This is a genomic window from Microbacterium tenebrionis (assembly GCF_020682665.1).
Taxonomy (GTDB): Bacteria; Actinomycetota; Actinomycetes; order Actinomycetales; family Microbacteriaceae; genus Microbacterium; species Microbacterium tenebrionis.
The window spans coordinates 957,554-1,050,159 of record NZ_JAGTTM010000001.1 but is presented as its reverse complement, the minus strand read 5'-3'; the positions used below and the strand labels follow the sequence as shown (position 1 = coordinate 1,050,159).

At 67.2% G+C, this 92,606-nt stretch carries 88 protein-coding genes, 2 tRNA genes and 3 pseudogenes (1 of these 93 cut by a window edge); 45 read left to right on the top strand and 48 right to left on the bottom strand.

The genetic code is table 11. The annotated features are described in order from the left end of the window. Window positions 1-424 precede the first annotated feature (424 nt). Together KEC56_RS05260 and KEC56_RS05255 are read left to right on the top strand one after the other, a co-directional pair. Window positions 425-1,060 carry a hypothetical protein gene (locus tag KEC56_RS05260; protein ID WP_175986984.1) on the top strand — a complete coding sequence of 212 codons (636 nt, stop codon included), beginning with the start codon at window positions 425-427 and terminating at the stop codon, window positions 1,058-1,060. Further along, window positions 1,057-1,587 carry an RNA polymerase sigma factor gene (locus KEC56_RS05255; RefSeq protein ID WP_217702964.1) on the top strand — a complete coding sequence of 177 codons (531 nt, stop codon included), beginning with the start codon at window positions 1,057-1,059 and terminating at the stop codon, window positions 1,585-1,587. Before KEC56_RS05260 ends, KEC56_RS05255 begins: the two co-directional genes overlap by 4 nt. Window positions 1,588-2,255: 668 nt before the next feature. Here KEC56_RS05255 and KEC56_RS05250 read toward each other — a convergent pair. Continuing rightward, window positions 2,256-2,708 carry a signal peptidase II gene (locus KEC56_RS05250; protein WP_227530113.1) on the bottom strand — a complete coding sequence of 151 codons (453 nt, stop codon included), beginning with the start codon at window positions 2,706-2,708 and terminating at the stop codon, window positions 2,256-2,258. 234 nt (window positions 2,709-2,942) lie between these two features. On the opposite strand from KEC56_RS05250, the gene cmtR reads away from it, so the two are divergent. The 6 genes from cmtR (at window position 2,943) to hrpB (ending at window position 10,234) form a co-directional block, all read left to right on the top strand. Next, the gene (gene cmtR, locus KEC56_RS05245; RefSeq protein ID WP_061018111.1) at window positions 2,943-3,302 is read left to right on the top strand and encodes a Cd(II)/Pb(II)-sensing metalloregulatory transcriptional regulator CmtR; all 360 of its coding nucleotides are present in this window, start codon (window positions 2,943-2,945) and stop codon (window positions 3,300-3,302) included. Continuing rightward, window positions 3,299-3,904, top strand: a complete 606-nt coding sequence (locus KEC56_RS05240) for a cadmium resistance transporter (RefSeq protein ID WP_025103726.1) — start codon at window positions 3,299-3,301, stop codon at window positions 3,902-3,904. The genes cmtR and KEC56_RS05240 overlap by 4 nt, the downstream gene beginning before the upstream one ends. A 98-nt stretch (window positions 3,905-4,002) precedes the next feature. Then, window positions 4,003-4,971 carry a permease gene (locus KEC56_RS05235; RefSeq protein ID WP_227530143.1) on the top strand — a complete coding sequence of 323 codons (969 nt, stop codon included), beginning with the start codon at window positions 4,003-4,005 and terminating at the stop codon, window positions 4,969-4,971. 484 nt (window positions 4,972-5,455) lie between these two features. Continuing rightward, window positions 5,456-5,884: a MarR family winged helix-turn-helix transcriptional regulator gene (locus tag KEC56_RS05230; RefSeq protein WP_227530112.1), complete on the top strand. Its 429-nt coding sequence runs from the start codon at window positions 5,456-5,458 to the stop codon at window positions 5,882-5,884. Window positions 5,885-5,984: 100 nt separating this feature from the next. Beyond that, window positions 5,985-7,625, top strand: a complete 1,641-nt coding sequence (locus KEC56_RS05225; RefSeq protein ID WP_227530111.1) for an SPFH domain-containing protein — start codon at window positions 5,985-5,987, stop codon at window positions 7,623-7,625. Window positions 7,626-7,684: 59 nt separating this feature from the next. Next, entirely contained in the window at window positions 7,685-10,234 is a 2,550-nt protein-coding gene (hrpB, locus tag KEC56_RS05220; RefSeq protein ID WP_227530110.1) for an ATP-dependent helicase HrpB, read from the top strand. Window positions 10,235-10,281: 47 nt separating this feature from the next. Here the strand turns inward: hrpB and KEC56_RS05215 are convergent, their stop codons facing one another. From KEC56_RS05215 to KEC56_RS05200, 4 genes are all read right to left on the bottom strand, one after another. Further along, entirely contained in the window at window positions 10,282-10,596 is a 315-nt protein-coding gene (locus KEC56_RS05215; RefSeq protein ID WP_227530109.1) for a hypothetical protein, read from the bottom strand. Between the two features lie 34 nt (window positions 10,597-10,630). Continuing rightward, window positions 10,631-12,181, bottom strand: coding sequence for an L-serine ammonia-lyase, iron-sulfur-dependent, subunit alpha (locus tag KEC56_RS05210; RefSeq protein WP_227530108.1), 1,551 nt, complete (start codon window positions 12,179-12,181; stop codon window positions 10,631-10,633). A 92-nt stretch (window positions 12,182-12,273) separates the two neighbouring features. After that, window positions 12,274-12,346, bottom strand: a tRNA-Arg gene (locus KEC56_RS05205). 74 nt (window positions 12,347-12,420) lie between these two features. Further along, a complete protein-coding gene (locus KEC56_RS05200; RefSeq protein ID WP_227530107.1) occupies window positions 12,421-12,981 on the bottom strand; it encodes an asparagine synthase in 561 nt (186 codons plus the stop codon). A 126-nt stretch (window positions 12,982-13,107) separates the two neighbouring features. On the opposite strand from KEC56_RS05200, the gene KEC56_RS05195 reads away from it, so the two are divergent. Further along, window positions 13,108-13,944: an SDR family NAD(P)-dependent oxidoreductase gene (locus KEC56_RS05195; RefSeq protein ID WP_227530106.1), complete on the top strand. Its 837-nt coding sequence runs from the start codon at window positions 13,108-13,110 to the stop codon at window positions 13,942-13,944. A gap of 13 nt (window positions 13,945-13,957) precedes the next feature. Here the strand turns inward: KEC56_RS05195 and KEC56_RS05190 are convergent, their stop codons facing one another. The 8 genes from KEC56_RS05190 to KEC56_RS05155 form a co-directional block, all read right to left on the bottom strand. Then, window positions 13,958-14,596 carry a GntR family transcriptional regulator gene (locus tag KEC56_RS05190; protein WP_227530105.1) on the bottom strand — a complete coding sequence of 213 codons (639 nt, stop codon included), beginning with the start codon at window positions 14,594-14,596 and terminating at the stop codon, window positions 13,958-13,960. 128 nt (window positions 14,597-14,724) lie between these two features. Then, window positions 14,725-15,366 (bottom strand): NADPH-dependent F420 reductase, encoded by a 642-nt coding sequence (locus tag KEC56_RS05185; RefSeq protein WP_227530104.1) that lies wholly within the window; start codon window positions 15,364-15,366, stop codon window positions 14,725-14,727. 36 nt (window positions 15,367-15,402) lie between these two features. Next, window positions 15,403-15,846, bottom strand: a complete 444-nt coding sequence (gene sufU / locus KEC56_RS05180) for a Fe-S cluster assembly sulfur transfer protein SufU (protein ID WP_227530103.1) — start codon at window positions 15,844-15,846, stop codon at window positions 15,403-15,405. Beyond that, window positions 15,843-17,177 (bottom strand): cysteine desulfurase, encoded by a 1,335-nt coding sequence (locus KEC56_RS05175; protein ID WP_227530102.1) that lies wholly within the window; start codon window positions 17,175-17,177, stop codon window positions 15,843-15,845. The genes sufU and KEC56_RS05175 overlap by 4 nt, the downstream gene beginning before the upstream one ends. A 54-nt stretch (window positions 17,178-17,231) precedes the next feature. Further along, window positions 17,232-17,417: a hypothetical protein gene (locus KEC56_RS05170; protein ID WP_175986648.1), complete on the bottom strand. Its 186-nt coding sequence runs from the start codon at window positions 17,415-17,417 to the stop codon at window positions 17,232-17,234. 32 nt (window positions 17,418-17,449) lie between these two features. Beyond that, window positions 17,450-17,782: a DUF6804 family protein gene (locus KEC56_RS05165; RefSeq protein ID WP_175986942.1), complete on the bottom strand. Its 333-nt coding sequence runs from the start codon at window positions 17,780-17,782 to the stop codon at window positions 17,450-17,452. A gap of 74 nt (window positions 17,783-17,856) precedes the next feature. After that, complete coding sequence (locus tag KEC56_RS05160; RefSeq protein ID WP_175986939.1) at window positions 17,857-18,165, bottom strand: hypothetical protein; 309 nt, start codon at window positions 18,163-18,165, stop codon at window positions 17,857-17,859. After that, on the bottom strand, window positions 18,162-19,046 hold the full coding sequence (locus tag KEC56_RS05155) for an SDR family oxidoreductase (protein ID WP_175986936.1): 885 nt from the start codon (window positions 19,044-19,046) through the stop codon (window positions 18,162-18,164). The genes KEC56_RS05160 and KEC56_RS05155 overlap by 4 nt, the downstream gene beginning before the upstream one ends. 148 nt (window positions 19,047-19,194) lie before the next feature. On the opposite strand from KEC56_RS05155, the gene KEC56_RS05150 reads away from it, so the two are divergent. Both KEC56_RS05150 and surE read left to right on the top strand, forming a co-directional pair. After that, the gene (locus tag KEC56_RS05150; protein WP_175986934.1) at window positions 19,195-20,196 is read left to right on the top strand and encodes a 1-phosphofructokinase family hexose kinase; all 1,002 of its coding nucleotides are present in this window, start codon (window positions 19,195-19,197) and stop codon (window positions 20,194-20,196) included. Then, window positions 20,193-20,996, top strand: coding sequence for a 5'/3'-nucleotidase SurE (surE, locus tag KEC56_RS05145; protein WP_175986932.1), 804 nt, complete (start codon window positions 20,193-20,195; stop codon window positions 20,994-20,996). Before KEC56_RS05150 ends, surE begins: the two co-directional genes overlap by 4 nt. Here surE and KEC56_RS05140 read toward each other — a convergent pair. Beyond that, complete coding sequence (locus tag KEC56_RS05140; protein WP_227530101.1) at window positions 20,933-21,268, bottom strand: DUF7882 family protein; 336 nt, start codon at window positions 21,266-21,268, stop codon at window positions 20,933-20,935. The genes surE and KEC56_RS05140 overlap by 64 nt on opposite strands. 108 nt (window positions 21,269-21,376) lie before the next feature. On the opposite strand from KEC56_RS05140, the gene KEC56_RS05135 reads away from it, so the two are divergent. From KEC56_RS05135 to KEC56_RS05125, 3 genes and pseudogenes are all read left to right on the top strand, one after another. After that, window positions 21,377-21,637: a hypothetical protein gene (locus KEC56_RS05135; protein ID WP_227530100.1), complete on the top strand. Its 261-nt coding sequence runs from the start codon at window positions 21,377-21,379 to the stop codon at window positions 21,635-21,637. Window positions 21,638-21,639: 2 nt separating this feature from the next. Continuing rightward, window positions 21,640-21,840, top strand: a pseudogene (locus KEC56_RS05130) (CinA family protein); the annotation flags it as partial. A 20-nt stretch (window positions 21,841-21,860) separates the two neighbouring features. Then, window positions 21,861-22,076 (top strand): Rho termination factor N-terminal domain-containing protein, encoded by a 216-nt coding sequence (locus KEC56_RS05125; protein WP_227530099.1) that lies wholly within the window; start codon window positions 21,861-21,863, stop codon window positions 22,074-22,076. Between the two features lie 25 nt (window positions 22,077-22,101). On the opposite strand, the gene KEC56_RS05120 is transcribed toward KEC56_RS05125, so the two are convergent. The 4 genes from KEC56_RS05120 to KEC56_RS05105 form a co-directional block, all read right to left on the bottom strand. Next, entirely contained in the window at window positions 22,102-22,668 is a 567-nt protein-coding gene (locus KEC56_RS05120; protein ID WP_227530098.1) for an NADPH-dependent FMN reductase, read from the bottom strand. Window positions 22,669-22,741: 73 nt separating this feature from the next. Next, window positions 22,742-22,876 (bottom strand): methionine/alanine import family NSS transporter small subunit, encoded by a 135-nt coding sequence (locus KEC56_RS05115; protein WP_227530097.1) that lies wholly within the window; start codon window positions 22,874-22,876, stop codon window positions 22,742-22,744. Then, the gene (locus KEC56_RS05110; protein WP_227530096.1) at window positions 22,873-24,480 is read right to left on the bottom strand and encodes a sodium-dependent transporter; all 1,608 of its coding nucleotides are present in this window, start codon (window positions 24,478-24,480) and stop codon (window positions 22,873-22,875) included. Before KEC56_RS05110 ends, KEC56_RS05115 begins: the two co-directional genes overlap by 4 nt. A 39-nt stretch (window positions 24,481-24,519) precedes the next feature. Then, complete coding sequence (locus KEC56_RS05105) at window positions 24,520-25,512, bottom strand: LacI family DNA-binding transcriptional regulator (protein ID WP_227530095.1); 993 nt, start codon at window positions 25,510-25,512, stop codon at window positions 24,520-24,522. A 149-nt stretch (window positions 25,513-25,661) separates the two neighbouring features. Here KEC56_RS05105 and rhaI point away from each other — a divergent pair, with 149 nt between their 5' ends. The 9 genes from rhaI to KEC56_RS05060 all read left to right on the top strand — a co-directional run bounded on the left by rhaI (window position 25,662) and on the right by KEC56_RS05060 (window position 36,902). Continuing rightward, window positions 25,662-26,825 carry an L-rhamnose isomerase gene (gene rhaI / locus KEC56_RS05100; protein ID WP_227530094.1) on the top strand — a complete coding sequence of 388 codons (1,164 nt, stop codon included), beginning with the start codon at window positions 25,662-25,664 and terminating at the stop codon, window positions 26,823-26,825. Continuing rightward, window positions 26,822-28,357: a sugar ABC transporter ATP-binding protein gene (locus KEC56_RS05095; protein ID WP_227530093.1), complete on the top strand. Its 1,536-nt coding sequence runs from the start codon at window positions 26,822-26,824 to the stop codon at window positions 28,355-28,357. Before rhaI ends, KEC56_RS05095 begins: the two co-directional genes overlap by 4 nt. Continuing rightward, on the top strand, window positions 28,354-29,382 hold the full coding sequence (locus KEC56_RS05090) for an ABC transporter permease (protein ID WP_227530092.1): 1,029 nt from the start codon (window positions 28,354-28,356) through the stop codon (window positions 29,380-29,382). Before KEC56_RS05095 ends, KEC56_RS05090 begins: the two co-directional genes overlap by 4 nt. Further along, entirely contained in the window at window positions 29,375-30,478 is a 1,104-nt protein-coding gene (locus tag KEC56_RS05085; RefSeq protein ID WP_227530091.1) for an ABC transporter permease, read from the top strand. The genes KEC56_RS05090 and KEC56_RS05085 overlap by 8 nt, the downstream gene beginning before the upstream one ends. A gap of 26 nt (window positions 30,479-30,504) precedes the next feature. Continuing rightward, on the top strand, window positions 30,505-31,563 hold the full coding sequence (gene rhaS, locus KEC56_RS05080; protein ID WP_227530090.1) for a rhamnose ABC transporter substrate-binding protein: 1,059 nt from the start codon (window positions 30,505-30,507) through the stop codon (window positions 31,561-31,563). Window positions 31,564-31,634: 71 nt separating this feature from the next. Then, on the top strand, window positions 31,635-33,080 hold the full coding sequence (locus tag KEC56_RS05075) for an L-fucose/L-arabinose isomerase family protein (RefSeq protein ID WP_227530089.1): 1,446 nt from the start codon (window positions 31,635-31,637) through the stop codon (window positions 33,078-33,080). Window positions 33,081-33,082: 2 nt separating this feature from the next. Continuing rightward, window positions 33,083-33,427 (top strand): L-rhamnose mutarotase, encoded by a 345-nt coding sequence (locus KEC56_RS05070; RefSeq protein ID WP_372456233.1) that lies wholly within the window; start codon window positions 33,083-33,085, stop codon window positions 33,425-33,427. 26 nt (window positions 33,428-33,453) lie between these two features. Next, window positions 33,454-35,490 (top strand): bifunctional aldolase/short-chain dehydrogenase, encoded by a 2,037-nt coding sequence (locus KEC56_RS05065; RefSeq protein WP_227530088.1) that lies wholly within the window; start codon window positions 33,454-33,456, stop codon window positions 35,488-35,490. Continuing rightward, on the top strand, window positions 35,487-36,902 hold the full coding sequence (locus KEC56_RS05060; RefSeq protein ID WP_227530087.1) for a rhamnulokinase: 1,416 nt from the start codon (window positions 35,487-35,489) through the stop codon (window positions 36,900-36,902). The genes KEC56_RS05065 and KEC56_RS05060 overlap by 4 nt, the downstream gene beginning before the upstream one ends. 81 nt (window positions 36,903-36,983) lie before the next feature. Here KEC56_RS05060 and KEC56_RS05055 read toward each other — a convergent pair whose 3' ends face one another. Continuing rightward, window positions 36,984-37,934 carry a LacI family DNA-binding transcriptional regulator gene (locus tag KEC56_RS05055; RefSeq protein WP_227530141.1) on the bottom strand — a complete coding sequence of 317 codons (951 nt, stop codon included), beginning with the start codon at window positions 37,932-37,934 and terminating at the stop codon, window positions 36,984-36,986. Between the two features lie 192 nt (window positions 37,935-38,126). Between KEC56_RS05055 and galT the strand changes: the two genes are divergently transcribed. Next, complete coding sequence (gene galT, locus KEC56_RS05050) at window positions 38,127-39,314, top strand: galactose-1-phosphate uridylyltransferase (protein ID WP_227530140.1); 1,188 nt, start codon at window positions 38,127-38,129, stop codon at window positions 39,312-39,314. Further along, window positions 39,311-40,474 (top strand): galactokinase, encoded by a 1,164-nt coding sequence (galK, locus tag KEC56_RS05045; RefSeq protein WP_227530086.1) that lies wholly within the window; start codon window positions 39,311-39,313, stop codon window positions 40,472-40,474. Before galT ends, galK begins: the two co-directional genes overlap by 4 nt. A gap of 37 nt (window positions 40,475-40,511) precedes the next feature. On the opposite strand, the gene KEC56_RS05040 is transcribed toward galK, so the two are convergent. From KEC56_RS05040 to KEC56_RS05025, 4 genes and pseudogenes are all read right to left on the bottom strand, one after another. Continuing rightward, window positions 40,512-40,874: an alpha/beta hydrolase family protein gene (locus KEC56_RS05040; RefSeq protein WP_227530085.1), complete on the bottom strand. Its 363-nt coding sequence runs from the start codon at window positions 40,872-40,874 to the stop codon at window positions 40,512-40,514. A gap of 51 nt (window positions 40,875-40,925) precedes the next feature. Further along, on the bottom strand, window positions 40,926-43,601 hold the full coding sequence (locus KEC56_RS05035) for an excinuclease ABC subunit UvrA (RefSeq protein WP_227530084.1): 2,676 nt from the start codon (window positions 43,599-43,601) through the stop codon (window positions 40,926-40,928). A 180-nt stretch (window positions 43,602-43,781) separates the two neighbouring features. Beyond that, complete coding sequence (gene nhaA, locus KEC56_RS05030) at window positions 43,782-45,632, bottom strand: Na+/H+ antiporter NhaA (RefSeq protein WP_227530083.1); 1,851 nt, start codon at window positions 45,630-45,632, stop codon at window positions 43,782-43,784. Between the two features lie 104 nt (window positions 45,633-45,736). Then, a pseudogene (locus tag KEC56_RS05025) lies at window positions 45,737-45,868 on the bottom strand (glutaminase); the annotation flags it as partial. 128 nt (window positions 45,869-45,996) lie between these two features. On the opposite strand from KEC56_RS05025, the gene KEC56_RS05020 reads away from it, so the two are divergent. After that, window positions 45,997-46,308 carry a tyrosine-type recombinase/integrase gene (locus tag KEC56_RS05020; RefSeq protein WP_227530082.1) on the top strand — a complete coding sequence of 104 codons (312 nt, stop codon included), beginning with the start codon at window positions 45,997-45,999 and terminating at the stop codon, window positions 46,306-46,308. Window positions 46,309-46,464: 156 nt separating this feature from the next. On the opposite strand, the gene KEC56_RS05015 is transcribed toward KEC56_RS05020, so the two are convergent. Then, a tRNA-Ser gene (locus KEC56_RS05015) sits at window positions 46,465-46,569 on the bottom strand. Between the two features lie 107 nt (window positions 46,570-46,676). On the opposite strand from KEC56_RS05015, the pseudogene KEC56_RS14100 reads away from it, so the two are divergent. The 3 genes and pseudogenes from KEC56_RS14100 to KEC56_RS05000 all read left to right on the top strand — a co-directional run. Next, window positions 46,677-47,273 (top strand): annotated as a pseudogene (locus KEC56_RS14100) (alpha-L-rhamnosidase-related protein); the annotation flags it as partial. Between the two features lie 44 nt (window positions 47,274-47,317). Beyond that, window positions 47,318-48,148, top strand: coding sequence for an alpha-L-rhamnosidase-related protein (locus tag KEC56_RS13895; protein ID WP_264674999.1), 831 nt, complete (start codon window positions 47,318-47,320; stop codon window positions 48,146-48,148). A 132-nt stretch (window positions 48,149-48,280) separates the two neighbouring features. Further along, on the top strand, window positions 48,281-49,090 hold the full coding sequence (locus tag KEC56_RS05000; protein WP_227530081.1) for an alpha/beta hydrolase: 810 nt from the start codon (window positions 48,281-48,283) through the stop codon (window positions 49,088-49,090). A 96-nt stretch (window positions 49,091-49,186) separates the two neighbouring features. Here KEC56_RS05000 and KEC56_RS04995 read toward each other — a convergent pair whose 3' ends face one another. Continuing rightward, window positions 49,187-50,224, bottom strand: a complete 1,038-nt coding sequence (locus KEC56_RS04995) for a sugar phosphate isomerase/epimerase family protein (protein ID WP_227530080.1) — start codon at window positions 50,222-50,224, stop codon at window positions 49,187-49,189. Window positions 50,225-50,384: 160 nt separating this feature from the next. Between KEC56_RS04995 and KEC56_RS04990 the strand changes: the two genes are divergently transcribed. From KEC56_RS04990 to KEC56_RS04960, 7 genes are all read left to right on the top strand, one after another. Continuing rightward, on the top strand, window positions 50,385-51,485 hold the full coding sequence (locus tag KEC56_RS04990) for a Gfo/Idh/MocA family protein (RefSeq protein WP_227530079.1): 1,101 nt from the start codon (window positions 50,385-50,387) through the stop codon (window positions 51,483-51,485). Between the two features lie 15 nt (window positions 51,486-51,500). After that, entirely contained in the window at window positions 51,501-51,911 is a 411-nt protein-coding gene (locus KEC56_RS04985; RefSeq protein ID WP_227530078.1) for a C-glycoside deglycosidase beta subunit domain-containing protein, read from the top strand. Beyond that, a complete protein-coding gene (locus tag KEC56_RS04980) occupies window positions 51,908-52,942 on the top strand; it encodes a sugar phosphate isomerase/epimerase family protein (protein WP_227530077.1) in 1,035 nt (344 codons plus the stop codon). The genes KEC56_RS04985 and KEC56_RS04980 overlap by 4 nt, the downstream gene beginning before the upstream one ends. 148 nt (window positions 52,943-53,090) lie before the next feature. Beyond that, window positions 53,091-54,542, top strand: a complete 1,452-nt coding sequence (locus tag KEC56_RS04975; RefSeq protein ID WP_227530076.1) for an MFS transporter — start codon at window positions 53,091-53,093, stop codon at window positions 54,540-54,542. Between the two features lie 70 nt (window positions 54,543-54,612). Further along, entirely contained in the window at window positions 54,613-55,608 is a 996-nt protein-coding gene (locus KEC56_RS04970) for an ROK family glucokinase (RefSeq protein WP_227530075.1), read from the top strand. 43 nt (window positions 55,609-55,651) lie between these two features. Beyond that, on the top strand, window positions 55,652-57,151 hold the full coding sequence (locus KEC56_RS04965) for a GMC oxidoreductase (RefSeq protein ID WP_227530074.1): 1,500 nt from the start codon (window positions 55,652-55,654) through the stop codon (window positions 57,149-57,151). A gap of 51 nt (window positions 57,152-57,202) precedes the next feature. After that, window positions 57,203-57,817 (top strand): TetR/AcrR family transcriptional regulator, encoded by a 615-nt coding sequence (locus tag KEC56_RS04960; RefSeq protein ID WP_227530073.1) that lies wholly within the window; start codon window positions 57,203-57,205, stop codon window positions 57,815-57,817. A gap of 15 nt (window positions 57,818-57,832) precedes the next feature. Here KEC56_RS04960 and KEC56_RS04955 read toward each other — a convergent pair whose 3' ends face one another. From KEC56_RS04955 to KEC56_RS04940, 4 genes are read right to left on the bottom strand one after another with little or no spacing between them, the layout of a single operon-like run. Then, window positions 57,833-58,660 carry a carbohydrate ABC transporter permease gene (locus KEC56_RS04955; protein ID WP_227530072.1) on the bottom strand — a complete coding sequence of 276 codons (828 nt, stop codon included), beginning with the start codon at window positions 58,658-58,660 and terminating at the stop codon, window positions 57,833-57,835. Next, window positions 58,657-59,592: a carbohydrate ABC transporter permease gene (locus KEC56_RS04950; protein WP_227530071.1), complete on the bottom strand. Its 936-nt coding sequence runs from the start codon at window positions 59,590-59,592 to the stop codon at window positions 58,657-58,659. Before KEC56_RS04950 ends, KEC56_RS04955 begins: the two co-directional genes overlap by 4 nt. A 1-nt stretch (window position 59,593) precedes the next feature. Next, on the bottom strand, window positions 59,594-60,892 hold the full coding sequence (locus KEC56_RS04945) for an extracellular solute-binding protein (protein WP_227530070.1): 1,299 nt from the start codon (window positions 60,890-60,892) through the stop codon (window positions 59,594-59,596). Between the two features lie 13 nt (window positions 60,893-60,905). Further along, on the bottom strand, window positions 60,906-62,030 hold the full coding sequence (locus KEC56_RS04940) for a Gfo/Idh/MocA family protein (protein ID WP_227530069.1): 1,125 nt from the start codon (window positions 62,028-62,030) through the stop codon (window positions 60,906-60,908). A gap of 101 nt (window positions 62,031-62,131) precedes the next feature. Between KEC56_RS04940 and KEC56_RS04935 the strand changes: the two genes are divergently transcribed. After that, window positions 62,132-63,403: an ROK family transcriptional regulator gene (locus KEC56_RS04935; protein ID WP_227530068.1), complete on the top strand. Its 1,272-nt coding sequence runs from the start codon at window positions 62,132-62,134 to the stop codon at window positions 63,401-63,403. Window positions 63,404-63,626: 223 nt separating this feature from the next. Here the strand turns inward: KEC56_RS04935 and KEC56_RS04930 are convergent, their stop codons facing one another. Beyond that, on the bottom strand, window positions 63,627-65,120 hold the full coding sequence (locus KEC56_RS04930) for a DHA2 family efflux MFS transporter permease subunit (RefSeq protein WP_372456241.1): 1,494 nt from the start codon (window positions 65,118-65,120) through the stop codon (window positions 63,627-63,629). A gap of 133 nt (window positions 65,121-65,253) precedes the next feature. On the opposite strand from KEC56_RS04930, the gene KEC56_RS04925 reads away from it, so the two are divergent. After that, window positions 65,254-65,895 carry a TetR/AcrR family transcriptional regulator gene (locus KEC56_RS04925; RefSeq protein WP_227530066.1) on the top strand — a complete coding sequence of 214 codons (642 nt, stop codon included), beginning with the start codon at window positions 65,254-65,256 and terminating at the stop codon, window positions 65,893-65,895. Between the two features lie 21 nt (window positions 65,896-65,916). Here the strand turns inward: KEC56_RS04925 and KEC56_RS04920 are convergent, their stop codons facing one another. The 6 genes from KEC56_RS04920 to KEC56_RS04895 form a co-directional block, all read right to left on the bottom strand. Next, window positions 65,917-66,942: a fumarylacetoacetate hydrolase family protein gene (locus tag KEC56_RS04920; protein WP_227530065.1), complete on the bottom strand. Its 1,026-nt coding sequence runs from the start codon at window positions 66,940-66,942 to the stop codon at window positions 65,917-65,919. Window positions 66,943-67,073: 131 nt separating this feature from the next. After that, window positions 67,074-67,652: a TetR/AcrR family transcriptional regulator gene (locus KEC56_RS04915; protein ID WP_227530064.1), complete on the bottom strand. Its 579-nt coding sequence runs from the start codon at window positions 67,650-67,652 to the stop codon at window positions 67,074-67,076. Window positions 67,653-67,713: 61 nt separating this feature from the next. Beyond that, a complete protein-coding gene (locus KEC56_RS04910) occupies window positions 67,714-69,699 on the bottom strand; it encodes an acetoacetate--CoA ligase (RefSeq protein WP_227530063.1) in 1,986 nt (661 codons plus the stop codon). After that, window positions 69,696-70,301 (bottom strand): cupin domain-containing protein, encoded by a 606-nt coding sequence (locus KEC56_RS04905; protein ID WP_227530061.1) that lies wholly within the window; start codon window positions 70,299-70,301, stop codon window positions 69,696-69,698. The genes KEC56_RS04910 and KEC56_RS04905 overlap by 4 nt, the downstream gene beginning before the upstream one ends. Window positions 70,302-70,303: 2 nt before the next feature. Beyond that, window positions 70,304-71,311 (bottom strand): fumarylacetoacetate hydrolase family protein, encoded by a 1,008-nt coding sequence (locus KEC56_RS04900; protein ID WP_227530060.1) that lies wholly within the window; start codon window positions 71,309-71,311, stop codon window positions 70,304-70,306. A 95-nt stretch (window positions 71,312-71,406) separates the two neighbouring features. Beyond that, window positions 71,407-72,183 (bottom strand): SDR family NAD(P)-dependent oxidoreductase, encoded by a 777-nt coding sequence (locus KEC56_RS04895; RefSeq protein ID WP_227530058.1) that lies wholly within the window; start codon window positions 72,181-72,183, stop codon window positions 71,407-71,409. Between the two features lie 180 nt (window positions 72,184-72,363). Here KEC56_RS04895 and KEC56_RS04890 point away from each other — a divergent pair, with 180 nt between their 5' ends. After that, entirely contained in the window at window positions 72,364-73,971 is a 1,608-nt protein-coding gene (locus KEC56_RS04890) for an FAD-binding oxidoreductase (RefSeq protein ID WP_227530057.1), read from the top strand. A 56-nt stretch (window positions 73,972-74,027) separates the two neighbouring features. On the opposite strand, the gene KEC56_RS04885 is transcribed toward KEC56_RS04890, so the two are convergent. After that, entirely contained in the window at window positions 74,028-74,969 is a 942-nt protein-coding gene (locus KEC56_RS04885) for a helix-turn-helix domain-containing protein (protein WP_227530056.1), read from the bottom strand. Between the two features lie 78 nt (window positions 74,970-75,047). Beyond that, window positions 75,048-76,304: a substrate-binding domain-containing protein gene (locus tag KEC56_RS04880; protein ID WP_227530055.1), complete on the bottom strand. Its 1,257-nt coding sequence runs from the start codon at window positions 76,302-76,304 to the stop codon at window positions 75,048-75,050. A 125-nt stretch (window positions 76,305-76,429) separates the two neighbouring features. On the opposite strand from KEC56_RS04880, the gene KEC56_RS04875 reads away from it, so the two are divergent. From KEC56_RS04875 to KEC56_RS04865, 3 genes are read left to right on the top strand one after another with little or no spacing between them, the layout of a single operon-like run. Continuing rightward, complete coding sequence (locus KEC56_RS04875) at window positions 76,430-77,935, top strand: sugar ABC transporter ATP-binding protein (RefSeq protein ID WP_227530054.1); 1,506 nt, start codon at window positions 76,430-76,432, stop codon at window positions 77,933-77,935. A 5-nt stretch (window positions 77,936-77,940) separates the two neighbouring features. Next, the gene (locus KEC56_RS04870) at window positions 77,941-78,891 is read left to right on the top strand and encodes an ABC transporter permease (protein WP_227530053.1); all 951 of its coding nucleotides are present in this window, start codon (window positions 77,941-77,943) and stop codon (window positions 78,889-78,891) included. Then, a complete protein-coding gene (locus tag KEC56_RS04865; protein ID WP_227530052.1) occupies window positions 78,888-79,919 on the top strand; it encodes an ABC transporter permease in 1,032 nt (343 codons plus the stop codon). The genes KEC56_RS04870 and KEC56_RS04865 overlap by 4 nt, the downstream gene beginning before the upstream one ends. Before the next feature lie 68 nt (window positions 79,920-79,987). On the opposite strand, the gene KEC56_RS04860 is transcribed toward KEC56_RS04865, so the two are convergent. The 7 genes from KEC56_RS04860 to KEC56_RS04830 all read right to left on the bottom strand — a co-directional run bounded on the left by KEC56_RS04860 (window position 79,988) and on the right by KEC56_RS04830 (window position 87,650). Continuing rightward, the gene (locus tag KEC56_RS04860; protein WP_227530051.1) at window positions 79,988-80,686 is read right to left on the bottom strand and encodes an EthD domain-containing protein; all 699 of its coding nucleotides are present in this window, start codon (window positions 80,684-80,686) and stop codon (window positions 79,988-79,990) included. Between the two features lies 1 nt (window position 80,687). Further along, window positions 80,688-81,983 carry an NADH:flavin oxidoreductase gene (locus KEC56_RS04855; RefSeq protein ID WP_227530050.1) on the bottom strand — a complete coding sequence of 432 codons (1,296 nt, stop codon included), beginning with the start codon at window positions 81,981-81,983 and terminating at the stop codon, window positions 80,688-80,690. Between the two features lie 28 nt (window positions 81,984-82,011). Further along, window positions 82,012-82,722, bottom strand: coding sequence for an ABC transporter substrate-binding protein (locus KEC56_RS04850; RefSeq protein WP_227530049.1), 711 nt, complete (start codon window positions 82,720-82,722; stop codon window positions 82,012-82,014). Between the two features lie 2 nt (window positions 82,723-82,724). After that, window positions 82,725-83,666 (bottom strand): VOC family protein, encoded by a 942-nt coding sequence (locus tag KEC56_RS04845; RefSeq protein WP_227530048.1) that lies wholly within the window; start codon window positions 83,664-83,666, stop codon window positions 82,725-82,727. 10 nt (window positions 83,667-83,676) lie between these two features. After that, window positions 83,677-85,188 (bottom strand): bifunctional 3-(3-hydroxy-phenyl)propionate/3-hydroxycinnamic acid hydroxylase, encoded by a 1,512-nt coding sequence (locus tag KEC56_RS04840; RefSeq protein WP_227530047.1) that lies wholly within the window; start codon window positions 85,186-85,188, stop codon window positions 83,677-83,679. A 103-nt stretch (window positions 85,189-85,291) separates the two neighbouring features. Continuing rightward, window positions 85,292-86,215 (bottom strand): LysR family transcriptional regulator, encoded by a 924-nt coding sequence (locus tag KEC56_RS04835; protein WP_227530046.1) that lies wholly within the window; start codon window positions 86,213-86,215, stop codon window positions 85,292-85,294. 58 nt (window positions 86,216-86,273) lie between these two features. Continuing rightward, window positions 86,274-87,650, bottom strand: a complete 1,377-nt coding sequence (locus tag KEC56_RS04830) for an aldehyde dehydrogenase family protein (RefSeq protein ID WP_227530045.1) — start codon at window positions 87,648-87,650, stop codon at window positions 86,274-86,276. 105 nt (window positions 87,651-87,755) lie between these two features. On the opposite strand from KEC56_RS04830, the gene KEC56_RS04825 reads away from it, so the two are divergent. Together KEC56_RS04825 and KEC56_RS04820 are read left to right on the top strand one after the other, a co-directional pair. Next, complete coding sequence (locus tag KEC56_RS04825) at window positions 87,756-88,769, top strand: ornithine cyclodeaminase family protein (protein WP_227530044.1); 1,014 nt, start codon at window positions 87,756-87,758, stop codon at window positions 88,767-88,769. Between the two features lie 8 nt (window positions 88,770-88,777). Continuing rightward, on the top strand, window positions 88,778-89,797 hold the full coding sequence (locus KEC56_RS04820) for a dihydrodipicolinate synthase family protein (RefSeq protein ID WP_227530043.1): 1,020 nt from the start codon (window positions 88,778-88,780) through the stop codon (window positions 89,795-89,797). 63 nt (window positions 89,798-89,860) lie between these two features. Here the strand turns inward: KEC56_RS04820 and KEC56_RS04815 are convergent, their stop codons facing one another. From KEC56_RS04815 to KEC56_RS04805, 3 genes are all read right to left on the bottom strand, one after another. After that, entirely contained in the window at window positions 89,861-90,262 is a 402-nt protein-coding gene (locus tag KEC56_RS04815; RefSeq protein WP_227530042.1) for a PaaI family thioesterase, read from the bottom strand. Beyond that, on the bottom strand, window positions 90,262-91,482 hold the full coding sequence (locus KEC56_RS04810; RefSeq protein ID WP_227530041.1) for an acetyl-CoA C-acyltransferase: 1,221 nt from the start codon (window positions 91,480-91,482) through the stop codon (window positions 90,262-90,264). Before KEC56_RS04810 ends, KEC56_RS04815 begins: the two co-directional genes overlap by 1 nt. Window positions 91,483-91,635: 153 nt before the next feature. Further along, entirely contained in the window at window positions 91,636-91,953 is a 318-nt protein-coding gene (locus tag KEC56_RS04805) for an ArsR/SmtB family transcription factor (protein WP_227530040.1), read from the bottom strand. Between the two features lie 279 nt (window positions 91,954-92,232). On the opposite strand from KEC56_RS04805, the gene KEC56_RS04800 reads away from it, so the two are divergent. After that, window positions 92,233-92,606, top strand: the 5' portion of a protein-coding gene (locus KEC56_RS04800) for a hypothetical protein (protein ID WP_227530039.1). The gene runs 361 nt beyond the window's last position; the window shows 374 of its 735 coding nt (coding positions 1-374); it begins with the start codon at window positions 92,233-92,235; its stop codon lies off the right edge, out of view.

The following is a 92,606-nucleotide window of genomic DNA, read 5'->3' as shown; positions in this document are numbered from 1 at the left end:
GCTGCGGCCTTCTCCTCCGGCGAATACCGACGCATGGTCGGCTTCCCAGATCCCTCATTCGACACCATGACCCCATCCTCGTTTCCAAAGTCAGGAGTCTCCAACAAAGCCAGGGCGCTTCAATCCGCACAGCCCCCATACTTGCGTATGGGATGACGGCGCGGAAGCAACTCTGACAACAACGGTCAACACGACGGTTCGACGCCTTAGCCCCATATCGCGCCCTCATTGTCAGATTCGGAGCGCCCACGAGACACAAACCTCTTAAGCGCCATTACCGCTAAATACGGTGTGGTGCGCTGCATGTCTCGACACCAGGACCGGACTCACATCGAATCCTCTGTCGTCGACATCCTCGGGTGACAGACGTTTTGACCGTTGCTGGACATGTACAAGTTGAGAGCTTCTTTGAGGAAGGACTGACATGGACACCAGAGATCACGATGAGCTTGATCAGGCGTTGCGGCATCTCGCGTTTCCGACGACGCAGATCACCCCGGCAATCGAAGACGAGCTTGCATCTTTGACGATCGCCTCGTTGCGAGCAACGCGCCCGGTTGCGCGAAAGCGCGCCTGGCGGCTCTCCCTGACTGCGGGGGTCCCAGTCGTAGCGGTATTTGGGATCGGCACCGCTGCTATGGCAACGGGCCTATGGGCACCATGGGCGCAAACACCCGACGGCACGTTCACCTACACATTGCCCAGTGGCGTGGTTTGTGAGCAGCGCGTCGGCAATCTTCACGCAGAGAATCCCGACATCCAGCCCGCTGTCCAAGAGATCTTCACCACAATGGACGTCGTCGCCGAGTCGGATGTCACCACGCGGAACGAGCAACTACTCACTGAGGAATCCGCACTCGAATATGCGCAGGCCACGGTTGACGACAGCGAGTCGCCCGGTTTCGGCACTATCGAGGACGTGATCTACGGGATGGCGCTGCGCGGGGCGGTGCTCGAGACCGTGGATCAGGAACTCGTCCAGAGAGGGTTCGATATGTCCGATGAGCGCAACATGATCTCGGCCCAAGGCCAGGCTCTTTGCGGAGAGGACATCCCGTGAGCCGTCGTAGTTTGACCGACCGTCAGTCCCGGGGCGTCGACAACATCTCACTGAACGCCGCAGATCTCCTCGCGTACTTCGAGCACCGGGCCCGCGGCGCCGAAGCGGCCGACCTGTTGTCAGAGACGATGGCAACAGCATGGCGTCGAATCGATGCCATGCCCGACGCCACCATAGAAGCACGGATGTGGCTGTTCGTGATCGCCCGCAACGTCCTCGCGAACGCAGAGCGGGCAGCACAACGACGTTGGAGGCTCGCAGACAAACTTCGTGCCCACCTCACCACCGCTGCGCCTCCGGACGACTCCCAGCGCACGATCGAAGTACGCGACGCCGTGAGCCGTCTCGCTCCGGAGCTTCGCGAACTGATCGGCCTCATCCACTGGGACGGATTCAGCATCTCCGACGCAGCCAGCATTGTCGGCATCCCCTCATCGACAGCGCGAACCCAATACCAGACGGCCCGGCGAGAGCTCGCACGATCTCTAACCTCAGTTGACCCCTCCGCTGACGTGAGCGTCTCGTAACTTCGGTGTCCGCAAACCAATGCGATACGAGACTCTTCCCGTGTCCACCGGGCGCGCCGCGGAACAGATCTGCCAGCCGAAGGCCCTGCCCGTTTCCGATTATGGCGGGCGGTTGCGGCGGTCGTTTGAGCACTAGTCCTGAACCCCGCCAGAAACGATCATTTTCGGCAGGTACCGATGGTGGTGCCGCCGATCACCGTCCGACACTCTCCGTGAGATTCCGACAGGTTTCGTGAGACGATCCGCCAACTTCGTGAGATTCCGCCACCTTTCGTGAGATCGGACAAGACATGTCCGATCTCACGAGAGTTGTCGGTTGGTGAGACAGCGCATCCCCGGAAAGACGGGTGAGTGGTGCGCTGCCGATACTGCCGGTTGTCTCACGAAACTTGTCGGTAATCGCGTTTCGCTCTCACCCCTACCTAAAAGGTCGGGCGGACTGTTTCGGCGCAACAGGTTCCGGCAGGGTGTTTCGGCAGGTGCGCGAGCCGGCGTGTCGTGCAGTCAGCTGGCGACCTCGGCGGGCCCGCCGGAAACGATCGATTTCGGCGGGCGCTGAAGCCATATTCGCGTGACCCATGCAGCGCGAGCGTCCCAGCACGGGGAGGAGATTCACGCGGACATGGCAAACAGATGACTACGGTAAAGACGAGATGAGTTTGCGGAGGTCAGGCACCAGGAGACTGTCCACGGGGAAGCTCAGGGCGGGGATTCAGGATGATCTGAATGAGGCCCAGGCCGACGCCGATGCCGATGGAGATATCCGCGATGTTGCCAATGAAGAGGTTGCCGTAGGCGAGGAAATCGGTCACGTGACCGACGCCGAATCCCGGCGGGGCAAGGAGGCGATCGATGAGGTTGCCCACTGCTCCGCCCCAGACGAATCCGATAGCGACCGCCCACACGATCGACTTGGATCGCCACGCAGCGTAGAGGAGTGCGATCGTCGCTGTGGTTCCGATCACAGTAAACACCCACGTGCTCCCCGACCCGAGCGACATGACTGTGCCGGGATTGAATGCCAGCTGGAGGCCCAACAGGTCACCAACTAGGGGAATGCGCTCGTGCTCGCTGAGCCGGGTCAGGGCTAGAGCCTTCGAACCCTGGTCGATCACCGTCATGCTGAATGCGACCAGGAGCGCAACAACCAGCCTCCGACCTCGATCCCGCCTCACCAGGCGCCACTCATGCGGTAGGTATGGCGGGCGCCAGCACGGTGCTCCGGTAGGAGTGATGAGGTGTGCACGAGGGGATTCCTGACGTTGAGCGTTTGTAGTCCAGACGCTTCGGATCGCGCCCATTCGGAGGATCTGGCGCCGCACTCGATAATACATCCAAGCGTGTATATTCATTGAGTGCTGACTATTACTACTCGCTTGGACGTGATGAATCGCCTCGGCCGCGCTATGGCCGACTCGACGCGATCACGCATTCTTATGTCGCTGCTTGACGGCCCGATCTATCCGGCGGCGCTCGCCCGCGAGCTGGGCCTGAGCCCATCGAACGTCTCCAACCATCTCACGTGCCTCCGTGACTGCGGCATCGTCGTGGCAGAGCCCGAGGGGCGGCGCACTCGATACGAGGTCGCAGATCCTCGGCTGACCACGGCGCTGACCGCTCTACTGGATACGACCCTGGCCGTGGATCACGAGGCCGAGTGCATCGACCCCACGTGCACAGTTGCGGACTGCTGCACGATGGAGGTCAGCGCATGATCTTCCTCTCCATCCTGCAAGCAGTTGGTCTGTTCCTGGTAACGAACATCGACGACATCATCGTGCTCTCGCTGTTCTTCGCCCGAGGTGCGGGCCAACGAGGTACAACGACCCGGATTCTGCTCGGACAGTATTTGGGGTTCGCTGGCATCCTCGGCGCCGCCGTACTCGTTGCTCTCGGCGCAGGAGCGTTCCTCCCTCCTGAAGTCATTCCCTACTTCGGCCTCATCCCCCTGGGTTTGGGTCTCTGGGCGGCATGGCAGGCGTGGCGCAATCGCGACGACGACGATGACGACGAGGGCAAGATCGAAGGAAAAAAGGTCGCGGTCTGGGCTGTGGCCGGGGTCACCTTCGCCAACGGCGGTGACAACATCGGCGTCTACGTCCCCGTGTTCCTCAGCGTGGGTCCCGCCGCGGTCGTCGCGTACTGCGTGGTGTTCCTGGCCCTCGTTGCGGTCCTGGTCGTTGTCGCAAAGTTCATCGCTACTCGTCGACCGATCGCGGAGATCCTGGAACGTTGGGAACACGTGCTGTTCCCGCTCGTTCTGATCGGTCTGGGCATCTTCATCCTGGTTAGCGGTGGCGCATTCGGGCTGCGATGAGTCGAGCACGAGTGACGCGGTTGCCTGACCCGGAGCAGGTGACCACCAGGGCGAGCAGCGGGGCACCTCCTGCTGCTCGCTCGCGTGCTGCGTGGGCGATGGTCGGTGTCGGCGTGTGCGTGATTGCGGCACTATTGCTGATCGAAATTTTCGCGCCGACGTTCTTCCCGGTTTCCCTCCCGACCCGCGCGCAGGACGGCCTCACACTCGCTGTCAGCGTCCTCATTGAGTCGATGCCATTCGTCACGCTCGGCGTGGTCTTGTCGATCATCGTGCAGGTGTGGATTCCCGCCGGGGTGCTCGAACGTTGGATGCCGCGATGGGCATGGCTGCGTCGGATGGTGCTCTCGCTCCTGGGCATGTTCGTCCCGGTCTGCGAATGCGGCAACGTGCCGTTTGCTCGGGGACTGCTGATGCGCGGCTTCACTGTCCCGGATGCGCTCACATTCTTGATCGCAGCCCCGATCGTCAACCCGATCGTCATTCTCACGACCCACCAAGCCTTCGGATTCGATGACGGCATCCTGATTGCGCGCCTTCTCGGCGGCTACGCGATCGCCAACCTCATCGGCTGGCTGTACAGCCGTCACCCCGATCCGGGAACTCTACTCACTGACCAGTTCCGTGATACATGCGACAGAGCCGCCCACGAGTCAGGCAGCCGTGGCCGCGGTCGGCGCAGCCTCACCCAGTTCGTCGTCGAGTTCCGCGCAGTCATGCCCGCACTCGTGATCGGCTGCGCACTAGCCGGTGCCATTCAGGTGCTAATCCCCCGTGAGGTTCTCCTGTCTGTCGGATCCAATCCAGTCATGTCGATCGTGGCAATGATCTTGATCGCGATGGTCGTATCGATCTGTTCGAACGTGGATGCGTTCTTTGCCCTGTCGTTCGCGTCATTCTTCTCCGCAGGATCAGTCGTCGCCCTCCTCCTCGTCGGCCCCCTCGTCGACGTCAAAATGCTCGCTCTCCTGCGCACCACGTTTAGCACCCGGACTCTCGCGGGCATCGTGGCAATCGTGCTCCTCGCAGCCTTCACGATCGGGCTGGGACTCAACGTATTGGCGTAGCGGCGATGACGGGTTCCGAGTCGATGGATCGCCATTCGAGCCCTCGAGGCTCCGAGTGGATAATGCCCGATGGGGGGACAAGCCAGAAACGCCTGCCGAAAGCAGGTACCGGCGAGCACTAGCGGCAGGCGTCTAAGGACGTGGGATGCGAGCTCGCCGGAAACGATCATTTTCGGCAGGTACCGATGGCGGTGCCGCCGATCACCGTCCGACACTCTCCGTGAGATTCCGACAGGTTTCGTGAGACGATCCGCCAACTTCGTGAGATTCCGCCACCTTTCGTGAGATCGGACAGGACAAGTCGCCCCAGAACATTCGTGATCAAACCGTTGCATTCGTTACCTCGCCGTTATAGAGTGATCGCACGGTGAATGTTTGCTGTGGCATCCACCTCATGTGATTGCAGGACACTCTTGGTGCAAGGGACAAGGGCCGGTCGGGAGCCTCTCCGACCGGCCCTTCACCGTTCCGTTACTCTGTATCCATGTCAGACCGGAAGCTCGCGCTCGAAGCATGGGAGGGCCTGTTCCGCGCCCAGCACGAGCTCTTCGAAGCGATGAGCGCCGACTTCGTGGGCACCCCGATCACGCAGGCCGAGTACGACGTGCTCCTCACGGTCACGCGAGCACCGGAGATGACCGCGCGTCTGCGCGACGTCACGACGCACATGCTCATCAGCCAGCCGAGCGTCTCGCGACTGGTCGACCGGATGGTCGCCCGCGGACTGCTCACGAAGACCGGCGACCCGGCCGATGGCCGCGGCGCCGTCCTGAAGGCGACGGATGCCGGGGCGCGAGGCTTCCGCGAGGTCGCCACCGTGCACAGCCGCTCGATCATCGACCGCATGTCAGCGCTCGACGAGGACGAGCTCCGTCAGCTTCGCACGCTGACCGACAAGCTGCGCGGGCACTGACTCCACGGCACCCGCCCCTGCCCTGACGCGATACATGCCATCTCTGGCATAGTCGGGGGTGCCTGCTCCGCTCGGAGCGCACTCATTAGGGGGTAGTCACATGGAGATCGCCGGACTCGTCGGCATTCTGGTTCTCGTCGGCATAGCGGTCGTCGTTCTGATCGTGATCGGTCTGGTGATTCTTCTGTTCGCCCGGAGCTGGATCAAGGTCGCCAGGGCGGACGAGGCGCTGGTCATCTCGGGACGCAAGCAGAAAGTGCAGCGCGCAATCGTCAGCGCTGACGGCACGAGCAGCTCGGAGATCGTCGACTCCCCCGTGACCGTCATCGTCAACGGCAAGTCGCTCGTCAACCCGATCACGCAGCGCCACGAGATCATCTCGCTGCGTTCGCGCCAGGTGTCGCTGAACGCCGAAGCGCAGTCGCTCGACAGCGTCACGCTCAACGTCGATGGAGTCGCGATCGTGAAGATCGGATCCGACCCGCTCTACGTGCGCCGGGCCGCCGAGCGCTTCGCCTCGCAGGACAAGGCCATCGAGCAGTTCACCACCGAGCAGCTCGAAGGAGCGCTGCGCGGCATCGTCGCGACTCTGTCGGTTGTCGAGCTCATGCGCGAGCGCAAGAAGTTCTCCGACCAGATCGCCGCCGACGTCTCGCAGGAGCTCGCCGAACAGGGCCTCATCCTCGACTCGTTCCAGATCAAGGGCATCACCGACAAGGTCGGCTATATCCAGTCACTCGGTGCCCCCGAGATCCAGTCGAAGCGTCAGGCCGCCGAGATCTCGCAGACCAACGCCGACCGCGCGATCAACCAGAAGAACATCGCCAACCAGGAGTCGAACCTGGTCGAGCAGACCGCGCTCGACACGAACACGGCCAACGCGAACGCCGGCATCGGCCGCGCCCGCGCCGAGGCCGAGCAGGCCGAGCACCTCGCCCGCGCCCAGGCCGAGCAGTCCGTCCTCCAGCAGCAGGCCGAGAACCGCCAGGCCCAGCTGGATGCCGACGTCAAGCGCGTCGCCGATGCCCAGCGCTACGAGGCCGAGACCCGCGCACAGGCCGACCTGTACACCCGAGAGCGCGCCGCGGAGGCCGCCGCGATCGAGCAGGTCAAGCAGGCCGAGGCCCGCACCCGCATCGCCGAGCAGCAGGCCGAGGCCGACCGCGCCCGTGCCGCCGGTGAAGCAGCTGCCGCCGAGGCCAAGGCGACCGGTGAGGCGAACGCGCTCCGTGCGCTTGCGGACGCCGAGGCCGAAGCACGACGTCTGCGCGCCAGCGCCGAAGCCGAAGCCATCCGCGCCGAGGGCGAGGCCCGCGCCGCCGCCGTCGAGGCCGAAGCCAAGGCCATCGCATCGAACCAGGAGGCGTTCCTCTCGCAGCGCGTGCTCGAGGTGCTGCCGACGGTCATGGGCGAGTTCGCCAAGGGCTACGCGGCGATCGGCAGCGTCTCGATCATCGGCGGCAGCGGCGAGGACGGCGCATCGAACGTCATCGGAGCCGACAGCGCCAAGGCGATGAAGTCGGTGTTCGACAGCGTCAGCTCGGCGACCGGCCTCGACCTCGCCGCGATCATCCAGGGCCAGGCCGTCGGACGCGGAATCGGCGAAAGCCTCGCGAACGCTCAGACCGCGAACACCCCCGCCCCCGCTGCGACGGCTCCGGAGACTCCGCGAACGCGGGCTGCGGCGAAGGATGCCGGAGTGCAGGATGCCGGCGACGAGGCGGCCGCAGCCGGAGAGTAGGCTTCGAGTCCCTCCGGTCGCTCAGCCCGCCAGTCGCAGCGGCCAGCGACAATAGACGAGTGAAGACCGCGCCGTTCGACCTCGCCCGCATCGGCGACGGCCTGGCGTTCGCGGCAGCGGTCGGCGACCTCGACGCAGCACTCGATCGCAGCGACGGCGCCGTCGTCAGCGCCCCGCCCGGCACCGGCAAGACGACGCTGGTTCCCCCGATGCTCGCGAATCGCACCAGCGGACGGGTGATCGTCACCCAGCCCCGCCGCGTCGCCGCACGCGCGGCAGCGCGCCGACTCGCAGACCTCGACGGCTCGCCGCTCGGAGAGCGCGTCGGCTTCACGGTGCGCGGCGATCGGCAGATCCGCGACACCGCTCGCATCGAGGTCGTCACGGCCGGCATCCTGTTGCGCCGCCTGCTCGCCGATCCTGCCCTCGACGGCGTCGGCGCCGTCGTGATCGACGAGGTGCACGAGCGGGCTCTGGAGACCGACCTGCTCATCGGCCTGCTCGGCGAGGTGCGAGAGCTCCGTGACGACCTCGCCCTGATCGCGATGTCCGCGACGCTGGACGCCGACGCGGTCGCCGCCGCCGTCGGGACGACGGACTCCCCCGCACCGATCGTCGCACAGACCGTGCCACAGCATCCGCTCACCGAGCGCTGGGCGCCGAGCGCCGCGCCACGGCTGGACGAGCGGGGCGTCACGCGGAGCTTCCTCGACCACGTCGCGCAGGTCGCGACATCCGCCGCACGCGACGCCGGCGCCTCTGCCGACACCCTGGTCTTCGCACCCGGCGCGCGCGAGGTCGCCGAGATCGCGCGACGTCTGCGCGGTGCCGGCGGCGACTTCGACATCCGTGAACTGCACGGCCAGCTTCCCGCCGCCGATCAGGATGCCGTGATCCGCGGCCGCGAAGCCACAGACCCGCCCCGCATCATCGTGACGACCTCTCTCGCCGAATCCTCCCTCACTGTTCCCGGCGTCCGGGTCGTCGTCGACACCTGCCTGTCGCGGCAGCCGCAGCGCGACGCGGCCCGCGGGATGAGCGGCCTCGTGACCGTCCCGACCTCGCGCTCCTCGGCCGTGCAGCGCGCCGGACGCGCGACCCGCGAAGGACCCGGCACCGTGGTCCGCTGCGTCGACGAACGGACCTACGCCGCCGCCCCCGCGCGGCCCGCACCCGAGATCGCGACGACCGACCTGACCGAGGCCGCGCTGCTGCTCGCGTGCTGGGGCACGCCGGGCGGAACCGGCCTCCGGCTGCTCGACCCGCTCCCCGCCGACAGCCTGGCCGGATCCGCATCCGTGCTCCGCGGTCTCGGCGCGATCGACGACGACGGGCGGGCGACCGACGAGGGGCGCCAGCTCGCCCGCATCCCTGCTGATCCCCGCCTCGCCCGCGCGCTGCGCGACGGCGGTTCCCTGGTCGGCGGGCGCCTCGCCGCCGAGGTCGTCGCGCTGCTGGGCGGGCAGGCGCGCATCGCGGATGCCGACGCCGCTGCCGCCCTCGTGACTCTGCGCGGACGGCGAGGCGGCGACCATCGCGCCTGGGAGCAGGAGACCCGCCGATTGCAGCGGTTCACGGCCTCCGAGGACTCCGCACATCGCGGGACGGATGACGTCGGCCTCGTCATCGCGCTCGCGTTCCCCGAGCGGATCGCCCGCCGCGTGACGCGCGGTGCCGATGGCGCGACGTTCCTGCTCGCATCCGGCACGCGCGCCGGGATCACCGGACCGCTCGCCGACGCCGAGTGGTTGGCCGTCGCCGATGTCGCCCGCGCCTCAGGGCGTGCAGCCGCCGGTACCGGCGCGATCATCCGCTCGGCGGCGGTGATCGACGAGCGGCACGTAGAGCAGGCGGCGAGCCACCTCATCACCGACCGCGTCGAGGCGGAGTTCGCGGACGGCCGCGTCGTCGCGCGCCGCGAGCGACGCATCGGCGCGATCGTCCGCTCATCCGTCCCGGTGCGGGTGAGTGCGCAGGACGGCCAGAATGCTGTGCGCCGGGCCGTCGAGTCGGGCGGACTGGGCATCCTCACCTGGTCGGATGCCGCCGACGACCTGCGCCGCCGGCTCGCGCTGCTGCACCGTCAGCTGGGCGACCCCTGGCCGGACGTCTCGGATCGCGGGCTCCTCGCAGCGCTCGACACCTGGCTCGGTCCAGAGCTCGCAGCGCTCGCAGGCGGCGCACCGGTCGCTCGCCTCGACCTCGCGCCGGCGCTGCGCCGGCTGCTGCCGTGGCCGGCCGCCTCGGAGTTCGACGCGCTCGCGCAGGAGCGTCTGGAGGTGCCGAGCGGGTCGCGGGTCCGCATCGCCTATCCGCCTTTCGACGACCCGGATGCGCGGCCCGTCGTCGCCGTGAAGCTGCAGGAGTGCTTCGGTTGGGCGCAGACGCCTCGCATCGTCGGCGGCCGCGTGCCGGTGCTGTTCCACCTGCTCTCTCCTGCCGGCAGGCCTCTCGCCGTCACGGACGACCTCGCCTCGTTCTGGTCGGGTGCGTACGCACAGGTGCGCGCCGAGATGCGCGGCCGGTACCCGAAGCATCCGTGGCCGGAGGATCCGTGGGCGGCGGCACCGACCCGGCATACGAAGAAACGAGATGCTTCGACGCGCTGACGCGTCGGATCAAGACGTTTCGGCTCGCTTCGTTCGCGGGGCGCGTTTCAGCTGCGGCGCTGCGCGCCTCCGCTGAAAAACCCGCAGGGAAGACCCATGGCGGGTCGTTGAGCGAAGCGGCCGGAGCCCACGCAGACGAAACGGGCTGAGCGGGGAGCCGGAGGCGACGTGTCGAAGCCGCCTATCGCGTCCGCCGCCGCCGCGTCAGCGAGGCGAGCAGCAGGGCGCCCGACGGCGAAGGCGAGCACGACGAGCAGCGGCCCGTGGACGTCCCAGCCCTCGTGCATCGTCGCAGCCGCGATCCGCTCGCGGGCATCCGAGTCGCCCGGAGGGCGCCCCCCCCTGCCGCGTCTGCTCACCATGCCGACAGCCTACGACCGCCGGAGTTCACCGCGGTCAGCACTCGATGACGTTGACCGCGAGACCGCCCTCGCTGGTCTCCTTGTACTTCGTCGACATGTCGGCGCCGGTCTGCCGCATCGTCTCGACGACGGCGTCCAGTGAGACGTAGTGCTCGCCGTCGCCGCGCAGCGCGAGCCGCGCCGCCGTGACGGCGGTGGATGCCGCGATCGCGTTGCGCTCGATGCAGGGGATCTGCACGAGCCCGCCGATCGGATCGCAGGTGAGGCCGAGGTGATGCTCCATCGCGATCTCGGCGGCGTTCTCGATCTGCCGGTTCGTGCCGCCCATGACAGCCGTGAGACCGCCCGCCGCCATCGCGCACGCCGAGCCGACCTCGGCCTGGCAACCGCCCTCTGCACCCGAGATCGACGCGTTCGCCTTGAAGAGCGAACCGAGCGCGGTCGCGGTGAGGAGGAAGCGCCGGATGCCGCGGCGCCGGTTCGCCTCGGCGACCTGCTCGGGGGACGGTTCGCTTTCGGCTCCTTCCGGTCGCTCAAGCCGTTTCGTCTCGCTTCGCTCGCTCAACGACCCGTCAAGGGCACGCGCGTCGCCCCCGGAGAAGCCGAGGAGGGCGCTGCCGACGAGTTCGCCGTACGGGGTGACGGCGTTACCGGAGCCGAGCCCGGAGTCGGCGAGGAACCGCCACCAATACATCGCGACGGCGGGGAGGATGCCGGCGGCGCCGTTGGTGGGAGCGGTGACGACCCGTCCGCCCGCCGCGTTCTCCTCGTTCACGGCGAGCGCGAACGCGCCCAGCCACTCCCCCGGGATCGCGGGCGAGCCGTCCGCCTCGATCGTGTCCAGCTGCTCGCGGATCGCCCCGGCCCTGCGCTTGACCTTGAGGATGCCGGGCAGCACGCCGACCGCGTGGAGTCCGGCATCCACGCAGCCGGCCATAGCATCCCAGATCGCGTCGAGACCGGCCGCGACCTCCTGCTCGGAGCGCAGCGCCATCTCGTTCTCGCGGGCGACGTCGGCGATCGTGATGCCGCGCTCGTCGCACAGCGCGAGCAGCGTCGCAGCATCCGTGTAGTCGAGCGGGAATCCCCCGGCGGCGATCTGCACCTCCTCGCCGTCGCGCCCGATGAACCCGCCGCCGATCGAATAGTACGTGTGCTCGGCGATCACGTCGCCGGCGGCGTCGTGCAGGCGCAGCGTCATGGCGTTCGGGTGGCCGGGCAGTCGCGTGCGCGGGGCGAACTCGATGTCGTCCTTCACGAACGGCACGGGATGCTCGCCGGCCAGCAGCAGCGGAGCGCCCTCCGGGTACGCGGACCACGCCGAACGGACCTCGGCCGGGTCGCAGGTCTCCGGCGCCAGTCCGCGGAGCCCAGCGATGACGGCATCCGGGGTGCCGTGCCCGATCCCGGTGGCGCCCAGCGACCCGTACAGCGTGCACGTGACCCTGGCGGCATCCGCGAGCGCCCCGTCCGCACGCAGCCGCTGCACGAAGTCGAGCGCGGCGCGCATGGGTCCGACGGTGTGGGAACTGGACGGCCCAACACCGATGGAGAACAGGTCGAAGGCCGAGACGTACGCAGTCACTCCTCCAGGCTACGCTGGCGACGTCGAAACGCAGGGAAGAAAAGAGCCCCGCCGCTTTCGCGACGGGGCTCGACTACTGTCTCAACACAGTGTGCGCCACAAGGGACTCGAACCCCTAACCTTCTGATCCGTAGTCAGATGCTCTATCCATTGAGCTAGTGGCGCATTTCGCGGCCTGTTCCGGTGAAACGGGCCTCAGCAAGAATACATGACGGAGCACGCGAACGCGAAACCGGGCGTCAGGACGCCGTCTCGCGCTTGCGCTTGGCCCGCTGCTGCGACGACAGCGCCTGGAGGTCGACGAGGCGCAGCGCCTGCATCCGCGCCTCGCGCATGGTGTCGTAGTCCGGGTCCTGATCGGGGCGCATGCCCTCGACGATGAGCCGGCGGTCGAGGTTGCTGCGCACGTCTGCCCATGCCGCCTCGCGGGCGCCCTCGACGAGCGAGCCGAGAGCGTCGGAATCGGCAGCCATGGCCGTCAGCCGCTCGGCGACGGCGGCATACTGCTTGGCGCGCCTGCGCAGATTGCGCACATCGCGGTCACGGTAGTCGTGCGTTCCGGCCGGGTCGGAATAGCGTCCCCTGGCGCGCTTGCGCAGGCGCGTCATGGCCTCTGCTCCATGCTCCGATTCGCGGGCCATGGCCAGCAGCGCCTCGCGGGCGTCGTCGACGTACTGCTCGGCGTCGAACGCCCCGCCCTGAGCGATCGTTCCGACGAGAATGTGGTTCTTCACGGCGAGCCGTGCGGCGGCAGTGGCGATCGCGACCCCTTCGGCGATCGCATCCGCTGTCTTTCCCACCTCGGCCTCCTCTCTCCCGATCGTATCGTCACCAACCGACGCGACTGGGGCCACAATGGAAACCGACAGGTTCTCCACACCTGCAATGACGCGAACAGCACGACCCGAGTGCTGGAGGAGGATGCGATGCGACGGCTGACCCTGGCCGGAAACACGACCGTGATCACCGGTGCCGCCAGCGGAATGGGCGCAGAGATCGCGCGTCTGCTCGTGGCGGCACGCGTCGATCTCGCACTGATCGACCGCGACGCCGAGGCGCTTGCATCCCTCGCCGCGGGCCTTCCCGGCCGCGTCACGACGCACGTGGTCGACCTGCGCGAGGACGCCGCCGTGGCGGATGCCGCGACGCAGATCATCGCAGCGCATCCCCGTATCAACGCCCTGATCACATGCGCGGGGTCGTCGATGCTCGGCAGCATCGAGCAGCTCACCATGGAGGAGATGCGATGGCTCCTCGACGTCAACCTGTGGGGCACCGTGTCGATCACCAAGGCCCTGCTGCCGGCGCTGCGCGCACAGCCGGCCGCGCACATCACCCACCTCGCGAGCGTCTACGCGCTGGCCGCCCCGGCCGGGCGCATCCCGTACGCGATGAGCAAATTCGCCGTGCGCGGGTTCTCGGAGGCCCTCCGGCATGAGCTCGAGGACAGCCCGGTCACGGTCGGCGCCGTCTATCCGGCGGGCGTGCGGACCGGCATCATCCTGCACGGCCGGTACGCCGCCGCGATCGACCCGGCTGTCGCGGCGCGTGCGGCGTCGGCACAGGCCGCGATGTACCACACCGAACCGGCGGATGCCGCGGCGCGGATCATCCGCGCGACGGAAATGCGCCGCGCGAGGACCATGGTCGGCCGCGAGGCGCGACTGATCGACCTCATCGTGCGCGCGACGCCCTCGGGCTATTGGCGGGCGATGCGCGGTCAGCTGCGCGACGCCACCGACACGACGACGCCGGTACGGTGAGCCCGGAGCGGTCTCAGCCGGCGGATGCCTCGTCCGGCAGTCCGAAGCGGCGCTCGGCCGCCACGAATCCTTCGGCGAGATGGGCAGCCACGAGGCTGCGCACCAGCTCCACGTCGCGGGCGGCGATCGCCGTGTACAGCTCGCGATGCGACACGGCCATCGTGTCGGGCTCCTCGTACAGCCCGAAGATCCACTTCAGGCGCGTACCGAACACGCCCACCAGCTCGACGAGCACGGCGTTGCGCGCGAGGACGGTCATATAGGCGTGGAAGTCGACCGCCGCGTTCTGCGCCGCGAGAAGATCGCCGTCGCGCGCGGCCTGCTCCTCGCGCTCCAGCACTCGCAGGAGTCCTGCGAGACCGGCTTCGTCATGACGCTCGGCGGCGTAGGTGAAGAGCATCGTCTCGAGCGGGCCTCGCACCTCGGCGAATTCGCGGACGTCGTCCCGGGTGTACTCGCGGACGACGGCATAGGTGCGTGGACGCGAGACGACGAGCCCCTCGGTGACGAGTGCGCGGATGGCTTCCCGGACGGGAAGCCGCGAGACGTTCAGCCTCGCGGCGATGTCGCGCTCGACGAGCTTGGACCCCGGTTTCCTGCGCCCCGTCACGATGTCATCCCGCAGCACGCGCGCGACGCGTGCGGACTCCAATTCCCCAGATTTCTCCCCCATTCGAGCAATTGTGCCACTCAACGGGGCAATCGCACAGAACGTGGTATCACGGCGTCGATGCCGCGGCGGCGCAGATTCTGCCGCCGCGACAGCGCCGCGGTGGTCGATCAGGGCAGGCGGTTCGCCTTCGCCAGGTTCTCGGTGAGCTCGGCGGCGTTCTGCCGGACGACGTACGCCGGGCGGTCGCGCTCGACCCGCCACGACTCGCTCAGGGGCCCGACGTTGACGGCGTCGAAGCCGACCTCGTCGTAGAACCTCGTCGCGAACGCGGCGGCGTCGTCGAAGTCGCTGGCGATCGCGAGTGCGCGGCGGTTCTCCGTGTCGGCGGGCGCGCCGTCGGTGGTGATCTCGCCGGAGCGGATGTGGTTGAAGGCCTTCACGACCTTCGAGGTCGGCAGGTGCTCCTGCAGCATCTGCGAGGTCGTGGTCTCACCGGCATCGAGGGCGTCGATGTGTCCGTCGCGCTCGAAGTAGTAATTGTTGGTGTCGAGCACGATCTTGCCGGCGAGCGGCTCGACGGGCACCTGCGACAGGGCGTGCAGCGGCACGGTCACGACGACGACATCTCCGGCCTCTCCTGCTTCGGCGGGCGTCGCGGCGCGCGCCTTCGGCCCGAGCTCTGCGACGAGATCGCCGAGCGTCTCCGGTCCTCGCGAGTTCGCGATCACGACGTCGTAGCCGGTCGCGACCGCGGCGCGTGCGATCTGGCTGCCGATGTGTCCTGCACCGATGATTCCGAGTGTTGTCATGCCGAGATGCAACGCCGTCGGTGCGGCGGTATTCCGTCAGTCGAGCTTGCGCAGAGCATCCTCGGCGGCCACCCACGCGAGCATCGCGCACTTCACCCGGGCGACGTAGCGCGAGACGCTGCCGAGGGCTGCGGCATCACCGAGGAGCTCCTCGTCGGGCTCGATCTTTCCGCGCGAGCGCATCGCCTCGCGGAACACGTCGATGCGCTGCTGGATCTCGGCGACCGTCATGCCCTCGACGAGGTCGGCGAACAGCGAGGCCGAGGCCTGCGAGATGGCGCAGCCGTGCCCCTCCCATGCGATCGCCTCGATCGTGCCGTCGCCGGCGGCATGCACCTGAAGGGTGATCTCGTCGCCGCAGGTGGGGTTGAGCTGGTGCGACTGGGATGCGACCTCGTCGCGCAGCCCGAAGCCGTGCGGCGTGCGCGAGTGGTCGAGGATGAGCTCCTGATACAGGTTCTGCAGGTCCTGGGAGGTCATGAGCGCACTCCGATGTCGCGAGTGGCGGCGACGCCGCCGAGGAAGAAGTCGATGGTCGCGGCGACGCCATCGAGGAACGCGTCGATCTCGGCCTCGGTCGAATAGAGGTAGGTGCTCGCCCTCGTGGACGACGTGACGCCGAGCCTGCGGTGCAGCGGCTGGGCGCAGTGGTGCCCGACGCGCACGGCGATACCGCGGTCGTCGAGGAACTGGCCGACGTCGTGCGAGTGGATGCCGGGGATGTCGAAGCTGGCCAGCCCCACCCGGGGCAGGTCGATGCCTGCGCCGAGGACGCGGACGCCGTCGATCGCGGCGAGCCCGGCGAGGAGCCGGCGACCGAGGATCTCTTCATGGGCGGCGATCCGCGGCATCCCGACCTCGTCGAGGTAGCGCACGGCGGCGGCGAGCGCGACGGCCTGCGACACGCGTTGCGTACCCGCTTCGAAGCGCTGCGGCGGCTGCAGGTACTCCGCCTCGGTCGTCGTGACGGTCGTGATCATCGACCCGCCGGTGAGGAACGGCGGCATCGCGGCGAGCAGCTCACGGCGGCCGTAGAGCGCCCCGATGCCTGTGGGTCCGAGCATCTTGTGACCGGACAGCACCGCGAAGTCGACGTCGAGCTGCTTCACGTCCAGCGGCAGGTGCGGCGCCGACTGGCACGCGTCGAGCAGCACGAGCGCTCCGACAGCGCGAGCGCGGTCGACGAGCGCGGCGACGGGATTGATCACGCCGAGCACGTTGGACACGTGGGTGAACGCGACGATCTTCGCCCGCTCGGTGATGTGCGACTCGAGCTCGTCGAGACGCAGCGCACCGTCATCGTCGAGCGGGATGACCCGCAGCGTCGCGCCGGTGCGGGCGGCGAGCTCCTGCCACGGGATGAGGTTCGCGTGGTGCTCCATCTCGGTCGTGACGATCTCGTCGCCCGCGCCGAGCCGGAAGCGCTCGGCTTCCGCTCCCCCACGGCCGACCGAGGCGTTCGAGAAGGCGTAGGCGACGAGGTTGATCGCCTCGGTGGCGTTGGACGTCCAGACGATCTCGTCCTCCTCGGCTCCGACGAAGCGCGCGAGCGCGCCCCGCGCGTCCTCGAAGGCCTCCGTCGCCTCGGCGGCGAGGGTGTGCGCGCCGCGGTGCACGGCGGAGTTCAGGGTCGTCGCGAAGTCGCGTTCGGCGTCGAGCACGGCGATCGGACGCTGCGAGGTCGCCCCGGAGTCGAGGTACACGAGCGGATGCCCGTTCACCTCGGTGTGCAGGATCGGGAAGTCCTCGCGGATGCGGAGGACCTCGGCATCCGTCAGGGGTGCATCCGTCTGTGCCGCGGTCGAACTCATCCTTCAAGCTTCTCATCTGCCGGGCTACGCGGGGTCGCGCCGCAGACGACCGGCTCAGGCGGGAGTGTCGTCGGGGTCGAGGGACTTCAACTGATCCTCTTCGACCGCGTTGTCGGCATCCAGCTGATCTTCGGTCGTCTTGTCACCACCGACCGGCGCGCCGTCGGAGCCGCCCACGAGGGCCTCCGCCGTCTCGTCGGGGCGGATCTCTTCTGCGGGGTCGGGTAGGCGATCATCCATACCCGCACGCTACGCCCAACCGCGCTCCGGCGCTACGCCTCGCGCTCGTTCCGGATGAGGATGCCGGCCGCGATGAACAGCAGCGCGGCCACGAACTGCGCGGCCGTCCACACCTGGCCGGTGAAGCCGAACGGGAACACCGGGTTCCAGATCACCGCGATCGCGACGAACACGATGGTCCACCACCACTGCCGCGCCTGCCAGGCGAACCACGCGACGATCAGCGCGAGGATCGGGACGAGGTAGAAGATGATCGTCGCGACGATGTTGTCACCGTTGAACAGCGGCGACAGGAACAGGGCGATCGCGGCGAGGAGCCCGGGGGCCAGTGCGTTGCGCTGCATCTGCGGGGTGGGAGAGGCCATGCCTCCATCCTCCCGCACATCCATTCACCGCCGCGGTGAGGACGTGCGGAGCTCGTGATCCTCGGGTGAGCCGCTTACAACCTCGGCGGGAAGTGCGGGATGCTGTTCGGCCGCGTGGCGCGCGAAACCGGGCCGGCGGCGTCCGCGGCATCCAGATCGGCGAGCAGCTCGTCGAGGTCGCGGTAGCGCGACCGGGTCGGGCAGGGGCTGCGCAGCCACAGCACGTCGTAGGTTCCCGTCTCGTTGCGGTCGACGTACGCGACCAGGCGCGAGGCGTCGGTCTCGGTGAGCGCGCTGTCGCAGATGCGCCACGCGGTGCGGGCGATCGGGATGACCTCCCAGACCGATGCGGGTCGCGGAGGCTCCGGTGCTGTCATTGTCATAGTGATTTCCCCCCGGTCACCGCGAGGACGGTCCCCGAGGTGTAAGACGATTCCCCTGATGCGAGGTAGACGTAGGCGCCGGCGAGCTCGGCGGGCTGACCCGCCCGGCCGAGCGGAGTGTCGCTGCCGAAGTTCTGGACCTTCTCGTCGTCCCAGCCGGTCGCCGGGATGAGCGGTGTCCAGATCGGCCCCGGCGCGACGGCGTTCACGCGGATGCCGCGAGGCCCTGCCTCGTCGGCGAGCGCACGCACGAAGGCGACCTGGGCGGCCTTCGTCATCGCATAGTCGATGAGGCCGGCCGACGGGTTGAACGACTGAATGGATGCCGTGACGATGATGCTCGCGCCGGCCTCGAGCCCGGGGAACGCGGCCCGTGCTGAGAAGATCAGCCCCTCGAGGTTGGTCTGGAACACCCGGCGCATCTCGTCGGTGCGCAGGTTCTCGAACCCGTCGATGTCGTGCTGGTAGCCGGCATTGAGCACAAGGATGTCGAGGCCGCCGAGGCCCTCGCGCGTCTGGTGCACGGCCTCAGTGGCGAAGCCCTCGTCGCGCAGATCGCCGGCGAGGCTGAGCCCGGTGCGGCCGGCATCCCGTACGAATTCGAGGGTGGTATCGGCATCCCCCTGCTCCTCGGCCATGTGCGCGATCGCGACGTCGGCGCCCTCGCGGGCGAAGGCGATGGCGACGGCGCGACCGATGCCGGAGTCGCCGCCGGTGATCAGGGCCTTGCGCCCCTCGAGCCGGCCGTGGCCGACGTAGCTCGTCTCGCCGTGATCGGGCTCCGGGCGCATCTGCTCGGTCTGCCCGGGCTGGCGCTGGGTCTGGGCCGGGAACCCGTCGTCCTCATGTGCGTGTCGGGGGTCGGCGGTGCTCTCTGCCATGCGGGCCGCTCCTTCAGCGTCAGGGGGTGTGGTTCCACCTTCTTCTACGGGATGCTTCTGACCAAGGGGGTTGACACCTCCCCGTCCCGGCGGCAGACACTGGAGGATCGAACGAGAGAGCTGAGCCACCGGACGAAAGCGAGTCGACATGAGCGTCACGATTCTTGCCCCGTCGCCCACGTTGACGGTCACGGTCGAAGACCATCCGCAGGGTTCGGAGATCCATGTGCACGCCGGCGGTCAGGGCGTCTGGCAGGCGAGGATGCTGCGGCGCCTGCAGGTGCCGGTGACCGTGTGCTGCCTGCTCACCGGCGAGGTCGGGCGCACGATGCAGCACCTGCTGGAGGACGAGGACGTCACCGTCCACGCGCTCACCCGCGACGGGCGCGGCTCGGCGTACGTGCACGACCGGCGCGGCGGCGAGCGGATCGTCGTCGACGAGGAGGACGGCGACCCGATCGGGCGGCACGACCTCGACGATCTCTACGCGGCGATGCTGCGCAGCAGTGAGGACGCGTCCGTCGTGGTGCTCAGCGGCCCCGCCGGCGAACACACGATCCCCGCCGACTTCTACCGGCGCCTCACGATCGATCTGCGCGCGGCCGGCAAGACCGTCGTCGCCGACCTGGCCGGCGAACGGCTCGAGGCGGTGGTAGCCGGCGCGGTCGACGTGCTCAAGGTCAGCCACGAGGAGCTCAAGGCCGACGGCCTGGTCGCCGAGACGACCGATGAGGAGATCGTCACCGCGATGCAGCGGCTCCGCGCCGAGGGCGCAGGCGCGGTGATCGTCACGCGAGCGGGCGACCCGCTGCTACTGGCCGATGCCGACGGCATCCTCGAGGTGACCCCGCCCCCGTTCGAGGAGAACGAGACCCGCGGCGCCGGCGACTCCCTCACCGCGGGAGTGATCGCGGCGCTCACCCGCGATGAACCGTTGCGGGACGCGATCACCCTGGGCGCGGCGGCCGGGGCGCTCAACGTGACCCGGCACGGACTGGGCACCGGCGATGCCGACGTGATCGAGAGCTTGCGCGAGAAGGTCGCCGTCCGCGAGCTTCCCTCCGGGGACGCCGATGACCGTGAACCCGAGGGAAGGGTGAGCCCCGACGGGCTGGCTGCACTCGCCGAGCCGGAGGAGGACGAGCGATGACCCGCGTACTCATCACCAACGACGACGGCATCGACGCGCCGGGGCTGTGCGCGCTGGCCGAGGCCGCACTCGGCGCCGGGTTCGACGTCACCGTCGCCGCACCCGCCGTGCAGTCGAGCGGTTCGAGCGCGTCGATCGTGGCGGCCGAGACCAACGGCCGGATCGGCGTGGAGCACCGCACGCTGGCGCCGATCCCCGAGGTGAAGGCGTTCGCCATCCAGGGCGGACCGGGCCTGATCGCGTTGATCGCCGCGCGCGGGGCGTTCGGCGATCCCGCCGATGTCGTGCTGTCGGGCGTGAACCACGGCGCGAACGTCGGCCGCGCCATCCTGCACTCCGGTACCGTCGGCGCCGCCCTGACCGGCGGGCTCAACGGCGCGCGCGCGATGGCCGTGTCGCTGGATGTCGGGATGAATCCCGGACGGTTCCACTGGAAGAGCGGGGCGGATGCCGCGATCGCCCTGATCCCGGAACTGCTGGCGCGCGAGGAGGGCACGGTGATGAACGTCAACGTTCCCAACAGCGAGAGCGCCCGCGGTATCCGCGAATCGACGCTCGCGCCGTTCGGCATCGTCCAGATGACGGTGGCCGAGAGCGAGGAGAGCTACCTTCGGCTCGCCGTCGAAGAGCTGCCCAACGTCCCCACTGCCCACAGCGATGCGGCGAACCTCGCAGACGGCTGGATCACCGTGACCGGCATCGACTCGATCATCGAGCGGCCGCTCGGGCTCGGGGCTCAGCCGGGCAGCTCCGACGAGGCCGGCTCGCCGCCGGGCTCGGGCGGCTCGGGAACGAGGTAGAGACCGGTGGGCGCGTTGGCAGTGAATGCGAGGGCGTCGACCCACGCGCGGTTGATCGTGGGCTGACGGCCGCCGTAGTACTTGTAGACGATCGAGCTGCCCGGGTGCACCCAGACGGTCGTGCGTCCGCCGCCGACGCTGGCGTCATCACGCCAGCTGAACGCGAAGGGCTCGCCGCGGCGCAGCTTCGCGCTGATGACGAGCTGCAGATGCGTCAGTGCGCGGTCGTCGACCTCGACCTTGACCCCGCCCTCGTAGATGAATCTGCCCATGGTCGTAGCGTACGCATCAGACACGCGCCGTCGCACCGGTCAACCCCTCTTCCGCCCCGGCGCGTCTCCCCTAGCGTGAGTTCATCCGAGCGACGAGAGGACACCGCGATGAATTCTCACGATGACGCCCCCTACGAGCCGACCACCACGCATGCCGAGTGGGGTGCGGGCGATCCGCACCTGACCGTCACGCGCGATGGCGATCGGTTCACGTTCGCCCTGACCGCGGATGCCGTGCGCATCGGCTCGGCGGAGGGCAACGAGTTGACCCCGCAGCCCTCGCGCCCGGACTACTCCGAGGGTGTCCGCCGGGAATCCGATGAAGCGCGCGCGCCCGAGGGCAGGGGCGTCGAGGTCAAAAACGGCTGACGATGACCGCCGATGCCGAGGTCGACGCGATCAGCGCGCTCGCATCCGCGCAGCATCGTCGCGTCGGCGTCGTCGAGTCGCTGACCTCCGGTGTGCTGGCGCTCGCGATCGGCGCGGGCGAGAATGCATCCGCGTGGTTCTCCGGAGGCATCGTCGCGTACATGCAGGACGTGAAGGAATCGGTTCTCGGCGTCGATAAGGGCGTCGATCCGTGCTCGGCGACGTGCGCCGAGCATCTCGCTGCGGGCGGGCGCAGGCTGTTCGGCGAGCTGGACGGATCCCCGAGGACCGCTCCGAGGTCGGCCGCCGCGGCGGCCAGTCGGGCGACTACGAAGACTGGACGGTCGACGAACTCCGCAAACGTGCGAAGGAGCTCGGCATCTCGGGATACTCGGGCAAGAAGAAGGCCGAGGTGATCCGGATGCTGCGCAACCACTGACCCCGGCCCTCATCCGCGACCGGCGTCAACGACGCGGAAGAACCGTGAGTACGCGCACGATGTGCTCGCGGAACTCCGCCATGTAGTCACGGAGGAACTCCTCCGTCTCGGGCTTGGTTATCGTGCCGTCCTCGTGGAACACGTCCTTCGTGAAGTGGATGTAGGCCTCGGGGGCAGTCATGAGGCGGGTGTTGCAGAAGGCGAGGACCGAGCGCAGCGCCTGCTGAGCGACGGCCGTGCCGATGGCGCCGATGGAGGCGCCGATCATCGCGGCCGGCAGGTGGTCGAAGGAGTTCTCGCCGTACGGGCGCGACGCCCAGTCGATCGCGTTCTTGAGCGCGCCCGGGATCGAGCGGTTGTACTCCGGCGAGATGAACAGCACGGCGTCGGTCGCCTCGATCGACGTCTTCAGTTCGCGTGCCTCGGCCGGGTAGTCGTCGTCGGCGTCGGGGCTGTACAGCGGCAGGCCGCCGATGGGGATCTCGGTGAACTCCAGCTCGTCGGGCGCGAGTCGGATGAGCGCCTTCGACAGGGTGCGGTTGATGGACGTGGATGAGAGGCTTCCGATGAAATAGCCCACCTTGTACGACATGGATGTCTCCTCACGGTTCGGTGAAGACCCCAGTATGCGCCGGGGACGCCGAGGCGGGAAACCCCCTTGCGGATCAGAGTTCGACCGGCGGCGCCGGCTCGCTTTCTGCCTCTTCGGGGTGACGCACGAGGTTCACGATCGCGGCGACGAGGCCACCCCACACCGTGACCATCGCGATGATCATGAAGATGATTGCCGGCGTCGTCATGCTCCCGCTCCCTCGGTCGTCCGGATCGTTCCGGTCTCGGCATCCGGCTCGTAGCTCTCCTCGACGAGGAACTCGTCGTACTCGGGGTCGTCCTTGGCGTGCGAACGCCGACTCCACGGAACGAGCGACAGGATCACGGCGAGGACCACGAGCGAGATGGCCATGCCCCACCCGAAGATCGACAGGAACCAGTCGGGGTAGCTCCCGTACGGGGTGTTGATCTTCGCGATGAGCTCGCTGATGAACAGGTAGCCGAGCACGATCGGGGCGAGCAGACCCACCAGCAGCTTCCAGGTCAGGCCGGTGCGGAAGCTCGAGCGGCGGTTCAGGTGCTCGCTCAAGACGGGGAGCTTGTGCAGCAGCCAGGCGACCACGATGACCGCCACGAGCGCGACCGCCATGATGCCGAAGGCGTTGACGAAGGCATCCGTCGTGTCGAGCACCGCCAGCGCGGTGGTCGTCGAGAAGAACGCCATCGAGATGACCGCCAGCGGGATCGTGACGATGAGCGTGGCGCGCACGCGACCCCAGCCGAGCTTGTCCTGGATCGCGGCGACGATGACTTCGAGGATCGAGATCATCGAGGTCAGCCCTGCGAACGTCAGCGCGCCGAAGAAGAGGACGCCGATGAGCGGGCCACCGGCGGCCTGGGAGACGATCGTCGGGAACGCGACGAAGGCGAGCCCGATGCCGGCAGAGGCGACATCCGACACCTGGGCCGACTGCGCCTGCGCCATGAAGCCGAGGGCGGCGAAGACGCCGATGCCGGCGAGGATCTCGAAGCCCGAGTTCGCGAAGCCGACCACGAGGCCGGAACCGGTCAGGTCGGTCTTGCGCTTCAGGTACGACGAGTAGGTCACCATGATGCCGAAGGCCACGGACAGCGAGAAGAAGATGTGCCCGTACGCACTGGCCCATACGGCGGGGTCGCCGAGAGCCTGCCAGTTGGGCGTGAAGAACGCGTTGAGCCCGTCCATGGCACCCGGGAGGAACAGCGACTGCACCACGAGGACGATGAACATGACCGTCAGCAGCGGCAGCAGCACCGAGTTCGCTGCACCGATGCCGCGCTTGACGCCGAGACCCATGATCACGATCGTCACGACCCAGACGACGAGCAGCGGGATGCCGACCTGCGGCACGAACTCGAGCGAGATGCCGCCGGCGACATCTCCCATGTTGAGGAAATCGCCGAAGAAGAAGTCGTTCTCGTTGCCGGGGCCCCAGCTGAGCTGCGCCGAGAACCAGGTGTACATCGCCGCCCACGCGATGATGACGGCGTAGTAGACGGCGATGACGACGCAGATGAGCACCTGCCACCAGCCCAGCGGCTCGGCCGCGCGGTGCAGGCGGCGGAATGCGAGCGGCGCTGAGCCGCGGAACCGGTGGCCGATCGCGTAGTCGAAGAACAGCAGCGGGATCCCGGCGGTCAGCAGCGCGCACAGGTACGGAATGAGGAAGGCGCCGCCGCCGCCCTCGTAGGCGACATAGGGGAAGCGCCAGATGTTTCCGAGGCCGACCGCCGAGCCGATGGCCGAGAGGATGAAGACATTGCGAGAGCCGAATGCCTCGCGCTTCGGTGCGCGCGTCGTTGCCGTGCTCATGACGGCGAGACTACCGGAAGGGCCGGGCCGCGGTGAGGATCAGATGCCGCGGGTGGATGCCCGGGCGATCAGCTCCGGTTCGAACAGCACGTGCTCGTCGGCGGGGCGGTCTGCGCCGAGCAGCAGATCGACCGCGGTCGACCCGATCAGGGCCGCAGGCTGGCGGACGGAGCTGAGCGGAATGACCGCGGCTGCGGCATAGTCGATGTCGTCATAGCCGAGCAGCGCGATGTCGTCGGGCACGCGCACGTCGCCGGTCATCACGAGGCTCTGCAGCAGGCCGAGTGCGACGAGGTCGTTGGCGGCGAAGACGGCATCGGGGCGGTCGGCGGGGTCGCGCGCGAGGATCCGCTCGCCGGCGCGGCGGCCCTCTTCGACGCTCAGCGCCTCGGTGGCCATGAACTCGACTCCCAGGCCACGTTCGGCTGCGGCATCCTGCGCGCCGCGAAGACGATCGGAGACCTGACGGAGCGCGGCAGGGCCGCCGACGAGGGCGAGCCTCCGGCGGCCCCGATCGAGCAGGTGCGTCGCGGCGATCCTGCCGCCCATGACGTCGTCGACGGCGACCGAGCAGAACCGGGAGTCCTGCGACTCGCGGTCGACAAGCACCGCGGGGATGCCGTGCTCGCGCATGCGCTCCAGCCTCGGCAGCGCCTCTTCGACCGGGGTGATCAGCACTCCTGCGACGCGCTGCTCCTCGAACAGGTCGAGATGGGTCGACTCGCGCTGCTGCTTCTCATCGCTGTTGGCGACGAGAACAGAGTAGCCGTGCTCGGCCGCGCGCTCTTCGGCCCCGCGCACCACCTCGGCGAAGAAGGGGTTGCGGATGTCGAGGATCACCAGCCCGATCGACTTGCTACGGCCGGCGCGCAGCTGCCGCGCGGCGTCGTTGCGCACGAAGCCGAGCCGGGCAATGGACGCATGCACCTTCTCGACGGTCTCGGGGGCGACCCGCTCCGGGCGGTTGAGCACGTTCGAGACGGTGCCCACCGACACGCGGGCGTCGGCTGCGACGTCACGAACGCTCACCATGGCGATCCTCCGGAATGAAACGAATCAGTTGCGGACTCATCCGCTTCTTGACATGCAATCAAAGCACAGTCTATGTTCGATCACACAACGAATGAAACGATTCATTCCCTGACATCCGAGTCAACGAAGACAACGAAAGCACCGCGCCCATGAGCATCCTCACCCCCACGGTCCTCGCAGATCTCGAGAAGCAGTCGATCGAGCTGCCCAGCTGGGCCTTCGGCAACTCGGGCACCCGGTTCAAGGTGTTCGGCACACCGGGAACGCCGCGCGATCCGTTCGAGAAGATCGCGGATGCCGCGCAGGTGCACAAGCACACGGCCTTGGCGCCGACCGTCGCGCTGCACATCCCGTGGGACATGTGCGACTTCGGCGACCTGCGCAAGCACGCCGAGGATCTCGGAGTCGAGCTCGGCACGATCAACTCGAACACCTTCCAAGACGACGATTACAAGTTCGGCGCACTCACGCACGAAGATGCCGCGATCCGTCAGAAGGCGATCGATCACCATCTCGCGTGCATCGACGTGATGGATGCCACCGGCTCCCGCGATCTGAAGATCTGGCTCGCCGAGGGGTCGAACTACCCCGGCCAGGCAGACCTGCGCGGCCGCCAGGACCGGCTGCACGAGTCGCTGCAGAAGATCTACACGCGCCTCGGAGATGATCAGCGCCTCGTCCTCGAGTACAAGTTCTTCGAGCCGGCGTTCTATCACACCGATGTTCCGGACTGGGGGACGTCCTACGCTCAGGTCAGCGCCCTGGGCGAGAAGGCGATGGTGTGCCTCGACACCGGGCACCACGCGCCGGGCACGAACATCGAGTTCATCGTCATGCAGCTGCTGCGCCTCGGCAAGCTCGGCTCGTTCGACTTCAACTCGCGCTTCTACGCCGACGACGATCTCATCGTCGGGGCGGCCGACCCGTTCCAGCTGTTCCGCATCCTCTTCGAGGTGATCCGCGGCGGCGGCCTGAACAATCCCGATGTCGCGTTCATGCTCGATCAGTGCCACAACGTCGAGGACAAGATCCCCGGCCAGATCCGCTCGGTGCTCAACGTGCAGGAGATGACCGCGCGGGCGCTGCTCGTCGATCGCGACGCGCTGACGACTGCGCAGAAGTCGGGCGATGTGCTCGCGGCGAACACCGTCTTCATGGACGCGTTCTACACCGACGTCCGCCCGGCGCTGGCCGAGTGGCGTGAGTCGCGCGGCATGGATGCCGACCCGATGGCCGCCTACGCGGCATCCGGGTATCAGCAGAAGATCGCCGCCGATCGCGTCGGCGGCGTCCAGGCCGGGTGGGGCGCATGAGCATCGCTCCACCGAACGCACCTGCTCCGCTGCTGTCGCTCCGCGGAGCCGCGAAGACCTTCGGCCCCGTCGTGGCACTCGCCGACGGGACGATCGAACTCCTCCCCGGCGAGATCCACGCGCTCGTCGGCGAGAACGGCGCCGGAAAGTCGACGCTGGTGAAGATCCTCGCCGGGCTCCACCACCCCGATGCCGGAGACTTCCTCGTCGACGGCGCGCCCGTCGCCTTCCGCACCGTCGCCGACAGCAAGGCGGCGGGGATCTCCGTGATCTACCAGGAGCCGACCCTGTTCCCCGACCTGACGGTCGCGGAGAACATCTTCATCGGTCGGCAGCCGCGCGGCAGGCTCGGGCTGATCAGCCGCGCCGCCATGCGCCGCGAAGCCATGGCGCTCTTCGAACGCCTGGGCGTCCCGATCGATCCCGACCGCCCCGCCGAGGGACTCTCGATCGCCGATCAGCAGATCATCGAGATCGCCAAGGCCATCTCGATCGACGCCCGGATCCTCATCATGGACGAGCCGACCGCCGCGCTCTCCGGCGTCGAGGTCGAACGCCTGTTCACGGTCGCGCGCTCACTGCGCGACACCGGCGCCGGCATCCTCTTCATCTCGCACCGCTTCGACGAGATCTTCGCCCTGACCAACCGCATCACCGTCATGCGCGACGGCCGGTACATCGGCACGCACGACACAGCCGCAGCGACCGTCGACGGAATCGTCCGGGAGATGGTCGGACGCGACATCGATCAGCTCTTCCCCAAGCAGGACGCGACGATCGGCGAGGTCGTGCTCGACGTGAGCGGCCTGTCTCGTCGAGGTGTGTTCCGCGACGTCGACCTGCAGGTGCGCGCCGGTGAGATCGTCGGCCTCGCCGGGCTCGTCGGAGCAGGCCGGACCGAGGTCGCCCGCGCGATCTTCGGCATCGACCCCTACGACACCGGCTCCGTCACGCTGAGCGGGGCGCGCCTGAAACCGGGCAACCCGCAGGCGGCGATAGACACCGGCATCGGATTCGTCCCGGAGGACCGCCGCAAGCAGGGGCTCGTGATGGACCTCTCGGTCGGGCGGAACCTCACCCTCACGCTGCGCAACACCCTCAGCCGCGCAGGGATCATCGACACGGCAGCAGAACGGCGGGCGGCCGACACCTGGTCGCAGCGCCTGCAGGTGAAGACGGGCTCCGCGGAGTTCGCGGTCTCCACACTGTCCGGCGGCAATCAGCAGAAGGTCGTGCTGGCGAAATGGCTCGCGACCGAGCCCCGGCTGCTCATCGTCGACGAGCCGACGCGCGGCATCGACGTCGGGACGAAGGCCGAGGTGCACCGCCTGATCTCCGATCTCGCCGCCCGCGGGATCGCGATCCTCATGATCTCGTCCGAACTGCCGGAGGTTCTCGGCATGGCGGATCGCGTCGTCGTCATGCGCGAGGGACGGGTGACCGCGCGCCTCGACCGTGCGGATGCGACGCCCGAGAACGTCATGCTCGCGGCCACGGCCGAGCCCGCACCGATGCTGGAGGACACGAAGTGACCGTTGCAACGCGGAACGCTCCGCGCACCGAGAGAACCTCGCCCCTGAGCGGCTTCCTCCGCCGGCGGGAGATCCCGGTCGCCGCGGCGCTCATCGTCCTCGTCCTGGTGACCTACGCGGCGAACCCGCTCTTCCTGAGCCAGCAGGGCGTCAAGGACCTGATGCTCAACGCGACGATCATGATCATCCTCGCCGTCGGGCAGGCGATGGTCATCTTCACGCGCAACGTCGACCTGTCGGTGGGCTCGATCCTCGGGCTCGTCGCTTTCCTCACCGGAACGCTGTTCGCGGATGCGCCGGGCATCCCTATCCCCGTCGTCTTCCTCGCCGGTCTCGCCCTGGGAGCTCTGCTCGGCGCGATCAACGGCCTGCTCGTGACCGTCGCCCACGTGCCGGCCCTGGTCATCACGCTCGGCACGCTGTACGTGTACCGCGGCATCAACAACGCGTGGGCGGGCGGCACCCAGTACTTCGCCGGCGATCGACCGGACGAGTTCGGAGCCCTGGCCGTCGACACCGTGCTCGGCTTCCCCATCATCACGCTGCTGGCGATCGCCGTCGTCGTGATCGTCGGCATCTACCTCGCCGGGGCCCGCTCCGGACGCGACCTGTATGCGATCGGCTCCGACCCGGAAGCCTCCAGGGTGTTCGGAATCCCGGTCGCACGACGCGTGATGACCGCGTTCGTCGTGAACGGCCTGCTCGCGGGGCTCGCCGGCGTCCTGTACGCCGCACGATTCAACTCCGTCGGCGCCACCACGGGAACGGGGATGGAACTCGACGTCGTCGCTGCGGCCGTCGTCGGCGGCGTCGCCATCTTCGGCGGCAGCGGATCCGTCGCGGGTGCCGCGATCGGGGCGGTCCTTCTGACCACGATCACCAGTGCCCTCACGGCGCTGCGCGTCGACAAGTTCTGGCAGCAGGCCGTCGTCGGCATCCTCATCATCGCCGCGATCCTCGTCGACCGGATCGCGAGCGTCCGCACCGCCCGCAAGCTGCGACTCACGGAGGCACGCGATGTCTGAAACCGCCCGCACCTCGACCGCGGACCCCACCACGACAGCCGTTATCGCCGCCGGCGTGCTCGAGACCGAGCCGCGAGGGCGCACGGGGTGGACGCGCATCCTCCTCGGCCGCGACGCCGTGATGATCTACGCGCTCATCGCCGCTCTCGTCATCGCCGCGATCAGCATCCCGCGGTTCGCGTCCCCTGTGACGGCCGGCTTCCTGCTTCTCGACGTCATCCCCATCCTGCTCATCGCCATGCCGATGACCCTGGTGATCATCACCGGCGAGATCGACCTGTCCGTGGCGAGCATCGCGGGTCTCACCAGCGCCGTCATCGGCGTCCTCTGGCAGGCGGGACTCGACATCGGCCTCGTGCTCGTGATCGGGCTCGTCGTCGGGGCGGTCGCCGGTGCGGTCAACGGCTTCCTCATCGCCGTGGTCGGGCTCCCGTCCCTCGCGGTCACCATCGGAACGCTCGCGCTCTTCCGCGGTCTCGCTCTCGTTGTGATCGGCGACAACGCCGTGGCGAACTTCCCCCCGGAGCTCACCGCCTTCTTCACATCGAAGCTCGGGGCGACCGGCATCCCCACCGTCATGATCGGGGTCGCCCTCGTGATCGCGTTCTTCGCGATCCTGCTGCACTTCACGCCGTTCGGCCGCGGCCTCCCCGCGATCGGATTCAGCAAGGAGGCGGCACGGTTCGTCGGGATCGACGTCGCCCGCGCCAAGTTCTGGCTGTTCGTGGGCACCGGATCCGTCTCGGCGCTCGCCGGCATCTTCTGGACGCTGCGCTACTCGAGTGCACGGTCCGACAACGCCAGCGGCCTCGAGCTCGCGGTGATCGCCGCCGTGCTCCTCGGCGGTGTGTCCATCTTCGGCGGGCGGGGCTCGATCCCCGGCGTCGTCGCCGGCGTGCTGCTCATCGGCGTCATCAACTACGGCCTGCGACTCGGCCGCGTCTCCGAGGTGATCCTCATCATCGTCACCGGGTCGCTGCTCATCGCATCCGTCGTCGCCCCGAGCGTCGGGCAGGCGATCGGACGCTGGCGTCACGACAGACGAGTCCGCAGAGAACTTCCCCAGGCCACCGCCTCGGGTCGACCACGCGCCTAGCACCGGCGCAGACGAAAGGAAAAACAATGGAGTGGATCCGCACACACCGGGCACGGCGCCGGCTCTCCGCCATCGCCGCACTCGCCTCGGTCGCGCTCATCGCGACCGGCTGCGCCGCCGGCGGCGGAGGCGACGGAGGAGGTGACGGTTCGGGTCAGGACGGCGACCAGACCATCACCTTCATCCCGAAGCAGCTGAACAACCCGTACACGGACGTGGTCCTCGGCGGAGGTGAGGACGGCGCCGAGTCCGCGGGCTTCGCATCCAGCCAGGTCGTCGGCCCGCTCGACGCCAGCGCCTCCAGCCAGGTCTCGTTCATCAACGCCGAGACCCAGGCGGGCACGAACGTCATCGTCATCGCGGCGAACGATCCGGATGCCGTCTGCCCGGCTCTGGAAGAGGCGCGCTCGGGCGGCGCGAAGATCGTCGCCTTCGACTCGGACACCAATCCGGACTGCCGCGACGTGTTCATCAGCCAGGTCGTCGCGAAGGACGTCGCGCTGATCCAGGTCGAGCTCATCGCCGAGCAGATCGGCGGTTCGGGTGAGATCGCGATCCTGTCGGCGACGGCGAACGCGACGAACCAGAACGAGTGGATCAAGTACATCGAGGAGGAGCTCGACTCCAACCCCGACTACGCCGACATCGAGCTAGTCGCGAAGGTCTACGGCGACGACGACGACACGAAGTCGTTCCAGGAGGCCCAGGGTCTCATGCAGGCGCACCCGAACCTCAAGGGCATCATCTCGCCCACGACGGTCGGCATCGCCGCCACGGCTCGCTACCTGTCGACGTCGGAGTACAAGGGCAAGGTGGCGCTTACGGGCCTCGGCCTGCCCAACGAGATGCGTCCGTTCGTCAAGGACGGCACCGTGACCGAGTTCGCCCTGTGGGATCCGGCACAGCTCGGCTACGTCGCGGCCTTCGCGGGCAAGGCTCTCGCCGACGGCGACATCACCGGCGCCGCGGGCGACACGTTCGAGGCCGGAGACCTCGGCGAGCGCGAGGTCGGCGAGGGCGGCGTCGTCATCGTCGGCCCGCCGACGGTGTTCAACGCCGACAACATCGACGAGTACGACTTCTGATCGCCAGGAGGGCGGCCCGGCGCAGCCGGGCCGCCCTCCGATCGAAGCCACTACGGAATGAAGGAACCATCATGACGCCGTCCACCTCCTCGGGGTTCGCCGAGATCCTGCCCGCGCACTCCCGCCGCAAGCCGCGCATCGGCCTCGTCGCCGGGGGCCTGGGAACGTACTGGCCGCAGTTCCCGGCGCTGCGGCCTCAGCTCGAGGAGTCGGCACGATACGTGTCCGACCGCTTCCAGGCGATGGATGCCGAGGTCACCGACGTCGGGTTCATCTCGGATGCGCAGGAAGGAGCCGTCGCCGCGGAGACGCTGCGCCGCGCCGACTGCGACCTGATCGTGCTGTTCCTCACCACTTACCTCACCGCCTCGATGGTGCTCCCGATCGCGCAGCGAGCCGGCGCGCCGGTGCTCGTCATCGACCTGCAGCCGACGGAGAAGATGGACCACGCGTCCTTCGACACCGGCGCCTGGCTCGCATACTGCGGTCAGTGCCCCGTGCCGGAGGTGGGCAATGTGTTCCGTCGCGCCGGCATCGAGTTCCGCTCGGTCTCGGGCTGGCTCCGGCAGGAGTCGGCCTGGGCCCGGATCGAGCAGTGGATCCACGCGGCGCACATCCGCGCCGCACTGCGCCACGCCCGACACGGGCTGATGGGCCACCTGTACCCCGGCATGCTCGACGTCTCCACCGACCTCACCCTGCTGCCGACGACCTTCGGATCCCATGTGGAGGTGCTGGAGTTCGACGATCTGCGAGTGCGGGTGGATGCGGTCACCGATGCCGAGGTGAAGGACCGCATCGACCTCGCGCGCGAGATCTTCACCCTCGACGACTCCGTGAACGACGAGGACTTCGCATGGGGCGCCCGCGTCTCCGTGGGGCTCGACCGGCTCGTCGACGACTTCGACCTCGACACGCTGGCCTATTACCACCGTGGTCTCGACGGCGAACTCCACGAGCGCCTCGGTGCCGGCATGATCCTCGGAGCATCGCTCCTCACCGGGCGCGGCATCCCCACCACCGGCGAGTACGAGCTGCGCACGACCGTGGCGCAGCTCGCGACGCAGGTCGTCGGAGCCGGGGGCTCGTTCTGCGAGATCCAGGCGCTGAACTTCGAGGACGGCGTCGTCGAGATGGGGCATGACGGGCCGGCTCATCTCGCGGTGTCCAGCCGCGAACCGCTGCTGCGCGGCCTCGGCGTCTACCACGGCAAGCGCGGGTGGGGCGTCTCGGTGGAGTTCGACGTGCAGCACGGACCGGTGACCCTCCTCGGGCTTGGTCAGGATCGCGACGGCTCGCTGTCGTTCGTTGCATCCACGGGGACCGTCGTCCCCGGGCCCCTTCTCGCGATCGGAAACACCACGAGCCGCGTCGACTTCGCCCGCGACCCCGGCGAGTGGGTTGACGCGTGGTCGGCCACCGGCGTCGGGCACCACTGGTCGCTGTCGGTCGGCGACCGCATCGGCGACTACCGGGCTGCAGCGTCGCTGCTGGGCATCGACTTCCGGGAGGTCTGATCGTGAGCTCCTCTCTCGAGCGCGTCTGCTTCGAGCTGCGCGTGCGTCCCGAACGGATCGACGAGTACCGCGCGCGCCACGCCGCGGTCTGGCCCGACATGCTCCGCGCGCTCCGCGACACAGGGTGGCGGAACTACTCGCTGTTCCTGCGCGAGGACGGTCTGCTCATCGGCTACTTCGAGGCAGAGTCCGCCGAAAGCGCCATGGCGGCGATGGCCGAGACCGAGGTCGACGCCCGCTGGCAGGCCGACATGGCCGAGTTCTTCGAGGACCGTCCCGGTGGCGGCCTCCGACGCTACCTCGAGGTCTTCCATCTGGAAGATCAGCTCGCCGGCCTCGCAGACTGACGCCCTCTCCCATCCGAAGGATCCTCATGATCAACCCCGCCGCTGCCGCTCTCATCGATCGCTCCAATCGCCTGGGCGCCGACCCCAAGAACACGAACTACGCCGGCGGCAATACGTCGGCCAAGGGCACCGAGACCGACCCCGTGACGGGGCAGCCGGTCGAGCTGCTCTGGGTGAAGGGCTCCGGCGGCGACCTGGGCACGCTGACGGAGCAGGGGCTCGCCGTCCTCCGCCTGGATCGCATGCGTGCGCTCGTGGACGTCTACCCCGGCGTCGATCGTGAGGACGAGATGGTCGCCGCGTTCGACTACTGCCTGCACGGCAAGGGCGGGGCGGCGCCCTCGATCGACACGGCGATGCACGGGCTGGTGGACGCCGCGCACGTGGACCATCTGCATCCGGACTCCGGCATCGCGATCGCGACGGCCGCCGACGGCGAGGAGCTGACGGCGAAGATCTTCGGCGAGAAGGTCGTCTGGGTGCCGTGGCGGCGGCCCGGCTTCCAGCTGGGTCTGGACATCGCCGAGATCAAGCGCGCGAACCCGCAGGCGATCGGATGCATCCTCGGCGGCCACGGCATCACCGCGTGGGGAGACACGTCGGAGGAAGCGGAGGCGAACTCGCTGTGGATCATCGACACGGCCGCTGCGTACATCGCCTCCGAGGGCAAGGAGTCGCCGTTCGGGGAGGTCCGTGTCGGTTTCGAAGCGCTCCCGTCTGATGAGCGGCGCGAGCGCGCCGCGGCCCTGGCGGGCACGATCCGCGGCATCGCGTCGACCGACAAGCCGATGGTCGGGCACTTCACAGATTCGGACGTCGTGCTCGACTTCCTGTCCTCCGAGAGTGCGCCGCGCCTGGCGGCGCTCGGCACGAGCTGCCCCGACCACTTCCTGCGCACCAAGGTCAAGCCGCTCATCCTCGATCTGCCCGCCACGGCATCCACCCCGGAGCAGATCGCGCGACTGCACGAGCTGCACGCGGAGTACCGCGCCGACTATCAGGCGTACTACGACGCGCACGCAACCCCGGAGTCTCCGGCGATCCGCGGGGCCGACCCGCTCATCGTGCTCGTGCCGGGCGTGGGCATGTTCTCGTACGGAGCGAACAAGCAGACCGCGCGCGTGGCGGGCGAGTTCTACGTCAACGCGATCAACGTGATGCGTGGCGCGGAGGCGCTGTCGACGTATTCCCCCATCTCGGACGCCGAGAAGTTCCGCATCGAGTACTGGGCGCTGGAAGAGGCGAAGCTGCAGCGGATGCCGAAACCGAAGTCCCACCAGGGGCGCATCGCGTTCGTCACCGGTGCGGCATCCGGCATCGGCAAGGCCATCGCGACCCGCCTCGCCGCCGAGGGGGCGTGCGTTGTCGTGGCCGACCTCGACCTCGAGAAGGCACAGGCGGCGGCTGCCGAGCTCGGGACCACCGATGTCGCCATCGGCGTCGCCGCGAACGTCGCGGATGCCGGTGCCGTGCAGGCCGCGCTGGACGACGCCGTGCTCGCCTTCGGCGGCGTCGACCTCGTCGTCAACAACGCCGGGCTCTCGCTGTCGAAGCCGCTGCTGGAGACCACCGAGAAGGACTGGGACCTGCAGCACGACGTCATGGCAAAGGGCTCGTTCCTCGTATCGAAGGCGGCGGCGCAGGTTCTCATCGATCAGAAGCTCGGCGGCGACATCGTCTACATCTCGTCGAAGAACTCGGTCTTCGCCGGCCCGAACAACATCGCCTACTCGGCGACCAAGGCCGACCAGGCCCACCAGGTGCGGCTGCTCGCGGTCGAGCTCGGCGAGCACGGCATCCGCGTCAACGGCATCAACCCCGACGGCGTCGTCCGCGGCTCAGGCATCTTCGCCTCCGGCTGGGGCGCGAACCGCGCCGCAACCTACGGCGTCGCCGAAGAGGACCTCGGACAGTTCTACGCGAACCGCACCATCCTCAAGCGCGAGGTCGTGCCCGAGAACGTCGCCGACGCCGTCTACGTGCTCACCGGCCCCGAGCTCAGCCGCACCACCGGCCTGCACATCCCCGTCGACTCCGGCGTGGCCGCCGCGTTCCTGCGATGACCGCCGAGGGCGTCCGCGCGGTCGCCGCCGTCGACCTCGGCGCAACCTCCGGGCGCGTGGTGATCGGACGGATCGGGCCGGACGCACTCGAGCTCGAACTCGTCTCGCGGTTCCCGAACGGCCCCGTCGAACGCGAAGACGGCCTGCATTGGGACTTCGGCGCGCTGCACGAGAGCATCCTCGACGGCCTCGCCGAGGCGGTGCGGCGCGAACCCGCGATCGAGAGCATCGGCATCGACTCCTGGGCCGTCGACTACGGGCTGCTCCGTGACGGCGAGCTGATCGGCGAGCCGTTCCACTACCGCGACGGCCGCACCGCGCGCGGCGTTGCGGAGGTCCACGAGGTCATCCCGTTCGCGGAGCTGTATCAGCGCAACGGCCTGCAGTTCCTGCCGTTCAACACGCTGTACCAGTTCGCCGCCGACCCCGGGACCGCCGATGCGGATGCCGCCCTGCTGATCCCCGACCTCGTCGCCTGGCTGCTCACCGGACGCCGGGTCGCCGAGCGCACGAACGCGTCGACGACCGGACTGCTCGACGTCCGCACATCGGAGTGGGATCTCGAGCTCGCCGAGCGCCTCGGCATCCCCACCGGCATCCTGCCCGAGCTCGTCAGCCCCGGGGAGAGGATCGGGATGCTTCGCCCCGAGGTCGCGGCACGCATCGGCAGGGATCTGCCGATGATCGCCGTCGGCTCGCACGACACGGCGTCCGCCGTCGCCGCCGCGCCTCTCGCCTCGCCGGACGCCGCGTACATCTCGTGCGGTACGTGGGGCCTCGTCGGTCTCGAACTCGATGCGCCGGTGCTGACGGATGCCGCGCGCGAGGCGAACTTCACCAACGAACTCGGTGTCGACGGGCGCATCCGATTCCTGCACAACGTGACGGGTCTGTGGCTGCTCAGCGAGACCGTCCGTGCGTGGGAGGCCGAGGACGGAGCATCGATCAACCTGCCCGCACTGCTGGATGCGACGGGCGGGTCCACCCAAGACGTCCCCCTCTTCGACGCGAACGATCCTGCACTGAGCGCACCCGGTGACATGCCGGCTCGCATCGCATCGGTGCTCGCGGCATCGGGGCATGCCGCTCCCGAGGACCGAGCGGGCTTCGCCCGCGTGATCCTCGAGTCCATCGCGTCGGCGTTCGCGGATGCCGTGCAGACGGCGTCCGACCTGTCGGGCCGCGAGATCGATCGAATCCACCTCGTCGGCGGCGGCTCGCTCAACCGGCCGCTCTGCCAGGCGACGGCCGACCGGTCAGGACTCCCAGTCTTCGCCGGCCCCGTCGAAGCGACCGCCCTCGGCAACGTGCTCGTTCAGGCACGCGCGCTCGGCGCCGCCCCGGTTGCACTCGAAGAACTGCGCTCACTCGTGGCCCGTTCGCACGACCTGGAACGATACCTGCCGCGCTGAGCGATCGAATCGCTTGCACTCGCCTACTCTCCTGGTGACGCTCACGCGTTCCGATGGATGCTCGGGTAGCCGGGCAGCAGATCACTCCGGGCTGCTCGCCCGCACGATCAGCCGTGTCGGGATGATCGTGGCTTCGGCACCCAGCGGCATCGACGGGTCCGCGACGAGTGCGGCCACGGCTGCCTCGGCGAGCGCGGTGAAGTCCTGGCGCACGGTCGTCAGCGGTGGCAGGTAGTCGGCGGCTTCGGGCACGTCGTCGAACCCGATCACTTCGGTGTCGTCGGGCACGCGGTCGCCGCGTTCGGCGAGCGCCCTGAGCACGCCGAGCGCCATCTGGTCGTTGGCTGCGAAGACGGCGGTCGCGCCGCTCAGACGCCCGGCCGCGTCGTGCCCGGCCGCGGCGCTCCAGTCGCCGCGCACGACCTCCGGCACGTCGGCGCCCGCTGAGTGCAGGGCCTCGCGCCATCCGCGTTCCCGCTCGGCCGCGGCGAAGGAGTCGGCCGGGCCGGCGACATGGTGGACCGTCCGATGGCCTCGGTCGAGCAGATGCCGGGTGGCGGCCATCGCACCGCCGGCGTGGTCGCTGCACACCGTCCGCAGCCCGCTGTCCGCTGCGGCGTCGACGACGACGAGTCGCAAGCTCTCGAGTTGATCCGAGGCATGGGTGAGGGCGGATGCCTCGTTCAGGACGACCGCTCCGTCGACGCCCTGATCACGCAGCCGTGCGAACGCCTCACCGATCCCGTCCGCCGCGGTGACGACGGTCAGCGCGTAGCCGCGCTCGGCCGCGGCCTCGGCCGTCGCCTGCAGCATCCGCGAATTGCCGGTGGTCGCGAGCGTGGTGGCGACGATACCGAGGGTGAGCGAACGCCCGGTGCGGAGCGCTCTGGCCGCACGATGGGGGCGGTAACCGAGCTCGGCCATGGCCTGCTCGACCCGCGCACGCGTATCCGGGTCGACGCGCGGGCTGTCGTTGACGACGCGCGAGACGGTCTGGCCGGACACCCCGGCGCGGCTGGCGACCATCGCCATCGAGACGCGTCCTGACGGCGCGCCGCGGCGGGGCCGCCGCGCGGGCATCAGGCCGGAAAGGTCATCGGTCACCGGCATCCCTCGCTTCTGCTCCGTGTTGACGACTCCGCAGTGTTGACGACTCCGCGCAGTGTTCACAACTCCTGAGTGTTGACGTTATCACCGCGGTGGAGCTACCGTGTTTACGTGAACATGCACGAAACTCCGGAGTTGCGCCCCGCCGACCCCGTCGAGCTCGGCGCCGGCGTCGTCAAGCGATCCACGCGCCTCGCCGACGGGCGCGAGCTGATCTACTACGACGACCCCGATACCGCGCTCGGTCCCGACCGGGCCGTCGATGCGCGCATCCTCGACCCGCGTCCCGAGACGGCGAGCATGCGACTCGACGTGCTCACCGGAGACTGGATCACGGTCGCATCGAACCGCCAGAACCGGGTGATGATGCCGGGCGTCGATGCCGACCCACTGGCTCCCCAGACGCCGGAGAATCCGTCCGAGGTGCCGTCGCGCTACGACGTCGCCGTGTTCGAGAACCGCTCGCCCGCTTTCGGCCCCGCTCTCGCGCAGGCGACCGGAGACGCTCCGGCCGCGGCCAACGCTCCGCGCGGGCTCGACGACCTCGACGCACTGGGTCTCGGCCGTACGCGCACGGCGACGGGTCGCTGCGAGGTCGTGTGCTTCAGCCCCGACCACGCAGGATCGTTCGGCACGCAGACCGTCACGCGCGCACGCACCGTGATCGAGGCCTGGGCCGACCGCACCGCGGCGCTGTCGCAGCTGCCGGGCATCGAGCAGGTCTTCCCGTTCGAGAACCGCGGCGAGGCGATCGGGGTCACACTCCCCCACCCGCACGGGCAGATCTACGCGTACCCGTACGTCACGCCGCGCACGCGGCGGGTGCTCGAGAGCATCGACCGCACGGCGCCGGAGCTCTTCCAGCACATCCTCGACGAGGAGCAGGGATCCGAGCGCGTCGTGCTCCGCGGCGAGCACTGGACGGCGTTCGTGCCGTTCGCCGCGCGCTGGCCGCTCGAGGTGCATGTGATGCCGCACCGGCACGTCCCCGACCTCGCCGAGACCACGCCCGCCGAGCGCGATGAACTCGCGCCCCTGTACCTTCGGCTGCTGCGGGGCGTGGACGCGCTCTACGACACCCCCACGCCGTACATCGCCGCGTGGCATCAGGCGCCGGTGAACGTCGGCCGGGATGCCGTCCGGCTGCACCTGCAGCTGACGAGCCCGCGCCGGGCAGCCGACAAGCTGAAGTTCCTCGCGGGGTCCGAGGCAGCGATGGGCGCCTGGGCGACCGAGGTGACGCCCGAGCTCGGTGCACAGCGGCTGCGCGACGCGATCGCCCGCGCCGAGGAGGCCGCGGAGTGAGCGCGCAGGATGCCGCGACCCGGCTGTTCCGCGAACTGACCGGCCGTGATGCCGACGGCGTCTGGTCGGCGCCCGGGCGTGTGAACCTCATCGGCGAGCACACCGATTACAACGACGGGTTCGTGCTGCCGTTCGCGACGCCGCATCGCACGTATGCCGCTGTCGGCATGCGCGATGACGAGCGCATCCGAGTCGCGTCCACATTCGCGGAGGAGCCGGTCGAGGCGGGGCTCTCCGAGTTGGAATTGACGTTCCCGATCTCCGCCGAACAGGACGCCTGGGCGGCGTACCCGCTGGGCGTGGCGTGGGCGCTCCTGTTGGCCGGCGCGAGCGGGCGCGGCGTCGACATCGCGATCGCCTCGGACGTGCCCGTCGGCGCAGGGCTCTCCTCTTCGGCAGCGATCGAGGGCGCCACGGCGTCCGCTCTGAATGAGCTGTGGGGTGCCGGACTCGACCGCACCGCGCTGGCGTCGATCGGACGCCGTGCCGAGAACGAGGCGGTCGGCGCTCCGACCGGGATCATGGACCAGATGGCGTCCATGCTCGGCGAGGCCGATGCGGCGCTGTTCCTGGACTGCCGCTCGCTCGAGGCGCAGAGCATCCCGCTCGGCATGGCCGAGGCCGGGCTCGCGGTGCTCGTGATCGACACTCGCGTCGCCCATGCGCATTCGACGGGCGGATATCGCGAGCGCCGCGCATCGTGCGAGAAGGGTGCGGCGATCATGGGTGTGCCGGCGCTGCGCGATCTGTCGACAGCCGATCTCCCGCGCGCAGACGGACTCATGGACGACATCACGTTCCGACGGGTCCGTCACATCGTCACCGAGAACCAGCGCGTGCTCGACACCGTGCGCGCGCTGCGCGAGCACGGTGCCCGCGCGATCGGCGATCTGCTGACCGCGTCGCACGCGTCCATGCGCGATGACTTCGAGATCTCGGTCCCCGAGCTCGACACCGCGGTGCAGTCCGCCCTGGACGCCGGCGCCCTCGGCGCGCGCATGACCGGCGGCGGCTTCGGCGGCGCGGCGATCGCGCTCGTCGAGCAGGATGCCGTGCCGGCTGTGGCGGATGCGGTTGCGGCGGCTTTCGCTGCGGCGGGGTTTGCGGCGCCGAACGCGTTCGCGGTCAGCTCTGGGGACGGAGCGCGCCGGGACGGGTGATCTCCCGCTCCACGCCCGCGCCCCCGGCGCGCGACCCTCAGGCGGATCGAGAAGCCGCGAGCTCGTCGAACGTCTCGGCGACCCAGTCGGCGATGATGCCGGCGACATACGGCATGTTGTCGATCGAGATGTGCTCCGTGCCGCCGTTGAGATGCATCCCGCGGGTCTTCTCGATGAAGTCGTCCATGTCCGACGCACCCCACACCCAGAAGACGTGATCCCAGTAGTGCGGGACGGGGTTCTCCCCCTCGCGGCGGCGACGCCCTTCCTGCACCTCGAACCAGTCGTGGTTGGCGCCCCACGCGACTCCGAGCTTCAGGCGCTTCTCGAACGCGAGCGCGCGCGGCGCGTAGTAGCCGCCGAGGGACCAGCCGACGATGCCGATCCGCTCGGGGTCCACCGCCAGGCCGGCCCCGGGGGGCGGGAGAGATCTCCGTGCGTCATGTTGTGGTTACCGTTCGGACACGGCGGGCACACCCGCGGCAGCTTCGAGCGCGACGCTGAGATACCTGGCAGACGCGCTGTCGGTTGAAGCCGCGACCTCCGCGGGCGTGCCCGATGCGACCACGCTCCCGCCGTTGTCGCCGGCTCCTGGACCGAGATCGATGACGTGGTCTGCGGCAGCGATCACACGCATGTCCAGCTCGACCATCACCACGGTGTTTCCCGCATCGACAAGTGTCTGCAGATGGGTGACGAGCCGGTCGGCGTCGGCGCAGTGCAGTCCGGAAGTTGGCTCATCAAGAACGTATAAAGTGTCCCCGCGCTGAGCACGCTGGAGTTCGCTGGCGAGCTTGACCCGCTGCGCCTCTCCGCCGGAAAGCTCTGTCGCCGGTTGCCCGAGCCTCAGGTATCCGAGGCCGACGTCGACGAGCGCTGTGAGGGACCGCATGACGTCGTACTCGCCGGCGAAGAAGACGTGGGCTTCCTCGACGCTCATCGCGAGGATCTCGGCTATGTTGCGGCCACGCCACGTGATCTCCAGGGTGCTTGATTGATATCGCGTGCCGTGACAATCCGGACAGACGGTGTAGACCGAGGGCAGGAAAAGCAGCTCGACCATGACTGATCCCTCACCCTCACAGGTCGGGCAACGACCGCCATTGACGTTGAAGGAGAATCGCCCTGGCTTGTATCCGCGTGCACGTGCCTCCGGTGTCTCAGAGAACCGCTTCCGAACGTGGTCGAACAGACCCGTGTACGTTGCGACGTTCGAACGCGGGGTCCGTCCGATCGGCTTCTGGTCGATGCTGACGACACGACGAATTCCGGCGAGATCACCAGCAACTGAACCGTCAAGTTCGTCGGATTCGTCGGTGAGAAGCAGATCTTCGGTCTCCGGCACCTCGACCTCCGTGAGAGGAGGCCGTCCCAACTTTTCACCGACCAACGCGGGGAGAACCTGACTTACCAGGCTCGACTTCCCGGATCCTGATACTCCGGTGACCGCGGTGAGTGCCCCCGTCGGGAGCGTGACTGTCACGTCTCGTAGGTTGTTGCGATTGACGTGCTCGAGCCTCAACCATCCCTTCGGCGTGCGGGGGATGTGCGGCGCAAGGCCGCTACCTCCGAAAATGTATCCACGTGTAACAGAGTCCTCGACTTCTGCGAGCCCGTCGGTGGGCCCACTGTAGATCACGCGGCCGCCGCGCTCTCCTGCCCCCGGTCCGATGTCGACGAGCCAGTCAGCGTGGCGCATCACGTCGACGGAGTGTTCCACGACGAAGAGGCTGTTGCCGCGTCTCTTGAGCCCGTCGAGGATTCCCAACAAGGCGTCGATGTCGTGCGGGTGCAGTCCCGCGGAAGGCTCGTCCAACACGTAGACGACTCCAAAAAGCTCCGATGTGAGCTGCGTCGCCAGGCGCAACCGCTGAAGCTCGCCGCCTGAGAGTGTCGGTGTCGTGCGGCTGAGCGACAGATAGCCCAAACCGAGGTCGATGATGGGGCGCAATCGACCCAATAGCTCAGCTCCCAATCGCCCCGCAGCAGCGCGCTTCTCTGCTGACCTGTTGGGCGTTCGACGGACATCGGGAGCCGCCGAGTGGGCAGCACCATCCGCGGCGGCGCGCTGCTCCACCGCTTCTTGCCGTGTGTTCTCATCCAGTGCGCTTCCGCTGGTCGCCGAGGTTTCCGAGTCAAGTTCCGTAATGACTCGCTCCAGCAGCGACGCCAGTTCACGCAACGGCAGTGCGGAAAACTCGGCGATGTCGAGCCCTTCGAAACTCACCGTCAGCGCTTCCGGCTTCAGCCGCTTCCCGTGGCACACCGGGCACAGCCCGGCGGTGAGGAACTGCGCCACTCGCCGCTTCATCGATGCGCTTTTCGTATTGGCGAAGGTGTCGAAAATGTAGTGCCGTGCGCCGACGAAGGTGCCGTTGTAGCTAGGCTCCATCTTTTTCTGGATGGCCGCTCGCGCCTCTCGGAGGGTCAGGCCGGAGTAAACCGGGACCATCGGAGTTTCCTCTGTGTATAGGATCCAGTCCCGGTCCTGCCGCGACAAGTCCCTCCACGGAACATCGACGTCGTAGCCGAGGGAGACCAGGGTGTCCCTCAGCTGCTGGCCGTGCCACGCCGTCGGCCATGATGCGATTGCTCGTTCCCTGATCGTGAGCGATGGATCGGGGACCATCTGCTGCTCCGTCACTTCATACACGCGACCGATACCGTGACATTCCGGGCACGCTCCTTGGACCGTGTTGGCAGAGAAATCCTCGGCATAGAGCATCGGTTGCCCGTCGGGGTAATCTCCGGCCCTCGAGTAGAGCATCCGCACCAAAGACGACAGCGTCGTGATGCTGCCGACTGACGACCGGGCGCTTCGGCCACCACGCTGTTGCTGGAGCGCGACGGCGGGGGGCATACCTGTAATGGAGTCCACATCCGGCACCCCCGCCTGATCGATAAGACGCCGAGCGTAGGGTGCAACAGACTCAAGATATCGACGTTGAGATTCCGCATACAGGGTGCCGAACGCAAGGGACGATTTCCCGGATCCCGACACACCCGTGAAGACCACCATTGCATCGCGGGGGACTGTGAGGTCGACATCCTTCAGATTGTGTTCGCGGGCTCCGCGCACCCGAACGTCGGGCTGAATGTCGGTAGAAGATTCGGTCTGCTGCTGCATGCCGCGGAGCCTATCAGGGAGACTCGCCGACCCTGCGGCCAGCGGGGAATCGGCTCCGAGTATTGCGATGCCCGACCCTTCTTCGGCCTGCTGAGCGACAGCCGGCGCTATCTAGCGCAACAAGTGCACGACCATCCGGACGTCGGCGAGTACCGCCGGCGTTGCGCGGTGTTCCCGCGCTCAGGATGAGGATGGAATCTGCTTCGTGCGCGTACCACGGCGACTGGTCTCAAGTGCGGCAGTGAGAGCTCGCGCGTCGTAACTACCGAGCAGGCGACGGCCCTGGATGAAGAACGTGGGGGTCGCGTGCGCACCGCTGGCCTCTGCACTCGCCAGGTCTCGCTCGACACGCTGTCTCACCTCATCACTGTCGAGGTCATGGACGAAACGGTCAACATCGAGTCCGAGATCCGTTGCGTAACCGATCAGGTCATCACGTTCGAGCGCATGCTGACGAGTGAAGACGAAGTCAAGCCAAGGCCAGAACATTCCTTGATTCGATGCTGCCTCGGACGCTCGTGCGGCGATGGGTCCGTGCGGGTGGTGCGGAAGCTGTCGCACGACGTAACGAAGGTCGTCGCCAAAGCGAGCACGCAGATCCTTCCAGGACCCAGTCGCATGCGCGCAGTACGGACACTCGAAGTCCACGAACTCCACGAGTGTGAGCTGAGCGTCCTCCGGCCCGCGGATGTGATCCACTTCGGGGTCAACCGGCGGCGTAAGAAGCATCGGGAGATCCGCTGTTTCCTCCCCCCACAGTTTCGCAGCGACCTTGAATATCGACCATCCCAGGAGCGTTGCAAGCACCATGGCCACCAACACGCCAACGGTCGCCAGGCGCCCGAGCTCGGACGTGGAGCCGAAAGCGAGGCTGATGATCAGCAACGACACCGTGAACCCTATCCCTGAGAGCGCCGCACCACCGAAGACGCTTCCCATGCCGACTCCTTCTGGCAATCGGCCGGCCCCGAGCCTCACGGCGAAGAACGTCGCCAATCCGATGCCCAAGAGCTTTCCGAGGACGAGCCCGGCGATGACGCCCCATGTAACTGGCGACCTGAAGGAATCCGCAAGCACACCTCCTCGCAGGTCCACGCCGGCGTTGGCCAGGGCGAAGATGGGAACAATCAGCAAGGCTGTGGGGAGCCGCAGAACCTCGTGCATGCGCTCATTTACCGAGATACCTTGGGCGAGGCCACGGTTCACCGCGCGGGCTGAAGCGGCGCTCGGGGATTGCCAGAAGTCCCGGAACAGCTGTCGGGCTTCGACAACCTTGTGTCGCCGCGTCGCGTAGGCGGGGATCAGGAGCCCTGCGAGCATCCCGGCGAGGGAGGCGTGCACACCGGAGGTCACCGTCGCGAACCACAGCACGACGACGATGAATACGTATGGTGCTGCCCTCCACTGACGTGTGCGTCCCAGCGCCCAAAGTGCGACCAGGCACCCCAATGCAATCAGCAGCGGTATCAGCCGAACCTCTTCGCTGTATACGATGCCGATGATGGACACTGCGAGGAAGTCGTCCACGACTGTCAGCGTCAGCAGAAAGACGCGGAGCTGTCCAGAGAGGCGTGGACCGACGATCGCGAGCGCTCCTAGGAGGAAGGCCGTGTCTGTCCCCACCACGGCTCCCCACCCCTCGAGTCCCTCCCCACCTGACGCCGCGACGATTGAGACGTAGACGACCGCTGGCAGCACGACGCCGGCAACGCCGGCGATGAGGGCTAGACGGACGCGGCTGCGATCTCGGAGGGAGCCGTGTGCGAACTCTTGGCGCACTTCGAGTCCGACGACGAAGAAGAAGACAACCATCAGGCCATCGTTGATCCAGTGGTGCAGATCCATATGTAGCCCGAACGGGCCGACATTGAAACCGAGCTCGACGTGCCACAGTTCGAAATAGGTGTTCGACAAGGTGGAGTTGGCCCACACCAGCGCGACAACTGCCACAAGGACCAGAAGCACCGCCGAGCCCGATTCGGTGCGGATCCATCGTCCGATGGTTTCTTTTCCTGTTCCTGCTCGTGACATGGGGGAAGCATACAGAGATGCGGGACACGGGAACTTGAGCTCCTCCATCCGATACTCGGGGCACGCGACCAGGCGGCCGAGAGGATCGACGAGAACAGATTCAGGCCCAGTTTGTGGGGAAGGTGTCTAGTCGCGTGTATCCCGCGGACACTGTCGCCTGCCTCGTCGATCGGCGGGGAGAACGTCGCAAGACTGACCTTCCCCGGCGCAATCGTAACGATGCAGGCGTCGTCCATGTGGGCACCACGAAGTCAGCCCGTGGTCGGCTCGTCCCCGTACCCCGATTCGTCCTCGCGGTGCTCCTGGATCAGATCGCAGGTCGCAAGCAGGGCGACCTGGTGTCCCCGGCACTGACGGCGAGCACATGCGTCGCGTGAGAACGAGCAAGGACTCGAAGTCCTGGTTCAAATCCGCCCTCAAGGCGGCTGGACTCGAGCCCATGACCATCCATGACCTTCGCCACGCCGCGGCATCGCTCGCGGTCCAGTCCGGTGCGCACGTGAAGACCATCCAGCGGATGCTCGGACACACGTCCGCATCGATGACGCTCGACGTCTACGCCGTCCTCTTCGACACCGACCTCGACCAGGTCTCCGATGCGCTCGACGCCGCCGCGCTCGAAGCCGGAGGCGACGCCGTCCGCAAGCTGCGCGGTGACCTCTCGACCGAGTCCTGAGCCTTCTCACGCGCGCGCCGTCGGCGCCGATTCACGAGACCCGCGAACAGCTTTCTGTTCGCGTTTTCTCAAATCTTTCTCAAACGACCCATCGGGCCGGAGGTGAGAGGCCTGCGATCCCAGTGTTTTCAAGGGATCAGCGGTGAAATTTCGGAGCGGAGACGGAGGGATTTGAACCCTCGGTCCCCTTACGGGGACTCCACCTTAGCAGGGTGGTGTGCGCGGTCTAGCTATTCGAGGGGCCCGCGGTGCTGGCCCTCCGTGGAAAGACTGGGAAGCCCGTGATTCCGCGGATCTCTGACCGATCGACCTCACACTCGTCATGCTCTAGAGACACAGGCGAACTCGTCAGAATCGCTATCCTCGGGATGCTCCGGACACTTTTGGGACACTTGGCGCCACGGCTTCCGCACGCACAGATCACCGGTCCCATCGACAACCTGACCTCCGACGACATCCGAGGCATCGTGATCTCGACCGACCTCGAGTGGACCGGAGAGTTCGAATGCTCCGACCCGCGCCTGACCCGACTGTGGAACAACGTCGGCTGGTCGATGCGCTCGAACTTCATGGACACCTCCACCGACTGCCCCACCCGCGAGCGCTCCGGCTGGACCGGCGACATCCAGGTCTTCGCCCCGACCGCCGCGATCATGACCGATGCACAGGAGTATTTGCGCCGCTTCCTCCACAATCTCGCCCTCGAACAAGCGCCGGATGGCACGATACCCGTGGTCATCCCCTCAGGCTTCTCCGAATTCTCGGGCGGACCGCACGGCCATTTGGCGAAGGCCGGAACGGCGGCAGGTTGGAGCGATGCCAGCGTGCTCGTACCCTGGACGCTTTACCAGTACTACGGCGACGAGCGGGTGCTCGCCGACCAGTACGAGTCGATGGTCGCGTGGGTCGAATCCTGCACCAGTCGCGCCCGCGAAACCAGCAAGGTCAAATCTGCGCACACCACCCCGATCGACGCGTACATCGTCGACACCGGATTCCAGTGCGGGGAATGGCTCCGCCCCGGCGAGGGACCCATCCGATCCTCGATCGACGCCGGACGACGCGGCGCCGTCGTCCGGCGTACTTCGAGCACTCCACCCGGACGCTCGCCGCCATCGCCGAGATCCTCGGCAAAGACACCGACCATGAGCGCTACCTCGTACTCGCGGATCACATCCGCCGGGCATGGCGCGCCAGGTTCCTCACCGACGACGGGCGCATCGGCACCGACCGCCAGGACGACTACGTGCGCGCCATCGCCTTCGGCCTCCTCGACGACGCGGAGAGGCCCGCCGCCGCACAACGACTAATCGGACTCGTCGAGAAAGCCGGCGGACACCTCGGCACCGGCTTCCTCTCCACACCGCTGCTCCTCGGAACGCTCGTCGACACGGGACACACGGATGTCGCGTGGGATCTGCTGCTGTCCACGTCGAGTCCGTCCTGGCTACACCAGGTGGAGCGCGGCGCCACCACCGTCTGGGAGACCTGGGAGGGCTACACGAAATCTGGCAGAGCGAAGATGAGCCACAACCACTACGCCCTCGGATCCGTCGCCCGCTTCCCCACCGAGCGCATCGGCGGCATCACCCCCCTCGAACCTGCCTACCGCACCATCGGCGTCCGTCCGCTGATCGGTGGCGGCCTCACCAGGGCGCGATCGACAGTGCACACCCGCTACGGCACCGTCGAAAGCTCCTGGCGCATCGACGGACACGACGTCGAGTACGTCGTGACGATCCCGCCGGGCACCACGGGACGCTTCCACGCAGCCGGAGACACCGAACCACTCACCCTCACACCCGGCACTTACACGATCAGACGGCAGGAAAACCACTAATGGCAAATACGCTCGACGAGGCGATCGCGGAGATCCACCCCGACTACCTGACTTACGCCGTCCGGCGTCCAATGGACATCCGTGGGTCCTTCAGCCTCGGACTCGCACGGTTCTTCAACAACCGGAAGACCCGTGTCCGCGCAGGGATCTCATCCCAGCGACTGCGCCTTCCCGGAGGGAACGGACGATCCGTCATCCTGCACCGCCCGCACGGGACACAGTAGCCGACGGGGGGCACTGCTGTGGCTGTTCGGCGGCGGCCTGATCTCCAGCAACGCCGCACACGCAAACGCGGTCGCCTCAGGATTCGCTGCTGGCCTCGGCGTCACCGTCATCGTCCCGGACTACCGCCTCGCCCCCGAACACCCCTACCCGGCCGCCCTCGACGACTGCTTCGCCGCCCTCGAATGGGTCGCCAGCGAGACGGAGACTCTGGGCATCGACTCCACCCGCATCATGGTCGGAGGAGAAAGCGCGGGCGGCGGGCTCGCCGCGGCGGTCGCACAGTGTGCGAAAGACGCCGCGATCCCGCTCACACTCCAAGTACTGATCGCGCCGATGCTCGACGACCGGAACGTGCTCAGAGCCGAAGCCGAGGGCGATGTCCATCTGATCTGGACAGTGGCGTCGAACCGCTACGCCTGGACCTCCTACCTCGGCCACGCACTTGAAGAGCCCGAAAGCCGCCCCTACGCTGTGCCGTCACGTCGCGAGGACCTCACAGGCCTCGCCCCCGCCTGGATCAGCATCGGCGAAGCCGACCTCTTCCACGCCGAGACTGTCGACTACGCCAAGCGCCTCACATCCGCAGGAGTCCCCGTCGAACTGATCACCATCCCCGGCGCACACCACGGATGGGAACTCCTCACCCCGGACCACCCCGAAGTCCACCGCATCCAAGCCGCCCGCCTCACGGCAATGCGTGCCGCCCTGGCGAGCTGACCCTTTCCCGCCGACCTCACTTGGGGCCTGTGCTCGCGAGCCCCTGAATGAAGTACTTCTGCCGGGACGGGAACAGCGACCTCGGGCTCGGAGGCTCTACTGCTGCGAGAAGGCCGCGTCGAACGCCGTCTTCGGCTGCTCCCAGAGCAGGGATCGCACGAACGTCACAGCCTCGGCGCCGCCCACCAGGCGGTCCATCCCCGCGTCCTCCCACTCGATCGACACGGGTCCGGCGTAGCCGATGCTCGCGAGCGCGCGGAAAGAATCCTCCCAGGGGACGTCGCCCCGGCCCGTCGAGACGAAGTCCCACGCGCGACGCGGGTCGCCCCAGGGCAGATGCGACCCAAGCGTGCCAGCGCGACCGTTCGGCGCACGCAGACGGGTGTCCTTGCAGTCGACGTGGTAAATCCGGTCCTGGAAGTCCCAGATGAACGAGACCGGGTCGATGCCCTGCCAAAGCATGTGCGAGGGGTCCCAGTTGAACCCGAACGCATCCCTGTGCTCGATCGCCTCGAGCGTGCGCACGCTGGTCCAGTAGTCGTAGGCGATCTCGCCCGGATGCACCTCATGGGCGAACCGGACCCCTTCCGCGTCGAAGACGTTCAGGATCAGATTCCAGCGCTGCGCGAAGTCCTCGTAACCTCGCTCGATCACCTCCGCAGAGACTGGAGGGAACATGGCCACGTACTGCCAGATCGAGGATCCGGTGAATCCGACAACCGTTTCCACATCGAGCTTGCGGGCGACACGCGCCGCGCGCTTCATGTCCTCGGCCGCGCGTTGCCGCACTCCTTCGGGGTCGCCGTCGCCCCATGTGTACGGACGCACGATGCTCTCGTGGCGGAAGTCGATCGGAGAGTCGCACACCGCCTGGCCGGTCAGGTGATTGGAGATCGCGAAGCAGCGCAGTCCGTGACGGTCCAGTATCTCCTTACGAGAGGCGAGATAGGCGTCGTCCTCGTCCGCTCGCTGCAGGTCCAGGTGGTCTCCCGATGCTGCGATCTCCAAGCCGTCGTAGCCCCAGCTCGCCGCTAGGCGGGCGACCTCCTCGAAGGGCAGATCCGCCCACTGCCCGGTGAACAGCGTCACCGGTGTTCGGGGTCCGATCCTACGATCCTCGTTGTTCTGTCCCATGCTGACGCCTCCTGTCTCGACGCGGGTCCTCGCCGTTCTTCAAATTGTTGCACATGCGCTATTTTCGTGACAAGATTGATTTCACGCCTGCCACGCGTCGCGACCCGCATCCGGGGCTGGGGAGTGAAATCAACGGCGAACACGAATCCAGAGGAGAACTATGACCAAGCTGAAGGTGGGCATAATCGGGCTGGGGTTCATCGGAACCCAGAAGCACCTTCCGGGCCTTGCCAGCCAGTCCGAAGAAGTGGAGATCCGCGCGTTCTGCGACCTCGAGCTCTCTCGCGCGGAGAATGCGCGGGCCGAATTCGGTGTGGACGAGTCGTACGCCACGGCCGACTGGCACGCGGTGGTCGCTGACGACACGCTCGATGTGATCCACGTATGCACCTGGAACACGAGCCACCGCGAGATCACGATCGCTGCACTGGAGGCCGGTAAGCACGTCATGGTGGAGAAGCCCATGGCCGTCACGGGCGAAGATGCACGCGCCATGCTGGAGGCGTCCCGCCGCACCGGGAAGAAGCTCACGGTCGGCTACCAGTACCGCTGGCGCGAGGACAACAAATTCCTCCGCAGCGCCGTCGACGAGGGTCGCCTGGGCGAGATCTATCACGCACGCGGCCACGCCGTCCGTCGTCGTGGCGTGCCAATCTGGGGCAGCTTCACCGACAAGGACAAGCAGGGTGGCGGTCCCCTCATCGATCTCGGCACACACGCGCTGGATCTCGCACTGTGGTTCATGGGCAATTACGAGGTCGCCTCGGTGACCGGCACAGTGTTCCACAAGCTGGGCGACAAACCCGAGGGGAACATGGGCGGCGAGTGGGACCCTGCGACCTTCCATGTCGAGGACTCGGCCTTCGGCTACGTAACCATGAAGAACGGCGCCACGGTCTTCCTAGAGGCGGCGTGGGCGCTCAACGTGCCCCAGTCGCGCGAGGCCTGCGTCACCCTGGCGGGAACCGACGGCGGCGCGGAATCACGTCAGCTTGGTGCTCAGTGGGAGGCGAGCCTGAATGGCGTCGTAGGCGGTCAGCTCACCGAGACGGCACCCGATTTCAAGGGCGCCTACTTCGGTGCGTCCTCGTCGTCGGGCTCGGGCTTCACCGTGCTCGGCGCGCAGGAGGCCGCTCAGTGGGTCCGCGCCATCAAGACCGACACCGATCCGCTGGTACTTCCCGAGCAGGCGTGCGTCGTGACCGAGATTCTGGACGGAATCTACCGTTCAGCCGCCAGCGGCCAGCCCGTCACCTTCTAACTGAACGGAGTGATCATGAGTGCAACAGATACCATCCTGGGCGCGGACGAGGTCCGCATCGAGGAATCCGGAACCGGGTCGATCCGCCTTCGACTGCCGTGGTACCGCAGCCTGGCACCCTCGACGATCGAAAACGCCACCATCACGGTCGATGGAGAAAAGGTCCCGCGGGAGAGCTTGACCATCGAGATCAACGGTGAGGCCGCCGATCTGCCCACCATCGCCGAACGCTGGCAGGAAACCTGGTTCGTGCAGGACAGGGCGATCCTGCGATTCCCCGCGTCCTTCCTCACAGGCGACAGCGCTGAGATCGCAGCAAGCCTCACGCTCCGCATCCCCTACATCCTGACCGGACCCGACTCTGCTCTCTCCCGGACAGTTCACGAATCGCGCACTCTCAACGTCGTCACGGAGGACCAGAAGTGAACGCTCAGACCAAATACCCCATCCCCACCATCGGCTCAGGCCTGACTCTCTATTCCCTCACCAACGAATGGCTCGAAGGTCGCTACGACCTCGAGGGCATCGTACGAGAGGTCGCAGCACGGGGTGTCGGCCCGGGCGTCGAGGTCGTCGGATACCAGTCGTTCCGCAGCTACCCCGACATCGACGATGCCACCGCCGACTGGTGGCACGGACTCACATCGGAGCTGGGACTCGTCTCGACGTGCCTGAGCTCCAACGTGGACACCGCGCTCCGCTCCGATCGCTTCCTCGACGCGGATGAGATGACAGAACTCCTCGTGCGCCAACTGCACACGGCGAAGAAGCTCGGATTCGGCATCGTTCGCATCCAGATCGGCGCGTCGCTGGAAGTCATCCGCCGCGTCGCCCCGATCGCAGAGGACCTCGGGCTGCGGGTCGGCATGGAGCTGCACGCGCCTGAGGGGCCGCGCACCGAGAGCATCCTGCGCGTGCGCGACCTCTACGCCGAGCTCGACTCCCCCGTGCTCGGGTTCATCCCGGACTTCAGCGCCACCATGCGCGACATCCCCCCGATGGAGAAGCGGCAGTTCGTCGAGGCGGGCCTCTCGGAGGAGCTCGTCGACGTCTTCGTCGGCACCTGGCGCACCGCGCCGGGAACGATGGCCGAGCGCTTCCAGGCCTTCCGCACGATCGCGCTCGAGCAGGGAGCGTCCGAGGACGCGATCGAGTCGACCATGGGCGCGCTCAGCATGCACGGCACGCAGCCGCTCGAGAGCTGGTACGACATCGCCGACCAGATCATCCACGTGCACGGCAAGTGCTACGAGTTCGACTCGAACGGCGACGAGCCGAGCGTTGATTACTCGGGGGTCGCCAAGCTGCTGGTGGACATCGGCTACGAGGGATGGGTCTCGACGGAGTGGGAGGGCCACTTCATGGCCGCCCCCGACGTCGAGGCGTTCTCACAGGTCGAAGCACATCAGGCGCTACTCGCGCGTAGCTTCCAGGAGCAGCTCGACGCCCGCGCCTGAGCACCCCGTCCCGGGGGAAGGCTGCAACCCGATGCAGGCCCTCCCCCGGTGACTCCACCTCCACCCCTTCCCAACCGAATCCCTTCAATACCCCGTTCCAGTCCGGCATGAGACCGGCGGACACAACGATGTGCACTAGGAGCAAGACGTGACCCACAACGGCCAATCGATCTCGGGGAGCGCCACCTCCGTCCGATCCGACGAGCCCGCATCGGGCGACGCCCCGTCGAGACAGCGCCTCACCTGGGGGACGCGCCTCAGCTACGGGCTCGGCGACCTCGCCAGCCAGCTCGTCTGGACCACCACCGGTTCCTATCTCGCGATCTTCTACACCGATGCGGTCGGCCTCTCCGCCGGCGCCGTCGGCGTGCTGATGCTGATCGCCCGCGTCTTCGACGCCGCGATCGATCCCGGAATCGGCGCCGCCGCCGAGCGCACCCGCAGCCGATTCGGCCGCTTCCGCTCCTGGATCATCTACGGCTCACCGATCCTGGCCATCCTCCTCGTGCTGTCCTTCTCCACGATCCCGGGGAGCGATGGCGCGAAGTTCCTCTATGCGATCGTCACTTACGGCCTGCTCGGCATCGCCTATTCGGCCGTGAACGTGCCGTACGGATCGCTCGTCTCCGTGATGACGACCGACACGCAGGAGCGGGTGACCCTCAACTCGATCCGCCTGATCGGCACCAACGTGGGCGTCGTCCTGCTCAACGTCATCACGCTCCCCCTCATCCTCTTCTTCAGCGGTCTCACCGGTGGGGTCGGCGACGAGATGACGATTGCGGGCTACACGTGGACAGCGGCGGTCATGGCAGCGATCGCTCTGCCGCTGTTCCTGATCACCGCCTTCAAGAGCAAAGAGGTCGTGCAGCCGATCCACAGCACCCGGGTGTCGCTGCGCACCACGGCACGCATCGTCTTCGGCAACCGCCTGCTCATGCTGATCTTCGCGATCATGATGCTCGCGATGACCGGCTTCTTCGGCCGTCTCGGCGTCGTCATCTACTACTTCATCTACGCGGTCGGCCGCGTGGACCTCATCCCCGTGCTTATGGCGACGCCGGCGGTGGCGGGAGTCATCGGCATCCTGCTGTTCACGCCGCTGACGCGCCGCTTCGGCAAGCGCGCCGTCGCCATCGTCTCACTCGTGGCTCAGGGACTCTCGCTCGTGGCGCTCTACCTGGTGGGCTGGGAAGATGTCACGCTCGTGATCGTCATCTCGGCCATATACGGTCTCGCCTCGTTCAACGCCCCGATCTTCTGGTCGATGGTCCCCGACGCGATCGACTACGCCGAGGACAAGCACGGTGTCCGAGCGGACGGCACGGCCTACGCCGTCATCAGCTTCGCGCAGAAGATCGCCGCCGCGGTGGGCGTGGCGATCGGCCTCGCCGCGCTGGGAGCAATCGGATACGTCGCCAATACCGCACAGGCGCCGGAGGTGCTCTCCGGCATGAACGTCATCGTCAACCTGGCACCGGCGATCCTGTGCTTCGCAGCGATCATACCGCTGTCGTTCTACCGGCTCTCGGCCAGGCAGTACGACGAGATCCGCGCACGGCTCGACACCGCCGCGCTGCGCACCCTGCGCAAGGGCTGACCGCGGATGCAGGATCCCACGGGATCAGGCATCCGCACGGACACGACATGAGAACACGGAGAATCGAGACATGGCACGACTGGGAATCGACATCGGCGGCACGAAGATCGCCGCCGGAGTGGTCGATGACGCCGGGCGGATCGTGCAGCGCGCCCGCCGGAGCACGCCGACCACGAATCCCGCGGACATCGACCGCACCATCGCGGATCTTTACCGCGAGCTCTCCCCCGCCGCGGACATCCGCCAGGTGGGACTGGCCGCGGCCGGATTCGTGTCGTCCGATCGATCGACCGTGCTCACGGCACCGAACCTGCCCTGGCGCCGCTACCCTCTGGGCGAGCAGGTAGCGGCGCTGCTCCCCTCGGGCATCGACGTCGTGGTGGAGAACGACGCCAACGCCGCGGCATGGGGCGAGCACCCACACGGGGCGGGGGAACCCGCGGGCGTCTCACTCATGATCACCGTGGGCACCGGGATCGGCGGCGGGATCGTCAGCAACGGCGAACTGCAGCGCGGCGCGTTCGGCGCGGCCGCTGAGGTCGGCCATCTCACCGTCGTGCAGGACGGTCGGCGCTGCGGATGTGGGAAGCTCGGCTGCTGGGAGGCATATGGCTCGGGCACGGCGCTCCTCGACGTAGCGAACCGGGAACTGGAAGGCGCCCGGGCGGACGGTCGCGCGCTGCGCGCACGGCGCGACGCGGATGGAGGTGTGCTCACCGGTCAGCACATCGCGGACGCTGCATCCGCTGGCGACCCCCTGGCCAGCCGACTCTTCGCCGAGACCGCGGAGTGGATCGGACGCGGCCTGGCCTCGCTGACTGCGATCCTCGACCCCGAGGTCATCGTCGTCGGCGGCGGAGTCGCGGACTCGGAGGACCTGCTGATCCCCGGCGTACGCACCGCATACGCGTCCCGCGTGAGCGGATCGGAGGATCGCCCGGCGGCACAGATCGTGGCCGCGTCCCTCGGCAACGACGCAGGACTGATCGGTGCCGCCGCCCTCGCCCGCACCTCACGAACAGGCGGGCTCGCCGCGTCTGCGGGCGCCGGAGCGGGCGCCATCTAACCATCTCGCCGTCTGCAAGACGGCACAGAGCGAAGGAGCAGTCGTGGACATCAACACAGCCTCGTCCCAGGTGTGGGACCTCGTCATCGTCGGCAGCGGACCCGCGGGTGCGGCCGTTGCCGCCGCCGTCCACGGCGCCGCTCCGGACCGATCCGTCCTCGTCGTCGAGGCGGGGCCGGCCATGAGCGCACACCCTGGCGAGCATCTCGTTGAGGCGGACGAGGACGCGCTGCGCGTCGCGTTCGAGACCCTCATGCGAAGGGCGCGCCAGATCGACTACGTATCGAACGCGGGGGCGGTGCTCGGCGACGGCGACGGATGGTCCCCCGACGGGACCGGGATCTTCCCCGCCGCCTATCTGGGTCACGACACCGCCGAGTTCCCCGGCGCCTCCATCTCCTGGAACATCGGGGGCATGGGGATCCACTGGGCCGCCGCGAGTCCAACCCCTTACGGCGACGAGGTCCCCGCGTTCGCCAGAGCCGACTACGGGGAGGACCTGCACGAGGCTCAACGGCTCCTCCGCGTGGGCTCGCGCACCTATTCCGGGAACCCCTTCGAGCCGAAGATCCTCGAAGCGTTGCGCGCCGCCCTCCCGTCCCCGGTCTCCGAACGCCGCGCCCAGAGCATGCCGCTCGCCGGCGTCGCACACGCCCGCGGCGTCTTCGCACGCACCGGTCCGCGCGACATCGCGCCTATGGTGTTCGACGGCTCCTCCGACCGGACGGGCCTGCTCGCCGCGACACTGGTCACTGGGGTGAACCACCGGCGAGGAACGGCCACCGGTGTGTCCGTGCGGAGCCTCACTACCGGCGAGGAGCGTGAGATCGACGCGCTCGCCGTCGTCGTCGCTGCCGACACTCTGCGTACGCCGCAACTGCTGTGGGCCTCTGGGGTCCGCCCCGAGGCACTGGGGCTCTACCTTAACGAGCACTCGTCGATCGATGGAGACGTCGTCGTCGACCCGCGACGACTCGGCCTCAGCGGCACCGCAGCCCCGTCGTCGCATCCGAACGAGCCTTTCGTCGGCGTCTACTGGAGCCCATCCATCGGCGAAGAGCGGCCCACGCATGGGCAGATGATGGAACGCTCGGACGACGTCCTCGGCCACCGTATCGGGATGAGCTGGTACACGAGCACAGACCTGCGGAGGGAGAACCGCCTCGAGTTCTCCGATGCACGCCGCGACGCGCTGGGGATGCCGGTCCTCATCGCTCGCTTCGCATACTCCGACGATGACCTGGCACGCATCGAGCGACTGCGGGACGTGCAGAAGAGGGCAGCAGTCGCGATCGGCGATTTCACCCCGGGCGACTCTCTCACGCTGGCACCCGGCTCGTCGTTGCACTACACGGGGACTGTGCGCCTGGGCGCACACGACGACGGCACGAGCGTCGCCGATCCGGACGGCCGGGTGTGGGGCTTCACGAACCTCTATGTCGCCGGGAACGGGGCGATCCCCACGGCGCTCACCTGCAACTCCACGCTGATGGGCATCGTGCTCGCCGTACGGACCGCACGCGCGATCGCCGCCCGGGACTGACCGCACGGCGCAGACGCCATCGAACGGAGTCCCAGTCGATAGGATGTGTCGATGAGCGATACCCCGCGCATCGCGCCCCCCCGCCGCGGCCCGTACGCGAACACCGCTCGCCGGAAGGCCGAGATCGTGGCGGCCGCGGCAAGCGTCTTCATGCGCTCGGGCTATCGCGGCGGCTCGCTTCGCGAGATCGCACGCGACCTCGAACTCAGCTTCACGAGCGTCAAGCACCACTTCCCGACGAAAGAGCACCTGCTCATCGCCGTCCTCGAAGAGTACGACTCCCTCGAGACCGAGCAGTTGAACCGCGACATCGCTCTTCTCGGCGTTGTGGACGCCGCGATCGCGCTCGCCGTCAGGAACCTGGACAAGCCGGAGACCGAGCGGCTCCTCGCCGTGATGTCTGCCGAAGCCTCATCCTCGGACCACCCGGCTCACGAGTGGTTCGTCCGACGCTACGAGAACATCCGCAACTCGATGGCGGCCGGCATCCGAACCGCATCGGAGGCGGAGGCCATCCCCTTCGTCGCCGACGCGGACTTCGTCGCCTCCGCATTCGTCGCCCTGTGGGACGGCCTCCAGCTGCAGTGGCTCATCGACCCCCGGTTCGACATGATCGACCGGCTGCGTCGAGGATTCGAGGCGATCCTGCGAGAGGGCTCCCGCTGACCCGCCCCGCCGACCTCATTTGAGGCCTGTGGTCGCGAGTCCCTGGATGAAGTACTTCTGCAGGAAAAGGAACAGCACCAGCACTGGAAGCAGGATCACGACTGCCCCGGCGAGCAGCATCCCGAAGTCGGTCGAGTTCGCTGTCTGCGACGCGATGGCCAACCCCACTGGGAGGGTGTAGGTGCCCTGGGACTGCGCAACGACGAGCGGCCACAGCAGCTGATTCCACGACCCGAGGAACGACAGGATCGCCACGGTCGCAAGAGCAGGTCCCGACAGCGGCAGGAAGATCCGCGCATACAGGCGGAACTCACCCGCGCCGTCGATGCGCGCCGCCTCCAGCAGCTCCGTGGGCAGCGAGTAGGCCGCTTGACGCATGATGAAGACGCTCATCGGCATGATGAGGAAGGGTGCCACGATCCCCGCAAGGGTGTCGACCAGCCGCAACTGCACGACGATCAGGAACTGCGGAACGAAGAGCGCCACATAGGGCACCACCATCGCGACGATCACGAACGGCAGGAGCACCCGCCTTCCGGGGAAGTTGAGCTTGGCGAGCGCGTAGCCGGCCATCGATGCGAAGAGGGTGTTCGCTAGCACCGCGATGACCGACACGACGATGCTGTTCCCGAAGTAGGTGCCGAAGCCCTTCTCCGTGAACAGGAGCACATAGTTCGTGAGCTGGAACGATTCGGGCAGCAACGCTCCGGGATCGGTGAGGAACTCCTCCTGCGACTTGAAGGATCCGAAGAAGACCCAGACGAAAGGCAGCAGGAGCACCACGACGACGATGGACAGGACGGTGTAGTTGACCGCGAGCGCGATCGGCTTGGGGGATCTCAATGCTTAGGCCTCAGGAGTCGGAACTGGATGGCGGCGACGATGGCGACGAGGGCGAGCAGCACCACGGAGCCCGCCATGGAGGCGGCCACGTTACCGAAGCCGAACTGCTCGTACACCCACAGCGCGAGCGAGCGCGTGGACCCCAGCGGGCCTCCGCCGGTGAGCATGTACGGTTCCTCGAAGATGTTGATGAAGAAGAACGTCATCAGCACGCTCACCAGCAAGGTGGTGGGGCGCAGCAGAGGAAGGGTGATCGACCAGAACCGGCGTACCGGGCCGGCACCGTCGGTCTGCGCCGCCTCGTACACGTCGCCGGGGACGGCCTGCAGCCCCGCGAGGAAGAGCACCATGCACATGCCCACGTTCCGCCAGACGCTCATCAGCACAACCGTGAAGACCGCCGTCCCAGACTCGCCGAGCCAGTTGACCGCAGGGAAGCTGAAGGACTCGAGCGCCGTGTTGATGGGTCCGCCGAGTGAGAAGGCGTACTGGAAGATCACCGCCACCGCGACGATGTTCGTGATGACCGGGACGTAGACGGCTGCGCGGAAGAAGGCGCGCAGCCTTCGGATGCCGGTGTCGAGAAGAACTGCGAGGAAGAGACCGATCCCCATCGACAGAGGTACGCACAGCACGACGAACAGCGCCGTGGTGCCGACGGACTGCAGGAACGCCGGATCGGAGAACACCTTCGCGAACGTGTCGAATCCCACGAACTCTGCGTTGAGCGGGTTGCGCAGATCCCGCGCCTTCATGTCCGTGAGACTCGTCGCCGCAGCCAGGAACATGGGCACGGCAATGAACACCGTGAACAGGAGGACGAAGGGCAACACGAACAGCCATCCGGCCCATGCCTCCGTCCGGGGGCCGGGGCGGCGCTGCTTGTGAAGCGGCACCACCCCGGTGTTTCCGAGGATGATCGTGTTCGTCATCTCACTCCGTGCCAATTGCAGCGGCGCGTTCCTGTGCCGCATCCAGGGCATCCTCGGCAGTCGATGTCCCTCGCGCGACCTTCTCCATCTCGGAGGCGATGATCTGCGACACCTCGGGCCAGGTAGCGACGTTCGGCGTGCTGACCGCGTAGTTCAGGGATTCGCGGGTGGTCTCGAGGAGAGGGGTCCCCTCCAGCGCCGGGTCGTCCCATGCGGCCTTCACCGCGGGGAAGCTTCCGAAGATCTTGTACCACTCGACCTGAGTCTCGGGCTGAGACATAAAGTGGACCAACTGCCACGCCTCGGTGGGGTTGTCGGCGTCGATCGGCACGAACCACGACCCGCCGCCGAGCGTCGCCGCAGGGGTCCCCCCCTCGGGGATCGGGTTGGGGGCGATGGTGATGTGCTCGGCAGACCACCCTTCGCCGTTCGCCTCGTCGAGCCAGCCGGTGAACCACGTGCCGGAGTCGGGCATCGCGGCGGCACGGCCCTGCGAGATCCACGGCACGATGTCGAGGAACGCCGGACCATCCGCCGAGGCGAGTCCGTCCTGGATGAAGCTGGCGAAATACTCCAGCGCCTCGACGTTGGCCGGCTCGTTGATCGTCCACTCGGTGTTGTCGTCGTTGATGAGCGCACTGTTGTTCTGATGCGCGAGCACATCGAGCACACCCGCGGTGTAGGTGTTCCATGCGATCGGGAGCACGACCGGGAACTCCACCCCCTCGGCCTGCACGCCCTCGGAGTAGGCGATGACCTCGTCCCAGGTCTCCGGGATCTTTACGTTGGCCTGCTCTGCGAGGTCGCTGCGGTAGATCGAGGAGTTCGCATACGCATACCACGGCACACCGTAGGCGGTGTCGTCGATCACCGAGAGCTCCCAGATGTTCTCGAAGAAGTCCTCTTTCTCGACCACTCCGTCCGGCACCGGGGCAAACCCTTCGGTAGACAGCAGCGTCGCGAAGGTCTGGGTATAGCCGTAGATGAGATCGGGCACGGTGCCCGCCGCGATCGCCGCCGTGATCTTGGAGGCGAACTCCGCCTCCGGTACCTCGGAGAGCTTGATCGTGACGTCGGGGTTCTCTTCCTCGAAGGTCGCGAAGATCTCGGGGAGGTCGGCGCCATCCGCCCCCTGGGTCCAGACCTCGATCGTCCCCACGGCGGGAGTCTCGAGATCGATCGGCTCCGATCCGGTTCCGTCCGAGGCGGGGGCGCATGCCGCGAGCGTCGCGGCGCCGATGGCGAGCACAGAGATGGCGGCGAGCGACCGTGCTCGCCTGCTGTGGGGTGGAACGTGCATCATTGCTGTCCTTTCATTGGGTGAAGAGTGCTGCGGTGAAGGGGAGTTCCTGAGCGACGTCCTCCCAGCCGCCGCGCTCGGCGGAGCGCAGGACGGCTTCGGTGAGCAATACGGATCGCAATCCGTCGTCGAAGGTGGGCAGTCCGTCGACGGATCCGCCGCGGATGGCGCTGTACACGTCACGTACGAAAGAATTGAAGGCGTCCTGATACCCCATCGCGTGCCCGGCGGGCACGCTCGAGTACCTTGCGACCTCCGCCGTCGCGGTCAGCGGGTCACGCAGGAGCGTACGACTTCCTCCCGGTTCGCCCCACCACAGCTCATCCGGACGCTCCTGCTCGAAGCGTACCGACGCCGTCGAGCCGTGGAGCTCGACGGTCAGAGCATTCTTGCGACCTGCCGCCATCTGCGAGACCAGGACCGTTCCGATCGCACCGGACGAGAGCTCGAGGACGAGAGCGGCAATGTCCTCTCCTCCTCGACCCTCGACGACTTGCCGGGTACGCGCGCACAGCCGGACGACGCGCTGACCGCTCACGAACTCGATGAGGTCGCACAGATGCGACCCGATGTCGGCGAACGCGCGCGAAGGACCACTGCGCTGCGGGTTCGCGCGCCAGTTGGTGAGCTCCGGAGCGATGAGCCAGTCCTGCAGGTACGAGCAGTCGAAGCTGAGTACGTCTCCGAAGCCGTCGCGGGCGATTCGGGCGCGGGCTTCGCGAACCATCGGGTGATAGCGGTAGACGAAGGGGACCGTCCCGACGAGCCCGCCCTCGAGCGCCGCGTCCCGCAGCACGAGGGCATCCTCCGACGAGGTGGCGAGCGGCTTCTCGCAGATGACGTGAATGCCCGATGCGATCGCGCGCCGGGCATAGTCGACGTGCGTGTCGTTGGGGGTGCAGATGTGGACCACGTCGAGGTCGTCGCGGTCCAGCAGGGCGATCGCGTCAGGTTCTGCACCGTCGAATCCGAACGACCGCGCGGCCCGGACCGATCCCGCTGTGCTCCCCGCGGCGATGGCTGCGAGACGCCCGCCATTCGCGCGAATCGCCCGACTGTGCACTTCCCCCATGAATCCAGCACCGATCACACCCACGCTCGGTGAGTGCGGCGGAGAAGGGAGAACGGCGTCGGTCACGATCATGAGGATCACACACTCGAGTCGCTTATGCAAGCAATTGACGAAACTTGTGTACTGAATGTCGAATCCTGCCCACGGGGTTGTGGTTGAATGTTGCGATGACTCCTCGGCAGAAGGAGCCCTCGCATGAGGGCCGCGTGACGGGTCCCGGCGCCGGCGAAATGTTCCAGCTCTTCCGGAACGGGCAGCCTCGCACCAAGTCCGAGCTCGCCTCGTTGACCGGCCTGTCGAGGACCACGGTCTCGGCCCGCATCGACGCCCTCCTCGCAGCCGGGCTGCTGGTCTACGGCGGCGATGCCGCCTCGACGGGGGGACGCCCCCCCGCGCAGGTCATGTTCAACCCGGCCGCCGGCTCGGTGGTCGCCGTCGAAGTGGGAGCGACACACGCGACGATCTCGATGGTCGACCTCGGCGGCAGCATCCTCGAGCAGCACTCTCGCCCTATCGACATCGCCGCGGGTCCGCAGGCCGTTCTCGACGTACTGCTCGCCGAAGTCGCCCAGACCAGGAGGTCACCGGTCAGCCCTTCCCCCGTGCTGGGGTTCGGCATCGGTCTCCCCGGTCCGGTCGAACACTCCACGGGACGGCCGATGAGCCCTCCCATCATGCCCGGCTGGGACGGCTACGATGTCCCCGCGTACTTCCGGCAGTACCTCGACGTACCGGTGCTCGTGGACAACGAGGTCAATCTCCTCGCTCTAGGCGAGCACGCCGCGAACTGGTCAGCGACCGACGACCTCGTCTTCGTGAAGGTCGCGACGGGAATCGGCGCCGGACTCGTCCTCGGCGGCGAACTGCAGCGCGGAGGCCGAGGAGCCGCGGGCGACCTTGGCCAGGTGAGGGTCTCGACCCGGAGCTCATTCGACGGCTCGTCCGGAACCGGGTTGACATTGGAGTCCGTTGCCAGCGGTACGGGCATCGCCGCCGACCTCAGGCAACGAGGCTTCGACGTGCGTGACGCCGCCGGGGTCGTGGCTCTGGCCAGGGCTGGCGAGCACGCGGCCATCGATGCCATTCGACAGGCGGGCCGAGAGCTCGGAGAGGTCCTGTCCAACGTCGTGGCGCTGCTCAATCCCTCCGTCATCGTGCTCGGCGGCAGCATCGCTGGCGCGGGTGATCACTTACTGGCCGGAGTCCGCGAGGTGATCTACCAGCGGTGCGTGCCCTTCTCGAGTCAGCATTTGTCTGTGGTGAGCGTCGCCCCCGGCGCATCTCCAGGGGTGAAGGGAGCCGCGCTCATGGTCACCCATCAGCTCCTCTCCGTCGAAGGCGTGGATCTCCTAGTCGCCACAGGAACGCTGGGGAAGGCCGCTGCGGCGCCGCTCGAGCTGCCCGCACGAGGACGCTCCGCCAGCAGACGGAGCGCGTAGGTCTCGGGTGCACCCGGACGGGCGGGGAGCTCCTATCCATGTGAGCGCTCGGCGCCCGCTTCCCGAACGGGGCGGCGGTGATCCTGCTCACCGCGAACCTCGACCGCGCTCCCCGCTCGTTCGAGATGAGACTCACCACCGCGGATGCCGTCACCCGTCGCATCTTTCTCGATGCCCGCCCTCGGCTGGACCCATCTCAAGACCCGGCCCCGAATCACGCACCTCAGTGCAACACCGCACCGCTTGGAGCCGAGCCGTCGACCTTCTTGACGAAGAACGACACGATGACTGCGGCCAACGAGATCCATGCGCCGCAGAAGAACGCCGCCTGCACGCCCCCTGCCGTCGCCGAGGTGGCAGGAAGCCCCTCTGCGAGACCGGCGGCGGTCCCCGTGGACAGCACCGTGACGAACAAGGCTGTCCCGATCGCACCGGCGAGTTGCTGCACGGTCGAGATAGTCGCACTGCCGTGCGAGTAGAGCTTCTTGCCGAGGGAGCCGAGTCCGTTCGTGAGAAGCGGAGTCATCGTGAACGCGAGGCCGAGGTTGAGGAACGAGTTGGTGATGATCACCCACGCCGTCGAACTCCCCTCCTGTAGCAGCAGCGCCATCCCCCACACCGAGACACTCACCACGAGAACACCGGGTATCACGAGCGGGCGCGGACCATAACGGTCGTACAGCCGCCCGACGATGGGAGATGCGATCCCCATGAGCGCGCCGCCGGGCAGCAGGAGCAGTCCTGTTTCGAGAGCGCCGATCTGCAGCACATTCTGCATGTAGAGCGGAAGGACGATGAGGCTTCCGAACAGCGCCATCATGGCGATCCCGACCAGGATGATCGCGACGGCGAAGGGAAGCCGGGTGAAGGTCCGAAGATCCAGCAGGGCGTCATCGGTCCGCTGCAGCCGAAGCTGGCGAAGAACGAACAGCACCAGTGCGACCGCGCCGACGAGGATCGATACCCACGGCGGGATCACCGCGCCGCCTTCCGCAGCCTCACCGAGGCTCGACAGCCCATAGATCATCCCACCGAACGCGATCGTGGAGAGTATTACGGAGAGCGCGTCGATGCGCGCCATACGGGTCTCGGTCAGATTGGTGATCTTCCATGCACCGAGACCGAGACCGATCAACGCGATCGGCAGCACGACGAGGAACATCCAGCGCCAATCAAGAAGACTCAGGATTACCCCGGACACCGTCGGACCAATCGCTGGCGCGACCGCGATCACGATCGAGATGACACCCATCATCTGTCCGAGCCGGCGCGCTGGCACGACGTTCATCACCGTCGTCATCAGCAGCGGCATCATGATCGCCGTGCCTGCGGCCTGCACGACACGCCCGATCAGCAGCACTTCGAACCCGGGAGCAACGGCCGCGATCAGAGTTCCCGCCGAGAACAGCGTCATCGCGGCGATGAACACCGCGCGCGTGGCGAATCGCTGCAATAACACGCCGGTGGTCGGAATGACGACCGCCATCGTCAACATGAACCCTGTGGTGAGCCACTGTGCCGTACTCGTCGTCACGTCAAGCTCGATCATCAGCTGAGGTAACGCGACGCCCATGATCGTCTCGTTGAGGATCACCACGAACGCCGACACCACGAGCAGACCGATCACAATGCCCGCGCCCGGTGGCAGTCGATCAGCGTCCCTCCCCGGAACGGGAATAGAGCCGGTGGACGGTTCAACCGTGGAATCGACGCTCATTTGAATGCCCCTCGCGATAACGGCTCCTTTTGACATAGAGAGCCTAACTGGCAGTGTATGCCATTTTTTAATCATGCCAAGTTGGCGGCGTGTTACAAAATGTGCTGTGCTCGCAATGCGAGGAAGGAGCGAGATGTCTAGCGCAGACATGCAGACGTCTGATCAGGGCGGTTTTCGATCGCTGCGAGAACGACGAAAACAGGAGACGGCAGCCGAGATAACGGAGGCCGCCCTGGTGCTCTTCGAACAGCAGGGCGTCGACGGAACCACCGTCGAGGACATCGCACGAGCTGCGGGCGTCTCACCGCGCACATGCTTCCGCTACTTTCCATCGAAAGAGTCGATGGTGCTCCGCCTTCACGATCACGTCGACGAGGCGATAGAGAACTGGCTCGATCACATCCGACCCGACCAGAGCCTGTTCCATCAGCTGGAAGAGGTCTTCGCCGAAGTCGTCGCTCAACTCGGTGACACCGACAGCCCCGTAGGTCAGCGGTTCCTCCGCGTACGCACGCTCGTGCAGACCGACAACACGCTGCGCTTCGCCGCCCGAGCGATAGACGTCGAGAACGCGGAAAGGATCGCCGACCGGATCAGCGAACGATTCAGCACGCGCGGCGAACTTCTCGAGGCCCGCCTCGCCACTGAATGCGCCCGGGTCATGCTCTGGACGTCGTTCGATCAGTGGGCGTGGATGGTCGAGAACGGCGAAGACGCATCACTCAGCGACGTCTACGCCGATACTCGCAGGCACATGCGTGCTGTCATCTCCTGAACTGCGACGACGCGCGGACGGTCACACCCGAGAAGCCTGCCACGGCGGCAGGACACCACTGGCCGCACGCACGCCCGTGCGCTGCACGCCCAGGCCCGTGACGCTCGCCTCCATGACGTCGCCAGCCTGCAAGAATCTCTTCCAGTGCGAGCCGTTGCCGGCGGGTGAGCCGGTGATCAGCACATCTCCCGGTCGCAGAATCGCGACGGAGGAGGCGTAGGCGATGAGACTGGGAATATCGAACAAGAGGTCGTCCGTGCTCGCATCCTGCATCACCTGGCCATTGAGTTCAAGGCGAATGCGCAGTGCCGCAGGGTCCTGGATGAAGCGCGCGGGAACGAGGTACGGTCCAGTGGGGAAGAAGGTCGGCTGGTTCTTCGCCCGAAACCAGTCGGTTCCGATCAGCGCCATGTCCGTTCTCGGTACGAGCGTCCGCGACGTGATGTCGTTCACAATCATGTAACCGGCGACGTAGGAGTAGGCATCCTCTGCCGCAATACGCTGCGCCGTGCGTCCGATCACGACCCCGAGCTCCACTTCCCAGTCGACATCGTCGCCAACATCGGGTAGCTGCACATCATCGAACGCGCCGGAGACGGCCGACGGTATCCCGGTCCAGATGTATGGGTCGCCCGAAGCGCGCCGCGCATCATTCTCGACCGCAGCCTCAGCCCACAGCTCCTCCTCGGTCGCGTCGGGGCGTCCCAGCCTGTGAGCCACACTCATCTGCAGAATGTGCTCGCGATAGTTCGCTCCGGCCGCGAAAATCGTTCCTACCGGCTGCACGGGAGGCAGGACCTGCACATCGCTGATGGACACGCTCTCCAGCGCGCCGAGAGCGGCCGGATCACGGACGACTGCTTCGATCGCATCGATCGAAGCGTCCCAGTCTGCGAACAGGTCGCTGGTCGATCGAACAGCGGGAAGGAGACAACGGATATCGTACACGCGCTCGGCAGCGACGAATCCGGGGAAGGCACCTTCAGACCGGTCGAACGAGCCGATCGCGAAGGTCTCGCTGAACGAGGTCACAGGCACCGCTGCCATGGAGGATCCTTCCTCTTCTGCGGGACACCGTCATCCCGCACCATCCACATTGGGGGCTCAGGAGCCGCGCCGGAAGGCGCATCCATGCATAGCACTCATCCGACGTTGCGATAACGCCCTGCGCTGTCGCTTCAGCGCGCCGCGAGACCTTCCAATGCGGTCTCGAACGTCGACCTCATCGCGGACGGATCGAACGAGCCCTCCTGGAACAGCAGGCGGAAGTAGATGGGCGCGTAGATCCGCTCAGCAACCTCGTCGGTGGTCATGTCCCCGCGAATCGCCCCCTCGAGCATGGCACGCTCGACCAGGACTTTCACGGCTTCACGACGCGGTCGCCAGAAGTGCTTCTTGAACTCCTCGAGGGTGGCCGAGTCGTACTGGCATTCCGCGATGAGCTGCGCCATCAGGCGCCCCTCATGCCCTGCGTACACGGCAGCCAGGGAGAGGAAGTGCTCGCGCAGCGCCTCAAGGGCAGGAAGTTCGTCCCGAACCGGCGTGGCGAGAATGTGGTTCTCGAGGAAGGTGTCGATGATGACGGCCGCCTTGTTGGGCCACCACCGATAGATGGTCGTCTTGCTCACGCCGGCTTCCCTGGCGATGCGCTCGATCGACAATTGCTGGATCGACACCGAGTTCGCCTCGCGCTCGTCGAGCAGCTTCATGATGGACTGCAGGATCGCCTGCCGACTGTGCTCACTCCGGATCGCCATGTACCGGCCCCCTTTCGAAAGGACTCATCCGATACGATACGTCCACTTGCGTTGTCAGCCGTCACGCACGGGCGAGTTCGCCCGATTTCACTCGTGCCAACTCCGCGTATTCCTCGAGCAGGATCGGGTCATCGACAGCACCCAGATCGACCACCGACTCGAGTGCCATCCCCTGGAGCAGGCGTTTGATCGGCACTTCGAGCTTCTTGCCCGTGCGAGTGTGCGGGATCCCACGCATCACGATGATCTCGTCAGGGAGATAGCGCGCGGACAAATTCTTGCGAATCGCCGCGACCACCGCGGCTCTCGCGTCTTCCTCCGCGACGCCGGGCCGGAGGGCGAGGAAGAGCGGCATGTAGTACCCCTCATCTCCGATCTCGGCCCCGATCACCATCGCTTCGGCGATCTCGGGCAGAGCCTCGACCACGGCGTGGATGTCGGCCGACCCCAAACGGATGCCGTTGCGATTGAGAGTCGAGTCGGAGCGACCGAGGATGCGGATGCCACGATCGGAGATCTCGATGAAATCACCGTGCCGCCATACCCCCGGATACTGCTCGAAGTAACTGGCGAAGTAACGCGATCCGTCGGTATCACCCCAGAGCCACAGCGGCATGGACGGCATCGGCTCGGTGACCACGAGCTCGCCGCTGCCGGTTGTCGGTCTGCCGTCGGCATCCCAGGATTCCACCTTCACGCCCAGCGCCGGCGCCTGGATGTACCCGACGCGCACGGGCTCCGTCGGCGCTCCTCCCACGAAGCATCCGACGATGTCGGTGCCACCGCTCATCGAGACCAGCCAGACATCCCCCACACTGCGATATACCCATCGGAACCCCTCGGCCGACAATGGGGAACCGGTGACCTGCACCTCCCGCAGTGCAGCCAGGTCGTGGTCCTTGCCCGGTTCGAGCCCGCTCTTCGCGCACGCGTGAACGAATCCGGCCCCGACACCGAGCACGGCGGCGCGGGTCTGCGCGGCCACCTGCCAGACGCGATCCGCCGAGGGGTACGCGGGGTTCCCGTCGACGAGCACGGCGACGGCGCCCACGCCGATGACGCTGGCGAGCGTGTTCCATACGACCCAGCCCGTCGAGGCGACGCCGAAGTACCTGTCGCCCTTGCGCACGTCTCCGCCCAGCATCAGGAGCTCGAGTTCCTCCAGCAGCGCGCCGCCGTGACCGTGGACGATGCCTTTGGGGATGCCTGTGGTGCCGGAGGAGAACAGCACCCACAGCGGATGACTGAACTCGACCTCGCGATACTCGGGCTCCATAGGCTCGCGCACTACGGCGCCCCACGTACTGACGGGCACCGCCACCTCGGGCGGTTCCACGGCGGGCGCGTTGGCCGTGACCCAGACGATGTGCTGCAATTCCGGCAGGCCGGCGACGAGTTCGCTCAGCTCGTCACCGCGATCCCGGTCGACGCCGCCCAGACGGTAGCCGGGAGAGGCTATGAGGACCTTGGGCTCGAGCTGCGTGAATCGGGAGATGATCGCGCCGGAGCCGAACTCAGGTGCGCACACCGACCAGATCGCACCGATCGAGGCGGTGGCGAGCAGCGCGACCACGGCCTCCGGGATGTTGGGCAGAACGGCAGTCACCCGGTCCCCCGGGCCGACGCCGAGAGAACGGAGATGTGCTGCCAGGGCACCGACGCGTCCACGCAGCTCTTCGAAGTCCACCTCTTCGACGGCCCCATCCTCGGCGACCGCGATGAGCGCCAGCCCGTCGCGACCGTCCAGCAAGTGCCTCGCGTAGTTCAGAGTGCGCCCGGGGAACCAGCGGGTCTCCGGCATCGGGTGATCGTCTCGCACCGGTCCCGGCTCACCGCCCAGCCGCACGCCGGCGAAGTCCACGAACGACGACCAGAACGCATCGGGATCGGCGACGCTCCACTCCCAGAGCGCCCGATACCCCTCTCCGAGCGGCACGCCGCGCGCCCGCAGGAATTCCGCGAAGCGCTCGGTTCCGGTATCGGCCATCGTGCGAGGATCCGGGCGCCAGATGATCTCGCCGTCGGGCGCCGCGCTGTCTACGATCACGCCGGCTCCGCTGCCTTGTCCCCAGCGCGACGACTCGCGATCTCCGCCGGGCTGATCGGATCGGTGCCGACCAGCACGAACAGCACCCTGGCGATCTCGTCCGTGCGATTCGACCACGCGTGCGCGGTCGCTCTCTGAACGGCGACGTCTCCCGCACGCATCGTCACCTCCCCGTCGTCCACGAGCAAGGTGATCTCGCCTTCCAGCACCACTGCGTAGTCGATCGACTCGGTGCGGTGGAACCAGAAGTGCTTGCCGGAGCTGTGCTGCTCGCCCGCCTCACGCTCTTCGTGCGCGCCAATCTCATCGAACACCGCATCCCCCGCGTTCTGCGGGTAGACGGCATCCGGGGGGAAATCCGCGATGCGCACGACAGTCTCGCCGACGGCGGGAAAATCGATCTTCGCACCTGCCGGCGCCGGGTCGGCGTCTGTGACGTGATCGACGGCTCCCGCCGGGGTGAACCAGGCGACGCTCGCCCCGAATCCCGGGATGGTGTCGGAGCTGAAGCCATTCGGGGTGTCGGCGTCATCGAACAGGATGACGGCACGTCCCTGGTCGTCGTGGCCTGTGACGATCCGGCGGACAGGCTTGCGCTTCATGGTCAGTTCTCCTCGAACGGGAAGGGCTGCGGGGCCGGCCACCATCCCGGCGACTCCTTCTCGGTGGCGATGCGGTTGCGCAGGATGCCCACACCCTCGAGCTCCAGTTCGAGCTCGTCGCCCGGCTGCAGGAAACGACCGAGTTCGACGCCCGCCCCGAACGCCATCGTGCCGGAGCCGATCAGATCACCCGGCTGGATGCCGTTGAGCTCGGATGCATAGGCGACGGTCTCCTCTGGAGTCCAGATGAAGTCCTCGACCTTCGTGTCGGACCAGACCTCGCCGTTGACCCGCACCTGACCCGCGAGCCCGATGATCGAGGGGATCTCGTCGAGCGTCGTGATCCAGGGGCCGATTCCGTAGGCGAAGTCCTTGGAGTGCTGGGCTCCCATGCCGATGGGCGATTCGAGCTTCTGCACGTCGCGCAGGCTCCAGTCGTTGAAGATCGTGATGCCGAACACGTGCTCCCACGCGTTCTCCGGTGTGAGATTGCGGCCGGGTTTGCCGACGACGTACCCGATCTCGAGCTCGTAGTCGAGCTGTTCGGTGAAGCTGGGGTACGGAATGGTCTCGTCATGTCCGTAGATCGTCGATGTCGTGCCCTTGAAGTAGCCGGGACGCTCGTACACCGCGCGGGGCGGAGTCGCCTTCATCACGTTGCCGAAGAAGTTCTTGATATGACCGTTGAAGGTCAGCGAATCCCGGATCACCGGAGGCTTGATCGCGGCGGTCCAGGTGACCTCGTCGATCGCGAGCGCGGCGTCGTCCGCGTGCGCGAGAGCGGCGTGCGCCGCCTCGAGGAAGAAGTCGCCGGTCGCGATGCCCTGAGTGAGATCACCGAACGCGGCCTGCGCGAGGTGTCGCGCACCCTCCACGGTCGCACCGCCGCTCTGCAGCGTGAGCGCGTACGCCCTTCTCAGATCGATGACCCGTCCTGCCTCCGGCTGCGCCGCGACGACGCGGGTCTCTGCGCCGTCCGGGCCCTCTACGATAATGCGTCCGAGCTTCATGATGGATCTCCTTCGATTCCCTGGTCACCTAAGCGTACGATACGACCAGTATCGAATGTCAAGTCCGGTGATGAATGACGCCGGAAGGCCTTGTGCTACATGATCGCGCTGGCACCACCGTCCACCGTGATGTTCGTCCCGGTCACCCACGCCGCCTCGTCGGAGGCGAGATAGAGCCCCGCATACGCGACGGCCTTCGGATCGCCCGGTCTTCCGTCGATCGTGCGTGCCACGATGGGCGCCACCGGCGCAGAGTCTCCAAGCTGCTCGTACATCGCGAGGATCGGCGGCGTGGCCATGACGCCAGGGCTCACGGAATTGACGCGGATCCCCACCGCGATTCCCTCTGCGGCGAGCTGACGCGTCAAGGCGAGCACGGCTCCCTTCGCTGCGGCATGCGCCGCCTGCGGCAATGCCCGAGCCCCCTGGATGCCGGCGCCGGAACCGATGTTGACGACAGCGCCGCTGGTGCGCTCGAGGTGAGGCCAGGCGAGCTGCGTCGCATGCCAGACAATGTCGAGCTCGTTGCGCATCGTGAACGCGTAGTCTTCGGGCGCCTGCATCGCGAACGGACCGAATAGCGGGGCGCTGGCATTGTTGTACAGCACGTCGATCCGTCCGTGGCGCTCGGCCGCGGAATCGATCCAGCTCTGCAGCGCCGCACGATCACCGAGATCGAGCGGCGCTGTGGAGTCAATGATTCCACCTTCGGACTCGATCAGCCGCACCGTCTCCGCGGTGCCGCTCGTATCGAGGTCGCACCCGACCACGATCGCGCCCTCGGCGGCGAAGAGCTGGGCGGTCACGCGCCCCATTCCTCCGGCGATCCCCGTGATGAGCACAACCTTGCCAGCCAGACGTCCATTCGTCATGGTCGACTCCCTTCGTTTCCTGTCTCGCGAGCACATCACAGCTCGCCGGATTCCGACCGCGATCGTGCCGTACGTGCACGAGAGCATGCACGCACGGCACGATCCGGCCGAAACAGCCGCAATCCGGGTAGACCGGACGGCACCCGTACAACTCCACTCGCGGAAGAGAAGAGGACGCCGATGTCCACGGAAGACCCCACCACCAGGCCGACGCCCCCCGGCGTGAGCGAAGCCGAACTCGCGCAGGCGCTCGTCGCCTTCGCCGCCGCGATCGGCGACGACAAGGTCGCCTGGGACGACGAGTCGCTCCGCGATTTCCAGGACCCGTTCCAGGTTCCCGGGACCGCCACCACGCTCCCCGCGGCCGTGGTCACCCCCACCAGCACCGAGGACGTGCAGGCTGTCGTGCGAGTCGCCAATGAGCACAAGATCCCACTGTGGCCCATCGGGCGCGGCAAGAACAACGGCTACGGCGGCGCAGCCCCGTGGGTGCGCGGCGCGGTGATGGTCTCGTTCAAGGAGATGACCAAGGTCGAGATCGACCCGGAGCTCGGATACGCCATGCTCGAGCCCGGCGTCAGCTGGTTCGACCTGCACGATGCGATCGAAGCCGGTGGGCACGATCTGGTCGCGTCGATCGTCGACATCGGCTGGGGCGGCGTGGTCTCGAACACGCTCGAGCACGGGCTGACCTACATGCCCAACTCGCTCGATCAAGCCGCGCACTGCGGATTCGAGGTCGTCCTCCCCGATGGCCAGCTCTACCGGACCGGCTCAGGCGGTATGGACGACAACCCGACCTGGCCGCTGTACAAGCGCGGACTCGGCCCCACCACCACCGAACTGTTCATGCAGTCGAACTTCGGCATCGTCACGAAGATGGGCTACTGGCTGATGCCGAAGCCGGAGGTGTACATGCCGTTGTGGTTGCAGCTGTGGGATGACGCGCAGATGCCGGCCGTCGTGGATGCGCTTCGCGCGCTGATGCTCGACGGCACGATCGACATGCGCCCGCAGCTGTCGAACACGCTCTGCATGGCGTCCATGCTCAGCGCGCGGTCGGACTGGTACGACGACGCAGGCCCTATTCCGGAGGAGGTCATCGACCGGATCGCCACGGAGCTGGGCCTCGGGCGGTGGATGATGCGCTTCGCGCTGTACGGCGATGAGACAGTGGTCGACCACAACTTCGCCAAGCTCAAGAAGCGCTTCGAGGCCATCCCCTCGGTCTCGGTGTTCGGTGAGAAGCACGGCGCCGAGGAGTGGGAGACTCTGCCGAACCCGCACGAGCGGGTTCAGATCGGCGTGCCGAGCCAGGATCTCTACAAGATGGCCGGGTGGTCGGGCGGCGAGGAAGGGGGGCACGTCGACTTCTCCCCCGTGATCCCCCTCACCGCCTCGCACGCGCGGAAGGCGCAGGATCTCTTCCGCTCGCTCTGCCACGAGGCCGGTCTCGACTACCTCGGTGGGATGCTGCCGATCAACGCCCGGTCGACGACCTTCATCAACGTGATCCCGTTCGACACGAAGAACCCCGAACAGGTGCACCGTGCCTACGAGCACGCCAAGCACATGGTCGAGGTCGCGGGCAAGATGGGCTACGGAGAGTACCGTGCGCACCCGTACTTCGCCGACGTCGCGATGGATCAGTTCGGATTCAACGATCACGCTCAGCTGCGCCTGAACGAGCAGCTGAAGGACACGCTGGATCCCAACGGGATCATCGCGCCAGGCAAGTCCGGCATCTGGGGCTCGCGACTGCGTGCCGAAGGGTATCCGCAGCGCTGACCGGTCGAGAATCGACGGGAGGCCCTGGGCGTGTCGGTCCAGGGCTTCTCGTCGAATCAGGCGCTCGCGCGACGCAGCTGACCAGGTGACTGGCCCCACGCCCGACGGAAGGCACGGGCGAAGCTGGCCGCATCCCGATATCCCCATCGCACGGCCACGTCGGCGACGGGCAGGGCCGTCGTGCGCAGTTCGTCGGCGGCGGCCTTCATGCGCTGCTCGCGGATCCACGCGGCCACACCGCCGGAGGGCGCGAACAGCTTGTGCACATAGCGCACCGACACGTGGTGCGCCCGTGCGATCTGCTCAGGATCGAGCGCCGGATCCTGCAGAGACTCCAGCGCGTACCGTCGCATCCGCGCGTGGAGTGCGTCTGCTCCCGTCGTGTGGTCATCATCGCCGTCGCGATCGCGGAAGAGGTTGCGGATGACAGGGAGGAGCATCTCCGCGGCGGCGTCACCGTCGGAGCCGGCAAGTCCCACCCCCTCGGCGATGCGCTCCACACCGACGAACAGCGGTGCTGCGAGACGCGCGAGCGGATCGTCGACGCCGCGCACGCGGGTCGCCACCCGGTCGGCGATCGCGTCGGCGTACCCGCCGAGGAACCACCGCGGTAAGCTCACCACCGTGACATCGAAGCCGACTCGCGCCTCGAACGAGGACGGTCGGGACGTATCGTGCACCGCGACATCCCCGGCACGCAGTTCGCAGATTCTGCCGTCCTGCTCGAGAAGGCACGCTCCCCGGCGGACGAGGTAGAGCAGGATGCTCTCAGGGTCCGCGTCGGCGACCATGCGCGGCGTCCGCGACACTCGATGCGGCAGTCCGCTGATCGAGCGCACGACCAGCGGCCCCACCTGAGCACCGGTCAGGCGTGCGTCGAACAGCTCCGCCGCGAAGGAGTCCACGCGCATGGGGAAGTAGTGCTCGGCGATCCCAGCGGCCCAGTACGCGGACCGCTCCCCTGGCGACACCGCACGAGTGTCGAGCATCATCGTCATGGGCATCTCCCCTTCGGCGTCACGGCACCTGGATCGGATCGCGTAAGGGCGGGCCGTCGATGCGGCCCGCCCTCACCTTCAGTCTGCGCTCTGCGGTCCGAGCTCCGCCTTCGTGAAGAACTCAGCGGTCTGCTCGTCCGTGAAGTACACGCCCTCAGGAGCCAGATCCGTGCCGTCGGCGGGATCCCACGATGTGTCGGCGATGTCGGCGATGTTCTCCGAATCCACCACGTAGGGGTTCCAGACGATGTGGTTGACCTTCGGGCCGGCTCCGGCGAGAACCTTCACACCGACCTGGGCTGCCATCTTCGCCATCGCGACCGGCGGCGTCGCGGTTCCCACATAGGGGTAGTCAGGATTCTCGAGCGCATAGGCGGCCATGCCCTGAGAGCTTCCCACGTCCTGAATCGGAGGGATTGGCTGACCGGCCTGTGCGAACGAATCGCGGATCGCCCAGCCCATGGTGCCCGCCTGGATCACGGCATCGACGCCCGCAGGGTTCGTCGTGAGGTACTGCACGACGGCCTGTTGCGCCAGCGGCGGCTGGAAGAGGCCCTGCACGGAACCGACGACCTTGATGTCACGGCATTCTTCGAGCGCGTAGTCACGGCCGGCTTCCCAGAAGATCTCATTCGGGATGCCGGGAACGCCGGTCACTTCGAGCACGGAGCCCGCTCCACCGATGGAGTCGAACACGGCCGACGCGGTCGTCATCGACTGGAGCACCGCGTTGTAGGTCACCGAGATCGCGTTCGGGCTGTCGATCGGGACGACGACCGACACGACCGGGATTCCTGCGGCGTGAGCTTCGTCGACGAGACCGATCGCCGGCTCCGGTGCGCCCGGGTTGAAGAAGATGATGTCGGGCTTGAGGGCGATCGCCTGGCTGAACTGCTGCAATTGCCCCGGCACGTCGGTCGGATCATTGGGAGCCACATTGAGGATGACGTCGACCCCAGCGTCCTCGAGCGCCGCCGCGAGCGTCTCCTGGTACGCGGCAATGAACGGCGCCGCGGGAGCCTGCCCGACGATCGCCGCGGTGAATCCGTCCGACTTATCGGACTTCCAGTCGGCCCAGGCCGACTGCTGCACTTCGAAGGGATAAGCGTTGTAGCCGTCCTTCACCTCCTGCGAGAAGCCGTCGAGCAGCTTGCCGGGGTCGTTCGCGCCGATCTGCGGCACGGCACCGCAGCCATCGGACGCGAGTGCGCCCCCGCCCGTCGACGCGGCGCCACCTCCCGCTTCGGGCGAGCATCCTGCGAGTGTCAGTGCTCCGAGCGCCATGAAGGCCACAGCCGTGGCCCCGAAGCGGCGGAAGCGAGTGTGCTTGACCATGATTCGAACTCCTCATTGAGTAGGCGCATCATTGCGCAGGAACAGACTAGACACATCCGATACGGTTCGTCTAGTTTTGGATAGCACACGCGACGATGCGTGTCCGCGTATTGAGGAGATTTCAGATGCCCCACCCAGGAGAAGGGCTCCATCTGGCCGACGTGAGCAAGCGATTCGGGGCCACTCGTGCCCTGGTCGACGCCCACCTAGACGTGGGGCCCGGCGAGGTGCACACGTTGCTCGGCGAGAACGGCTCGGGGAAATCCACGCTGGTGAAGATCATCGGTGGAGTACACAGGCCGGATGACGGCACCTTCACGCTCGACGGCAGTCCTGTGTCGTTGCAGAGCCCGCGGCACGGCACACGCCACGGCATCGCCGTGGTCTTCCAAGAAGTCCTCACAGCTGCGAGCCAGTCCGTGCTGCAGAACATCTGGCTGGGCTCGGACGGCGTCTTCCGCCGCACCCGCAGTGCTGCGGTCCAGCGGCGCATCGCCGCGGAGACGCTCCGGCGACTCGTCGACGGGATCGACCTCGATGCTCCCGCCGGCCAGCTGTCCCTCTCGGATCGCCAGGCGATCTGCATCGCTCGCGCACTCGTACGCGAGCCTCGCGTGTTGGTGCTCGACGAATCCACTGCGGCGCTCGATGTCCGCACCCGCGACCGCCTGTTCGAAGAACTGCGTCGACGCGCGGCAGACGGCGTCAGCATCCTATTCATCTCCCATCGGATGGACGAGGTGCAGGAGATCTCGGATCGCGCGACCGTGCTCCGTTCCGGTCGAACCGTCTCGACCATGGCACGAGAGGACATCACCGTCGAGCGCCTCGTCGCCGACATGACCGGGGTCTCGGGCGAGTTCGATTCCCGCGATCGTGAACGCGCGTTCGGCGATGTCGCCCTCACGGCAAGAGGCGTGCGCCTGTCTGCGGAGGCGGCCGCACTCGACTTCACGCTGCGAGCCGGCGAGCTGGTCGGCGTCGCGGGCCTCGAGGGACACGGCCAGGACGCCTTCCTGAAGCGACTCGCCGGCATCACGACCGGCGAAGGCGTCGTCACCAGTGCGAGCACGCCGGAGATCGACGTGAAGCTCGACAACGGCGCCGAGCTGGGCATCGCCTACCTCCCACGCGAGCGACGCGGGGAGTCGCTGTTCGAGCCGATGTCGATCGTCGAGAACTTCGCCCTGCCGACGATGGCTCAGGATCGCCGCGGCGTATTGCTCGACCGGTCGCGGATGACCTCGAGGTTCGATGAAGTGGTCAAGACGATGAGCATCCGTCTGGGCGCACCGAGCGATCCGATCTCGAGCCTGTCCGGCGGCAGCCAGCAGAAGGTGATGCTCGCGCGCTGGCTCGCGACGGCTCCGAACGTCCTCTTGCTCAACGACCCCACCCGCGGGGTGGACATCATGACTAAACGCGAGATCTACATGACGCTGGAGAAGCTCTGCGCAGAAGGAATGAGCGTCGTGATGCTCTCCAGCGAAGTGGACGAGCTCATCGAACTCGTCGATCGCGTCCTGGTCTTCCGCGACAACGAGGTCTTCGCCGAGATCCCGAGACGGCGGCTGAGCACAGAGGCCGTCGTCGCGGCATACTTCGGCCAGCAGATCGGAGAGGCAGCATGAACGGAGTGGTTCGACTCCTCCGACGTCATTCCTGGGCGTTCGCGTGCGCGCTGGCGATCGTGCTGCTGATCGTCAACCTGGCAGTCAGCCCCTCGTTCCTGGCTCCCGATCGACTGCCCGCGACTCTGGCCACGCTGGCGCCGTTCGTCCTTGTCGGCTTCGCCTCCACGCCGGCGATCCTCTCCGGCGGCATCGACATCTCGGTCGGCCCGCTCGCCACCTTCATCAACTGCCTGTTCGTGGCGGTCCTGCTGCCCGCCGGTCTCGGAGACTGGTTCACCGCGATCCCCCTGCTCCTGGTCGCCTCGGCTGGCATCGGCACCGCTACCGGCCTGCTCGTGACGGTCGTGCGACTGCATCCGGTCGTCGCGTCGACCGGGATGCTGTTCGTGCTGATCGGACTTTCCATCACCATCTCGAAGAATCCGGTGTCCGCTCCCGCGAACTGGTCGACGGGCCTCGCCGGCGCCTACGGCTGGCTGCCGGGAGCGGCGCTCACGATCGGCATCGTCGCGCTCGCCTGGTTCCTGCTGCGACGCACCGCGTTCGTGAGCAACCTTCTCGCGACGGGCGAGAGCGACGTGTCCGCATACGGCGCAGGCGTGAACATCACCCTGGTGCGCACGCTCGCCTACACCCTCGGCGGACTCTTCGCCGGAGTCGGCGGCGTCGCGCTGTCTGCGCTGCTGCAGTCGTCGCAGTCATCCCTGGCGAGCACCTACGCGCTGCTGGGCCTCGCGGCCGCGGTACTCGGCGGGACTGCCCTGGGTGGTGGAAAGGGCGGCCTGCTCGGCACCTTCTTCGGAGCCCTCGTGCTCTATCTGCTTCAGCAGCTGCTCACCGCCACCGGGGTGCAGCCGAGCCTGGTGCAGTTCACCTTCGGACTCGTCCTCGTCACCGGCGTCATCCTCGGCGCCACCCTCCTCAGCCCGCGCCGCACAGGGAGCATGGCATGACCGACACCTTCACCGACATCACCCGATCCCTGACCCAGCCTCCTACCCCACCCTCCGGATGGGACAGGTTCCGCCGATGGGCGATCGAAACGCCGTTCATCCAGTTCGTCATCCTGATCGTCCTGGTCGGCGTGCTCGTCACGCTGATCCCGGCCTTCATCGCCCGCCCGCAGGCGGGAATCGCCGTGGTGACCCTGGCGTCGCTGCTCGCCCTCGCGGCGATGGGACAGACGCTCGTCGTGATCCTCGGTGGTCTCGACCTCGCGATCGCCGGGTATGTCACGTTCGGTGCGATGATCGCTTCGAATGCGACGAGCCGGCTGGGATGGCCCGTGCCGGTCGCCCTCCTCGTCGTCCTCGGCGTGTGCGGCGGTGTCGGCGCCCTGATCGGATGGGTGTGCCACCGATTCCGCATCGAACCCCTCGTGATCACGCTGGGTGCGGGAACCATGCTCACCGGCGGGTCGATGTTCCTCGCCAACGGCGACTACAACGGCCAGCCGCCGCAGGATCTCAAGTCGCTCAGTCAGCTGACCGGCACGACCTTCGGCCTGCCGGTACCACCGGTGATCTTCATCGTGCTGCTGCTCGGCATCGCCCTGTGGGCGATCCTCGCCAAGACCGCGGTCGGACGCCGACTGTACGCCACCGGCGTGAATCCACGCGCGGCGCGGCTCGCCCGGATCAACACGACGGCGATCTGGGCCGGTGTCTTCGCGGTCTCGGGGGCACTCGCCGGCGTCGCCGGAATGTTCATCGCCGCATTCGGCTCCGGCTGGTCGCAGTCCATCGGAGACCCCTACCTGTTCTCCGGCCTCGCCGCCGTCCTCGTGGGCGGCACGACCTTCGGCTCCGTGCGTGGCGGGTTCACGCGCACTGCGATCGGCGCGCTGATCCTCACCGTGCTGTCGACGATAATCGTGAGCCAGGGGCTCACCGAGGCCCAGACGCGCGTGGTGTACGGCGTGATCATCCTCGGAGTGGTCGCGCTGTACGGTCGCGAACGCCACGTCCGCGACCGCTTCTGACGGTCATGGCGAATCGGCCCGGACCGACCTCAGGTCGATCCGGGCCGATTCGTGTCGGTCCCGGCGGATCAGGTCAGATCGACGGGTGACCCGACGAAGACCACCGACGCCTCTGCATCCACGACCTGCGATACGTCCGCGACGAGGCGCGGGAACCGGTCGCTCGCGAGATCCGCCACGAGGGTCTCGAGCGACGCGACTGTGACGGCGCCGACCCCGTCGAAGCGCGTCCTCGTAAAGCGCGCGGGCGCGGCGAGCGGAGATGCCGTCTGCTCGAGGCGGACGATGTACTGCGGCGCCTGCGGTCTGCCGAGGATGGATCGGGCGTGCGCGTCCCAGTAGGCGGCGAACTCGTCGGCGCGCACGCGGCGACGAGCGACGGGAAGCACGATCACAGCGACCGGCGCATCTTCCGCGGTCGGCTCGCGCTCGCTGAGGACATGCGGCTCGCCGGCGACGGCGGCCGGACGCTCGGCGAGCAAAGGCATCCGTCGCTGCAGCCAGTCATCTTCGAAGTCGTGGGATACGACCCAGTCGGCCGCGTCGTTCTTCCGCGTCCACCAGGTCTCGATCACCGCGTCGTATCGCGACTCCGAGGAGTGCATGAATGGCGAATCGGTGGGAATACGCCGGGTGAAGACGTACCGCTCCAGCCCACTCGCGGTCGCGAGAGAACTGCGCTCCAGCGCCAGCCACGCATCTGCGAACTCCTCCGGATCGAGATCGCCTCGACGCGTGAGCAGCATCGTCAGCTTGTATGCGGCCATCTCAATGCGCCTTCTGCGGCCGCGCACGCGCCGCCTTGTCAGCGATCGCCATCAGCGTGCGATTGCCGGCGGCCCAGATGAAAGCATCCTGCGCAATGTTCGACCGCTTGCTCGTGGAATGCTCCTTGCCCATCTCGGAGTTCTTGTGGCACGCCACCGGGACCTGCAGGATGAGCCGCCGCATGCAGGAGTTCGCGTGGTCGCACCACACGATCTCCGATTCGCGCCCCTCGAGGACCTTGCGCGGGTAATCGGGATCAGCGAGGAGCTGGCGGGCGAGCATCGTCGCATCGACTGTGCCGTCCGCGATCGCCGCAGCCGCCTGTGCCGGGTCGGGAGTGCTGCTCAGCAGCAGCACGACGCCAGGGCCCAGCGCCTCGCGGAACACCTGAGGCTCGTTCTCGCGCAGCATCTTGCCCGACTCGCTGGTGACGTTATCGCCCATCGACTCGTAGTTCCCGTCGGTGAGTGCGACGAAATCGAGACCGGCCTTGGCGATCTCGGCCGTCACCGCTGCGAAGCCCTCCGGGCCCTGCCCGCCGGGCACATGATCGTTGACGCTGAGCCGCAGGCCGAGCGCGACGTCGGAACCGATCTCCCGGCGCACGGCCGCAACGGCGTCCTTCAGGGCCCGTGCGCGGTTCTCGACCGACCCGCCGTACTCGTCGGTGCGGAAATTCGACAGGGGCGACAGGAAGGACGAGTAGAAATAGCACATGTGCGCGGCGATCTCGATGCCGTCGAAGCCGGCATCCACGGCACGACGAGCCGCGTCGACGACCGCCTGCTCGAGTTCCTTGATCTCCTCGACCGTCGCCTGCTGCGGGACCGGGGTGACCCGACCGCCGGGGATGTAGACGTTGTCGGGCAGGCCGTAGGCGCCCATGTCGACGGGGCGCGGAGATGCCGAGGTGATCCAGTGCCCATCGCGTGGCACGCCCATGCGCCCGAAGGCGGGGAAGAGCTGTGCGAACACCGCGACTCCGGTGCCGGTCGCGTGCAGCTCATCGACCAGGCGGGTGAGGTCGGGGACGAAGGCGTCGTCGTCGTAGCGGATGTTCGGCGAGAACGGCGACTCGCGGAACGCGCGCGGGGTGGCGACGGACCCGCCGACGAACACCGCACCGGCCCCGCCCTCGGCGCGACGCGTGAGGAAGGCGATCGACTGCCCGCTCGGGCGGCCGTCCGCTGTAGGCTGCAGCGCCGCCATCGGCCCGAGGATGATCCTGTTCTTGAGCGTCAGTTTGTTGATCGTGAGGGGTGCGCCGAGAACCTCGGCGACAGTGGAGCGCGACATTGGACTCCTTGTCGAGTGACGGATGGGATCAGATGAGGACGAGCGCGTGCAGGTCCGACTGCGGAGGGAGGAGGCCGAGATCCGCTCGGATCTCGGCAAGCAGATCAAGTCCGCCGGTCTGAACCGGCAACAGCCCGCTGGCGTTCAGCGCCGCGACGAGTGTGCTGACCTCAGCGGATCCGGCGAGGTCGGCACGGACCAAGAGCCCCTGGCCGGGGAACGAGGGGAAGACGTCCTGAACGCGGATCAGCTCGCGGAACCCGGCGTCTCGTGCTCGTGCGTCGAAGGGCGGACCCAGCAGTGCGGCTGCGGCGTCGCCGTTCCGCAGCTGCTCGAATCGCTCGGCGACGCCGCCGGCTTCGACCCACTGCACGCTGACACCGGCCTCGTGAAGGAGGTGGCGCGCGACGAGCGCGAAGCCGTTGTCCAGGGCATCCACCGCGAAAGTCGCGCCCTCCAGAGCCTGAAGGTCGGAGAACTCGGGCGCCGCGTACACGGCGAGCGGGGTGGTGTGTTCGACCTCCCCGATCACGCGCAGATCAGCGCCGACCCGAGTCCATTCGAACAGATTGTCGAGAGCGGAGACCACCACATCGAGCTCCCCGGCCAGCAGCCCCGCGAGCTGAGCCGCGCTCCCCGGCGTCCGGGTCTCCTCGATCGTAAGGTCGTCGAGCAGCCCGGACGCCTTAGCCGCTACGAGCGGTACCGGGGGAACGAAGTAGGAGATTCGGAGAGGCATGCTCAGACCGGCGGCGCGACGAACAGGTGATGGTTGTCGGAGTCGTTGAACATCTCCTTGGTGATGAACTCGTCCATGTCGCCGCCGGTGCCCCACTGGTCAGAAGTCTCGGGTTCCTGCACGTCGTAGATGTGCGGGTGCCAGGTGTCCTCGTCGAGCTCCGCGAGTTCGGTCGTCAGCTCCATCGTGTTCCCGTTCGGGTCGACGAAGTACGTGAAGGTGTTGTCGCCCGCGGTGTGCCGGCCCGGGCCCCAGATCTTGCGGTATCCGGCGCGGATGACCCGCCCGCTGCCGTACATGTACTCATCGATGCCCCGCATCTCGAACGAGGCGTGCTGCAACGAGGCATGCGGGCCGCGCGCGATCGCCATCGAGTGATGCTGCGTGCTGCAGCGCATGAAGTAGAACAGGTCGCCCGCGTGCGGGTGATTCAGTGTGTCGGACAAGCGGAATCCCAGGTGCTTCTCGTACCAGGCGCGCATCGCCTCCGGCTGATTCGAGTTGAGCACGACGTGCGACAGGCGCACGGGAATCGCCTCGCGTTGCTCGATCTTGCGGTGCTTGCGGACCTCGACGTCGGTGGAGACCTCGATGGTGCGCCCCTCGAGATCGAAGAAGCGGAACCCGTAGCCCCCACCGAGGGTGTTGAGATCGTCGGGTTCACCGATCAGACGGATGCCGGACGAGCCGAGCTTCTCGGCGAGCTGGTCGACGGACTCCCGGTCGGCTGCGCCGAAGGCGACGAGATCGAGGCGCTTGTCGTTCGAGCGGCGCACCCGCGTCACGTACTGCTCCGGCGACCCCTCAGCGGCGAAGTAGACGACGTCGCCGTCATCGTGCTGCACTGTCAGGCCCCAGTGGTTCTTGTAGAACTCGATCTGCTTATCGAAGTCGGGGACCGCGATGTCGAAATGACGGATATGGGTGATCGGGCTGAATGCCATGGAACTGCTCCTAACGGTTTTCCGCAGCGACCGCCGCCGCGGATGCGACGGACGGGATCCGCAAGATCAGGCGTTCGAGATCTTCTGCCGTATCACCGACGCCGAGGATGTAGTGGTCAGGACGCATGACGACGGCCCGTCCGCCGGCGGCGGAGAGGATCCGGTCGACCTTGAGCGGGTCGAGCAGGGTGACGACGTCCGCGTCCGTGTCCAGAGCGGCCCGGAGCGCCGCGGGGAGCGCGGAGTGCACGGCACGATCCGCGGCGACGAGGAAGTGCGTGCCGACCATGTCGTCGAGCCGCGTGCCGTCGGCGAGAATCGGCTGAATACCTAGGCGCCCTGCCCGCTCATCAGCGTCGCCCTCGTGAAATCCTGCTCCGAGCGCGGGAGACGTCGGAACCGCGGTCGCTTCGGGATGGCTGCGGATGTACTCGTCGCGGCCTTCGGCCACCTTCGCGTCGAGGGTCTGGATCATCACCGCCTGGCTCGCCGCGGTCTCCACCCAGAACGTGGCGTGCGGCTTGCGCTCGGTCTCGTAGGTGTCCAGCAGCGACTCGTCGGCGACACCGCGTGCGACGAGGTCCAGCTTCCAGATCAGGTTCTCCACATCGCGGATGCCGGCGCACAGCCCCTGACCGAACAGCGGAGGCGCCTGGTGCGCGGCGTCGCCGGCGAGGAACACGCCGCCTTCCCGCCACCGACGGGCGATGCGTCCGCGGAAGGTGTAGATCGCCTGACGTTCGGGGGTGAAACGGTCGACGGGCAGAACGCCACGGCTGAGGCGCTCGACGGCGGCGGGGGTGACGATCTCCTCGGGGTCATCGCCGGGCACCAGCATGAATTCCATCCGGACGCGGTTGCCCGGCAGCCTCAGCCACAGCGCGGGACGGCTGTACCGCGCGAACTGGATCATGTCGGTCTGGTGGCCTGGCGCATCGATGAGATCCCCGTCGACCACGAGCCACTGGGCGTCCTCGCCGTACTTGTCTGTCTCGATGCCGAAGATCCGGCGGACGTCCGAGCGGGCGCCGTCGGCGGCGATGACCCAGCGCGCGCGCATCAGCTGCCGCATTCCGTCCGGGTCGATCGTCGACACTTCCACGCCGCCGGGCACGTTGACGACGTCGGTGGCAGTGACGCCGCAGCGCAGCTCGACTCCGGGCGTCGCTTCGATCAGTTGGCGCATGAGTCGCTCGACGTCGGGCTGGTGGAAGCTGACGTGCTCGTTCCAGGCCTGGTCGCCGAGCCGATCGGTCGGCGCGTGCACGAGAATCTCATCGGCCTCGTTGACCACGTCGACGTCCTTCATGGGGATCGTGACCTTCGCGACGTCCTCGGCGATGCCCAACCCCTGCAGGGTGCGCATCGTCTCTCCGTCGAAGTGCACCGCGCGTGCGGTCGGCCACATCTCCCGGTCTCGGTCCAGGCCGATCGCCGTCAGGCCGGCGCGTCCGAGCATGGCCAGGGCTGTGCTCCCGACCGGGCCGCCCCCGATGACGATGACATCCGCGTCAATGCTCACAGACACTCCTTCGTGTTCTATACGTAGCGTATCGAATCGATGCGTCACTGCTCCCGTGATGACTTCGATCATCCCCCGGATCGGCCATTCGAGATAGCCGTTCTCAGATATGCCCGCTATCGGGATTCCTGATGACGGCATCACCCACGCGGCGGATGACCTCGCGGAGCCAGATGTGCTCAGCATCCTGTTCCCGGTCACGGTGCCACCAGAACGCGTCCTTCACCGGATCGAGGTCGAGCGGCGGCACCACGACGCGCAGCCGCGGCTGCATGCGGACCGCCATGGTCGCGAACCCCTGCGGCACCAGAGCCACTCGATCCGTGCCGAGGATCAGCGCGGGAACGACGAAGAAGTGCGGAGTCGAGGCGACGACCGAGGGGTCGATCCCTCGGAACCGCAGCTGTTGACGGGCGGGACTCATCCCCTCGCGCGCCGGCAGGGTCTGCACCCAGGACCGGGTCAGCAGCTCGTCGGTGGTCGGATGCTCGGAAACCCCCGATGCTGCGTCCACGATGCACACCCACGGTTCCGGCTCGAAGTCGAGGTGCGGCTGCTCGACCACGTAGCCGTGCGGCAGGATCGCCCCGTCGAGCGTTCGCAGCGTATCGGGCATCCCGTTCACCAGGCGCCCGTCCGCCGCCGGGAACTCGAGGCGCACATTCGGCGCCTCGCGCTCGACGATCCGCGAGAGCGCGGGTGCAATGCGCGCCGCCATGTAGTCCACCGCTGCGATCGAGAAGGTCCTCGTGCTCGTGGCCGGATCGAAGCGCGACTGCAGCCGCAGGACATTGTCGGTCTCGGCGAGAGCATGCGGCAGCGCCGTGAGCAGCCGCTCGCCGAGCGGCGTGAGAACATGCGAATTCCCCTGGCGCAGCAGCAGCGGATCGTCGTAATGGGCACGGAGGCGAGACAGTGCCGTCGACATCGCAGGCTGCGACATGTGCATCCGCTCGGCCGCACGAGTGACGCTGCGCTCTTCGAGCAGGGCACGCAACGGCCTGAGAAGGTTGTAGTCGATCGCCATCATGCGCTCCTTCACCCAACGCGGCGGGCCCGCACTGCCGCTACTGCCGTCGCCGCGGCTAAGCCTTCCAGATCGTCTTCAGGTTGCAGAACTCCCGCTGTCCGACGGCCGCCAGTTCTCGCCCGAAACCCGAACGCTTGATGCCGCCGAAGGGCAGCTCCTGATATGACACGGTCATGCCGTTCACGAAGACCGCACCGGCGTCGAGCCCGCTGATGAAGACGCTCTCATCTTCGGGATCATTCGTCCAGACAGAGCTGGACAGGCCGAACGTCGTCTGATTGGCGATGCGAAGCGCGTCCTCGCGGTCGCGCGCCCGATACAACGACGCCACCGGACCGAATGCCTCTTCCTGCACCAGTCGGGCGTTGTCCGGCAGATCTGCGATGACCGTCGGCGCATAGAACCACCCGGGAGCACCGGGGACGGTGCCGCCAGTCAGGATCGTCGCTCCCGCGGCGCGTGCATCATCCACGAGCTCGATCAGCTCCTGACGACCCGGCTCCGTGGCCAACGGGCCGACCTGGGTCTCGGGCAGCAGCGGATCACCGACGACGAGCGCTGCCATCTGCGCCGTGAACGCAGCCGCGAACTCGTCGTAGACCGCGTCGTGCACGATGAACCTCTTGCCGGCGATGCAGGACTGACCGTTGTTGCTGATCCGCGCGCGCACGGCTGTCGCCGCGGCGGCGGCCACGTCAGCGGACGGCATCACGATGAAGGGGTCGGATCCACCGAGTTCGAGAACGGCCTTCTTGACGTGATCACCGGCGATGGCGGCCACCGATCGCCCGGCGGGCTCGGATCCGGTGAGGGTGACTGCTGCGACTCTCGCGTCGGCCAGGACTGCGCCGACCTCGGCGCCGCCGATCAGCAACGTGCGGAACGAGCCCTTCGGGAATCCCGCCCGCTCGAACAGCGTGTCGAGGAACAGCGCCGCCTGCGGCACGTTAGAGGCGTGCTTGAGCAAGCCGGCGTTCCCCGCCATCAGTGCGGGGGCGGCGAAGCGGATGACCTGCCAGAGCGGGTAATTCCACGGCATGACGGCAAGCACCACGCCGAGTGGCTCATATCGGGTCCAGGCCTGCGATGCTCCTACCTGTGTCGGATCATCGAGCGGCGCGTCCGCAAGAAAGGTCGCGGAGTTGTCGGCGTAGAAGCGCATCGCCTTGGCGGACTTCACGACCTCGGCGACCGATTGCGCGATCGGTTTGCCCATTTCGACGGTGATGAGCTCTCCGAGCCCGGCGGCCTGATCATCGAGGATGTCGGCAGCAGCGTGCATCCAGGCGGCGCGCTGAGCGAACGACGTCCGCCGCAGCGCATGCACGGCCGCCGCAGCCTCGGCGATACGCTGGTCGACTTCGAGCCCGCTGTGCGGCTCGATGATCATCTCGGTCTTCCCAGTGGTCGGATTCACAGTGGCGATGGACATCGGGCAGGCTCTCTTCCTCGAGGGGACGTCTTGCCCAAGTATACTCAAAACGAATACGATACGTATCGTGCACAAAGAACCGACTCTCGAACAAGGGTGTGACGCATGAGCACTGAGTCCGATTCCCCTACTCGCCTGCCACTGTTCCTCACGGACGAGGACGTCGCGATCCTCGCAGATCTGCCCAGCGCGATCGAGTCGATCCGCGCAGCCTATTCGACACCGCTCGACGATGGCAGAAATCCGGGACGGATCTTCGCAGACAGCGGCCGGGAATGGATGCGGGTCATGCCTTCGGTTCCGGTGAACGGTCGGCTGTTCGGAGCGAAATCGATCAACGGATCCTTCGCCGACGGCCTGCGCGTCAGCTACCTGATCTCCCTGTTCGATCGGGACACTGCCGAACTGGTCGCGCTCGTCGACGGCAATCGTGTCACCGGGCTTCGCACCGCCGCCACGACGGCGGTCGGTACAGCGGCGATCACGCCCGACCGCCCTCTCACTGTGGGGATAATCGGATCCGGGTTCGAGGCGCAGTCGCACACCGCGGCGCTCGCCCTCGTCACACGGTTCGCCTCGGTGCGGGTGTTCAGCCCGACCCCGCAGAACCGCGAGGCGTTCGCCGACCGGTTCTCCACAGAGCTCGGCGTGCCGGTCACCGCGGTCGACTCGGCCGAGGATGCAGTTCGTGGCGCGGATCTCGTGCTCTGCGCCGCCCGCTCGCGCGACGAATCACCGACAGTGCATGCCGATTGGGTCGCCGACGACGCGACGGTGGTATCCATCGGCTCGACAACACCGCGACAGCGCGAGCTGCCCGCCGACCTGATCGCCCGCGCTTCCCTCGTGGTCGCAGACGGCGTGGACGAGGTCGTGCACGGCAGCGGTGACATGATCGCCGCACGCGAAGCCGGAGTCGACGTCGACGCGGTCACCACCGCGCTCAACGACGTGCTGCTGGGTACGCGCCACGTGCAGCGCGATCGCGGCATCCGCATATACAAATCCACCGGCTCAGGGCTGCAGGACATCGTCGTCGCAGAGACGCTCGTCGACCGCGCCCGCGAACGCGGAGTCGGCACCGCACTCCCCGCCGCAATCGTCACCACCAGGAAATGAGGAACACCATGGTCGACTACACGAAGGATCAGGCACGCGCCTGGGCCAAAGAGCACTGGAAGGGCACCATCGCGGTGACGATGCCGTCATACAGCGAGGACTTCTCGAGGATCAACGAGAACGCAATCCGTCACGACATCCTCAAGCTCAAGGAGCTGGGATTCGCCGGGACGCTCCTGGTCACCGAGCTCGCAGTCACTCCCGAGGAGAACGCCCGCATCGTCGCCGTCGCCCGCGACGCCGGCGGACCTGACTTCCAATTGTTCTTCCACGCGGCGTTCAACACGCTCGAGGAGAACATCGTTGCGCTCAAGCTCGCCGAGAAGGAGGGCGTCGACAGCGTCCTCCTCTCCTATCCGACGTCGTTCTGGCCGACCTCCCACCAGGAGGTCTACGACTACACGAAAGCCCTCGCGGACTCGACGGATCTCGCGACGATGCTTTTCGGCCTACCCGCATGGGGTTTCGAGCGGATCGATCCGGCCGGCATGCCGGTGCCCTTCGTGCGCCACGTCCTCGACACGATTCCGAACATCGTCGCGATCAAGTCCGAACAGGGTTATCCGACCATCGGCGGCGTCATGGAGATGTATCACCACTTCCGCGACGAGGTGATCATCTCCTGCCCGATCGAGAGCGAGACGATCCCGCTCATGTCGGTGCTCGACTTCCAGTTCTCGGGGACATCGAACACGAACTGGATGAGCGACTACTTCCCCCGCGCGTTCGCCCTCGCCCAGCAGGGGCAGTGGGAGGAAGCGATGAAGCTGTGGTGGCAGGTCGCTCCCGCCCGCAATGCGAACACTACGATCCTCACCGGCTCATCGGTGGGCACCACGGTGATCAACCGCACCGGTTGGAAGTACCAGGAGTGGCTTGCGGGCTTCAACGGCGGTGCACTGCGGGCCCCCGCGCCTCGCATCCCCGACCGGCTGATGAAGGTGGCGCGTTCCGCACTCGAGGCATCGGGTCTTCCCGTCACGGATCTCCCCGACAGCGAGTTCGTCAAGGGACGCACGCGCGCATGAGGCGAAGAGCCCGACGGGGTGCGGACTCACGCCGCACCCCGTCGGGCTCTTCGCTGTGGACGCTCAGCTGCGGCGAGTAGCGCGGGCCATGCCGCGGAAGGTCGCGACGACCGTCTCGTCCGCGACGACCACGACGTCCACGACGGCGCGGCGCTCGTCGGCCCAGCTCGCCTGTGCCGAAGCGTGCAGGCGCTGCCCTGAGCGTGCGGGGGCGAGATAGTGGATCTGCGCGTCGGCCGTCGCTGCGTGCGGGATCAGTGTGTTCGCCGCCATCGCGAGGGCCTGATCCGCCACCGCGAAGATGATCGCCCCATGTGCCATGTCGTTGGCGTTGACGTGTTCGGGCCCGACGACGAGCGACACCGAGGCGCGTCCCTCGGTCGCCTCGTCGATCGTGAAACCGAACCATCCGAACGAGGGCTCGTGCGCCAGGATCCAGCTGATGTGCGGATCGATCACACCCATCAGCCGAGTCTTTCGATCACGAGTGCCATGCCCTGACCGCCTCCGACGCAGAGCGTCGCCAGCCCGAGCGTCTTGTCCTGAGCGCGGAGCGCCCGCAGCAGTGTGCCCGTGAGCCGAACGCCGGTCGCGCCGAAGGGATGCCCCAGTGCGATCGCGCCGCCGTGGACGTTCACGCTCTCGGGGTCGAGCCCGAGCTCGCGAATCGTAGGGACCACCTGAGCCGCGAATGCCTCGTTGAGTTCGATCAGATCGATGTCGCCGATGGCGAGTCCCAGTCGATCGAGCAGCCGCCGGGTGGCGCTGACCGGACCGAGGCCCATGATCTCGGGCGAGAGCGCCCCGGCCGCGGCGCCGAGAATCCGCCCCAGCGGGCTCAGTCCGAGCTCGGCTGCCTTGGCTGCGCTCATCAGGACGGCTGCGGAGGCACCGTCGTTGAGCGGGCTCGCATTGCCCGCCGTGACGGTTCCGCCATTGCGGAATACCGGCTGGAGCGCAGACAGACCCTCGAGAGTGGTGGCGGGGCGAGGCCCGTCATCGGTCGAGACGACCGTGCCGTCGGTGCGGGTATGCGGGGCGATCTCGCCGGAGAACCAGTCCTGCTCAAGCGCGGCAGCGGCGCGTCGCTGCGACAGCAGCGCCCAGGCATCCTGATCCGCACGGCTCGTCGCCGTCAGGTCGGCCACGAACTCCGCGGTCTTGCCCATCGAGATGTAGACGTCGGGCATCTCACCGATGCTCCGGGGATCGATCCACGTCTCGCTACTATCGAACACCCGGTCGGCGCGAGCAGCAGGCGCTGCCGCATTGGGGTGAATATTGACCGACACCGGCGGCGTACTCGAAGTCGACTCAACACCCGCGACAAGGAACGCCTCGCCGTCACCTGATCGGATCGCGCGCGATGCACCCGCTAACGCCTGCAGGGACGATGCACAGAACCGGTTGACGGTCGCGCCGGGGAGCGTGTCATACCCCGCGTACACCGCCACCCGGCGGGCGAGGTTGTCACCCTGCGCACCCTCGGGGACGGCCGTGCCGAGGTAGAAGTCATCCAGGGCACCGGGATCGAGCGACGACACCTCACCGAGCGCGGCCCGGACAGCCGTCAGCGCGAGGTCCTCCGGACGCTCGAGCGCAAATGACCCCTTTCGCGCTCGACCGAACGGCGTTCGCCGATAAGCCACGATCACCGCGTCCTTTGGATCGAGTCGTGCCGACATATTGCACACCTCTCCGCATAATGGCTATTCGATTCGAATCGTATCGCATTGTTAGCTCACATGGCAGATCGAGATCGACGGCATCCTCACGCCAGTGATCACCCTGGCCTCACCGGGGGGTCCGCTGCACAGACTGGTGACACCTTCAAATGGCTAGATTTCCCCGATCTCCTGCCCCAGCCTTAGGTACAGCTCCGTCACCATCTCGTCGTTGACACGGTAAACAACCCACTCCCCGCGCTTGCGCTCCGCCTTGGGCGGGTTCGCGATCAGCAGCCCGGCCGCCTCGAGTTCGCCGAGGTATGGAACGATCGTCGAGGGCGCGACCGCCAGGACGTCGGCGATCGTCTTGCGGCCGACGTTGGGCGTCTTGCGCACCTGGCGGATGATTCCGGCCTTGACCATGTTCCCCAGGATCGCGAGAGGTGCTTCGGCTCCTTCGCCGTCGGCCGGCCGCGCGTATTTGGGCATGGATCCATCATGCGGCTGCACACCCTAAGAATCCAGCAGAAACCGAATTGATTACCCGTTTACTTTGTAAGTGGATGGGTGTACCGTTCACATCATGTTGAGGCTGACGCAGTCGAACTCCTCCCGTTTCGGGGGTCACGAATGCGCCTTGTCCCCCAAATGGCCTACAGACATGCGTAACCGAATGGGAGTAGCGTCCAGTTCGTCACTGCGGCTTTCGCCGGTTCAGTGCACTACCGGCCGCGCCGCCGTCCTGAAGCTTCGGGAGGGCTGACCACCATGGCCAGTGAGCGTAAGAACCAACGGGGTCTGACGTGGGCCCTGACCGGTGGAGCGATCTTGCTTGCCGGTCTCATTGCGATCTTCGTCAACGCCGCGCTGAATCAGCCGGACGTCGCCCCGACGACTCCCCCGGCATCCACGACGGCATCCTCGCCGCCGGCCACGCCGCCTGCGACGGATGGTGATGTCGTCGACCCGAACGTTGCGGATCAGGGGTGGGTGCCCGAGCCGATCACGACGGATCCCGACCTCTATATCCGTCGCGCGCTGGAAGCGGCATCCACCTTCGATACGCAGCTCAGCGAGCGTGACGAGTGGCTCACCTACCTCGACGCCTGGTTCACCCCTGACACCCGGTACACCTCCGAAAC

Coding starts and splice junctions, on each gene's coding strand:
- KEC56_RS05260 (WP_175986984.1), top strand. CDS start 425: ATGGACACCAGAGATCACGATGAGCTTGATCAGGCGTTGCGGCATCTC.
- KEC56_RS05250 (WP_227530113.1), bottom strand. CDS start 2,708: ATGACGGTGATCGACCAGGGTTCGAAGGCTCTAGCCCTGACCCGGCTC.
- KEC56_RS05240 (WP_025103726.1), top strand. CDS start 3,299: ATGATCTTCCTCTCCATCCTGCAAGCAGTTGGTCTGTTCCTGGTAACG.
- KEC56_RS05235 (WP_227530143.1), top strand. CDS start 4,003: ATGGTCGGTGTCGGCGTGTGCGTGATTGCGGCACTATTGCTGATCGAA.
- KEC56_RS05230 (WP_227530112.1), top strand. CDS start 5,456: ATGTCAGACCGGAAGCTCGCGCTCGAAGCATGGGAGGGCCTGTTCCGC.
- KEC56_RS05225 (WP_227530111.1), top strand. CDS start 5,985: ATGGAGATCGCCGGACTCGTCGGCATTCTGGTTCTCGTCGGCATAGCG.
- KEC56_RS05215 (WP_227530109.1), bottom strand. CDS start 10,596: ATGGTGAGCAGACGCGGCAGGGGGGGGCGCCCTCCGGGCGACTCGGAT.
- KEC56_RS05195 (WP_227530106.1), top strand. CDS start 13,108: ATGCGACGGCTGACCCTGGCCGGAAACACGACCGTGATCACCGGTGCC.
- KEC56_RS05185 (WP_227530104.1), bottom strand. CDS start 15,366: ATGACAACACTCGGAATCATCGGTGCAGGACACATCGGCAGCCAGATC.
- sufU (WP_227530103.1), bottom strand. CDS start 15,846: ATGACCTCCCAGGACCTGCAGAACCTGTATCAGGAGCTCATCCTCGAC.
- KEC56_RS05175 (WP_227530102.1), bottom strand. CDS start 17,177: ATGAGTTCGACCGCGGCACAGACGGATGCACCCCTGACGGATGCCGAG.
- KEC56_RS05170 (WP_175986648.1), bottom strand. CDS start 17,417: ATGGATGATCGCCTACCCGACCCCGCAGAAGAGATCCGCCCCGACGAG.
- KEC56_RS05165 (WP_175986942.1), bottom strand. CDS start 17,782: ATGGCCTCTCCCACCCCGCAGATGCAGCGCAACGCACTGGCCCCCGGG.
- KEC56_RS05160 (WP_175986939.1), bottom strand. CDS start 18,165: ATGACAATGACAGCACCGGAGCCTCCGCGACCCGCATCGGTCTGGGAG.
- KEC56_RS05155 (WP_175986936.1), bottom strand. CDS start 19,046: ATGGCAGAGAGCACCGCCGACCCCCGACACGCACATGAGGACGACGGG.
- KEC56_RS05150 (WP_175986934.1), top strand. CDS start 19,195: ATGAGCGTCACGATTCTTGCCCCGTCGCCCACGTTGACGGTCACGGTC.
- surE (WP_175986932.1), top strand. CDS start 20,193: ATGACCCGCGTACTCATCACCAACGACGACGGCATCGACGCGCCGGGG.
- KEC56_RS05140 (WP_227530101.1), bottom strand. CDS start 21,268: ATGGGCAGATTCATCTACGAGGGCGGGGTCAAGGTCGAGGTCGACGAC.
- KEC56_RS05135 (WP_227530100.1), top strand. CDS start 21,377: ATGAATTCTCACGATGACGCCCCCTACGAGCCGACCACCACGCATGCC.
- KEC56_RS05120 (WP_227530098.1), bottom strand. CDS start 22,668: ATGTCGTACAAGGTGGGCTATTTCATCGGAAGCCTCTCATCCACGTCC.
- KEC56_RS05115 (WP_227530097.1), bottom strand. CDS start 22,876: ATGACGACGCCGGCAATCATCTTCATGATCATCGCGATGGTCACGGTG.
- KEC56_RS05110 (WP_227530096.1), bottom strand. CDS start 24,480: ATGAGCACGGCAACGACGCGCGCACCGAAGCGCGAGGCATTCGGCTCT.
- KEC56_RS05105 (WP_227530095.1), bottom strand. CDS start 25,512: ATGGTGAGCGTTCGTGACGTCGCAGCCGACGCCCGCGTGTCGGTGGGC.
- rhaI (WP_227530094.1), top strand. CDS start 25,662: ATGAGCATCCTCACCCCCACGGTCCTCGCAGATCTCGAGAAGCAGTCG.
- KEC56_RS05095 (WP_227530093.1), top strand. CDS start 26,822: ATGAGCATCGCTCCACCGAACGCACCTGCTCCGCTGCTGTCGCTCCGC.
- KEC56_RS05085 (WP_227530091.1), top strand. CDS start 29,375: ATGTCTGAAACCGCCCGCACCTCGACCGCGGACCCCACCACGACAGCC.
- rhaS (WP_227530090.1), top strand. CDS start 30,505: ATGGAGTGGATCCGCACACACCGGGCACGGCGCCGGCTCTCCGCCATC.
- KEC56_RS05075 (WP_227530089.1), top strand. CDS start 31,635: ATGACGCCGTCCACCTCCTCGGGGTTCGCCGAGATCCTGCCCGCGCAC.
- KEC56_RS05065 (WP_227530088.1), top strand. CDS start 33,454: ATGATCAACCCCGCCGCTGCCGCTCTCATCGATCGCTCCAATCGCCTG.
- KEC56_RS05060 (WP_227530087.1), top strand. CDS start 35,487: ATGACCGCCGAGGGCGTCCGCGCGGTCGCCGCCGTCGACCTCGGCGCA.
- KEC56_RS05055 (WP_227530141.1), bottom strand. CDS start 37,934: ATGGCGATGGTCGCCAGCCGCGCCGGGGTGTCCGGCCAGACCGTCTCG.
- galT (WP_227530140.1), top strand. CDS start 38,127: ATGCACGAAACTCCGGAGTTGCGCCCCGCCGACCCCGTCGAGCTCGGC.
- KEC56_RS05035 (WP_227530084.1), bottom strand. CDS start 43,601: ATGCAGCAGCAGACCGAATCTTCTACCGACATTCAGCCCGACGTTCGG.
- nhaA (WP_227530083.1), bottom strand. CDS start 45,632: ATGTCACGAGCAGGAACAGGAAAAGAAACCATCGGACGATGGATCCGC.
- KEC56_RS05020 (WP_227530082.1), top strand. CDS start 45,997: ATGCGTCGCGTGAGAACGAGCAAGGACTCGAAGTCCTGGTTCAAATCC.
- KEC56_RS13895 (WP_264674999.1), top strand. CDS start 47,318: ATGGCTCCGCCCCGGCGAGGGACCCATCCGATCCTCGATCGACGCCGG.
- KEC56_RS04995 (WP_227530080.1), bottom strand. CDS start 50,224: ATGGGACAGAACAACGAGGATCGTAGGATCGGACCCCGAACACCGGTG.
- KEC56_RS04990 (WP_227530079.1), top strand. CDS start 50,385: ATGACCAAGCTGAAGGTGGGCATAATCGGGCTGGGGTTCATCGGAACC.
- KEC56_RS04985 (WP_227530078.1), top strand. CDS start 51,501: ATGAGTGCAACAGATACCATCCTGGGCGCGGACGAGGTCCGCATCGAG.
- KEC56_RS04970 (WP_227530075.1), top strand. CDS start 54,613: ATGGCACGACTGGGAATCGACATCGGCGGCACGAAGATCGCCGCCGGA.
- KEC56_RS04960 (WP_227530073.1), top strand. CDS start 57,203: ATGAGCGATACCCCGCGCATCGCGCCCCCCCGCCGCGGCCCGTACGCG.
- KEC56_RS04950 (WP_227530071.1), bottom strand. CDS start 59,592: ATGACGAACACGATCATCCTCGGAAACACCGGGGTGGTGCCGCTTCAC.
- KEC56_RS04945 (WP_227530070.1), bottom strand. CDS start 60,892: ATGCACGTTCCACCCCACAGCAGGCGAGCACGGTCGCTCGCCGCCATC.
- KEC56_RS04935 (WP_227530068.1), top strand. CDS start 62,132: ATGACTCCTCGGCAGAAGGAGCCCTCGCATGAGGGCCGCGTGACGGGT.
- KEC56_RS04930 (WP_372456241.1), bottom strand. CDS start 65,120: ATGAGCGTCGATTCCACGGTTGAACCGTCCACCGGCTCTATTCCCGTT.
- KEC56_RS04925 (WP_227530066.1), top strand. CDS start 65,254: ATGTCTAGCGCAGACATGCAGACGTCTGATCAGGGCGGTTTTCGATCG.
- KEC56_RS04920 (WP_227530065.1), bottom strand. CDS start 66,942: ATGGCAGCGGTGCCTGTGACCTCGTTCAGCGAGACCTTCGCGATCGGC.
- KEC56_RS04915 (WP_227530064.1), bottom strand. CDS start 67,652: ATGGCGATCCGGAGTGAGCACAGTCGGCAGGCGATCCTGCAGTCCATC.
- KEC56_RS04905 (WP_227530061.1), bottom strand. CDS start 70,301: ATGAAGCGCAAGCCTGTCCGCCGGATCGTCACAGGCCACGACGACCAG.
- KEC56_RS04900 (WP_227530060.1), bottom strand. CDS start 71,311: ATGAAGCTCGGACGCATTATCGTAGAGGGCCCGGACGGCGCAGAGACC.
- KEC56_RS04895 (WP_227530058.1), bottom strand. CDS start 72,183: ATGACGAATGGACGTCTGGCTGGCAAGGTTGTGCTCATCACGGGGATC.
- KEC56_RS04890 (WP_227530057.1), top strand. CDS start 72,364: ATGTCCACGGAAGACCCCACCACCAGGCCGACGCCCCCCGGCGTGAGC.
- KEC56_RS04885 (WP_227530056.1), bottom strand. CDS start 74,969: ATGACGATGATGCTCGACACTCGTGCGGTGTCGCCAGGGGAGCGGTCC.
- KEC56_RS04880 (WP_227530055.1), bottom strand. CDS start 76,304: ATGGTCAAGCACACTCGCTTCCGCCGCTTCGGGGCCACGGCTGTGGCC.
- KEC56_RS04875 (WP_227530054.1), top strand. CDS start 76,430: ATGCCCCACCCAGGAGAAGGGCTCCATCTGGCCGACGTGAGCAAGCGA.
- KEC56_RS04865 (WP_227530052.1), top strand. CDS start 78,888: ATGACCGACACCTTCACCGACATCACCCGATCCCTGACCCAGCCTCCT.
- KEC56_RS04860 (WP_227530051.1), bottom strand. CDS start 80,686: ATGGCCGCATACAAGCTGACGATGCTGCTCACGCGTCGAGGCGATCTC.
- KEC56_RS04855 (WP_227530050.1), bottom strand. CDS start 81,983: ATGTCGCGCTCCACTGTCGCCGAGGTTCTCGGCGCACCCCTCACGATC.
- KEC56_RS04850 (WP_227530049.1), bottom strand. CDS start 82,722: ATGCCTCTCCGAATCTCCTACTTCGTTCCCCCGGTACCGCTCGTAGCG.
- KEC56_RS04845 (WP_227530048.1), bottom strand. CDS start 83,666: ATGGCATTCAGCCCGATCACCCATATCCGTCATTTCGACATCGCGGTC.
- KEC56_RS04835 (WP_227530046.1), bottom strand. CDS start 86,215: ATGGCGATCGACTACAACCTTCTCAGGCCGTTGCGTGCCCTGCTCGAA.
- KEC56_RS04830 (WP_227530045.1), bottom strand. CDS start 87,650: ATGTCCATCGCCACTGTGAATCCGACCACTGGGAAGACCGAGATGATC.
- KEC56_RS04825 (WP_227530044.1), top strand. CDS start 87,756: ATGAGCACTGAGTCCGATTCCCCTACTCGCCTGCCACTGTTCCTCACG.
- KEC56_RS04820 (WP_227530043.1), top strand. CDS start 88,778: ATGGTCGACTACACGAAGGATCAGGCACGCGCCTGGGCCAAAGAGCAC.
- KEC56_RS04815 (WP_227530042.1), bottom strand. CDS start 90,262: ATGGGTGTGATCGATCCGCACATCAGCTGGATCCTGGCGCACGAGCCC.
- KEC56_RS04810 (WP_227530041.1), bottom strand. CDS start 91,482: ATGTCGGCACGACTCGATCCAAAGGACGCGGTGATCGTGGCTTATCGG.
- KEC56_RS04805 (WP_227530040.1), bottom strand. CDS start 91,953: ATGCCCAAATACGCGCGGCCGGCCGACGGCGAAGGAGCCGAAGCACCT.